Source organism: Mycobacterium sp. E3251, assembly GCF_001666835.1.
Classification (GTDB): domain Bacteria; phylum Actinomycetota; class Actinomycetes; order Mycobacteriales; family Mycobacteriaceae; genus Mycobacterium.
The window spans coordinates 1-115,343 of record NZ_LZJF01000034.1 but is presented as its reverse complement, the minus strand read 5'-3'; the positions used below and the strand labels follow the sequence as shown (position 1 = coordinate 115,343).

At 66.9% G+C, this 115,343-nt stretch carries 97 protein-coding genes and 3 tRNA genes (1 of these 100 running past the window's edge); 35 read left to right on the top strand and 65 right to left on the bottom strand.

What is annotated here, in order from left to right:
• The 3 genes from A5697_RS04785 to A5697_RS04775 form a co-directional block, all read right to left on the bottom strand.
• Nucleotides 1–239 carry the 5' portion of a DUF5130 domain-containing protein gene (locus A5697_RS04785; protein ID WP_067947000.1) on the bottom strand. Its footprint begins 229 nt before the window's first position, so only the first 239 of its 468 coding nucleotides appear in the window; it begins with the start codon at nt 237–239; its stop codon lies beyond the left edge, outside the window.
• Complete coding sequence (locus A5697_RS04780) at nt 226–453, bottom strand: hypothetical protein (protein ID WP_067947160.1); 228 nt, start codon at nt 451–453, stop codon at nt 226–228. The genes A5697_RS04785 and A5697_RS04780 overlap by 14 nt, the downstream gene beginning before the upstream one ends.
• Nucleotides 454–517: 64 nt before the next feature.
• Nucleotides 518–1,165: an HNH endonuclease gene (locus A5697_RS04775; RefSeq protein ID WP_066958390.1), complete on the bottom strand. Its 648-nt coding sequence runs from the start codon at nt 1,163–1,165 to the stop codon at nt 518–520.
• 142 nt (nt 1,166–1,307) lie between these two features.
• On the opposite strand from A5697_RS04775, the gene A5697_RS04770 reads away from it, so the two are divergent.
• From A5697_RS04770 to A5697_RS04755, 4 genes are all read left to right on the top strand, one after another.
• Entirely contained in the window at nt 1,308–1,703 is a 396-nt protein-coding gene (locus A5697_RS04770) for a globin (protein ID WP_046184463.1), read from the top strand.
• Between the two features lie 29 nt (nt 1,704–1,732).
• The gene (locus A5697_RS04765) at nt 1,733–3,301 is read left to right on the top strand and encodes a glycoside hydrolase family 13 protein (protein ID WP_082953239.1); all 1,569 of its coding nucleotides are present in this window, start codon (nt 1,733–1,735) and stop codon (nt 3,299–3,301) included.
• Between the two features lie 177 nt (nt 3,302–3,478).
• Nucleotides 3,479–4,111: a DUF5134 domain-containing protein gene (locus A5697_RS04760; protein WP_197500914.1), complete on the top strand. Its 633-nt coding sequence runs from the start codon at nt 3,479–3,481 to the stop codon at nt 4,109–4,111.
• A gap of 101 nt (nt 4,112–4,212) precedes the next feature.
• The gene (locus tag A5697_RS04755) at nt 4,213–5,226 is read left to right on the top strand and encodes an FAD/NAD(P)-binding protein (RefSeq protein ID WP_068008479.1); all 1,014 of its coding nucleotides are present in this window, start codon (nt 4,213–4,215) and stop codon (nt 5,224–5,226) included.
• A 54-nt stretch (nt 5,227–5,280) separates the two neighbouring features.
• Here A5697_RS04755 and A5697_RS04750 read toward each other — a convergent pair whose 3' ends face one another.
• The 10 genes from A5697_RS04750 to A5697_RS04705 form a co-directional block, all read right to left on the bottom strand.
• Complete coding sequence (locus tag A5697_RS04750; protein WP_068008443.1) at nt 5,281–5,952, bottom strand: hypothetical protein; 672 nt, start codon at nt 5,950–5,952, stop codon at nt 5,281–5,283.
• Nucleotides 5,940–6,353, bottom strand: coding sequence for a thioesterase family protein (locus A5697_RS04745; RefSeq protein WP_067947010.1), 414 nt, complete (start codon nt 6,351–6,353; stop codon nt 5,940–5,942). Before A5697_RS04745 ends, A5697_RS04750 begins: the two co-directional genes overlap by 13 nt.
• The gene (locus A5697_RS04740) at nt 6,350–11,191 is read right to left on the bottom strand and encodes an NAD-glutamate dehydrogenase (protein WP_068008440.1); all 4,842 of its coding nucleotides are present in this window, start codon (nt 11,189–11,191) and stop codon (nt 6,350–6,352) included. The genes A5697_RS04745 and A5697_RS04740 overlap by 4 nt, the downstream gene beginning before the upstream one ends.
• Before the next feature lie 121 nt (nt 11,192–11,312).
• On the bottom strand, nt 11,313–12,989 hold the full coding sequence (gene ettA / locus A5697_RS04735) for an energy-dependent translational throttle protein EttA (protein ID WP_067947014.1): 1,677 nt from the start codon (nt 12,987–12,989) through the stop codon (nt 11,313–11,315).
• Between the two features lie 91 nt (nt 12,990–13,080).
• Complete coding sequence (locus A5697_RS04730) at nt 13,081–13,587, bottom strand: single-stranded DNA-binding protein (RefSeq protein ID WP_068008436.1); 507 nt, start codon at nt 13,585–13,587, stop codon at nt 13,081–13,083.
• A gap of 155 nt (nt 13,588–13,742) precedes the next feature.
• Nucleotides 13,743–15,779 (bottom strand): cytochrome c oxidase assembly protein, encoded by a 2,037-nt coding sequence (locus A5697_RS04725; protein ID WP_068008434.1) that lies wholly within the window; start codon nt 15,777–15,779, stop codon nt 13,743–13,745.
• Nucleotides 15,780–15,808: 29 nt separating this feature from the next.
• Nucleotides 15,809–18,151 carry a glycerol-3-phosphate 1-O-acyltransferase gene (locus tag A5697_RS04720; protein WP_068008431.1) on the bottom strand — a complete coding sequence of 781 codons (2,343 nt, stop codon included), beginning with the start codon at nt 18,149–18,151 and terminating at the stop codon, nt 15,809–15,811.
• Nucleotides 18,148–19,881: an HAD-IB family hydrolase/lysophospholipid acyltransferase family protein gene (locus tag A5697_RS04715; RefSeq protein WP_068008429.1), complete on the bottom strand. Its 1,734-nt coding sequence runs from the start codon at nt 19,879–19,881 to the stop codon at nt 18,148–18,150. The genes A5697_RS04720 and A5697_RS04715 overlap by 4 nt, the downstream gene beginning before the upstream one ends.
• A complete protein-coding gene (locus A5697_RS04710) occupies nt 19,878–21,347 on the bottom strand; it encodes a wax ester/triacylglycerol synthase family O-acyltransferase (protein WP_067947024.1) in 1,470 nt (489 codons plus the stop codon). The genes A5697_RS04715 and A5697_RS04710 overlap by 4 nt, the downstream gene beginning before the upstream one ends.
• 138 nt (nt 21,348–21,485) lie before the next feature.
• Entirely contained in the window at nt 21,486–22,730 is a 1,245-nt protein-coding gene (locus tag A5697_RS04705; protein ID WP_068008426.1) for an alpha/beta hydrolase, read from the bottom strand.
• 187 nt (nt 22,731–22,917) lie between these two features.
• Between A5697_RS04705 and A5697_RS04700 the strand changes: the two genes are divergently transcribed.
• Nucleotides 22,918–22,991: transfer RNA gene (locus A5697_RS04700), tRNA-Arg, on the top strand.
• Nucleotides 22,992–23,062: 71 nt separating this feature from the next.
• On the opposite strand, the gene A5697_RS04695 is transcribed toward A5697_RS04700, so the two are convergent.
• From A5697_RS04695 to A5697_RS04680, 4 genes are all read right to left on the bottom strand, one after another.
• Complete coding sequence (locus A5697_RS04695) at nt 23,063–23,989, bottom strand: cyclopropane mycolic acid synthase family methyltransferase (RefSeq protein ID WP_068008424.1); 927 nt, start codon at nt 23,987–23,989, stop codon at nt 23,063–23,065.
• A 121-nt stretch (nt 23,990–24,110) separates the two neighbouring features.
• Nucleotides 24,111–25,289 carry a serine hydrolase domain-containing protein gene (locus A5697_RS04690; protein WP_068008421.1) on the bottom strand — a complete coding sequence of 393 codons (1,179 nt, stop codon included), beginning with the start codon at nt 25,287–25,289 and terminating at the stop codon, nt 24,111–24,113.
• A complete protein-coding gene (locus A5697_RS04685) occupies nt 25,286–26,749 on the bottom strand; it encodes a biotin carboxylase (RefSeq protein WP_068008419.1) in 1,464 nt (487 codons plus the stop codon). Before A5697_RS04685 ends, A5697_RS04690 begins: the two co-directional genes overlap by 4 nt.
• A gap of 108 nt (nt 26,750–26,857) precedes the next feature.
• On the bottom strand, nt 26,858–27,550 hold the full coding sequence (locus tag A5697_RS04680) for a type 1 glutamine amidotransferase domain-containing protein (protein WP_068008416.1): 693 nt from the start codon (nt 27,548–27,550) through the stop codon (nt 26,858–26,860).
• A gap of 409 nt (nt 27,551–27,959) precedes the next feature.
• Here A5697_RS04680 and A5697_RS04675 point away from each other — a divergent pair, with 409 nt between their 5' ends.
• From A5697_RS04675 to A5697_RS04665, 3 genes are all read left to right on the top strand, one after another.
• Entirely contained in the window at nt 27,960–28,373 is a 414-nt protein-coding gene (locus tag A5697_RS04675) for a hypothetical protein (protein WP_067947036.1), read from the top strand.
• A gap of 439 nt (nt 28,374–28,812) precedes the next feature.
• Complete coding sequence (locus tag A5697_RS04670; protein ID WP_068008415.1) at nt 28,813–29,583, top strand: enoyl-CoA hydratase; 771 nt, start codon at nt 28,813–28,815, stop codon at nt 29,581–29,583.
• 102 nt (nt 29,584–29,685) lie between these two features.
• Nucleotides 29,686–29,970, top strand: a complete 285-nt coding sequence (locus A5697_RS04665) for a hypothetical protein (protein ID WP_067947039.1) — start codon at nt 29,686–29,688, stop codon at nt 29,968–29,970.
• 4 nt (nt 29,971–29,974) lie between these two features.
• Here the strand turns inward: A5697_RS04665 and A5697_RS04660 are convergent, their stop codons facing one another.
• The 10 genes from A5697_RS04660 to A5697_RS04615 all read right to left on the bottom strand — a co-directional run bounded on the left by A5697_RS04660 (nt 29,975) and on the right by A5697_RS04615 (nt 41,073).
• Nucleotides 29,975–31,138 (bottom strand): dihydrolipoamide acetyltransferase family protein, encoded by a 1,164-nt coding sequence (locus A5697_RS04660; protein WP_068008412.1) that lies wholly within the window; start codon nt 31,136–31,138, stop codon nt 29,975–29,977.
• Nucleotides 31,135–32,184 (bottom strand): 3-methyl-2-oxobutanoate dehydrogenase subunit beta, encoded by a 1,050-nt coding sequence (bkdB, locus tag A5697_RS04655; RefSeq protein ID WP_068008409.1) that lies wholly within the window; start codon nt 32,182–32,184, stop codon nt 31,135–31,137. Before bkdB ends, A5697_RS04660 begins: the two co-directional genes overlap by 4 nt.
• Nucleotides 32,168–33,283: a pyruvate dehydrogenase (acetyl-transferring) E1 component subunit alpha gene (gene pdhA / locus A5697_RS04650; protein WP_068008407.1), complete on the bottom strand. Its 1,116-nt coding sequence runs from the start codon at nt 33,281–33,283 to the stop codon at nt 32,168–32,170. Before pdhA ends, bkdB begins: the two co-directional genes overlap by 17 nt.
• A 264-nt stretch (nt 33,284–33,547) precedes the next feature.
• Nucleotides 33,548–34,369, bottom strand: a complete 822-nt coding sequence (locus A5697_RS04645; protein WP_068008405.1) for a CoA ester lyase — start codon at nt 34,367–34,369, stop codon at nt 33,548–33,550.
• Nucleotides 34,366–34,863 carry a MaoC family dehydratase gene (locus A5697_RS04640; RefSeq protein WP_068008403.1) on the bottom strand — a complete coding sequence of 166 codons (498 nt, stop codon included), beginning with the start codon at nt 34,861–34,863 and terminating at the stop codon, nt 34,366–34,368. Before A5697_RS04640 ends, A5697_RS04645 begins: the two co-directional genes overlap by 4 nt.
• Before the next feature lie 52 nt (nt 34,864–34,915).
• A complete protein-coding gene (locus A5697_RS04635) occupies nt 34,916–36,082 on the bottom strand; it encodes an acyl-CoA dehydrogenase family protein (RefSeq protein WP_068008401.1) in 1,167 nt (388 codons plus the stop codon).
• Entirely contained in the window at nt 36,079–38,088 is a 2,010-nt protein-coding gene (locus A5697_RS04630; RefSeq protein ID WP_068008476.1) for an acetyl/propionyl/methylcrotonyl-CoA carboxylase subunit alpha, read from the bottom strand. Before A5697_RS04630 ends, A5697_RS04635 begins: the two co-directional genes overlap by 4 nt.
• A 5-nt stretch (nt 38,089–38,093) precedes the next feature.
• On the bottom strand, nt 38,094–39,665 hold the full coding sequence (locus tag A5697_RS04625; RefSeq protein WP_067947053.1) for a carboxyl transferase domain-containing protein: 1,572 nt from the start codon (nt 39,663–39,665) through the stop codon (nt 38,094–38,096).
• 11 nt (nt 39,666–39,676) lie between these two features.
• Nucleotides 39,677–40,327 carry a 3-oxoacid CoA-transferase subunit B gene (locus A5697_RS04620; RefSeq protein WP_067947055.1) on the bottom strand — a complete coding sequence of 217 codons (651 nt, stop codon included), beginning with the start codon at nt 40,325–40,327 and terminating at the stop codon, nt 39,677–39,679.
• Nucleotides 40,327–41,073 (bottom strand): CoA transferase subunit A, encoded by a 747-nt coding sequence (locus A5697_RS04615; RefSeq protein WP_068008398.1) that lies wholly within the window; start codon nt 41,071–41,073, stop codon nt 40,327–40,329. Before A5697_RS04615 ends, A5697_RS04620 begins: the two co-directional genes overlap by 1 nt.
• A 193-nt stretch (nt 41,074–41,266) precedes the next feature.
• On the opposite strand from A5697_RS04615, the gene A5697_RS04610 reads away from it, so the two are divergent.
• Together A5697_RS04610 and A5697_RS04605 are read left to right on the top strand one after the other, a co-directional pair.
• On the top strand, nt 41,267–41,926 hold the full coding sequence (locus tag A5697_RS04610; RefSeq protein WP_082953238.1) for a TetR/AcrR family transcriptional regulator: 660 nt from the start codon (nt 41,267–41,269) through the stop codon (nt 41,924–41,926).
• 64 nt (nt 41,927–41,990) lie between these two features.
• Nucleotides 41,991–42,779 carry an MmpS family transport accessory protein gene (locus A5697_RS04605; RefSeq protein WP_082953237.1) on the top strand — a complete coding sequence of 263 codons (789 nt, stop codon included), beginning with the start codon at nt 41,991–41,993 and terminating at the stop codon, nt 42,777–42,779.
• 5 nt (nt 42,780–42,784) lie between these two features.
• Here A5697_RS04605 and A5697_RS04600 read toward each other — a convergent pair whose 3' ends face one another.
• Nucleotides 42,785–44,125 carry an MFS transporter gene (locus A5697_RS04600; RefSeq protein ID WP_067947061.1) on the bottom strand — a complete coding sequence of 447 codons (1,341 nt, stop codon included), beginning with the start codon at nt 44,123–44,125 and terminating at the stop codon, nt 42,785–42,787.
• Between the two features lie 130 nt (nt 44,126–44,255).
• On the opposite strand from A5697_RS04600, the gene cmrA reads away from it, so the two are divergent.
• The gene (gene cmrA / locus A5697_RS04595) at nt 44,256–45,062 is read left to right on the top strand and encodes a mycolate reductase (RefSeq protein WP_067947064.1); all 807 of its coding nucleotides are present in this window, start codon (nt 44,256–44,258) and stop codon (nt 45,060–45,062) included.
• A gap of 2 nt (nt 45,063–45,064) precedes the next feature.
• Here cmrA and A5697_RS04590 read toward each other — a convergent pair whose 3' ends face one another.
• Nucleotides 45,065–46,630: a helicase HerA-like domain-containing protein gene (locus A5697_RS04590; protein ID WP_067947067.1), complete on the bottom strand. Its 1,566-nt coding sequence runs from the start codon at nt 46,628–46,630 to the stop codon at nt 45,065–45,067.
• A gap of 122 nt (nt 46,631–46,752) precedes the next feature.
• On the opposite strand from A5697_RS04590, the gene orn reads away from it, so the two are divergent.
• Both orn and A5697_RS04580 read left to right on the top strand, forming a co-directional pair.
• Nucleotides 46,753–47,400 carry an oligoribonuclease gene (orn, locus tag A5697_RS04585; protein ID WP_067947069.1) on the top strand — a complete coding sequence of 216 codons (648 nt, stop codon included), beginning with the start codon at nt 46,753–46,755 and terminating at the stop codon, nt 47,398–47,400.
• Nucleotides 47,401–47,454: 54 nt separating this feature from the next.
• A tRNA-His gene (locus A5697_RS04580) sits at nt 47,455–47,530 on the top strand.
• A 127-nt stretch (nt 47,531–47,657) separates the two neighbouring features.
• Here the strand turns inward: A5697_RS04580 and A5697_RS04575 are convergent.
• The 3 genes from A5697_RS04575 to A5697_RS04565 form a co-directional block, all read right to left on the bottom strand.
• Nucleotides 47,658–48,869, bottom strand: coding sequence for an Ig-like domain-containing protein (locus A5697_RS04575; RefSeq protein WP_067947071.1), 1,212 nt, complete (start codon nt 48,867–48,869; stop codon nt 47,658–47,660).
• A 149-nt stretch (nt 48,870–49,018) separates the two neighbouring features.
• The gene (locus A5697_RS04570; protein WP_068008395.1) at nt 49,019–49,924 is read right to left on the bottom strand and encodes a DMT family transporter; all 906 of its coding nucleotides are present in this window, start codon (nt 49,922–49,924) and stop codon (nt 49,019–49,021) included.
• 66 nt (nt 49,925–49,990) lie between these two features.
• Complete coding sequence (locus A5697_RS04565) at nt 49,991–52,348, bottom strand: MMPL family transporter (RefSeq protein WP_068008474.1); 2,358 nt, start codon at nt 52,346–52,348, stop codon at nt 49,991–49,993.
• A gap of 211 nt (nt 52,349–52,559) precedes the next feature.
• Here A5697_RS04565 and A5697_RS04560 point away from each other — a divergent pair, with 211 nt between their 5' ends.
• Both A5697_RS04560 and A5697_RS04555 read left to right on the top strand, forming a co-directional pair.
• Complete coding sequence (locus tag A5697_RS04560; RefSeq protein WP_068008393.1) at nt 52,560–53,798, top strand: GNAT family N-acetyltransferase; 1,239 nt, start codon at nt 52,560–52,562, stop codon at nt 53,796–53,798.
• Between the two features lie 157 nt (nt 53,799–53,955).
• Nucleotides 53,956–54,031: transfer RNA gene (locus tag A5697_RS04555), tRNA-Lys, on the top strand.
• A gap of 115 nt (nt 54,032–54,146) precedes the next feature.
• On the opposite strand, the gene A5697_RS04550 is transcribed toward A5697_RS04555, so the two are convergent.
• Nucleotides 54,147–55,283: a cytochrome P450 gene (locus A5697_RS04550; RefSeq protein WP_068008388.1), complete on the bottom strand. Its 1,137-nt coding sequence runs from the start codon at nt 55,281–55,283 to the stop codon at nt 54,147–54,149.
• Between the two features lie 1,326 nt (nt 55,284–56,609).
• On the opposite strand from A5697_RS04550, the gene A5697_RS04545 reads away from it, so the two are divergent.
• Nucleotides 56,610–58,352: a DUF3556 domain-containing protein gene (locus A5697_RS04545; protein ID WP_068008386.1), complete on the top strand. Its 1,743-nt coding sequence runs from the start codon at nt 56,610–56,612 to the stop codon at nt 58,350–58,352.
• Between the two features lie 4 nt (nt 58,353–58,356).
• On the opposite strand, the gene A5697_RS04540 is transcribed toward A5697_RS04545, so the two are convergent.
• Nucleotides 58,357–58,584 (bottom strand): DUF3618 domain-containing protein, encoded by a 228-nt coding sequence (locus A5697_RS04540; protein ID WP_067947172.1) that lies wholly within the window; start codon nt 58,582–58,584, stop codon nt 58,357–58,359.
• A 98-nt stretch (nt 58,585–58,682) separates the two neighbouring features.
• Between A5697_RS04540 and bcp the strand changes: the two genes are divergently transcribed.
• Nucleotides 58,683–59,156: a thioredoxin-dependent thiol peroxidase gene (gene bcp / locus A5697_RS04535; protein ID WP_067947079.1), complete on the top strand. Its 474-nt coding sequence runs from the start codon at nt 58,683–58,685 to the stop codon at nt 59,154–59,156.
• An 18-nt stretch (nt 59,157–59,174) separates the two neighbouring features.
• Here bcp and A5697_RS27970 read toward each other — a convergent pair whose 3' ends face one another.
• Nucleotides 59,175–59,531 (bottom strand): MmpS family transport accessory protein, encoded by a 357-nt coding sequence (locus A5697_RS27970; RefSeq protein WP_068008384.1) that lies wholly within the window; start codon nt 59,529–59,531, stop codon nt 59,175–59,177.
• Between the two features lie 184 nt (nt 59,532–59,715).
• On the opposite strand from A5697_RS27970, the gene A5697_RS27965 reads away from it, so the two are divergent.
• Together A5697_RS27965 and A5697_RS04525 are read left to right on the top strand one after the other, a co-directional pair.
• Nucleotides 59,716–60,003, top strand: coding sequence for a hypothetical protein (locus tag A5697_RS27965; protein WP_068121218.1), 288 nt, complete (start codon nt 59,716–59,718; stop codon nt 60,001–60,003).
• A gap of 70 nt (nt 60,004–60,073) precedes the next feature.
• Nucleotides 60,074–60,577 (top strand): DUF3060 domain-containing protein, encoded by a 504-nt coding sequence (locus tag A5697_RS04525; RefSeq protein WP_068008382.1) that lies wholly within the window; start codon nt 60,074–60,076, stop codon nt 60,575–60,577.
• 25 nt (nt 60,578–60,602) lie between these two features.
• Here the strand turns inward: A5697_RS04525 and A5697_RS04520 are convergent, their stop codons facing one another.
• From A5697_RS04520 to A5697_RS04500, 5 genes are all read right to left on the bottom strand, one after another.
• Nucleotides 60,603–61,928, bottom strand: coding sequence for a dipeptidase (locus A5697_RS04520; RefSeq protein WP_068008379.1), 1,326 nt, complete (start codon nt 61,926–61,928; stop codon nt 60,603–60,605).
• A gap of 10 nt (nt 61,929–61,938) precedes the next feature.
• A complete protein-coding gene (locus A5697_RS04515) occupies nt 61,939–62,337 on the bottom strand; it encodes a holo-ACP synthase (RefSeq protein WP_067947088.1) in 399 nt (132 codons plus the stop codon).
• Nucleotides 62,338–62,368: 31 nt separating this feature from the next.
• Nucleotides 62,369–71,593 carry a type I polyketide synthase gene (locus A5697_RS04510; protein WP_068008376.1) on the bottom strand — a complete coding sequence of 3,075 codons (9,225 nt, stop codon included), beginning with the start codon at nt 71,591–71,593 and terminating at the stop codon, nt 62,369–62,371.
• Nucleotides 71,594–72,136: 543 nt separating this feature from the next.
• Nucleotides 72,137–72,859 (bottom strand): DUF1906 domain-containing protein, encoded by a 723-nt coding sequence (locus A5697_RS04505; protein ID WP_068008373.1) that lies wholly within the window; start codon nt 72,857–72,859, stop codon nt 72,137–72,139.
• A gap of 60 nt (nt 72,860–72,919) precedes the next feature.
• Entirely contained in the window at nt 72,920–73,822 is a 903-nt protein-coding gene (locus A5697_RS04500; RefSeq protein WP_067947094.1) for a MerR family transcriptional regulator, read from the bottom strand.
• Nucleotides 73,823–73,862: 40 nt separating this feature from the next.
• Between A5697_RS04500 and A5697_RS04495 the strand changes: the two genes are divergently transcribed.
• A complete protein-coding gene (locus A5697_RS04495; RefSeq protein ID WP_068008371.1) occupies nt 73,863–75,068 on the top strand; it encodes an aromatic ring-hydroxylating dioxygenase subunit alpha in 1,206 nt (401 codons plus the stop codon).
• Here A5697_RS04495 and A5697_RS04490 read toward each other — a convergent pair.
• Nucleotides 75,051–76,412, bottom strand: a complete 1,362-nt coding sequence (locus tag A5697_RS04490; RefSeq protein WP_068008368.1) for a lipocalin-like domain-containing protein — start codon at nt 76,410–76,412, stop codon at nt 75,051–75,053. The two genes, A5697_RS04495 and A5697_RS04490, sit on opposite strands and share 18 nt — an antisense overlap.
• Before the next feature lie 91 nt (nt 76,413–76,503).
• On the opposite strand from A5697_RS04490, the gene A5697_RS04485 reads away from it, so the two are divergent.
• Nucleotides 76,504–77,970: an aldehyde dehydrogenase gene (locus A5697_RS04485; protein ID WP_068008363.1), complete on the top strand. Its 1,467-nt coding sequence runs from the start codon at nt 76,504–76,506 to the stop codon at nt 77,968–77,970.
• 105 nt (nt 77,971–78,075) lie between these two features.
• Here A5697_RS04485 and A5697_RS04480 read toward each other — a convergent pair whose 3' ends face one another.
• The 6 genes from A5697_RS04480 to A5697_RS04455 form a co-directional block, all read right to left on the bottom strand.
• Nucleotides 78,076–78,612: a maleylpyruvate isomerase family mycothiol-dependent enzyme gene (locus tag A5697_RS04480; protein WP_231971973.1), complete on the bottom strand. Its 537-nt coding sequence runs from the start codon at nt 78,610–78,612 to the stop codon at nt 78,076–78,078.
• Entirely contained in the window at nt 78,602–79,051 is a 450-nt protein-coding gene (locus A5697_RS04475) for a MaoC family dehydratase (RefSeq protein WP_067947104.1), read from the bottom strand. Before A5697_RS04475 ends, A5697_RS04480 begins: the two co-directional genes overlap by 11 nt.
• Nucleotides 79,048–79,521, bottom strand: a complete 474-nt coding sequence (locus A5697_RS04470) for a MaoC family dehydratase N-terminal domain-containing protein (protein ID WP_197500915.1) — start codon at nt 79,519–79,521, stop codon at nt 79,048–79,050. Before A5697_RS04470 ends, A5697_RS04475 begins: the two co-directional genes overlap by 4 nt.
• Before the next feature lie 62 nt (nt 79,522–79,583).
• On the bottom strand, nt 79,584–80,009 hold the full coding sequence (locus A5697_RS04465) for a nuclear transport factor 2 family protein (protein WP_067211385.1): 426 nt from the start codon (nt 80,007–80,009) through the stop codon (nt 79,584–79,586).
• A gap of 95 nt (nt 80,010–80,104) precedes the next feature.
• Nucleotides 80,105–81,691 (bottom strand): AMP-binding protein, encoded by a 1,587-nt coding sequence (locus A5697_RS04460; protein ID WP_068008360.1) that lies wholly within the window; start codon nt 81,689–81,691, stop codon nt 80,105–80,107.
• An 11-nt stretch (nt 81,692–81,702) separates the two neighbouring features.
• Nucleotides 81,703–82,830, bottom strand: coding sequence for an aromatic ring-hydroxylating dioxygenase subunit alpha (locus tag A5697_RS04455; protein ID WP_156673154.1), 1,128 nt, complete (start codon nt 82,828–82,830; stop codon nt 81,703–81,705).
• Nucleotides 82,831–82,982: 152 nt separating this feature from the next.
• On the opposite strand from A5697_RS04455, the gene A5697_RS04450 reads away from it, so the two are divergent.
• Complete coding sequence (locus A5697_RS04450) at nt 82,983–84,224, top strand: cytochrome P450 (RefSeq protein WP_068008466.1); 1,242 nt, start codon at nt 82,983–82,985, stop codon at nt 84,222–84,224.
• A 15-nt stretch (nt 84,225–84,239) separates the two neighbouring features.
• Here A5697_RS04450 and A5697_RS04445 read toward each other — a convergent pair whose 3' ends face one another.
• A complete protein-coding gene (locus tag A5697_RS04445) occupies nt 84,240–84,431 on the bottom strand; it encodes a ferredoxin (RefSeq protein WP_067947112.1) in 192 nt (63 codons plus the stop codon).
• Nucleotides 84,432–84,449: 18 nt separating this feature from the next.
• Nucleotides 84,450–86,834: a CoA transferase gene (locus A5697_RS04440; RefSeq protein ID WP_068008355.1), complete on the bottom strand. Its 2,385-nt coding sequence runs from the start codon at nt 86,832–86,834 to the stop codon at nt 84,450–84,452.
• A 99-nt stretch (nt 86,835–86,933) separates the two neighbouring features.
• Between A5697_RS04440 and A5697_RS04435 the strand changes: the two genes are divergently transcribed.
• Nucleotides 86,934–87,755: a FadR/GntR family transcriptional regulator gene (locus A5697_RS04435; RefSeq protein ID WP_066958635.1), complete on the top strand. Its 822-nt coding sequence runs from the start codon at nt 86,934–86,936 to the stop codon at nt 87,753–87,755.
• Nucleotides 87,756–87,765: 10 nt separating this feature from the next.
• Nucleotides 87,766–88,485 carry an SDR family oxidoreductase gene (locus tag A5697_RS04430; protein WP_067947115.1) on the top strand — a complete coding sequence of 240 codons (720 nt, stop codon included), beginning with the start codon at nt 87,766–87,768 and terminating at the stop codon, nt 88,483–88,485.
• Nucleotides 88,486–88,488: 3 nt separating this feature from the next.
• Here the strand turns inward: A5697_RS04430 and A5697_RS04425 are convergent, their stop codons facing one another.
• Nucleotides 88,489–89,346, bottom strand: a complete 858-nt coding sequence (locus A5697_RS04425; RefSeq protein ID WP_068008352.1) for an LLM class flavin-dependent oxidoreductase — start codon at nt 89,344–89,346, stop codon at nt 88,489–88,491.
• 77 nt (nt 89,347–89,423) lie between these two features.
• Between A5697_RS04425 and A5697_RS04420 the strand changes: the two genes are divergently transcribed.
• The 5 genes from A5697_RS04420 to A5697_RS04400 are packed head-to-tail and all read left to right on the top strand — an operon-like array spanning nt 89,424 to nt 95,179.
• A complete protein-coding gene (locus A5697_RS04420) occupies nt 89,424–90,506 on the top strand; it encodes an acyl-CoA dehydrogenase family protein (RefSeq protein WP_068008349.1) in 1,083 nt (360 codons plus the stop codon).
• On the top strand, nt 90,503–91,600 hold the full coding sequence (locus A5697_RS04415) for an acyl-CoA dehydrogenase family protein (RefSeq protein ID WP_068008346.1): 1,098 nt from the start codon (nt 90,503–90,505) through the stop codon (nt 91,598–91,600). Before A5697_RS04420 ends, A5697_RS04415 begins: the two co-directional genes overlap by 4 nt.
• On the top strand, nt 91,597–92,754 hold the full coding sequence (locus tag A5697_RS04410) for an acyl-CoA dehydrogenase family protein (protein ID WP_197500913.1): 1,158 nt from the start codon (nt 91,597–91,599) through the stop codon (nt 92,752–92,754). Before A5697_RS04415 ends, A5697_RS04410 begins: the two co-directional genes overlap by 4 nt.
• On the top strand, nt 92,751–93,686 hold the full coding sequence (locus A5697_RS04405; protein ID WP_068008342.1) for an acyl-CoA dehydrogenase family protein: 936 nt from the start codon (nt 92,751–92,753) through the stop codon (nt 93,684–93,686). The genes A5697_RS04410 and A5697_RS04405 overlap by 4 nt, the downstream gene beginning before the upstream one ends.
• Nucleotides 93,683–95,179 carry a class I adenylate-forming enzyme family protein gene (locus tag A5697_RS04400; protein ID WP_068008339.1) on the top strand — a complete coding sequence of 499 codons (1,497 nt, stop codon included), beginning with the start codon at nt 93,683–93,685 and terminating at the stop codon, nt 95,177–95,179. The genes A5697_RS04405 and A5697_RS04400 overlap by 4 nt, the downstream gene beginning before the upstream one ends.
• A gap of 10 nt (nt 95,180–95,189) precedes the next feature.
• On the opposite strand, the gene A5697_RS04395 is transcribed toward A5697_RS04400, so the two are convergent.
• Together A5697_RS04395 and A5697_RS04390 are read right to left on the bottom strand one after the other, a co-directional pair.
• A complete protein-coding gene (locus A5697_RS04395; protein ID WP_231971972.1) occupies nt 95,190–95,612 on the bottom strand; it encodes a hypothetical protein in 423 nt (140 codons plus the stop codon).
• A gap of 74 nt (nt 95,613–95,686) precedes the next feature.
• Nucleotides 95,687–96,544 carry an SDR family oxidoreductase gene (locus tag A5697_RS04390; protein ID WP_068008336.1) on the bottom strand — a complete coding sequence of 286 codons (858 nt, stop codon included), beginning with the start codon at nt 96,542–96,544 and terminating at the stop codon, nt 95,687–95,689.
• A gap of 196 nt (nt 96,545–96,740) precedes the next feature.
• Between A5697_RS04390 and A5697_RS04385 the strand changes: the two genes are divergently transcribed.
• Together A5697_RS04385 and A5697_RS04380 are read left to right on the top strand one after the other, a co-directional pair.
• Nucleotides 96,741–97,772, top strand: a complete 1,032-nt coding sequence (locus A5697_RS04385; RefSeq protein ID WP_067947129.1) for a hotdog fold thioesterase — start codon at nt 96,741–96,743, stop codon at nt 97,770–97,772.
• A 145-nt stretch (nt 97,773–97,917) separates the two neighbouring features.
• On the top strand, nt 97,918–99,123 hold the full coding sequence (locus A5697_RS04380; protein WP_067947131.1) for an amidohydrolase family protein: 1,206 nt from the start codon (nt 97,918–97,920) through the stop codon (nt 99,121–99,123).
• Here the strand turns inward: A5697_RS04380 and A5697_RS04375 are convergent, their stop codons facing one another.
• A complete protein-coding gene (locus tag A5697_RS04375) occupies nt 99,124–99,609 on the bottom strand; it encodes a DUF421 domain-containing protein (RefSeq protein ID WP_068008333.1) in 486 nt (161 codons plus the stop codon).
• Between the two features lie 232 nt (nt 99,610–99,841).
• On the opposite strand from A5697_RS04375, the gene A5697_RS26925 reads away from it, so the two are divergent.
• The gene (locus tag A5697_RS26925; protein WP_082953233.1) at nt 99,842–100,222 is read left to right on the top strand and encodes a hypothetical protein; all 381 of its coding nucleotides are present in this window, start codon (nt 99,842–99,844) and stop codon (nt 100,220–100,222) included.
• Here A5697_RS26925 and A5697_RS04370 read toward each other — a convergent pair.
• From A5697_RS04370 to A5697_RS04360, 3 genes are read right to left on the bottom strand one after another with little or no spacing between them, the layout of a single operon-like run.
• Nucleotides 100,179–100,484 carry a hypothetical protein gene (locus A5697_RS04370; protein ID WP_068008330.1) on the bottom strand — a complete coding sequence of 102 codons (306 nt, stop codon included), beginning with the start codon at nt 100,482–100,484 and terminating at the stop codon, nt 100,179–100,181. The genes A5697_RS26925 and A5697_RS04370 overlap by 44 nt on opposite strands.
• Nucleotide 100,485: 1 nt before the next feature.
• Complete coding sequence (locus tag A5697_RS04365; protein ID WP_068008329.1) at nt 100,486–101,979, bottom strand: molybdopterin-dependent oxidoreductase; 1,494 nt, start codon at nt 101,977–101,979, stop codon at nt 100,486–100,488.
• Nucleotides 101,980–101,992: 13 nt separating this feature from the next.
• On the bottom strand, nt 101,993–102,493 hold the full coding sequence (locus tag A5697_RS04360; RefSeq protein ID WP_068008326.1) for an oxidoreductase: 501 nt from the start codon (nt 102,491–102,493) through the stop codon (nt 101,993–101,995).
• Nucleotides 102,494–102,705: 212 nt separating this feature from the next.
• Here A5697_RS04360 and A5697_RS04355 point away from each other — a divergent pair, with 212 nt between their 5' ends.
• Entirely contained in the window at nt 102,706–104,676 is a 1,971-nt protein-coding gene (locus tag A5697_RS04355; RefSeq protein ID WP_068008322.1) for a SpoIIE family protein phosphatase, read from the top strand.
• On the opposite strand, the gene A5697_RS04350 is transcribed toward A5697_RS04355, so the two are convergent.
• From A5697_RS04350 to A5697_RS04325, 6 genes are all read right to left on the bottom strand, one after another.
• Nucleotides 104,673–105,917, bottom strand: coding sequence for an acyl-CoA dehydrogenase family protein (locus tag A5697_RS04350; protein ID WP_068008320.1), 1,245 nt, complete (start codon nt 105,915–105,917; stop codon nt 104,673–104,675). The genes A5697_RS04355 and A5697_RS04350 overlap by 4 nt on opposite strands.
• On the bottom strand, nt 105,914–107,056 hold the full coding sequence (locus tag A5697_RS04345; protein ID WP_068008317.1) for an acyl-CoA dehydrogenase family protein: 1,143 nt from the start codon (nt 107,054–107,056) through the stop codon (nt 105,914–105,916). Before A5697_RS04345 ends, A5697_RS04350 begins: the two co-directional genes overlap by 4 nt.
• Nucleotides 107,057–107,151: 95 nt before the next feature.
• The gene (locus A5697_RS04340) at nt 107,152–108,123 is read right to left on the bottom strand and encodes an alpha/beta hydrolase (protein WP_068008314.1); all 972 of its coding nucleotides are present in this window, start codon (nt 108,121–108,123) and stop codon (nt 107,152–107,154) included.
• A 136-nt stretch (nt 108,124–108,259) separates the two neighbouring features.
• Nucleotides 108,260–109,408: an amidohydrolase family protein gene (locus A5697_RS04335; RefSeq protein WP_068008310.1), complete on the bottom strand. Its 1,149-nt coding sequence runs from the start codon at nt 109,406–109,408 to the stop codon at nt 108,260–108,262.
• Nucleotides 109,405–110,451 (bottom strand): amidohydrolase family protein, encoded by a 1,047-nt coding sequence (locus A5697_RS04330; RefSeq protein WP_068008307.1) that lies wholly within the window; start codon nt 110,449–110,451, stop codon nt 109,405–109,407. Before A5697_RS04330 ends, A5697_RS04335 begins: the two co-directional genes overlap by 4 nt.
• Nucleotides 110,448–110,813, bottom strand: a complete 366-nt coding sequence (locus A5697_RS04325) for a Rieske (2Fe-2S) protein (protein ID WP_067947190.1) — start codon at nt 110,811–110,813, stop codon at nt 110,448–110,450. Before A5697_RS04325 ends, A5697_RS04330 begins: the two co-directional genes overlap by 4 nt.
• 143 nt (nt 110,814–110,956) lie before the next feature.
• Here A5697_RS04325 and A5697_RS04320 point away from each other — a divergent pair, with 143 nt between their 5' ends.
• Entirely contained in the window at nt 110,957–112,183 is a 1,227-nt protein-coding gene (locus A5697_RS04320) for a cytochrome P450 (RefSeq protein WP_068008304.1), read from the top strand.
• Entirely contained in the window at nt 112,180–113,337 is a 1,158-nt protein-coding gene (locus tag A5697_RS04315) for a Zn-dependent alcohol dehydrogenase (RefSeq protein WP_068008300.1), read from the top strand. Before A5697_RS04320 ends, A5697_RS04315 begins: the two co-directional genes overlap by 4 nt.
• On the opposite strand, the gene A5697_RS04310 is transcribed toward A5697_RS04315, so the two are convergent.
• From A5697_RS04310 to A5697_RS04300, 3 genes are all read right to left on the bottom strand, one after another.
• Complete coding sequence (locus A5697_RS04310) at nt 113,330–114,067, bottom strand: SDR family NAD(P)-dependent oxidoreductase (RefSeq protein WP_068008297.1); 738 nt, start codon at nt 114,065–114,067, stop codon at nt 113,330–113,332. The genes A5697_RS04315 and A5697_RS04310 overlap by 8 nt on opposite strands.
• Nucleotides 114,064–114,504 carry a VOC family protein gene (locus tag A5697_RS04305; RefSeq protein WP_068008295.1) on the bottom strand — a complete coding sequence of 147 codons (441 nt, stop codon included), beginning with the start codon at nt 114,502–114,504 and terminating at the stop codon, nt 114,064–114,066. The genes A5697_RS04310 and A5697_RS04305 overlap by 4 nt, the downstream gene beginning before the upstream one ends.
• Nucleotides 114,505–114,572: 68 nt before the next feature.
• A partial coding sequence (locus tag A5697_RS04300; RefSeq protein ID WP_156673152.1) for a YhgE/Pip family protein occupies nt 114,573–115,343 on the bottom strand: 771 nt, incomplete at its 5' end.

Genomic DNA, 115,343 nt, shown 5'->3' with positions numbered 1-115,343 from the left:
CGAGCCCGCGCGGCGGTGTCACTGCCCAGGTCACCGAGGTAAATGGCGAACCGTGCCTTCGATGCCCGGGATCCGAACTTCAGCGCGTCGTCGATGGCGACGAGGTCCTTGATCGGGAACGGAAAATGAACCGAGAGCTCGCCTGGCTCGGTGACCCCGGAGAGCCGCCCGCTGGTGGTGATCACCCAGCCGTTGGGCAGCTCGGCAGGTTCCCTCGTCGCCACATCACCATGTGCCACTGGCGCCACCTCCAACTGAGAATTCGTGTCCGCCGTGCCCGCCGTGGGTGTGGCCGACGTCTTCGTCCGTGGCCGCCCAAAGGATCGGCGGATGCGTCCACTTCTCCGGCAGCTTGTAGGTCGCCGGGTGCGGTCCCTTGTGCGACCAGATCAGCACCGCCAGCACGGCCACCAGCAGCAACGGTATCCCGATGAAGTACGCGTGAATCTCCAGCATGCTCACGACGAAAACCGTATCCCACTGGGTGTTCTCGCGGCACACCCGGACACGAGATTGGTCAGGCCGCGCCTTCGCCGAGATAGCGCGCCCAGGCCGGGTCGAGCTCCTTGACCGTCGAGAGCAGTCGCCAGTGCTGCCCCGTCGGCGGCAGCGGCGTCCGGCGCAGCACCCAGCCGAGTTCGGTGAGCAGCTTGTCGCCCTTGCGGTGGTTGCACGTCGAGCAGCAGGCGACGCAGTTCTCCCAGGAGTGGTCGCCGCCGCGGCTGCGCGGCACCACGTGGTCGACGGTGTCGGCCTTGGCCCCGCAATAGGCGCAGGAGAATCGGTCCCGGTGCATCAGCGCCGCCCGGGTCATCGGGACGCGGGCCCGGTACGGGACGCGGACATAGGTCCGCAGCTGAATCACCGAGGGCACCATGATCGAGCTGGTGGCCGAGTGGATCACCGGTCCGGCCGGGTCGTGGTGGACCACGTCGGCCTTCCCGCAGATGACCATCACGATGGCCCGCCGCATCGGCAACGCGGTCAGCGGCTCGTAGGTCGAATTCAGCAGCAGCACCCGCCGGCGACTCCACAGGGACGCGCTGTCTTGGCGGGTGGGGGGATGGGTGTCGACGCTATGCAGGCATGACGCGGTCGGGGGCCCGGTTAACCCTGCCGCGGCACCGGAACTGCGGTGGCTGCGGCGTCTCTTGCCCTGCGCCATAGATCCTCCGCGGATAGTCCACCATGATTCGCCGCCAATCGCACCCCTATTGCAGGTGAACGGCATGTCGTCCGGGTGAACAGCGGCTGTGTCCTCGGCCCGGCTCGGGCCGCCGCCGCCGCGATGGACCACAATGGAGGCGATGGATTCCGAGCCACAGTCCTTCTATGACGCCGTCGGCGGTGCCGAAACCTTTCATGCGATCGTGTCCCGCTTTTATGCCCAGGTCGCCGAGGACGAAATCCTGCGCCAGCTGTACCCCGAAGACGACTTGGCGGGCGCCGAGGAACGGTTGCGCATGTTCCTCGAGCAGTACTGGGGTGGCCCGCGCACCTACTCCGACCGGCGGGGTCATCCCCGGCTGCGGATGCGCCATGTCCCGTTCCGCATCACCCCCATCGAGCGCGACGCCTGGCTGCGCTGCATGCACATCGCCGTCGCCTCGATCGACTCGGAGACCCTCGACGACGAGCACCGGCGTCAGTTGCTCGATTACCTTGAGATGGCCGCCCACTCGCTGGTCAACGCGGCCTTGTGATGTCGGTCCACGAAACTGAGCGGGGTGGGATGAGCTCCTCCAAGCCGTGGTGGTCAAACGCGGTCTTCTATCAGGTGTATCCGCGGTCGTTCGCCGACAGCAACGGCGACGGCGTAGGCGATCTGGACGGCCTGACGGCCCGGCTGGACCACCTGGAACGGCTCGGCGTCGACGCGATCTGGCTCAACCCGGTCACCGTCTCGCCGATGGCCGACCACGGCTACGACGTGGCGGATCCCCGGGACATCGACCCGCTGTTCGGCGGGATGGCGGCGTTCGAGCGGCTGGTGGCCGCCGCACACGAGCGGGGCATCAAGATCACCATGGACGTGGTGCCCAACCACAGCAGCTCGGCGCACCCCTGGTTCCAGGCCGCGCTGGCGGCCGGTCGGGGCACGGAGGCACGGGAGCGCTATTTCTTCCGCGACGGGCGCGGCGCCCACGGCGAGCTGCCGCCGAACAACTGGAAGTCGGTGTTCGGTGGGCCCGCCTGGACCAGGGTGGTCGAACCGGACGGCAATCCCGGCCAGTGGTACCTGCACCTCTTCGACGCCGAACAGCCGGACTTGAACTGGGAGCAACCGGACATCTTCGACGACTTCGAGAAGACACTGCGGTTCTGGCTGGAACGCGGCGTCGACGGGTTCCGCATCGACGTGGCCCACGGCATGGCGAAACCGCCGGGCCTGCCCGACGCGCGGGGCGACAGCAGGGTGTTGCACCACAACGACGACGACCCGCGCTTCAATCACCCGAGCGTGCACGAGATCCACCGGGGCATCCGCTCGGTCGTCGACGACTATCCCGGGGCGGTGACCGTCGGCGAGGTGTGGGTGACCGACAACATGCGGTGGGCGGAGTATCTGCGGCCCGACGAACTTCACCTCGGCTTCAATTTCCGGTTGGCGCAGATCGACTTCGACGCTGCCGAGATTCACGACGCGATCGAGAACTCGTTGGCGGCCACGGCAATTGAGAACGCCACCCCCACGTGGACATTGTCCAACCACGACGTGGGCCGCGAGGTCACCCGCTACGGCGACGGTGAGATCGGGCTGCGCCGGGCGCGCGCGATGGCGATGGTGATGCTGGCGCTGCCGGGAGCGGTGTTCGTCTACAACGGCGAGGAACTCGGGCTGCCGGACGTCGAGCTACCCGACGAGGTGCTGCAGGACCCGACATGGGAACGCTCGGGGCATACCGAGCGAGGCCGGGACAAGTGCCGGGTCCCGATCCCGTGGTCGGGCGACGCTCCCCCGTTCGGGTTCTCCTCATCGCCCGACACGTGGCTACCGATGCCGCAAGACTGGGCTGCACTGACCGTCGAGAGGCAGCTCGCGGACCCCGAGTCGACCTTCGCGTTTTTCCAGCGCGTCATCAAAGTGCGCAAGGAGCGCCCCGAATTCGACGGCGAGGACATCGATTGGTTGGACGCGCCACGCGATGCGCTGATCTTCCGGCGCCGCGGCGGCGGGGCGGTGTGCGTGGTGAACGCCGGCCGCCGGCCGATCCCCCTGCCGCCCGGAGAGCTGATCGTCGCCAGCGCCCCGCTGGTCGACGGCAAACTCGCGCCCGACGCCGCAGCCTGGCTGGCCTGAACGGCAGGCCCCAAAGGCGGGTCGGATCAGTCGGTTTCGCGTTGCGGTTTTAAGACTGCCCGGGTGTCGCCTAGGGCGAAGATACCCTATGGGGGTACTGTCGTGCGATGACCGAGATCGGAACCGGCTTCGGGCACTAGGCCGATGCCGGGCGGGCCACCAGAGAAAGGCGGGTTGGTGGATAACACGTTGCGGTGGGTGGTGACGGCGCTGTTCGCCGTAAGCTTTGCTGCCTACGCGTATTTCCTTGTCGCTCAACGCCGCTGCTGGACGGGCATGGTCAGCCAGCTGCTACACCTGGCGATGTCGGCCGTGATGATCTTGATGGCCTGGGGCGTGGGAATGAATCTGCCGACCGTCGCGACGGCCATGTGCTTCCTGCTGGGCGGGGCCTGGTTTGCCGGCATTGCCGGCCATGCGCCAGGGGCCGCCGATGGTCGGCTGACGAACTACTACTACGCCGCGATGATGGCGGCGATGGCCTGGATGTACGGGGCGATGAACGGCAGCCTGCCGGGTCGGTCCGGCCACCCCGACGGCGGCTCGATGGACATGACCGCGCACGAGGTCGCGTCGGGGCAGCAACACGCCGGACACCACATGCTCGAGGCCGCCCAGGACTGGGTCGCGGTCGTGAACTGGACCGCGGCCCTCGGGTTCGCCGCGGTGGCGATCTATTGGGCGTACCGCTGGATGGCGCGGCGCTGGACGAACCTGATGCCGCGCGCCGTTCGGCTCACCCACGCGCAAATCCTGACTCAAGCGATCACCGCCGCCGGCACGGCGCTGATGTTCGCTGACATCGTGTGAGCGGATTCCACGGTCGGCTGGTCCCGTTCGGCCGACCTCGCGACTCAGCGTTTGGCTCGTCGCTCCTCTATACCTAGTACATGGCGACCTACGCGTGGACAGTGATCGGAGCCGGACCCGCCGGAATTGCCGCGGTCGGAAGGCTGCTCGATCAGGGCGTACCGCCTGACAAGGTCGCCTGGGTCGATCCGGCCTTCGCCGCTGGAGACCTGGGCGGTAAGTGGCGGTCGGTGTCCAGCAACACCATTGCCGGGACGTTCATGAGTTTCCTGAATGGCTCTGGGGCCTTTCGGTTCTCCCAAGCCCCGCCATTGCCGCTGGCCGAGGTGGACCCGGAGGAGACCTGCGCCCTTGCCCTGGTCGCAGACCCATTGGTGTGGGTCACCGCGCAACTGCGCGAACGGGTGCACACGTTCGAGACGACGGCCACCACCCTGTCCCTGCAGCGACGGCGCTGGCGGATCGAAACGCAGGATCCGGAACTGACCTCGGACAACGTGATCCTCGCGATCGGCGCGGCCCCCAAGAGGCTGGACTATCCCCTCGACGAGATTCCGGTCGAGGTCGCCCTCGATGCCGACAAGCTCGCCGAGGTGCCGCTGCAGGGCGCGACGGTTGCCGTCTTCGGCTCGTCGCACTCGTCGATGATCGCGTTACCGCACCTGCTGCGGCTCCCGGTCGGCAGGGTGATCAATTTCTACCGCAGCCCGCTCAAATATGCTGTCTACCTGGATGATTGGATCCTATTCGATGACACCGGCCTCAAAGGCCGTGCCGCCGAGTGGGCGCGCGAGAACATCGACGGGGTGTATCCGGAGCGATTGGAGAGGTGCTGGGTTTCGAGCCCGGAATTCGAAGAGAAGCTCGCCGAGTGCGACCGTGTCGTCTACACGGTCGGTTTCGAGCCGCGTAAGCTGCCCGAGACGCCCCAGTGGGGCCCGCTGCAATACAACCGGATGAACGGAATCCTTGCCCCCGGCCTGTTCGGGCTGGGCATCGCCTTCCCGGAGTACGCCGAAGATCCGTACGGCTACGGGCAATACCGCGTAGGCCTCAAGAAGTTCATGGACTACCTGGACTCGGTGCTTCCGTTGTGGATGGTCTACAGCACGTGACGACTCATCCCAATGCCGGGGTTCGACTCAAGATGATTCGGAACGGGACGCGAGTCAGCGCAGCAGCAGCGCAGGGTCGCCGCGGCGTCGGTACACAGAGCCGAACCGGGCGTCGATGCGCAACCAGGTCGGCAGGATCCGCACCCTGATCATTTCGTCGGCGCCGACGGCATCCGGTGACTGCGGCAGGAAACCCATTGCGGTCAAGGCGAACACACACCGCATGGGCAGCCCCACACTCGCGTCGGATGAGCTCACCTGGATGACCTCCTGGTCGAGCAGCGATACGGGTGGGCCGTGCGAACTGCCGTGCTCCTTGGCAAGTCGTGCGCCGCGCTGCGCCAGGTCGAGCATCACCCGCGCGGGTATGTCCTCGAGATGGGTGAAGCCGGCGTCCGGGGGCAACGCCCCCCGCCACGCGGAGTCCATCGCGAAGCCCGGATCGACGTAGCCCGAGTCCCCCATCGCGGCCAGGCCGCGCGCCAGCGCGTCCGCGCCCACCGACAGATCCTCGGGCCGCACTTCGCCAGCGACCACCCGGCTGGCCAGGACGTCGAAACCCGTTGCCACCCAAGCTGTCAGCTGCCCGGCCGATCGAGTGCGAAGGCGAATGACCGCCGTGTCGTCGAGTCGCAGCGCGTAATCGACGAAGGCACTGAGGTCCCTGCGCTGGGCGGCCCGGTCCGGTGGCCCCAGCCAGAGCCCGCGGTCAGCTAGCGAATCCACCGTTGCAGGTACTCCCGATGGTGTGGAGAGAGCCGCACCAGGCGCTCCTCCTCGATATGAACGGCGGCCAGTTGCGATTCGGCGATGACGGCCGGTTTGGACTCGGGATCGGCGTTGACCGAGCGCACTTCGTAGCCCAGCGTGAAGTCGACAGCCCGCAGCCGCTTGGTCCACATCGTCACCTGCAGCGGCGAATCGACCAGCTTCAGCTGACCTTTATAGGTCACCTTGACTTCGGCGATGAGCAACCCGATGGTCAAGATGTCGACCTCGAACGCTTCGCGCAGGAACTGGACCCGGGCCTCCTCCAGGATGGTAACCATGGTGGCGTGGTTGACGTGCTGATACATGTCGATGTCCGACCAGCGGACCGGTACGGGGGCTACGAAGCCGACGCTCAACTCGAGGATCCTCTTCCACTGGTGCGGGTCATGCGCCGGATCTGGCGCGCCGCCACCGACAGCGTCGCGAGATCCTTTTCTCCACTTTCCTGAATTTCGATGAGGGTGCGGCGGGCCCGCTCCACCCGCGATGCGGACAGGTGTTCCCACTCGGCGATCTTCTCCTCGCCGCTTTCGTTCGGCTCCCCCACGGCGAGCACATCGAAGCACAACGAACGCAGCGAGGCGTAGATGTCGTCGCGAATCGCCAAGCGCGCCAGGGAATGCCAGCGGTCGTTGCGGGGCAGTTCGGATACCGCCGTCAGCAATCCGTCGGTGCCCAGCCGGTCCATCAGGGCGAAGTAGGTGTCGGCGACCTCGGCGGCGTCGATGTCGTTGATGTCGCCGATGTCGATGATGTCCAGCAGGCTGAACCGGTACAGACCGGCGGCGATCATGTACGCCAGGTCGTCGGGCGCACCCTGCGAAGAGAATTCGGCGGCCTCCTTCTCCACGATCGCCTTGTCGTCGCCGCGCAGCCACTCCGACATCCGGGGGGTCAGGTCTTTGACCTTCGCGGCGAACCGGTTGATCTCGGCACCGACGGCCAGCGGCTGCGGACGGTAGTTGAGCAGCCAGCGGCCGGCGCGGTCGATCAGCCGTCGGGTGTCCAGTGTGAGCCGATCGGACAGCGCGACCGGCAGATTCGCCGCGCGGATCCGCCGCCAAATCTCCCCCACGCCGAAGATGGCGTCGGTAGCGACGTAAGTCCGCACCGCATCGACGGGCCCGACCCCGACATCCTCGGTGATCCGGAACGCGTAGCTGATGCCGGCGGTGTCGACCAGGTCGTTGATCAGCATGGTGGTGACGATCTCCCGGCGCAGCTGGTGGGTGCGGATCTCCGGGCCGAACCGCTCCCGCAACGGCGTCGGAAAGTATTGCGGCAACCGGGATGCGAACACATCCTGCTCGGTCAGTTCGGTGTTCAGCATCTCCTCTTTGAGCCCGAGTTTGACGTGCGCCATCAAGGTGCACAGCTCGGGTGACGTCAAGCCGATGCCCGCCTCACATCGCCGGTCGATCTCCTTCTCCGACGGGAGGGCTTCCAATTCGCGGTTGAGCCCCCGCTCGTCGACGAGGTATTGAATCTGCCTGCCGTGCACCGGCAGCAGGCTGGCCGCGTTGGCGCGGCTCGTGCCGATCAAGTCGTTCTGATCCTCGTTGTCGGTGAGCACCAGTCGCGCGACCTCGTCGGTCATCGACTCCAGCAACTCTTTTCGCTCCTCGGGGTCGACCCTGCCGGCGGTGACCAGCGAGTCGATCAGGATCTTGATGTTCACCTCGTGGTCCGAACAGTCCACGCCGGCGGAGTTGTCCATCGCGTCGGTGTTGATGCGCCCGCCCGACAGATCGAATTCGACCCGGCCCAGGGCTGTCACCCCCAGGTTTCCGCCCTCGCCGATCACCTTGGCGCGCACCTGACTTGCGTTGACCCGGACGGGATCGTTGGCGCGATCGCCGACGTCGGCGTCGGACTCGGACTCGGCCTTGATGTAGGTGCCGATGCCGCCGTTGAACAACAGATCGACCGGCGCCTGCAAAATCGCCTTGATCAGGTTGGGCGGGGTCATCTCCGTGATCTCGCTGTCGATGCCCAGCGCGTCGCGCACCTGCGGGCTAACGGGGATGGATTTGTGCTCGCGGCTGTACACCCCGCCGCCCTCGCTGATCAACGACTTGTCGTAGTCCTCCCAGCTGGACCGCGGCAGGTCGAACATCCGCCGGCGTTCCTCCCACGACGCCGCGGGGGCGGGGTCGGGGTCGAGGAAGACGTGCCGGTGATCGAAGGCGGCGATCAACCTGATGTGCTTCGACAGCAGCATGCCGTTGCCGAACACGTCGCCGCTCATATCGCCGATGCCCACCACCGTGAAGTCCTCGGCCTGGGTGTCGACGCCCATCTCCCGAAAGTGTCGCTTGACGGCCTCCCAAGCGCCCCGGGCCGTGATGCCCATCGCCTTATGGTCGTAGCCCACCGATCCGCCGGACGCGAAGGCGTCACCCAACCAGAAGCCGTAGGACTTCGCGACGTCGTTGGCGATGTCGGAGAAGGTGGCGGTGCCCTTGTCCGCGGCCACCACCAGGTAGGCGTCGTCACCGTCGCGCCGTATCACCTCCGGCGGCGGGCTGACCTTTCTCGTTGCGTGATCGACGTTGTCGGTGACGTCGAGCAAGCCGGAGATGAACAGCTGATAGCAGGCGACGCCCTCGGCGCGGGTGGCATCGCGGTCCTCCGCCTGATCGCCGGTCGCCAACGGCGGCCGCTTGACGACGAAGCCGCCCTTGGCGCCGACCGGCACGATGACCGCATTCTTCACCGCCTGCGCCTTTACCAGGCCGAGGATCTCGGTGCGGAAATCGTCGCGACGGTCCGACCAGCGCAGCCCGCCGCGCGCCACCGGCCCGAACCGCAGGTGCACACCCTCGACGCGGGGCGAATAGACGAAGATCTCGTACTTGGGCCGCGGGAGCGGCAGTTCGTCGATCAGCTGCGCATTGAGCTTGAGCGCCAAGACGTTTCGGGCGCGGGCCGAACCCTCGCGCGTCACAAAGTAATTGGTGCGCAGCGTCGCCTGAACCAGCGATGCGAACGCCCGCAGGATGCGGTCGGTGTCCAGGCTCATCAGCGCGTCGATGTCGGCGGCTACCGCGGCCGCCGCCGCTTGTGCGTCACGGTTGGTGGATGCGCCCGACGGCCGGGGATCGAAGAGCGCCTCGAACAGGGCGACCAGCGATCGCGCGGTGGACGGGTGCTCGTTCAGTACCGACTCGATGTAGGACTGGCTATACGGAAAGCCCGCCTGCCGTAGGTACTTCGCGTATGCACGGAGCAGCACGACCTGCTGCCAGGTCAGCCGGGCGCGCATCACCAGCTCGTTGAACCGGTCGATCTCGACGCGGCCTTGCCAGATCGCGGTGACCGCGTCGGCGAACCGCTGGGCGGTCGCGTCGCGGTCCGCCGTGGTCGTCGCCGGCGCGATCGTGGGGTGCGTGGAGATCTTGAACTGATAGATCCACACCGGCAGCCCGTCCGGGCGGGTGACGGTGAACGGTCGCTCCTCGAGCACCACCACACCCATGCTCTGCAACATGGGCAGGAGCTGGCTCAGCGAGGCGGTGCGTCCGCCCAGAAACCAGGTCAGCTGCGCGGCCCCGTCCTCGCCGCGCTCGGAGAACACCAGCTTGACCGAATTATCCTGCAGCCCTTCAATGATGGCGATGTGCTCGATGGCATCGGCCGGGGTGACCGCTTGCTTGTAGACCTCGGAGAAAGCAGTGCCATAGTGCTCGGCGTCGGCCTGTTCGACGGAGCCTTCCGCGGCCGCCCCGATCAACCGGTCGCTCCAGGTGCGCGCGGCTTCGCTCAGCAACCCCTGGATGCGGACCCGGTTGTCTTCGGAAACATCCACAGGCGCCGCATCTTCCGGCAACCGGACCATGAAATGCATCAGGGCCCAAGGTGATTCGCTGACACGCGCGGTGAATTCAAGCCGCGTGCCACCGAACTCGCGGACCAGTATGTCCTCGATTTGCAGCCGCACCTGGGTGGTGTAACGGTCGCGGGGCAGATAGACCAGGCACGAGACGAAGTATTGGAGCCGATCGGCGCGCAGGAACAACAACGCCCGCCGTTGGGATCCCAGATCCACCACCGCTTTGGCCATCGTCAAGAGCCGTTCGGCGCTCAACGTGAACAGCTCCGAGCGCGGAACGGTTTGAATGACGTCGAGCAGCAGCTGGCCGGGGTGGATTGGGTCGCTGTCGGCCAGGGCCAGCGCGTCGCGCACCCGGGTCGAGATCGTCGGGATTTCCAGAACATCCGCGTTCATGGCCGCGACCGTGAAGAGCCCGACGAAGCGGTGCTCGACAACGCCGCCGTCGTCGCCGATATTTTCCCGGACCGCGACGGCGTACGGGTAGGCGCCGTAACGCAGGTAGCTGCCGACGACCGATTGAGCCAACACCAGCAATTTGTCGTCATCCGTCAGCCGTGGGCGGGAGCCGGTGCGGGCGCGCAGGACGCCCAGCCCGGGCGACCCGTCGCCGGAGACGAGACGGTCGTGCACGCGGCACCGCTGGTAGCCGAGCAGCAGGAAGTTCCCGTTGCCCAGCCAGCGCAGCAGCGCCGCGACGTCGGCGCGGTCGGGGGCCGAGAAGTGGCCGTGGGCGTTGGTTTCCACTTCCGCGGCCAGGCCGCTCAGGGCGGCGATCAATTCACCCGCGTCACTGGCGACCTGTTGCACGTCGGACAGCACCTTGGGCAACAGCCGTTCGACTTCGGCGAGGCCCTTGCTGTCGACCGAGGGCAGCAGCTGCACATGGATCCATGCCTCGCCCACGTATGGCGGGGCGCCGGGCGGTTTCGATTCGACGCTGACCAGGTCGCCGGCGGGGTCGCGGTGCACCTCGAACACCGGGGTCATGATGGCCGCGTAGGGCACACCGAGGCGGTGCAGCAGCACCGTGACGGAATCCAACAACATGCCGCCGTGGTCGGTGACGACTTGCAGGGCGGGCCCGAAGCCGGCCGGGTCGTCCGAGGGGTAGACCGCGACCCGGCTTTGGCTGGCGGGACGGTGCTGACCGAGCCGATAGTGCGCGCCGAGCATGGCGGGGGTCACGATGGCGGTCGGGACCGTCAGGTCGATAGGGCCGGATTCCGCTCCGGGTTCATCGCCATGCGGGCCGCGATAGCTCTCGATATAGGCCTTCGCGATCCAGTCGGGAATGTCCTGCTGCTGGGTGAAGGCGGTCCACGGCTTGAGGGTCTGCTTGGGCCCGGGATCGATCGTCATGCCGATGGCTCCCAACTGGTGACGAACGCCGCTGTGTTCAACCGCCCACTCTCCCCCCGCAAGCGGGGTGCACCCGCCGCGGCCGTCTGGGCCGCATCGTCGGGGTGCTGCGCAGCTGACACTAGTCGCGCGTGAGCTTCCGGTGGGTCACTCTGTGCGGCCGGGCCGCGTCAACACCGAGCCGTTCGACCTTGTTCTCCTCGTACGCGCCGAAGTTGCCCTCGAACCAGAACCACTTTGCCTCGTTGTCCTCGTCGCCCTCCCAGGCCAGGATGTGCGTGCAGGTGCGGTCCAGGAACCAGCGATCGTGCGAAATGACCACCGCGCAGCCCGGGAATTTCTCCAGCGCATTCTCCAGCGAACCCAGCGTCTCGACGTCGAGGTCGTTGGTGGGCTCGTCGAGGAGAAGCAGATTGCCGCCTTCCTTGAGCGTGAGCGCCAGGTTCAGCCGGTTCCGCTCGCCACCGGACAGCACGCCGGCCGGCTTCTGCTGGTCGGGACCCTTGAACCCGAACGCCGAGACATAGGCGCGCGACGGGATCTCGTTCTGGCCGACCTCGATGTAGTCGAGGCCATCCGAAACGACTTCCCACACGGTCTTCTTGGGATCGATGCCGGCGCGGGACTGGTCCACATAGCTAAGCTTGACCGTTTCTCCGACCTTGACCGTCCCGCTGTCCGGCTGTTCCAGCCCGACGATGGTCTTGAACAGCGTTGTCTTGCCCACCCCGTTGGGGCCGATCACGCCGACGATGCCGTTGCGGGGCAGCGTGAAGGACAGGTCCTTGATCAGGGTCCGCCCGTCGTAGCCCTTGTCGAGGTGGTCGACCTCGACGACCACGTTGCCCAGTCGCGGCCCGACGGGAATCTGGATTTCCTCGAAGTCCAGCTTGCGCGTCTTCTCCGCCTCGGCGGCCATCTCCTCGTAGCGCTGCAGACGGGCCTTGTTCTTCGCTTGTCGCGCCTTGGCCCCCTGCCGCACCCAGGCCAGCTCCTCGGTCAGCCGCTTGTGCAGCTTGGCGTCCTTGCGGCCCTGCACCGCCAACCGCTCGGCCTTCTTCTCCAGATATGTCGAGTAGTTGCCTTCGTAGGGATACGCACGGCCCCGGTCGAGCTCGAGAATCCACTCGGCGACGTTGTCCAGGAAGTACCGGTCGTGGGTCACCGCCAACACCGCACCCGGATAGGCGGCCAGGTGTTGTTCGAGCCACTGCACGCTTTCGGCGTCCAGGTGGTTGGTCGGCTCGTCGAGCAGCAGCAGGTCGGGCTTGGACAACAGCAGCTTGCACAGCGCCACGCGGCGCCGCTCACCGCCGGACAGATTCGTCACCGGCTCGTCCGGCGGCGGGCAGCGCAGGGCGTCCATGGCCTGCTCGAGCTGCGAGTCGAGGTCCCAGGCGTCGGCGTGGTCGAGGTCCTCCTGCAGCCGGCCCATTTCCTCCATCAACTCGTCGGAGTAGTCGGTGGCCATCAATTCGGCGACCTCGTTGAAGCGGTCCAGCTTGACCTTGATCTCGCCGAGCCCCTCTTCGACGTTGCCGCGCACCGTCTTCTCTTCGTTCAGCGGCGGCTCCTGCTGCAGGATGCCGACGGTGGCCCCGGTGGCCAGGAAGGCCTCGCCGTTGTTCGGCTTGTCCAGCCCGGCCATGATCCGCAAGACGCTCGACTTGCCGGCGCCGTTGGGGCCAACGACGCCGATCTTGGCGCCCGGGTAGAAGCTCAACGTGACGTCGTCCAGGATCACCTTGTCGCCGTGCGCCTTGCGGACCTTTTTCATCGTGTAGATGAACTCAGCCATGCCGCTGTTGTGCCTTTCTGGTCTGCAGAGTGATCTCGCGGACCATCCTAGGCACCGGCCGGCAACTGCCGGCCCGCCCCCAAGCCGACGGTCAAGCCGGAACGGAGAGCCGGGCGCGGTCTGCGGCGGTGTCTCCGGAGTCGGCCGGGTCGTCGCCGGCCTTCAGGTCCTCGTCACCACCAACGTCGGCGGCGGTCGCCGAAGTTCCATTGGCGGGCGCCTGCTCCGGATTGGGACCGGTGTAGCCCGGCTTCTCGATGCGCACAATCGCGCGGGATACGTCGGGTCCGACGGAGGTCGCACGCATCTCCAGCGACGAGCGGCGGTTGCCGTCGCGGTCGTCGTACTCGCTGGTGTAGACGTGGCCCACCACGATCACCGGTGCACCCTTGCCCAACGCGGCACCCACCCCCGTGACCAACTTGCCCCAGCAGTTGACGTTGATGAACAGCGAGTTGCCCGACTCCCAGCCGCCGTCGGCCGTGCGCCGCCGGGAATTGCTGGCGACGCGAAACTTGATGACCTCCTGGGAGCCGACCTGTCGACGTTCGGGGTTGTTGACGATGTGCCCGACAACGGTAAGCGGGGTTTCGAACATTGCAATGATCCCTTCTCGGTGTGCTGTTTGGGCGGTGAACGCGGCACCGCCCGTCCTGGCCGCCATTGAGCCCGGTGCCACCGACGGCCCGGCGGGCGAAGGGTCCCGGATCCGGCGGTGCCTCGACGGCCTGTGGAAGGAATCGCGACTGTGGATCAGTCCGCCGGCTGGTGCGGACGGTTCGGTGTGTCGCGCCGCGCCAGCTCGGCCAGCATCGCGTTGTAAGCGACCAGCTCGGCGTCGTCGTCGCGGTCTGCGGCGCGGTCCAACCGCCGGGCGGTGCGGTCGTCGCTGCGCGCCCACTGCACCAGCAGCGCCAGCATCACGATCACCAGCGGCAACTCCCCCGCCGCCCAGGCGATGCCGCCACCCAACCGCTGGTCACCGAGCAGGTCGGTGTGCCAGGTCAAGCCGAGCGAACGGTAGTAGTCGGCGCCCAGCACCCTGCGCGTGCCCATCAGCACCACCCCGAAGAACGCGTGCAGCGGCAGCGACGCGAACACCACACCCACCTTGGCCAGCGGCGGGATCGGGCGCGGCGTGGGGTCGACCCCGATGACGATCCAGTAGAAGAGGTAGCCGCTGAGCAGGAAGTGCAGGTTCATCGCCAGGTGCCCCGCGTGACTGCCCACGGCGATGTCGAACAGGTTCGACAGGTACAGCCCGTAGAAGCCGGCGACGAACAGCACGGTGGCCACGACCGGGTTGGTGAGGAACCGCGACAGCCGGCTGTGCAGCGCGGCGAGCAGCCATTCCCGCAAGCCGGGCGGGTCGTCCCGGCCCGCGGCGGGCAACGCCCGCAGGGCCAGGCTCACCGGGGCGCCCAGCACCAGCAGGATCGGCACCAGCATCGACAGGCCCATGTGGGCGACCATGTGCACGCTGAACATCGCCGGCATGTAGCGACCGACCCCCGACGAGGTGACGAACAGCAACGTCAGGCAGCCGAGCAGCCAGGCCACGGTCCGGCCCGGCGGCCAGGCGTCGCCTCGCCGACGCAGGCGGACCACGGCGGCCACATAGAGGGCGGCGAAGACGATGGCGGCGCTGCCGAAGATCAGGTCGAAGCGCCAGTCGAACAAGATCCGGGCCGGGGTGGGCGGACCGTTGAAGTCGTAGCCGATCTCGGCCTCGGGAATCGAGGGCAGCCGGCTCGGCGGTGGTGGCGGCGGGGTGCGGCCCAGGCCGACGGCGATGCCGAAGGTGAGGCCGAAGACCGCGGCCTCGGCGAGCGCCAGCCGCAGCAGGGCGCGGCGCGCCTCGGGCCGAGGCGGTTCCGCCTGCAAACCGGCGACCGACGAGCGCCGCTGGCGCCAGCCGATTACCCCCAGCACGCATAACGCGGCGAACTTGCCGACCACCAATCGGCCGTAATCGGTGGTCAGCAGGTCGCCCAGCGGGACGCGCACCGCGGCGTTCACCAGACCGCTGAGCGCCATCGCGACCCAGCACCACAGCGCGATTGCGGAGAACCGCCGCGCCGCCAGGGCGACGTGCCCGCCGCCACGCAGCCCGTAGGCGGTCAACGCCAGGAGTCCGCCCGCCCACAGGCCGGCGGCCACGAGGTGGATCAGCAGGCTGTTGGTCGCCAGGTCGTGCGAACCGCCCGCCGACGAATGGCCGGTCAGCCCGAGCGGGATGAGCGTCAGCAGCGACCCGGCGAACAGCAGCGGCGTCCACGACCAGCGCAGCACCGAGAGGCTGGCCAGCATCACCAGCGCGGCCAGCGCCGCGGTCCAGCGCCACGCGGAGGCGGTGGTGACCAGGCCGGCGATCGACCAGATCCGCACCGGGTTCAAAAGCGCGACCAGCGGGCGGCCCGATACGTCGGAAACGGTCAGCGGAACCAGCAGCGCCGCACACGCCGCCCAGACGCCCGACGCGACGGTCCCCAGGCGCAGCGCCCGGTACCCGTCGGCGTCCAGGACGCCGCTGCGTTGCGGCGGCACCAGGAACGCCGCGAACAGGAACGAACCCACGGCCAGCACCGCGGCGATCTCCCCCGCCGCCCGGACGAACGGGAGCCCCAGCGTGGTTGCCGGGCCCGGGTTCGGCAAACCCGTGGCGGTCAGCGCATCGGCCAGCGACAGCGCCCCGATACCGGCCGCCGTGCAGCCCGCCAGCAGCGCGACACCGATCAGCAGCGGCCACACCCGCGCGCGGGGTGGCGTCAGCGACCGACCGACCGTCATACAGCCAGGGTATGAGCCCCTACCGGGAACTACCGAGCCAGGCGCTCCCGACGCGCTTTGACCTCGCGGGCGACGAACTGGTCGCGCGCTATCCGCCCGACATAATTCGAATCCCGCAGGATGTCCCGCAGTTCGCCCCGAAACGCGGCCCGACGCTCGGCGAGGTCCGGCGCGGGCGCGATCAGATCCTGGTCGACGACGACCTGATAGGCCGTGGCGAACAACAGCGTCGACACCGATTCGCTGCTGCGGACCCGGGTTTGCGCCACGTATTGGCGGCCCACGCCGAGCGCCGACTCGGTCAGCGTCTTCTGGCCGACGTCGGCCGGCGCATCCCGCAACACGTCGGCGACGATCTCGTAGGCCTCGAAGAACACCCGCAGCATCGCGTCCGCCATCAGCGGACGCTTGGCGAACAGCAGCGCGTCGATCTCCTCCCCCCCGGCGCTGACGTGGTCTTCCCAATCGTCATGCCAGGCCATCTCTTCGGCGATGTTGTCCCGAAACGCCGCCGAGTCCGCGAAGTAGAAGTCGAACTTGAGCAGGTCGCGCAACCGCATGGCCTGGTCCCAGAAGGCACGCATGCGGTCGCCCTCGGCGTGCCGGGCATGCGCCAGCGCCAATTCGACGATCGAGGTCTCCAGGAAGGCATGGATCAGCGAGTTGCGGTAGAACGCTGCCGCGTGCTGCTCGTCGGGGGCGATGTGCCACACCGGTTCCCGGCCACCGTCGACCCGGGTGATCGGGTGCCCGTTGGACAATGCGTCGACCGCCGCCCGCACACCGTCGCGCGAGCGCAGCCGCAGCGCGCTCGTCGACATCGGGTTCTGTTTGCGTTCCAGGTAATCGAGCGAGTCCTGCAGCGTGTGGTGCAACTGATCGAGCGTCAACGCCGCGCCGCGAGTGGTGAGCAGCAGCGCGCACACCAGGCCGGTCGCCGTCACCGGCGTCGCCTGCAATATCCGCCACGCGACCTCGAACGACATCTTCTGCAGCGCAAGCCGTTTGGCGTCTTGGTCGTGTGACAGCGCGCCGTGCGCCGGGCCAAGGTATTGGCGCATCGAAACGGCTTCCGGGAAGCGGACGTAGATCTTGCCGTAGTTGCGTTCGCCCTGCGCCCTGATGAAGTTGTACAGCCAGCCAACGCCTTCGGGCGTCTTCTCCCCGCCGCGGGCGTAGGCCGCGTACTCGGCGGTCTCGTGCAACTGGTCGAAACTGATGGACACCGGCTGCAGCAGGATGTCTTCACTGCGGCCGTCCAGGTAGGCATCGGCGACGTAGGCCAGCAGACCGAGTTTTGGCGGCAACATCTTGCCGGTGCGCGAGCGGGTGCCCTCGATGGACCAACTCAAGTTGAACCGCTTTTCGACGATATACCCGACGTATTCGCGCAAAACGTATTTGTAGAGGGGGTTTTCGCCGATGTTGCGGCGGATGAAGATGACGCCGGACCGGCGCAGCAGTGGGCCCATCGCGCCGAACGACAGGTTGATTCCGGCGAACACATGCACGGGCGGCAACCGGTTTTCCTGCATCGCCACCGGCACCACCGCGCCGTCGATGTAGGAGCGATGCGAGAAGAGCAGCACCGCCGGGTGGGCCTCCAGGGCGGCGCGCATCGCCGCGACCTGATATCCGTCGTAGTCGATCTCCGGATCGAACCCGCGGCTGAGCATCCTGCCGAGGACGGAAACCAGGTCGACGGACACCCGGCTCCAGCCGGTGGAGAGCTCGTCGAGCATCTCGCCCGCTTCGTCGACGGTCGCGCCGGGGATCTTCTTCAGCCCGGCACGAAACCGGCTGGACTCCAGGATCTCCGGCTTCACCAGGCGCGGAGACTTGTACTGCGGACCCAGGATTCGATACTCGAAGCGTTCCAGCGCCAGCAGCGCGCGTCGGATGACGAATCGGGCGAAGTCGCTTTCGTTCTCACCGACGGTGATGTTGCGCCATTGCTCGCGCAGTTCGGAGACTTTCGCGGGTTCGCCGGCCACCACCCGCGCCCGCTGGGGAGCGTTGCGCATGATGTGCAGTTGCTGACGTTCGTTGGGGTGGTAGGGATCTCGCCCGGGCAGCAGGCCGGCCAGCTTGGCGATTCTGCCGCGGTCCGGTGGCGGCAGCCAGAACACCCGCACCGGCACGATGGAGCGACCGTCGGCCTCGAGCTGTTCGATCAGCGCGGTCAGCTTGTCGGGAGGCGCGGTGGGCGGCGGCAGCTCCAGCACGTCGAATCTCGCCCCGGGTTTGTCGGCGCGCTGTTGGGCCACCCAGGCCGTCACCAGGTCCCGCTCGACGGGCGAGGCCATGGACGCCAACACCAGCGAGTCTTGGCCGGTGAGGACCGCGGTGGTATCCGCGGCCGTTTCGGTCACGGCCGCCCTTCGGGCGCGGATTCCGGCGGCTCCGCGCTGGAGGTGGGCCTGTGCGCCTCACCGTCTTTGAGGGCGGCCTGCGACCCATGGGGATTCGCCTTGGCGGGCTTGGCTTTCGAGGCGGCTTTCTTCGACGCGGCCTTCTTAGCCGGTGCCTTCGAAACGGCCTTAGCCGCAGTCTTTTTCGCGGGCGCCTTGGCCTTTGTCGCCGCCTTCTTCTCGGCATACAGGTCGACCTGGGGCAGCTCGTCGACCGGCCAGTTGGCCAGCGTGTCCAGATACAGCTGACGGACCTCGGCGATGCGCTCCGGCAGGTTCTCGACGGTCCAATCCTGCACCGAGATCGGCGGAAAGACGGCGACATCCACGGTACCGGGATTGACGACGGTCGAGTTGCGGGCGGCGACGAGTTCGGCGTTGCGGATCACGATCGGGACGATCGGGATCCCGGCCGCCATGGCCAGGCGGAACGGCCCCTTCTTGAAGGGCCCGACTTCGGTGGTGTCGACGCGGGTGCCTTCCGGCGCGATCACGATGGACAGTCCCCTACGCGCCCGGTCTTCGACCTCGTGCATCGTCTCCACCGCGGCGACGGGGTCGTCCCGGTCGATGAACACGCCGTCGAGCAGCCTGCCGAGTGTGCCCATGATCGGGTCTTTCTTCAGCTCCTTCTTCCCCACGCCGATCCAGTTGTCGCGCACCAGCGCTCCGGCGATGACCGGGTCAACTTGGTTGCGGTGATTGAAGATGAACACCGCCGGCCGCTGCGCGGTCAGGTTCTCCTGACCGATGACATTGAGCTGCACCCCGGCGATGGCCAGCGACAGCTGGGAGAAGGTCGAGGTGAAGAAGTTGACCCCGCGCCGCCGGTTGCGGGTCAACACGCCGATGCCCACGGCGCCCGCGGCGACGGGGAACATCGAGCCGAAGCCGGCGAGGGTGCGGATCTGCCGGCGCAGGCCCACCGGACCGCGGCTGCTGAACCGCAGGATCGGCCAGCCGCGGCGTTTCGCCACGGCGGCCATCTTCCCCTCGGGATTGGTTGGGCGGGGGTTGCCGACCAGGTACATGAGGGCGACGTCCTCATCCCCGTCGGCGTAGAAGTAGCTGTCCTTCAGATCGATGCCGTTCTCGGCGGCAAACCGTTGCACCGCAGCGGCTTTGCCGGGCCCCCACAGGATCGGCTTCTGCACACCGCCGGTGAGTATCCCGTCTTCGGTGGTTTCGAACTTGTTGGTGAGCATGTTCGAGATGCCCAGGAACCGCGCCACCGGGTTGACCTGAATGGTCAGCGCCGACGAGCTGAGCACCACGGTGTGCCCGCGAGCCACGTGCGCCCGGACCAGCTCGCGCATCTCCGGGTAGATCCGCGACTCGATCCGCTGCACGAACAGCCGCTCGCCGATCTCTTCCAGGTCGTCCAGCAGGCGGCCGGCCAACGCGGCGGCGGCCTTGCCGATGAGGTCCTCGAACTCGATGCGCCCGAGCGTGTGGCTCAGCCCGGCCTGGACCATGCCGAGTAGCTCACCGACCCCCATGTCACGGCGCAGCAGCCGCTCCTGGGTGAGAATCACCGCCGTGAAGCCGGCCACCAGCGTCCCGTCGAGGTCGAAGAACGCCCCGATCTTCGGACCCGGTGGGCTGGCCATGATTTCGGCGACCGAGCCCGGCAACCGCATGTCCGTCCCGGGCGTCCCGCGCTCGTCGCCCTGGTCTTTGGTGGCGCTCATGAACCCGACGCCGTCCGTGCCGAAGTCGCCGGTTCGGTGAACGAGGCCGGCACCGCGTGGGGCGCCCCCTCACCGGCCAGCGCCAGAATTTCGTCGAAGCCTTCCAACAGGCATTGAGCGAACAGTGGCTCGTTGCGCACCGAGGCCCTGTCGTAGCGCACGGTGATGGTGCACCACCCGCCCCGAGAGATCAGCACCACCATCATCGCTACCCCCGGTAGTGGACCGATCCCATACTGCCGCAACACCTTTGCACCGGCGATGTAGGTGTCTCCCGGGTACACCGGGACGTTGCTGGCCTGCACGTCGGAGCCGATCACCGAGCCGGTGATGCCTTCGAGCACCGCGGTCGGCAGGACGCTGAGCAGTGGCGCGACGGAACCGATGATGTTCATCGCGGGCTCGTCGCGGCGCTGCGTCATCTGCGCACGGATCTTCTTCATCCGCGAAACCGGGTCGACGGTGCCCACCGGCGCGGCCAGGTTGACCCCGGTGAACCTGTTGCCGCCGGCCGTGTCGGCCTCGGCCCGCAGGCTAACCGGGACCGCCATCGGCAGCGTGCTGATCGGCACACCGAGCGCCTCGTGATAGCGCCGCAGGGCTCCGCACAGGCCGGCGAGGTAGGCGTCGTTGATCGATCCCCCGCCCGCCTTGGCCGCCCGGTGCAGGTCGGAGAGCGGGATGTCGATCGCCTCGGTGCGGGTCGCCAGGCTGCGCCGCCGCAGCAGCGGCGACGGCTCGGCCGACCGGTTGAGCACCCGCATCCCCGACATGGCATAGCCCACGATCCCGGACACGGTGGAACCCGGCTCCAGGACCGCCCGTCCGGCCGCCGACACCGCCCCCGACACCGCGCTCACGACACCGCCGACCACGGCGGTGGGCAAGTGGTTAATGCCTTGCCGCATCAGGTCATTGGGGGTCAGATCCTGCGGGATGGGCAGCGGGGGCGTCGGCTTGGCAGGCGGGTCGCGCTCCAGGTCATAGATTTCCGCAAACATCTGCACACCGCCGACGCCGTCGGTGACCGCGTGGCTGACGTGCAACAGCGTGGCGGCTTTCCCGTCGGCCAAACCCTCCACCAGGGTGGCCGTCCACAGCGGACGGGAGATGTCCATGGGCGACTGCAGGATCACCTCGGCGAGGTTGAACACGTCGCGCAGTGTCCCGGGCTCGGCCACCCGCATCCGACGCACGTGGAATTCGAGGTTGAAATCGGGGTCCACCACCCAGCGCGGCGACGCGGTCGGCAGGGTCGGCACGACAACCTTCTGACGCAACCGCAACACCCGTCGGGATGCGTTCTCGAATCGGGTCAGGAACTTGTCCCAGTCCGGTGTGGTGTCGAGAAGTTCCAGCGCCATGATGCCCGACCGAGTCCGGGGATTCGCTTCACCACGATGCATCAGATAGTCGACCGGTCCGAGTTGGTCGGACAATTTCACGACCCCATCGGACTCAGTCATGGTCCTCCGCCCGACGCGCCAGCCCTGTCACCGTCGATCAAGCCTCCTGCCTCGGCCCCGCCATCCCCATAGCCAACACAACGCTAGTCGGGTTGCCGCGCTGGTGAAAGGAGTGGTCGGGCGCCGGTGACGGGGGGCTCAGCTGGCCGGTGTGGCCGCCAGCTGGTCCAAGTCCAGCAGGGAGCTGACGCGCCGGCCGTAGATGACACCCAAGAAATCGGCGACGGCGTCCGCGGCCAGCCGCGAGCGGACCGTCGAGAGGATGTCGAACGCGTGGTGGGCATTGGCGAGCTCCGCGTGGGCCACCGTGGCGCCGGCGGCGCGCAACGCCGCGCAGAAACCCCGGGCCTGGCCACTGGGGACCAACTCGTCCTTCTCGCCGTGCAACACGAAGAAGGGCGGCGCGTCGCCGTGAACGTAGTTGACCGGTGACGCCGCCCTGAACCGCTCGGGGTCGTCGGTGTAGCGGGCCTTCATCACGAACTGCTCCAGGAACGGCAGCATCAAGTCGTGCATGTTCTCGAAGTCGGTGAAGTCGTACACGCCGTAATAGGGCGCGACGGCCTGAACCGTCGTGTCGGCGCCTTCGAATCCGGGTTGGAACGCCGGGTCGTTCGGGGTAAGCGCGGCCAGCGAGGCCAGGTGTCCGCCGGCCGAGCCGCCGGTGATCGCGATGAAGTCGGGATCGCCCCCGTAGTCGGCGATGTTTTGGCGGACCCACGCGATCGCCCTCTTCACGTCGATGAGGTGCGCGGGAAACGTCGAACGCGGGCTCTTGCAGTAGTTGATCGAGACGCAGATCCAGCCGAGCTCGGCCATGCGGCTCATCAGCGTGTAGGCCTGCACTCGTTTGTCGCCGACGGTCCACGCCCCGCCCGGGACCTGGATCAGCACCGGCGCCCGCCGCCCCGGCGCCAGGTCATGGCGGCGCCAGATGTCGAGCAGGTTGTCGCGACCAGCCGGACCGTAGGGGATGTTCGACGTCTGCGCCGCGTACCGGCGATGCGGCCCGGGCCTGTTCAACACGCCGCTGCGCGGCGCGCAGACTGGCTTGATGCCGGCCGGGTGGCATACCTGCTCGCGGAAGTCCGGCCCGAAGGACTCCTCGAGCGCGGCTTTGAGGGCCCGATCGGCCCGCTGCGCCGCCCAGGTGGCGCCGACGCGGCCGATGGACGGGTGCGAGACCCGCGACAACGCATGCCCGGTCACGACGTGCGGTGGGAACTCCGTGGAAAGCCAGCCCACGAGGCAGCCCAGCGCGAACGGCGAACCGCGCAGCAACAGCGTGCCGGCCCGATAGGCATCCATCGCATCGGCCGCCAGGCGTGATGCCTGGGTGCTGGCCCACGAGCACCGTGAAGTCAAGTGCATGGTCACGCTCATAACAACGCCACCCCTCGACGATCTGCACACGCCTCGTTGCGGTAAACGGCCGATTACCGGCCGGTGTTCAACGTGTGTCGAGGGTCCCAACCATAGCCGATAACCGTGGCGCGGGAACGCTTTTCGCGCGCGTCGCGGCGGCGAGTCGTAACTCGACACGCCGTTGGAATAGACTGACCTGCACATTGCCTCCGTAGCTCAGGTGGATAGAGCAAGGGCCTTCTAATCCCTAGGTCGCACGTTCGAGTCGTGCCGGGGGCACCCGCAGCGTGTATTACCTCGGCTGGTGCCTGACGCCTACTTCGGCGGATACCTGACCTCGCACCCGCCGACTACTTGACCATCGTGAACTGACAAACGTTGGTGTAGCCGTCGCGGAACAGGTCAGAGCACCCCCGCAGGTATTGCATGTAGATGTCGTAGGTCTCCTGCCCCTTGAGAGCTATCGCCTCGTCTCTGTGCGCCTCGAGAGCGTCCGCCCAGGTCGTCAGCGTCGGAACGTAGTTCTTCCCGATGAAGTGATGGCGCTCGATGTTGAATCCCGCCTCCGTCGCATACCGGTCGATCTGCTGAACCTGGGGCAACCTACCGCCCGGGAAAATTTCCTTGAGGATGAAGCTGATGAACCGCAGCAGGCTCATGGTCGTCTTCAAGCCGAGCGCGTTGACCTCCTCGGTGGTGGGCACCACGATCGAATGCAGCAGCATCCGGCCGCCGTCGGGCAGTAGGTCGTAGAACTTCTTGAAAAAGACGGCGTAACGCTCGTATCCGGCATCGCCCGCGCCGTCGGCGAAATGCTCGAACGCGCCCAGCGACACGATCCGGTCGATCGGTTCGTCGGGGAATTCCTCCCAGCCCTGGATCCGCACCTCCATGCGGCGGGGACTGTCGATCTCTTTGAACTTCTCCACGTCGTGTGCGTACTGGTTCTCGCTCAGCGTCAGACCGATGACGTTGACGTCGTACTCGGCCACCGCGTGCCGCATCGTCGAACCCCAGCCGCAGCCGATGTCGAGCAGCGTCATGCCGGGCTGGAGGTTCAGCTTGTCCAGCGACAGCTTGCGCTTGGCGTACTGCGCCTCCTCCAGCGTCTTGGTCGGATTCTGCGGGTCGGGATGTTCGTCAAAGTAGGCGCAGCTGTAGGTCATCGACGGGTCAAGCCAGAGCTTGAAGAACTCGTTCGATTTGTCGTAGTGCGACCGGACCTTCTCGACCGGCGGCTTCAGGTGTGCGCTTCCCGCGTTCCCTTGAGCGGACATCTACAACGCCCCTAACTTCCCTGGGGATACCGATGACCAAGGTTTTCCGGTGGTCAAAGTGATCCTTACCCACAAAAGTCTAGGTAAAAGCGCCTTGCATCGAGGTCGCAGGTGCGGGGCACTAACCGCCGATGCCTGTCAGTTCCCCTGCCACCGCATCGAATGCCCGCAGTGTGTCCAACATGTGCGGCTCGTGGGAGTGCGGCTGGGTGGACACCTTGGCGGCCACCACCTCCGCGGCGCGGTTGACATAAATCATCTGACCGCACATACCCAGGGACAGCACAACATTGTTGCCCGGGTAGGGGAACCACATCTGGTTTCGGTACATCCCGCCGGGCAGATCGGTGTCGCGATCGGGGCTGGCTGCGAACGCCTGACGCGAGTCGGGACCGCCGTCAAGGGTGTCGGCGATCCACGCCGTCGGCACCACTTGCTCCCCGGTCAGCGAGACGCCGTCATGCAAGAACAGCGACCCGAACCGGAGCATGTCGGTGAGACATGCGCTGACGCCGCCGTCGCAAAACCCGGTCCCGACCGGGTCGACGGCAATGGTGGCGTCGCTTTGGGCTCCGATCCGACTCCACAGCAGTTCCGACATCAATGTGGGCATCCGCTGGCCGGCGGCGACCTCGCAGATCCAGCCGAGGACGTCCGTTTCACACGAGCGATATTCGAACGGACCGCCGTGAGCCGACTTCCGCCGCAGGGTCAGCAGAAAGTCATGGAGTGTGGCGGGGACGTCTGGGCCGCTCTTGGGCGCCCACCCCATCGCCTGGTCGAGACAGTGGATCTCGGCGGCCGGGTCATCGTAGTTCTCGGAGAAGGCGATGCCCGACCTCATATCCAGCAGGTGCCGCACCGTCGCGCCGGCGTAGCCGCAGTTTCCTAGGGCGGGAACGTATTTCGTAACCGGCGCGTCCAACTCGATGGCACCGGATCCGTGCAACGCGCCGATGACGGCCGCCACCAGCGACTTGCTCACCGAGAACAGCAGGTGCCGGGTCCCGGCCTCCATGCCGTCCCGGTACTGCTCGGCCACCATTGAGCCGCGGTGTGCGACGGCCCACCCGTCGGTAACGGTGGCCGCCATTACCGCGCCGACGGTGGTCGCCGTCCCGTTGGTGTTGGTCACCGAAATTTCGGCCAGGGGAGCACGGGCGTCCGGCAGACGCGCGACAGGCCCCGTCCCCCGGGGGATTACCGCGGTCGGCACCATGTCTTCGACGTGCTGGAAAGACCACCGCGCATAAGGCGGCGACAGCCAGTTGTGCAGTGAGATGCCGGCCGGGCGGCTCACGCGCGCGCGACGAGTCGCGAGACGATCGGCGCCGCGGGCGTCAGGGGCGTCGAGGTGAACTTAGCCTTCATGCCCTTGACCCAGCGCTGGCAGCGCTCGCTCAGCTGATAATCGTCCGTCTGCAGGTGTGAGCGGGTGACGAGCACGCCGAGTTGGGCGCCCTCGGACCGTAAGTCGCCGGGCGCGGCGACCCTCATGTAAAAGGCCTCGGACCCGTCGAGCAGCGTGGCCCAGTCGTTGGCGGTCCGCGAGAAAGAGACCCGACCGTCGTCATCGATGCGCCATACCCCGGTGCGTGGCGTCGCGGTGAAGATCTCGATATCCGGCGACGTCTCGGTGAGGATCACCTGGCCCCAGACCTCGTCCTCGCCGTAGCCCCGCTCCCAGCGCGCGTTGATCTCGTCGATGTCGAGCTCGTATTCGACGTCCATGTACTCGAGCAGGTGAAAGAGAAACAGCGGCATGTCGGCGTAGGCCTCGGTAGTCAAGTTCGTCATCGGGCTCGCGCCGGACAGGCGCGGATTCACTTCGCCGAGGTAGAGCTCGTCGGAGTCGAGGTCATGCAGAAGGTCTACCTCGAAGTAGCCGAGGTAGCCCTCGCGGCGCATGACGTCGCCCAGCTTTGTCACCATTTCTCGCGCGGCGTGGGTCTGGGCGGGTGGCAGCACCTCGTGCCAGATGTCATTGCCACACCAGCTGCCCCGGCTCGGTGTCAGCTCCGAATAACCGACGAGACTCGTCATCGCGGGGCCGACCACCGTGCCGTGGCGGGTCACGGCACCCTCGAGGCACACCTCGACATTGCGGATCCGTTTCATAACCTTGAGGTCCTGCCCGACCAGGTTGCCCGCGTTCTCGTCCCAGTCGCGTTGACCGTGCACAAAGAACGTCCCGCTGCCAGCGTTGCCATAGGCGATCGAGATGACGAGGTCATCTCCCAAGCCGGCGTGTTGGGCGAGCGTCAGCAATTCGTCATACGAGCCGGCCCGCCCGATCGTGTTGGGCACACTCGGCACCCCCGCCTCGTCAGCCAGGCGTGTCATGACGATCTTGGAGCCGAGGCGCTCACGCAGCTCGATCGGCGGGTGCATGACCTCCAGACCCGCCGACCGCGCGAGGGCCTGGATTTCCGCGTTCATCATCACAAAGCAGCACTTGCCACCCGGACCTTTACCCGCGATGAATTCGAGCGTCTCGGGATCGGACAGCAGGTGGCTGCACACTTCGTCCATCGAGTCGAAATCACGGCGGTCGCGCCGCCGGGGCACGAACACGCGCGAGTGCGTGCCCTCGAAAGAGTCAAAGTAGGTCAGGTAGAAGAAGTTTCGTATCCAACGGTCAACACCTAGCAGGTTGAACGGGGTCGGCGAGATGAAGTACAGCGGCACCTTGTTGGTGTGGAAGAACGCGCGTATGTCCGAGAGGCCGTTGAGCACGCGACCCGGCTCGGGCCCGCCCATATTCACGCAGCCCGCGCCGGGGACAGGGGCGCCGCACTCAGCGCGTCGGCAATGCAATCACATCCGTTCATCCCATAAGTGTGGACCCGCCTGGGCCGCGGCACTCGCTTAACGGAGTTCCTTCATGAACTCTTTCGCCAAAGGTCCAGCGGAGGCCGGATTCTGGCCGGTGAACAGATTGCGATCTTTCACCGTATAGGGCTTCCAGACCTCGCCGCGGGTGAAGTCGACGCCCAGCTTGACCAGTTCGTCCTCGGCGGTCCAAGGCGCCTTCTCCCGCAGGCCGACGGCGTCCTCTTCGTCGTTGGTGTATGCCGTGACCTTGTAGCCGGCGAATGGCGAGACCCCGTTTCGCCGGGTCGCCAACATCGCAACCGGCGCGTGACAGACGATGGCCAGCGGCTTGCCGGACGCGAGTGCCGCGGTCAGCAGCCGGCCGGAGTCCGCGTCCTGCCACAGGTCCTCCATCGGCCCGTGCCCGCCCGGGTAGTAGACCGCGTCAAAGTCCTCGAGGCGGGCGTCGGCCAACTCGATCGGCCGGCGCAATTCGTCTGCGGAGCGCAGGATCTCCTCCAGTTCCCGGGCAATCTCTTCACTGCCGGCCATCGACGGACGCAGGCTCATCACATCCACATGCGGCACAACACCTTTCGGGGTGGCCACCGTGACGTCATGACCGGCGTTGGTGAGCTCCCGGTACGGGGCGGCGAACTCCTCGGCCCAATAACCCGTCGGATGCCTGGTGCCATCCGTGAGCGTCCAGTAACTTGCGCCGGTCACGACGAACAGAACCTTTGCCATCGCGCTTCCCCTCGTTAGCCCCGCAATGCATTGATGCAAGCGTCGCCCATCTCATCGTTGGCGTGCAACCGCGAACCGCGACTACGACGCCGGTCCGAGCTGCCAGACCAGGTCACGCCCACTGGCGGCCGGTCGCGTCCGTTGCGATCGACGGGCCTGTTCGCGGAGATCAGACCCAAACCGAGCGTGCTCATAACGGCGATTACGGCAGAGACAATCGCCAGGCACGTACGGTCGCTGCGCCGCCAGCCACAACGGCGTAAATGGCTCTTAACAAGTGCCGCGATGCCACTGTCGCCAAAAGTTTGCCAAATAGACGGTTAGGGAACGACAATTGGCGTGTCGTGCGAGCAGATGACGCTGACGGGGGATTATGACTTAGGGCGTCTCTATTCGAGGGGTGGTCGATGTGACGTCGGACGACTGGCAACCGGTAGTGCGAGTTGGAGAACCCAAGTTCGTAGCCGGGCTGGGGAACAGGATCAAAGTTGAGGTCAAGACACGGGGGTGGCTAAGCCGAGACTGGCGCGGCTACTTCGGTTCTCAGGTTTCGCAGCAACGGCTCGATGCCCGGTACTCCTCCTATCCCTGTTGGGACGAGATCCAGCGCATCGAGGGCACATGCGCCGCGGATGAAGCGGAGCGCTACATCGAAATGATCGATGCGGCAATCCACTATGCGAACACGAGGTTGCGCTATGACGCGTTGCCAACCGCGGTGCTCCAAGGGACGCAGCGGGATCAACGAGCATGCGCCGTCAGGCGGCGCCAAGCGGCCCTCGATCAGCTCGCGAAGAAGTTGGCAAGACCCGAATGCGGGTGAACGAATAGGCAATGCTCGGCTCGATGCATGTTGCGTCTCGCGGCTTCGGGTCAGGCGCGGTGGCGCAATTACGGCCCTGAATCACATCCCCGTCATTAACGACGTGCCGTCTCGGGGCACCGTTTAGAGCGTAGTCTCGCGCACCCAATGGCAAACGCATTCGCCTTTCACAACAATTCTTTGGAATTGCCCGTACGCGACCTCCAATAGCGCTCGCGTCCTGAGGGTGAGCAAATCCCCTGCGTCAAGACGGAATGCGAAGGCATTTAAAGGGTTGCCGCCGGTGCCGATTGGGCGAAAACCCGCAGCGGCCGCGCTTCCACCGGTTGCCATCCTCGAACAGGTCGCGCAGTACCCTAACCCTGCCCCGGAGTCGCAGCCGACGGCACAGCATCGTGCGTCGCTCGGACCCGCCAAACCCAAGCCGCAGAGGTGCCCGATGGCCCAATCCGACCTCGTCTTGTTCACCGTCGAGAATCGCGTCGCACTCATCACCGTCAACGACCCCGACCGGCGCAACGCGGTGACGGCCGAGATGTCGGCGCACCTGCGCGCCGCCGTGGAGCGGGCCGAGGCCGATCCTGGCGTGCACGCCCTGGTGGTTACCGGCGCCGGCAAGGCCTTCTGCGCCGGCGCGGACCTCAGTGCGCTCGGCGCCGCGGGCGGCGACAAAGCCGAGGCGGGCCTGCAGCAGCTCTACGACGGCTTCATGGCCATCGGCAGTTGCCGGCTGCCCACCATCGCCGCGGTCAACGGCGCGGCCGTCGGCGCGGGTCTGAATCTCGCACTGGCGGCCGACGTGCGCATCGCCGGTCCGGCGGCACTGTTCGACGCCCGATTCCAGAAGCTCGGGCTGCATCCCGGCGGCGGTGCGACCTGGATGCTGCAGCGGTCGGTGGGCCCGCAGGTTGCCCGCGCCGCCCTGCTCTTCGGCATGCGTTTCGACGCTGAGGCCGCCGTGCACCACGGCCTGGCGCTTTCCGTCGCCGACGATCCGGTCGCCGCCGCGCTCGAGCTCGCCGCAGGGCCCGCGGCCGCACCGCGCGAGGTCGTGCTGGCGACGAAGGCCACCATGCGCGCCACCGTCAGCCCGGGATCGCTCGACCACGAGCAACACGTCTTCGCCATGCGCACGGAGCTCGGCCCTCAGGCCTACTCCATCCAGTCGCCGGAATTTGCCCAGCGACTGGCTGCGGCACGGCGGCGGTAGTGCCATCATGGGCTAGCAGGTTGGGATCGGTAGCAGAGCGAACGCTGTGTGCTTGCTGCGACGACGCCAACCGACATGGCGCATGGACGAAGGACACATCGCGTGAACATCACCCTCACCCGCATCGCCGCCGGGGCGCTGCTCTCCAGCGGACTCGCCACGGCCGGATTCGCGCTGGTCGCCGGCACCGCCCACGCCCAGCCAGCCCCCGCGCCGCGGGTTTACTGGTGCCCCAATCAGCCGTGGGACCCGGCATGGGGCGAGAACAAGTACTGGAACCAGTGCTGGGACACCGAGAACCCGCCGAATCACCCGCCCCCGCCGCCTTTCCACCAGCCCAATTTCAACTGCGGCCTGTTCTGGTGCCCCGTACCGCCGCACCCCTGAGCGGTTAAAGGTCGAGCAGCGCGGTCGCGGGTGACTCGACCAGGTCCCTCAGCTCGGTGACGAACCGGGCCGCCTGAGCGCCGTCGGCGACGCGGTGGTCGAACACGCACGTCAGGGTCATCGTCGGGCGCACCAAGACCTGATCACCGATGGCGACCGGGCGCGGCTTGATCGACCCCATCCCCAGGATGGCCGCTTCCGGATGGTTGATCACCGGCACGCCGTCGTCGGCGCCCAGTGCCCCGAAGTTCGAAACGGTGAAGGTGGAGCCACGCAACTCCCCCGGCGCGAGCGTGCCTTCCCGCGCGCCGGCGATCAATTCGCCCGCCCGAGTGGCCAATTCACGGGTGGTCATGTTGTGCGCGTCGGTGATCACGGGGACCAGGAGCCCGCGCGTGGTGGCCACTCCGAATCCCAGGTGCACTCGATGATCGACGCGGATCTGCGGGCCCTCGGGCGAGTCGACCCACGTCGAGTTGAGTATTTCGTTGTGACGCAGCGCAATTACCAGCATTCGCATTGTCAGGACGAACGGCGTGATCCTCTGCTTTGCCGACGCCAGGTCGGACAGGCTCAACAACTCGGTGCAGTCAACCGCGACGCTGACTTTGGCGGCCGGGATCTCCCGGTGCGACGCCGTCATCTTGTCGGCCATCCGGGCGTGCACGCCGCGGACCGGTCGAACGTCGGCCCCGTTCTGGTCAGCCGCCGCCAGCACGTCCGCACGGGTGATGATGGCGTCGGGATCGCGCTGCAGCGAGCGCAGGTCGACCATCAGCTCCTTGGCCAATTTGCGGGTGGGCGGGGCGGCGCGCGGTCGGCCGCTCCGCCGGCTGACGTCGATGCCGGCGTCCGCGCCGTAGCCGACCAACGTGGGTACCTGCCCGGAGGCCGCCGGGGTGTCGCCGTTGAGCGGTGCGGTGTCGATGCGGACCAGCACCGCGCCCACCGGGAGCACATCGCCTTCGCCGCCGTGGGTTTCGACGATGCGCCCCGCGTACGGGCTGGGCAGTTCCACCTCCGCCTTGGCGGTCTCGACGGAGCACAGCACCTGGTTGAGCTCGACGTCGTCGCCCGCGGCGACGTTCCAGTGCGTCACCTTCACTTCCTGTAATCCCTCACCGAGGTCGGGAACCCGGAACGACTTGACCCGCTCGTCGGCGCTCATGGCTGCCCCAACGCGCGCTCGACGCAGTCCAGCAGCCGATCGGGCCCCGGTAACCACAATCGCTCGAGCCGCGCCGGCGGGTATGGAGTGTCAAAGCCGCAGGCGCGCAATACCGGCGCCTCCAGTTCGTAGAACATCTCCTCTTGGATCCGGGCGGCCAACCCGGCGCCGTATCCCAGGCTGCGCGGCCCCTCGTGCATCACCACACAGCGTCCGGTCCGGTGAATCGACGCCGCCACCGTATCGAAGTCCAGCGGAACCAGTGACCTGAGGTCGATGACCTCCAGCTCCCAACCACGTTGCCGCTGGGCCTCTTCCGCGGCGCCGACCGCGGTGCTGACCAAGCTGCCGTAGGTCACGACGGTGACGTCGGAGCCCGGCCGACGCACCGCCGCCCGTCCGATCGGTGGTTCGGGCCGCCCGGTGTCGACGGTGCCACGGACCTGATAGCGGCGCTTCGGCTCGAGATACATCACCGGGTCGGGACACGAGATCGCATGGCGAAGCAGCCAGTAGGCGTCGGCCGGGTTGGAGGGGACCACCACCTTCAGCCCCGCGGTATGCGCCCAATACGATTCGGTGGAGTCCGAATGGTGTTCGGCGGCACCGATTCCGCCGAAGGACGGGATCCGCACCGTCACCGGCATGTTGATCTCGCCGCGGGTGCGGGTGCGGTACTTCGCCAGATGACTGACCACCTGATCAAAGGCCGGGTAGGAAAAGCCGTCGAACTGAATTTCCGGCACCGGCACGAAACCGCGGAGCGCCAGTCCCACCGCAATCCCGATGATGGCGGATTCTGCCAGTGGCGTGTCGAAACAGCGCTGCTCGCCGAACGTTTGGGCCAGCCCTTCGGTGACCCGGAACACCCCGCCCTCGACCGAGACGTCTTCGCCGAACACCAGCACCCGGCCGTCGGCGGCCATCGCGTCATGCAGCGCACGGTTGAGCGCCTGCACCATGGTCAGGGTCTGTGCGCCGACGTTCTCCGTTGCGGCGGTTCGGGTGTCGTCGGGACTCGCCGGGCGATCAGCAAGCTGAGTCACTGGGGCCCCCATCGCTTCGGTCGAGTTCGGCCCGCAGCGCTTGGCGTTGGGCGTGCAACCCGGGCGTGATCTCGGCGTATACCGTGGTAAACACCTCGTCGATGTCGAAATCGGCTGCGCCGAACACGGCATCGCGCAGTTCGGCGCGCATCCGCTTGGAGCGGGCGGCGACGCGGTCCTCCAGGCGGTTCGACCACAGGCCCTGGTTCTGGAGGTAGGTGCGGTAGCGCGGGATCGGGTCGAGCGCCGACCAGCGGTCCACCTCCTCCTGGGTCCGGTAGCGGCTGGGATCATCCGACGTGGTGTGCGGTCCGAGCCGGTAAGTGACCGCCTCGATCAGGGTCGGGCCGCCGCCGGCCCGCGCGCGGGCGGCGGCCTCGGCCATCACCGCGTAGCAGGCCAGCACGTCATTGCCGTCCACCCGGATTCCGGGCATGCCGTACCCGATTGCCTTGTGCGCGATGGATGGTGCCGCGGTCTGTTTGTGGATCGGCACCGAGATCGCCCATTGGTTGTTCTGCACGAAGAACACGCAGGGTGTGGCGAACACGGCCGCGAAGTTCAGTGCCTCATGTACGTCGCCCACGCTGGTAGCGCCGTCGCCGAGGAAGGCCACCGTCACCGAATCCTCGCCGAGGCGTTGCGCGGCCATAGCCGCCCCGACGGCGTGCAGGGTCTGGGTGCCGATCGGAATTGAGGTCGGGGCGCAGCACTTCTTGGTGAATTCCAGTCCGCCATGCCAGGTTCCGCGCCACACCGCGCCGACGTGGCCGGGCGGGATGCCACGCACGAGATAGACGCCGAGTTCCCGGTATTGCGGGAACAGCCAGTCCGTTTTGCGTAGGCAGGCCGCCGCGCCCACCTGGGCGGCCTCCTGGCCGCGGCACGACGCGAACAACGCCAACTCTCCCTGGCGCTTCAGGTTGACGAACTCGGTGTCCAGTTCGCGGGTGACCACCATCATTTCGTAGAGCCAGCACAGTGTCTCCGCGGGAAGGTCACGGACATAGCGGCGTTCGGGCGTGGGAGTCCCATCCGCGGCGACGAGTTGCACCGGCTCGAGGTCGACGCTCATCGGCAGTTGAGGCACCGTCGCCATACCGTCTCCCTACCTCGGTGCCGCAGGATCACAGCCTCAGCCGGGACCTAGCGCGAGCCGAAGTCGATCGCCAGCTACACGAAAGGCTCCGCTCGCCGCGACACTGGCGTACTCACCATTATGCGCTCGAAAGAGAACAGACCGCGGTGATCGCGCACGTGTCGCGCCGAGCGGCGCAACGGGTCGAACGGAAGCCGGCCGGTGCTTGCGACCAATGTAAGACTGCGATTTCGACAGCGCGGGTGATGCCGCTTTCGGGAAGTTTCACGCGGTGGCGGACTGCTCCGCCCGGCGCACCAGCATCTCCGCATGCTTGAGCACCGGCGAGTCCACCATCTGTCCCTCGAACGCGAAGACGCCGCGCTCGGACCGCGCCGCCTCCAATACCCTTCGCGCCCAGTCGACTTTCTCGGCGCTGGGGCGGTAGGCGTCGCGCACGACCGGGACCTGGGTCGGGTGGATGCAGACCGTCCCGTGGAAACCCACCGCGACGGCGTCGTCGGCTTCCGCCCGTAATCCGTCGATGTCGCGGATGTTCAAATGCACCGCGTCGAGCGCGACCCGGCCGAAGGTGGACGCCGCGAGCAGGACCGTGGACCGGACGTGGCGGGCGAAGTCGCGGTAGGTGCCGTCGGCCAAGCGGCTGGAGCTGCCGCCGAGCGCGGCAACCAGATCCTCGGCGCCCCACATCAGCGCGACGGTCCCCTCCGCGGCCGCTATCTCGGTGCTGAACACCGCGCCGCGCGGAGTCTCGATCAGCGCGATGACGTCACGTGGCGCCAGCGCGGAGACCTGGGCGGCCGATTCCGTCTTGGAGAGCATCACCGCCGTGTAGGGGGTCTCGGCCAGCGCTTCCAGGTCGCGGCCGTGCTCTTCGGTGCCGGCCGCGTTGACCCGCACCACGGTGCGCTCGGGATTCAGCGGGGTCGCCTGCAGCGCCTTGCGCGCGGCGGGTTTGTCCGCCTCGGCCACGCCGTCCTCGAGGTCGAGGATCACCACGTCGGCCGCGGCGGCGGCCTTCGCGAACCGCTCGGGGCGGTCCGCAGGGCAGAACAGCCAGGCCGGGCCGGCGGCTTGCAGGTTCACGCGGGCTCCTCGTCGCTGGGGCGTTTCTGGACCAGAGTTGTGCGGACGGCCCGTGCCACTACGTCGCCGTGCTGGTTGCGCCCGGTGTGCTCGAGGGTGACGATCCCTTCGCCGGGCCGGCTCTTCGACTCGCGCTTAGCGGTGCACACGGTCTCCGCGTAGAGCGTGTCCCCGTGGAAGACCGGCTTGGGGAACGAGACCTCGGAGAATCCGAGGTTGGCCACGATAGTGCCCAGCGTCAGCTGCGAGACGGACAACCCCACGAGGGTGGACAGGGTGAACATCGAATTCACCAGCCGCTCGCCCCGAAAGCCGGGCTGCTCGGCGGCCCACGCCGCATCCAGGTGCAGCGACTGGGTGTTCATGGTCAGCGTGGTGAACAAGACGTTGTCGGCCTCGGTGATGGTACGGCCGGGCCGGTGTAGGTACGTTGTGCCGATCTCAAATTCCTCGAACCACAGGCCGCGCTGGATGATTGATTTGCCTTCGGTCATGGGCGCCACTCCTCGATCCCGGCTACGCCGGCATCATCGTCACCAGCGCGGCTCACGACAGCCCCAGCGATCGCGCGATGAGCATCAGCTGCACCTCCGTGGTCCCCTCACCGATTTCGAGGATCTTGCTGTCGCGATAGTGACGCGCCACGGGATACTCGTTCATGAAGCCATACCCGCCGTGGATCTGGGTGGCGTCACGCGCGTTGTCCATGGCCGCTTCCGACGAGATCATCTTCGCGATGGCCGCCTCCTTCTTGAATGGCTTGCCGGCCAACATCTTTGCGGCCGCGTCGTAATACGCCGTGCGGGCGACGTGAGCGCGTGCCTCCATCCGCGCGATCTTGAAGCTGATCGCCTGGTAGGACCCGATCGGCTGGCCGAACGACTGGCGTTCCTTGGCGTACTTGACGCTCTCGTCGACACAGCCCTGGGCGGCACCGGTCGCCAGCGCGGCGATCGCGATGCGGCCCTCGTCCAGGATGGACAGGAAGTTTGCGTAGCCGGTGCCGCGGGGGCCCAGCAGGTTCTCCTCCGGCACGCGGGCGTCGGCGAAGCTCAACGGGTGGGTGTCCGAGGCGTTCCAGCCGACCTTGCTGTAGACCGGTTCGACGGTGAATCCCGCTGTGCCGCTGGGCACGACGATCGTCGAGATTTCCTTCTTCCCGTCCGCGACGGTGCCGGTGACCGCGGTGACGGTGACCAGCTTCGTGATGTCGGTACCGGAGTTGGTGATGAACTGCTTGCTGCCGTTGATCACCCACTCGCCGCCGTCGAGCCGGGCCGTGGTCCGGGTGGCGCCCGCATCGGAGCCGGCGCCCGGCTCGGTCAGCCCGAAGGCGGCCAGCGCCCGGCCGGCCGTCAGGTCCGGCAGCCAGTTGGCTTTCTGTTCCTCGGAGCCGAAGCGGTAGATCGGCATTGCGCCCAGGCTGACGCCGGCCTCCAGCGTGATCGCCACCGACTGGTCGACCTTGCCGAGTTCCTCGAGTGCCAGCGACAGCGCGAAGTAGTCACCGCCCATACCGCCGTACTCTTCCGGGAACGGCAGGCCGAACAAACCCATCTCGCCCATCTTGGCGACGACCTCGTACGGGAAGCTGTGCTCTTCATCGTGTTTGGCCGATACGGGGGCGACCACGGTGCGCGCGAACTCGGCCACCGTGCCACGAAGATCTTGGTATTCCTTGGGCAGAGTTCCCGCGGTGATCGATGTAGTCATGTTTCGTCCTTACTCGAATCGGCTGCTGCTTCGGGCTCTTCGGGAACCAGCCGGGCCAGCACCTGGTCAACGGTGACCTGATCGCCGACGGACACCAAGAGCTCCACTCGTCCCGAAACCGGCGCGGAGAGCGAGTGTTCCATCTTCATGGCCTCCACGACCACCACCACGTCGCCCTCGGCTACGTCGGCGCCCGAAGCGGCCTGGACCGCGATCACACTGCCGGGCATCGGGCTGAGGATCTCGGCCTGTTGCGTACCGGCCGCGCGGTGGATCTTGTGCTCCTCGGCTTCGCGCAGGTGCCACGCTCCCCGCTCGTCGGCAATCCAGAGGTGACGGTCCGCCTCCGCCCATCGGTATTCGCGGCGCACCCCGGCCAACGTGACGTCCAGCCTCGCACCGTCCACTTGCGCGCTCGCCGTGAAGATCTCACCCGCACCACCGACCTGCACCCGGGCGTCGCTCGGTGGTCCCCATACCGACACGGTCTCACTGCGCAGCGGCGTCTGCATTTCGGTGCGGACGGGGGCCGGCGCGCCTCCGACCCGCCATCCGGTCGGCGCCGCCCACGGGTTGCCCGCGGCACGACGGTCCAGCGCCCACTGGCGAAAGAGGCCGCCGGCGGCGAGTACGTCGTCGGGCGCCGGCAGCGGCGCGAAGTCCGCCACCCGCTCGTCCAGCAGCGCCGTGTCCAGGTCACCAGCTCGCACTCGCTCGTCGGCGAGCAGGAACCGGAGGAACTCGATGTTGGTCTGCACACCCAGGATTGCGGTCCGCGCCAGTGCCCCGTCGAGTCTCGCCAGCGCCTCGTCGCGGTCCTCCCCGTGGGCGATCACCTTGCTCAACATCGGGTCGTAGTCACTGCCGACCAGCGTGCCCGCCAGCAGCGACGAGTCCACCCGCACGCCGGCGCCCGAGGGTTCGGCAACGTGCAGGACCCGACCGCCGGTGGGGAGGAATCCCCGCGCGGGATCCTCGGCGTACACCCGGGCCTCGATCGCGTGGCCCCGCAGTTCGATGTCGTCCTGCGCAAACCCCAGCTTCTCGCCCGCGGCCACCCGGAGTTGCCACTCCACCAGATCCAGGCCGGTAACCGCCTCGGTGACCGGGTGCTCCACCTGGAGCCGGGTGTTCATCTCCATGAAGAAGAACTCGTCCGGCCGGTCGGCGGACACGATGAACTCCACCGTCCCCGCGCCGACGTAATCGACACTGCGGGCGGTGTTGCAGGCCGCCGCCCCGATGCGGGCGCGGGTCTCCGGGTCGAGCAACGGCGAGGGCGCCTCCTCGATCACCTTCTGGTGGCGCCGTTGCAGGCTGCACTCGCGCTCGCCGAGGTGCACCACATTGCCGTGGGTGTCGGCGAGCACCTGCACTTCGATATGCCTGGGGCGCAAGACGAATCGCTCGAGGAACAAGGTGTCGTCACCGAAGGACGACGCCGCCTCCCGCCGGGCGCCCCGCAGGGCATCGCGCAGCCGGCTCGGGTCGTCCACCAGCCGCATGCCCTTGCCGCCACCGCCCGCCGACGGCTTGATCAGCACTGGATATCCGACTTCTTCGGCGGCCGCGACCAATTCGTCGTCGCTCAGCCCGGGCTTGGCCACACCGGGGACCACCGGCACGTCGAAGGCGGCGACCGCGTTCTTGGCGGTGATCTTGTCGCCCATCACCTGGATCGCCCGTGCCGGCGGGCCGAGGAACACCACGCCGGCACGCTCGCAGGCGGCGGCGAATTCGGCGTTCTCCGAGAGGAATCCGTAGCCGGGATGGATCGCCTGAGCCCCGGTGCGTTCCGCCGCATCGAGCACCTTGCCGATGTCGAGGTAGCTCTCGCGGGCGGCGGCGGGACCCAGTCGGACGGCCGTGTCGGCCTCCAGGACATGACGGGCGTTCGCGTCGGGGTCGCTGTACACCGCCACGGACCGGATACCCAGCCGGCGCAGGGTCCGCATCACCCGGACCGCGATCTCGCCGCGGTTGGCCACCAATACGGTTTCAAACATCGTCATCACATCCGGAAGACGCCGTAGGAGACCGGCTCCAACGGGGCGTGGGCGCATACCGAAAGCGCAAGCCCAACAACCGTTCTGGTGTCAGCGGGGTCGATGATGCCGTCGTCCCAGAGGCGCGCGGTCGAATAGTACGGGTTGCCCTGGTCCTCGTATTGTGCACGGATGGGCGCTTTGAACGCTTCTTCCTCGTCCGGCGGCCACGGTTTGCCCGAAGCCGCGAGTTGCTCACCGCGCACCGTGGCCAGCACCGAGGCGGCCTGCTCGCCACCCATGACCGAGATGCGCGCATTGGGCCACATCCACAGGAAGCGCGGGGAGTACGCCCGTCCGCACATCGAATAGTTGCCCGCCCCATACGATCCGCCGATCACGACGGTCAGCTTGGGCACCCGTGCACAGGCCACCGCGGTCACCATCTTGGCGCCGTGCTTGGCGATGCCGCCTGCCTCGTAGTCGCGGCCGACCATGAACCCGGCGATGTTCTGCAGAAACAGCAGCGGGATCTTGCGCTTGTCGCACAGCTCGATGAAATGGGCTCCCTTCAAAGCGGATTCGCTGAACAGCACGCCGTTGTTGGCGACGATGCCGACGGGATGCCCGTGAATGCGCGCGAAGGCGGTCACCAGTGTCTTGCCGTAGTTGGCCTTGAATTCGCTGAATTCGCTGCCGTCGACCAGCCGCAGGATGACCTCGTGCACGTCGTACGGCACGCGCGGATCCGGCGGCACGACGTCGTAGAGCCCGGTTTGTGTGTGCTTGGGCTCGACCGACGGCAGCACGTCCCATTGGCTGGGCTCGCGCGGACCGAACGTGGCCACGATTGCGCGCACGATCCGCAGCGCGTGCTCGTCGTCGTCGGCAAGGTGGTCGGTGACCCCGGAGACCCGCGAGTGCAGGTCGCCGCCGCCGAGGTCTTCGGCCGAGACGATCTCGCCGGTCGCAGCCTTCACCAGCGGCGGGCCGCCGAGAAAGATGGTCCCCTGTTCGCGGACGATCACGGCCTCGTCGCTCATGGCCGGCACATAGGCGCCGCCCGCCGTGCACGATCCGAGGACGGCGGCGACCTGTGGGATTTCTTTGGCGCTCATGGTCGCCTGGTTGTAAAAGATCCGGCCGAAGTGCTCGCGGTCGGGAAACACCTCGTCCTGGCGCGGCAGGAACGCGCCGCCGGAGTCCACCAGGTAGATGCAGGGCAAGCGATTCTGCAGCGCGACTTCCTGTGCGCGCAGGTGCTTTTTGACCGTCATCGGGTAGTAGGTGCCGCCCTTGACCGTGGCGTCGTTGGCGACGATCACACACTCGCGCCCCGACACCCGGCCGATCCCGGTGATGATCCCGGCGCCCGGAGACTCGTCGTCGTACATGCCGTTGGCGGCGAGTGGGGCGAGCTCCAAGAACGGGCTGCCCGGATCCAGCAGTCGATCCACCCGTTCGCGCGGCAGCAGCTTGCCGCGGCTGACGTGGCGCTCCCGCGCGCGCTCATTGCCGCCCAGTGCGGCGGCCGCCAGCCTGGCGTTCAACTCACCGACCAGCCGGCGGTGCTCATCGGCGAACGATGGCGCGGTCATCACGGATGAACTCACGAATGCCTCCCGGTTGTCGCCGGCACAAGCGGCGGTTCGGTCTTGTCGATCACCTCGTCGGTCGAGACGCCCGGCGCCGTCTCGACCAGGTGCAAACCGTCGTCACGGACATCGATGACGGCCAGGTCGGTGATGATACGGTCGACACAGCCCACCCCCGTCAGCGGAAGCGCGCACCGCTCAACGATTTTCGGACTGCCGTCGCGCGCGGTGTGCTCCATCATCGCGATCACCTTGCGGGCGCCGTGGACCAGGTCCATCGCACCGCCCATGCCCTTGACCATCTTCCCGGGGATCATCCAGTTGGCGAGATCACCGGTGGCCGAAACCTGCATCGCCCCAAGCACGGCGACGTCCAGGTGTCCACCGCGAATGATCCCGAACGAGGTGGAAGAACCGAAGAAGGCCGCGCCCGGCAACGTGGTGACCGTCTCCTTGCCTGCGTTGATCAGGTCCGCGTCGACGTCCTGGGGACGGGGATAGGGTCCCACCCCCAAGATGCCGTTCTCCGAATGCACGACCACGGTGACGCCGGCAGGGATGTGGTTGGGGACCAGGGTGGGCATCCCAATGCCGAGGTTGACGTATTGGCCGTCCTCCAATTCGGCGGCCACCCGCGCGGCCAAACCCTCTCGACTCCAAGGCATCAGCCCCGCACCGTCACCTTCTCGATCGGCTTCGTCGGGTCGGGCACGTGCACGATCCGCTGCACGAAGACGCCGGGGGTGTGCACCGCCGCGGGGTCGATCTCTCCAGGCTCGACGAGGTGTTCCACCTCGGCGATGGTGATCGTCCCGGCCTGCGCGCAGTCCGGGTTGAAGTTGGCCGCGGATTCGCGGTAGACCAGGTTGCCGTGCCGGTCGCCCTTCCAGGCGTGCACCAGCGCGAAGTCGGTGCGGATCGCCCGCTCCAGAACGTAGGTGACACCGTCGAACTCGCGGGTCTCTTTCGGCGGCGACGTCACCGCCACCGCACCGGAGGCGTCATAGCGCCACGGCAATCCGCCGTCGGCAACCGGTGTTCCGACCCCCGCCGCGGTATAGAAGGCCGGGATTCCCATCCCGCCCGCGCGCAGCCGCTCCGCCAAAGTGCCCTGCGGGGTGAGCTCCACCTCGAGTTCACCGGCGAGGAACTGGCGGGCGAACTCCTTGTTGTCACCGACGTAGGAGGCGACGGCCCGGCGGATCCGCTTGTGCACCAACAGGTGCACCAACCCGACACCGTTCCCGCCGCAGTTGTTGGACACCGTCTCCAAGTCACGCACCCCGGCGTCCACCAGCGCGGCGATCAAATCCTCGGGGATGCCGCAGAACCCGAAGCCCCCGACCGCCAGGGACGACCCGTCGGTTATGTCGGCAACCGCCTCAGCGGCCGTCGCCACCACCTTGTCCATCGCCGCAGCAGCCTCCTTGCCGTCGGGCGGGGCGTTTTGAGTTAATCTTCATTAACTCACGGCGACAATACCATCGTCGATCCCGCTGGTCCAGCGACGACGGCACCGGCGGCCGCCGTCCGTTACCGCAGGTTAATCGCGAATAACTCGTGCTAAGTTAGTGGCGATTAACCAAACTGGACGGGGGTTCGTCATGACAACGTCCACCTCCGACGGCCAATCCGGCCCCCCAGATACCCCAAATCGGCGCAGCCAGTTGAAATCCGACCGGCGCCTGCAGCTGCTGTCGGCCGCCGAACGACTGTTCGCCGAACGCGGCTTTCTCGCCGTGCGGCTGGAAGACATCGGCGCCGCCGCCGGCGTCAGCGGCCCGGCGATCTACCGGCACTTTCCCAACAAGGAGTCGCTGCTGGTCGAGTTGCTGGTGGGCATCAGCGCCCGACTGCTCGCCGGCGCCCGCGACGTGCGGGCCCGCCACCCCGACGACCCGGCCGCGACGCTCGACGGTCTGATCGACTTTCACCTGGACTTCGTGCTGGGCGAACCGGACCTGATCCGCATCCAGGACCGCGACCTCGCGCACCTGCCCAAGGCAGCTGAGAAGCAGGTACGCAAGGCCCAGCGCCAATACGTTGAGGTCTGGGTCGGCGTGCTGCGCGAGCTCAATCCCGACCTCGCCGAGGCCGATGCGCGGCTGACCGCCCACGCGGTTTTCGGCTTGCTGAATTCGACGCCCCACAGCATGAAATCCCCCGACGCCTCACGGGGCAAGCCCGCCCGCTTCGCGCGTTCCCGCGCGGTGATGCGCGCGATGACGGTCGCGGCCCTTGCCGCCGGGAACGAGTGCCCGTGAGTCGGCGCCCATGAGGTGATTCGCCGTCCGAGCGCCCGGCGCAGGTACTCTTGCAAACTATGAGGTGGACATGAACGATTCACGTCCCACCGAACGGTTCACTGACTCTTTGCCGGGATCGGGCCAGCAGCGCGCCTGGTACCCGCCGCCCGTCGACCCGGCGTACGCCGATCAGGCGCGCTATGCGCCGGCCTATGGCGAGCAACCGCCGCCGTGGGCGCCCGGGATGAACGACACCAACACGACCAAGCAGCTGCCCGCGTACTGGCAGCAGGAGCTTCCTCCGTCGGGCCAGCTGCAGCAGCAAGGCTCGGCTCCCCCGCCGCCCGAAGGCCCGAAGCCTCCACCGCGGTGGCTATGGGTCGTCGCCGGTGCGGCCGTGCTGCTGGTGGTCGCGTTGGTCATCGCTCTGGTGCTGGTGAACAACGCGATCAAGACCCAGACCGCCGTCCCGCCCCTGCCCGCCATGCCTGAGACGACTCCCCCGATGCCGAGCCCGTCGACACGCACGTCAACGCCGCGCCTCCCGGCCCCGGTGCCCCCCACCGGCGGACTGCCGACACCCACCGAGTCGACCGGCCCGGCCGCGATGCAGGACATCGTCTACAGCGTGGCCGGCGAGGGTCGCGCGATCAGCATCATGTACATCGACACCGGGGGCCTGATCCAAACCGAATTCAATGTCGAGCTGCCGTGGACCAAAGAGGTCAGCCTCGCCAAGTCGGCGGCGCATCCGGCCAACGTCACGATCGTCAACATCGGTCATAACGTCACCTGCTCGGTCACCGTCAACGGCGCTCAGATGAGCAAGCGTGTCGGCGTGGGCCTGACCATCTGCGACGCCCGGGGCTAAGCGCTTCAGGACGGTTCGGCCGCGAGGGCACCACGTGCCGGCACCCGGACGGCCAGCATGGCCAGCAGCCCCGCGATCAGCACCAGCGAGATGCCGCCCAAACCGGCGCGCACGGCGCCGAATACGTCCACGAAGACGGAGAACAACCACGGCGCGACGAAGGCCACCGCCCGCCCGGTCATGGTGTACAGGCCGAACGCGACGCCCTCCCTGCCGTGCTTCGCCATCTGCAGCAGCAGCGCACGCGAAGACGACTGCGACGGCCCGATGAACAGGCACAGCAGTAGCCCACAAATCCAAAAGGCCACCGAGCCGGACAGCAGCATCAGGGTGAGCCCCAGGACGACGATCGCGGCCAGCGACGCCACGATGACGGGTTTCGACCCGACGCGGTGATCGACGAATCCACCCAGCACCGCGCCCACCGCCGCCACCACGCTGGCCACCACACCGAAGATCAGCACGTCGCCCTGGGAGATGCCGTACACGTTGACGCCGAGCACGGCGCCGAAGGCGAAGATCGCCGCCAGCCCATCCCGGAAAAGCGCGCTGGCGAACAGGAAGTAGACCAGGTTGCGGTCGCGCCGCCACTCGGCGACGACCTCGGTAATGAGCTTGCGATAGCCGCCGAGCATGCTCGTCGGCTCGTGCACCTCGGTCGAGTCGGGAAGCCGGTGCGCGACCAACAGCAATGGCAGAGCAAAAATCGCCAGCCATGCCGCCGCCACCAGCATTGCCTCCCGGACGTAGAGGCCGTCGTGCAGAGGCGTCCGGAACAGCCCGCGCGTCGCATTTGGTCCGGAGCCTTTCCCGGAAATGAATCCGGTGTAGACCAGGAGCAGGAGCAGGACGCTGCCGACGTAACCGGCCGCCCAGCCCAACCCGGAAATCCGGCCGGCGGTAAGCGGCGTCGAAAGTTGGCGCAGCATCGCGTTATACGGGACGCTGGCCAGATCGCCGCACGCCGCGGTCGCACCCATCAGCACCAGCCCCGCCCATAGGTAGCCGGGGCGGTCATGGATGAAGAACATCCCGCATGTCAGCGCGACGGCCAGAGCCGTCAACACGCTCAGGGCCACCCGCCTGCGATGCGGGGACTCCACCCAGACGCCGACGGCCGGGGCGAGCAGCGCGACGGTCAAACCGGCAATTGCCGCCGCACGACCCAACCAGCTCGCCGGCGTGGTGCCGCCGGATAAGCCCACCCCCACACTGCTGGTCAGATACACGGAGAAGACGAAGGTCGCAACGATCGCGTTCAGGCCGGTGGAGCCGCAGTCCCAGAGCGCCCACGCCACCACCCGGGATGGTGTGGGCGTGAGCGAACCCGACGACGGCTGGCCCATGCCCGGCACTCTATGTGTTTCGCAGCCGACCCGCCGCGCCCGGCTGCGCCGCGCTCGCGATCGCTGCGATGTGTTTCGCAGCCGACCCGCCGCGCCCGGCTGCGCCGCGGCGCCTGTCTACGATTGGCTCATGCCGATCCCCGCGCCCAGCCCAGACGCGCGTGCCGTGGTGACCGGAGCTTCGCAGAACATCGGCGAAGCGCTGGCCACCGAACTGGCCGCGCGCGGACACAGCCTGATCGTCACCGCGCGACGCGAAGACCTGCTCAACGAGCTGGCCGCCCGCCTGAGCGACAAGTACCGCGTCGCGGTCGAGGTGCGGCCCGCCGACCTGGCCGACCCAGGGGAACGGGCGAAACTGTGCGACGAACTGGCCGCCCGACCCATCTCCATCCTGTGCGCCAACGCCGGAACCGCGACCTTCGGCCCGGTGGCGACGCTGGACCCGGCGACCGAAAAGGCCCAGCTGCAGCTGAATGTGCTGGGCGTGCACGACCTTACGTTGGCGGTGCTGCCCGGCATGGTCGAGCGCAAGGCCGGCGGCATTCTCATTTCCGGTTCGGCGGCAGGCAATTCGCCGATTCCCTACAACGCAACCTATGCGGCCACCAAGGCGTTCGCGAACACCTTCAGCGAATCGCTGCGCGGTGAACTGCGCCACTCGGGGGTGCACGTCACGCTGCTCGCACCGGGGCCCGTACGCACCGACCTTCCCGACGACGCCGAACGGTCGCTGGTCGAGCGGCTGGTGCCCGACTTCCTGTGGATCTCCACCGAACACACCGCCCAGGTGTCACTGGATGCGTTGGCGCGCAACAAGATGCGGGTCGTACCGGGCCTGACGTCCAAGGCGATGTCGGTGGCGAGCGGTTACGCTCCGCGCGCGATCGTCGCGCCGATCGTGGGCAGCTTCTACAAGAAGCTGGGCGGCAGCTAGCCTTACTTCCGCCGCCGACGGCCGTTGCCGAACTTGACTCTGATGAGTTCGCGGATCCCGGTGTTCACCGCACTTTGCACTTCCCGATCGTGCCACAGCCTCTCCAGCAAGCCGGGCCCTTTGGGCTCCGCCGGCTCCGGCATCGGCGGCACCGGCTCGTTCGCCGGCACTGGCGGGTACTCGGACTGGGCCTGCGGCGGCTGCGGCGCCGGCTGGGCTTGCGGGCCGGGCTGAGGCCGCGCCGGCGGCTGAACCGTCTGGCCGTACTTCGCCTGCAGTGGACTGTCTTTCGCCGCTTGCGCGATCTCTTTGTCGCCGATCGACGCCATCAGCGACCGAGGCACCCGCATCCGCGTCCACGCGACGGGTGTCGGCGCGCCCTTCTCCGACAGCACGGTGACGACGGCCTCACCGATTCCCAGCGACGTCAACGCCGACTCCAGGTCGTACACATCGGTTTTCGGGTAGGTGCGGACGGTCTTGCTGAGCGCCTTCTGATCGTCCGGGGTGAACGCCCGCAGCGCGTGCTGGATGCGCGCGCCCAGCTGGGAGAGCACGTCGTTGGGCACGTCGGTGGGTAGCTGGGTGCAGAAGAACACCCCCACACCCTTGGAGCGGATCAGCTTGACGGTCTGTTCGACCTGATCGAGGAAGGCCTTGGAGGCATCGGCGAACAACAGGTGGGCCTCGTCGAAGAAGAAGACCAGCTTGGGCTTGTCGACGTCACCGACCTCCGGCAGCACCGCGAACAGATCGGTCAGCAGCCACATCAGGAAGGTGGAGAAAATCACAGGGCGCAACGACTGACCGCTGAACTCCAGCAACGAAATGACGCCGCGGCCCTGCCCGTCGACGCGCAGCAGATCGTTGGGGTCAAGCTTCGGCTCGCCGAAGAACGTGTCCCCGCCCTCGCCGCCGAGGTTCACCAGTGCCCGCAGGATGACGCCCGCCGTGGTCGACGACACCCCGCCGAGGTCTTTCAGGTCGGTCTTTCCCTCGTCGCTGGCCAGGTGGCTGATGACGCCCCGCAGATCGTCCAGCGTCACCAGCGGACGATTGTTCTCCCTGGCCCAGTGAAAAATCAGTCCCAGCGTCGACTCTTGAGTGGCGTTGAGCCCCAACACTTTCGACAGCAGAACCGGACCGAAGCTGGCGACGGTCGCGCGCACCGGCACGCCCACCCCGCCAGTGCCCAGCGACAGGAACTCGACGGGGAACCCGGTCGCCACCCAGTCGTCGCCGGTGTCTTTGGCCCGGGCGGCCGTCTTGTCGTTGCCCTCACCCGGCTTGGCCAGGCCCGAGAGGTCGCCCTTGACGTCGGCCATCATCACCGCAACGCCCGCCGCGCTGAGTTGTTCGGCGATCAACTGCAGCGTCTTGGTTTTTCCGGTTCCGGTCGCGCCGGCCACCAGACCGTGCCGGTTGATCGTGGAGAGCGGGATGCGGATCTGTGCCGTCGGGTCGACAGCGCCGTCGACGACGACCGTGCCCAATTCGAGTGCCTGACCGTCGACGGCATAGCCGTCGGCGATCCGGCGTGCGGGTGTCTCCGCTGATTCGGTGCTCATCGTGCTGCGCCCCCCTGTTCTCCAGTGGTTCGGCATGCGGTCCGGCAACGCTCACACTACTTCTCCGGCGGAGTTGGGGGCGACGGACGACGTGAGCGCCACTTGGGCCTAATGTGAGCGCTGTGCGAGACGAGTTGGTGTGGATCGATTGCGAGATGACCGGGCTTGACCTCGGCTCGGACAAGTTGATCGAGATCGCGGCCCTGGTCACCGACGCCGATTTGAACATTCTGGGCGATGGCGTCGACGTGGTGATCCACGCCGACGACGCGGCGCTGTCCTCGATGATCGAGGTCGTCACCGAAATGCACTCGCGTTCAGGGTTGATCGATGAGGTACGGGCGTCCACCGTCGACCTGGCGACCGCCGAGGCCATGGTGCTCGATTACGTCGGCAAGCACGTCAAGCAACCCAAGACGGCGCCGCTGGCGGGCAATTCCATCGCCACCGACCGCGCGTTCATCGCGCGCGACATGCCCGCGCTGGACGCGTTCCTGCACTACCGGATGATCGACGTGAGCTCGATCAAGGAGCTCTGCCGACGCTGGTACCCGCGGATTTACTTCGGTCAGCCGGTCAAGGGGCTCGCTCACCGTGCGCTGGCCGACATTCACGAATCGATCCGCGAGCTGAAGTTCTACCGCCGGACGGCCTTCGTCGCCCCGCCGGGGCCGTCTACCAGCGAGATCGAGGCCGTGGTCGCCGATTTGGACGGCCAAACGGGCACACCGGGACCAATCGATTCGGCCCCCGAGCCACCGAGCGGTTAGTATCGAACGTCGCCGCTCGTTTCCCCGCTATCGGTGGATCGGCTCGCGGCCATGGTGGCTGTAGTTCAGTTGGTAGAGCACCAGGTTGTGATCCTGGGTGTCGCGGGTTCGAGTCCCGTCAGCCACCCCAATCGGTCGGAAGGCGTTGTCGCTTCCCGACCGCCTGGGCGTAACCGACCCAGCGAAACGCGATTCGCCGCGCTGAGGATCCCGGACGCCGGCGACGGTCCCAGGCGGTGCGCGTTCGTGATCGCACGTCAGGTGTTGGCGTTGCCCGCTTTCCACTGCGGCCAGGGCACGTTCCAGTCACCCAATCCCTCGGTGCCCGGCAGCGTCGGCCCCACGGTGTTGATGACTTCGACGATGTCGCCGCTCTTGCTGTGGTCGTAGAACCACTCCGCATTGCTGGGGCTCACGTTCAGGCACCCGTGGCTGGTGTTGGTGTGCCCTTGCGCGCCGACCGACCACGGCGCCGAGTGCACGAACACGCCGCTGTAGGACATCTGGGTGGCCCAGTCGACTTCGGTGCGATATCCGTTGGGCGAGTTGACCGGAACGCCGTACGTCGACGAATCCATGATGATGTGCTTGAACCGGCCGCCGATGATGTAGAACCCGTTGGCGGTCGGCGTGCTGTCCTTACCCATCGACGTCGGCATGGTCTTGACCACTTCGCCGTTGACGCGCACGGTCACCGTCTTGGTGGTGTCATCGGCCGTCGAAATGACCTCGTCGCCAATGGTGAAGTGGGTCTTGACGCTGTCCTCGCCGAACATCCCGTCACCCAGGTCGACCCCGTAGGTGTTGACCGCCACATCGACCGTCGTTCCCGACTTCCAGAAATGCTCTGGGCGCCAACGTACTTCACGATTGTTTAGCCAGTAGAACGCACCCTCCACGGGTGGGTTCGTGGTGATCGTGATGGCTTTCTGCGCCGCGGCGCGGTTGGCGATGTTTTCGTCGAAGCGGATCGCCACTGGCTCGCCCACGCCGACCACATCGCCGTCGCCCGGGTTGACGTACGGCATGGTCAGGTGGGCGGGCGAGCTGGTCTGGAAGGTCATCTGCCGATTCGCCGCGCCACCCATGCCGAGCGCTTTGGCGCTCAGCGTGTAGCGCCGGTTGTAGCCGAGCTGCTCGGTGGTCGACCAGCGCAGCCCGTCGGGGCTGAGTTGGCCGCTGATCGACCTGCCGTTCTCGTTGACCATAGTGACCGATGCGAGGACGCCGTCCGCGACGCTTACCGTCACCGGCGAATCGACGGTGACGCCGACGGCGCCGTCGGTCACCGAGGCGGTGAGCTTCGGGACGAGCAGATCAGCGAACGGAGTGCCCTTGTCGAAGATCACCTTCTGCGGTGCCGCGGTGTTGCCACCGCCGCAGGCAACGCCGAACACAGCAACCGAAGCGATCGCGGCAGCCAGCCACGACCGTCGTTTGCGCAAAGGCGTCATCGGGCGACCTTCCATGAAATTTGATGTAGTTGGTCACCGCTGACCAGAAACAGTGCATGAATTGTAATGGGTTTTTGGGCGCGCGCGTGCCGCCCTCGGGGTGTCCGCTATCCGGTGTCATGCGATCGTGACGAATCGCGCCGTCAGGCCATTTCAGGGGGCCGTCAGGCCGGCTGATCGACCGCGTCGTGGAGTTCTGCCTCGACGCGATCGCGGGTCGAGGCGGCTTCGACACGCGCGAGCTTGACGATGGCCGCCGCCATCACCAGGACGGCCGCCGCCAAGGCGATCATCCCGGCGCGGCCCGCGTCCAGCGTCTCGTCGAGCACAAGGACACCCAGCGCTGCCCCGACGACCGGCTGGGACACCTCGAGGGTGGGCATCGACGCGGTCAACGGGCCGGCCCGGAACGCCGACTGGCTCCAGGCCACACCGCCCACGATGACCAGGATCGCGGCGTAGAACTCGGGGGCCCGGATCAGTGCCCATCCGCCATCGCCGAGCCGGGCGACGACCTCCTTGGCGAGCACCGCAAAGATGCCCCACAGCGAACCGGAGACAAGGGCGAACAGGACCGCGGCCGCGGCACCGCCCCAGATGCGGCCGGCCACGACGCAGGCCACCAAGAGCGGCCCGAGCACGGCGGCCACCACGAGCCAGGTTCCAAGCGGCGCGGAAGCACGGCCCGCCTGCGGATTGCCGACAACGACGACCACGGTCACCGCGGCGGTAAGCAGGCCGGCCCACATCCACTCGGCCCCGGTCACCCTGCGGTGGAATAACCGCGCATTGATCGGCAGCGCGAACAGCAGCGAAAACATCAGCAGCGCCTGCACCAGCAACACCGAACCCTGGCCCAGCGCGGCCGCCTGCAACCCGACGCTCCCGGCGAGCAGCAGCGCGCCCCACCACCATCGCCGGTTGCGTAGCAGGCTGGCGAACAGTTCGACGTGGCCGACCGACCGGTCCTCGATGCAGTGCGCCGCACGTTGCTGCAGCACGTCGCCGACCGCGACGCACAGCGCGGAACTCAGCGCGAGCAGGGCGGCGATTTCCGTATTGGCCGTCATCGGCACTCCGTCCACGCCGGACGGGGTCGACGCGAATACCGTTGCTTTACAACGCAATCCGATCCATTAGCCACGGTACGTCGCGGCTTTGGTGGGCCACCTCCGGATCGAGGGCCGTTGCGGCTCGGGTACGTCGTCGTCCCATCGGCGCCGCCCCACCGCGGCGGCAGCCTCCTCACCGGTCTCGGACCGCTCTCGCAGCCACGCCAGCGGTTTCGGCGCCCACCAGGTCCACCGGCCGAGCAGATGGATGGCCGCGGGCACCAGGACCATCCGCACGAGCGTGGCGTCGGCCAGCACGGCGAGTGTCAGGCCGAGACCGAGCATTCGCATGAACGACACGTGCGCGGGGATCAACGCGGCGAACGAGATCGACATCACCAGCGCCGCGGTGGTGACGACGCGACCGATGCCGGCGATGCCCAGGGCCGTGCTTTCGTCGGTGGCGGCGCGCGCCTCCGCGGCCGTCGGCGGTGTCTCCTGAATCGCTTGCGACGCCAGCCAGTATTCGTGGATCCGCGAGACGAGGAACACCTCGTAATCCATCGCCAGCCCGAAGGCGATACAGAACAACAGCACCGGGATGTTGGCGTTCAAAGTCCCGTTGGGCGTGGTCCCCAGCGCGCCCAAATTGCCGTCCTGGAAGATCCACACCATGGCCCCGAATGCGGCCGTGAGCGACAGCAGGTTGCACACCAGCGCCTGCAGCGGCAGCACCGCGCTGCCAGTCAGCAGGAACAACAGCGTGAAGGTGATGAGGGCGATCAGACCGAACACGATGGGCAGCCGCTTGGTGATCGCGCCGACGCTGTCGCGGTTGATCTGGGCCAGCCCGGTCATCTGCACCGAGCGTCCCGCCGGGCCGGCGACCTTGTGCAGTTGGTCCAGCTGCGTGTTCGAGGCTTGCGAATAGAGGGGCGCGGTGCTGGTCACGGTGAAGAACGCGCTGCCGTTGGCGGCGCCGGCGGGCGCGGCCGGCGGGCCGGCCCGGTTCCCGGCGATGAACGTCCCCGTCGGCGCGCTGACCGCTGACACGTCGCGCACGCGCGACAGCTCGGCGGCATAGCGGTCCAGGTCGGCGGGGCCCGCACCGCGGGCGTCGGGTACCACGACGGTGACCCCGGTCCCCATTCCGTTGCCGAAATCGTTGTCCAGCATGTCGGCGACCTGACGGGCCGACGCCGACGGCGGCAGCACGCGCTCGTCGGGAAAGCCCCACTTCACGCCCAGGAACGGAACCCCCAGCAGCAGCATCAGCGCAACGACGCTCAGCCCGACCGGCAGGGCGTGGCGCAACACGAACCTCGTCGACCGATACCAGAACTGCTGCTCGAGCGGCTTGTGCGCATGATCGCGGAACGACCGTTGCCCGTGCAGGACGCGATGCAGCACCCGGCGGCCGTCCAGCGAATCCAGCCGGGAGCCCAGCAGCGCGATCGCCGCCGGGGTGACCACAACGGAAGCGATCGCCACTATCGCCGCGGTGGCCACGATGGTGTACGCCGACGACTTCAAGAACGACATCGGGAACACCGCCATCACCGCCATCGACCCGCCCACGGTGGTGGCGGAGAACAGCACCGTCCGCCCCGCGGTGGCCATGGTCCGCACCAACGCCCGCTCCCGGTCGCCGCTGCGCGCCAGCTCCTCACGGAAACGACTGATGATCAGCAGGTTGTAGTCGATCGCCAGGGCAAGTCCCATCGCGATGCTCAGGTCCAGCGCATACGTCGACACATCGGTCGCGAAGGTGATCAGCCGCAACACCGACATGGTGCAGACGATGGCGAGGGCGCCCAGCACAATCGGCAGCGCCGCCGCGACCACGCCGCCCAACACCCAGACCAGCACCGCGAAGCTCAGCGGGATCGCGATCGACTCCATCAACAGCAGGTCGCGCTCGTTCTGATCGTTGATCTGCGCATACGCCACGGCCATGCCCCCGGCGCGGACTGTCACACCGTCGCGGTCGTGCACCAATTCGTCGGTGAGCCGGCTGGCGTACTTCTGGGCGTCGTTCTCCCCGCCCTTCAGGCCGGCCACCACCATCCCCGACTTCTGGTCCTTGCTGACCAGCTGGGCGGCGGCCTGCGGTGCAGACGTCCACGCCGAGGACACGTTCAGCACCCACGGCGATCGTCGCAGGTGGTCGACGATGTCGGTGCCGACCTGGCGCGCCTGATTGCTTTGGACACCTGCCGGGGCGGTCACCACGATGAGCATCTGCTGATCGGTTTGATTGAACTTGTCACGAAGCACGTTGGTCGCCTGCGCGGACTCAGAAGTCGGGTCCTGAAAGCCCCCGCCCGACAGGCTGTTGATGACCGGAATACCGAAGACCGCGGCCCCAACCAGCACCAAAGCGGCGAGCGCGAGGATGCGGCGCGGTGCGGCGATGGCGAGGCGGGTCAGTGCATGCAGCATCCTCGGTCCCTTCATCGCTAATCCCCGGCCGTACCCCCTATACCCGAACGATGCCGACTAACCCACCCGCTGCGCCGATTGCCCGTACCGACCGGACCGCCGGCGACGTTTGGCAATCCAGCACTCGGGTATCGAACGAAAGGGGCGCATCCAGTGAGCCATTCGCTGTGCGAGCGCCGTTCTGGCTGGGCGATAAGCGGATTGGATGACGATGAACGCGACGGACAACGCCATCAAGACGAGACATCCCACGGAACAGGATCTGCCGGCGATATTCGCGAATCAGGCTCGCACTTTCGGCGATCCCATTGACCAGCGCGATATCGAAGCGTGGAAACGCCGCGTCGACGTCGACAACATGCTGGTCGCCGAGGACTTCTCCGATCCGCAACGGTCATTCTTGGTCGGGTCGTCCATCATCTACCCCACGCAGCTGACGGTGCCGGGCGGCGCCAGGTTACGAGCCGCATGGTTGACGATGATCGCCGTCGCGTCAACGCATCAGGGCAAGGGAGTGTGGGGGCAGCTCAGCGCACAGGGGCTGGGGATTCTCATCGAGCGCGGCTATCCGATCGTCTTCGGGGCGCCGACCCAGACCGCGATGTACGACGGCTTCGGTGCGGGTGTCGCGAGCTACCTCCGCAGCTACTCCGTCGACCGCCGCTTCGCGAAGCTGCGAGACAAACCGAGCGAGATGCGGGCTCGCGAGATCGGCCCTGACGAAGCGAAAAGCCTTGTGCCGGAAATCTACCAACGCTGGTGCGACACGACGTCTGGCGCCGTCGACCGCGACGACGCTTGGTGGGCAGACTATTTGGAGGACCGGCCGACGCAGCGCGGAAACGGAACCGCGTTGAACTACACCATCCATCCGGACGGCTTCCTGACATACCGCGTGGTCGGCGACTCGAACCACGGCTACCGACCGCCGTTGGGGACGGTGGTCGTCGAGGACTTCTGCCCCATCACCGACGAGGCTCACACCGAGCTGCTTCAGACATTGTTGGTCTTGGAGATGTTCGACACGGTTGAGATCGACGTGCCGGTCGATGATCCGCTGCCGCTCAAGCTCACCGACCCCCGGGCCGCGGAAACCACCGGCGTGAACGACTTCCTCTGGGTGCGGATCAACGACGTGGCCGAGGTGCTCGGTACCCGGGCCTACGCCGCCGACATCGAGATCGCGCTGGAAGCCGACGACCCGCTGGGCCTGGCCGGCGGCCGTTTCCTGCTACAGGCGCGCGACGGCGTCGGAAAGTGCACGCCGCATGACGGGCCCGTCGACGTCAAGATCGGTCTTGCCGATCTGGCCACGATCTACATGGGCGCGCACAGCGCCTCTGAACTCCTCCGGGCGGGCCGGATCACGGAACTGCGGCCGGGTGCGATACCCGATCTGGATGCCGCCTTCAGCACCGACCGGGCACCGTTCTGCGGAACGCTGTTCTGAGTACGCTGCGCCGCAGGTCATTTCGTCGGTCGAGGGCACCGGAGCGTCCAGGCGGGGCCTACCATCCCCTCGGCGGCTATGATGGAAGGGATTCTGGGGATTTCACGCCGCGGCAGGACGCCTGTTATTGTCGCGTACGCGGTCTCGACCGCCGAAAGCGCCGTTAGCTCAGTTGGTAGAGCAGCTGACTCTTAATCAGCGGGTCCGGGGTTCGAAACCCTGACGGCGCACCACAGACGTCTTCGAGCTCGTGCCGCTCCTCACCAGCATCGATGCATCTGCGCGGCACCGGGTCGGTCGGACGTGCATGCCCCTCCCTCTGGCAGGTGCCGACGGCCGGGTGCTCGTCTATGAGGCCTCCGGAGCAGCACTTGAGCCGGTCGCGGTCGCAGAGCCGGCCGGCTCAGGCCAGGTCAACGGCAGCGACCTGAGCGCAAAGCTCTTCGAAGGGAACTTGATCTCCGGGATGTACCCGTGCGGCGCTTCGAAGTCGGGGATCTGCTTCAGCCACTCGTCGACAACGATCGTCAGCTCGATTCGTGCCAAATGTGATCCTATGCAGCGGTGCGGCCCGCCCCCGAATCCCCAGTGTCGGTGCACCTTTCCGTCCATGACCAATTCGTCCGTCGAAGCCTCGTCGCTGCCGTCGCGGTTGATCGCCGCTGTGCACAGCCCCACGGGCGTGCCAGGAGGGAGTGTCATCCCGCCCACGTTGACGAAGGCGGTTGTAACCCGCGCCGCCAGCGGGGCTGCGGGCTCCAGTCGGACGATCTCTTCAATGAAGAACTTGACCCGCTCCGGTTGGTTACGAAGCTCTCTGCGCAGCTGCGGCCGGCGCGCCAATTCGAACAACGAGAACCCGATCGCCGCGGACACGGTGTCCAAACCGGACAAAACCAGCAGGAGGCTCATGCCGATTAGCTCGAGATCACTCAGTTCGCCCGGTCCGGTCATCACCTGCGACAGCAGGTCCGATCCCGGGTTCCGCCGGCGATGCTGAATGGTTTCGGTGAAATACGTCAAGAGCTCGTTCCCCCCAGACTTGCCGTCCACGGCCGTGTCTTTCCACCCGATCACGCGATCCCGGTCTTCCAGCGGCAGCCCGTAAAGATCTATGAACACCTGGTACGGGTAGAGGCGCGCGAAGTCGGCCATCGCCTCGCACCCACCACGGCCAGCGAGGCCAGCGATCATGTCAACGGCGTGGCGCTCCATCACGGGCCGGAACTTGGTCAGGGCGTGCGGGCTGAAGTGCGGTTGCAAAATTTTGCGGTAGCGGGTGTGCTCGGGAGGGTCGAACGCCGACGGCAGCACCGGCACGGGGCAGCCCGGAGGTTGAAGCGCCAAATGCGCCGAGAAGAGGTTGGGTTGGCATAAGGCTGCCAGCACGTCTTCGCGACGGGTCAGGTAATAGGTGCCGTTCATGTACACGACCGGCCCCGCGTCCCGCAACACCTTCCATCCGACGCCCCGGTCAGCGGCCATCGGCAACGTCGAATGTTCCAGCCGCGGTAGGTGGAATTGTTCTGGCCGGTTTACATCAAGTGCGCTACTCGAGTGGATACATCCTGAAATGCGCTCTGTTGCAGACGAATTCATTGTGAACCTTCCTGGCGCACGGGAGAGGGCTGAGTTGCGCCTAAAGACATGACGTTTTCTAAGGAGGGGAGGCCGGCGAAATGGCGGCGCTCAGGGCGTCGCAATGGTTGACCGAACGGCGGAAGCCGCTACACCTGCGGGTGATTCAGCACGACCCCGCAGATCTCATGTGGTGCTTCGCCGCGTCGAAGCCGCGGCGTCACGGCAAGTCGGTGGGCGCGTTGGTATCACCGGCCTAGCCAGGCGCACGAAGGCCCAGAGCCAAGCCCTCAGGATCGGCTGATGCAGAACCTGGTCAAGAGGTCTCGGCCGCCGGGAACGACCGTCGGCGCCACCCGCTGTGCGCAGCAGGCGGGATACCGTGGCGCGGCAGGAGAAGTCAGCGGAGCCAGCCGGCCAGACTCCGGTGAGATGGACGGCCAACTGGCCGGTCGGTCTCGCGTCATCCACATGCTGTGGAACGGCTTTTTGTCCGTTGGTGTGGAGCCGGGCGATAGGCCATGGTCCCGACGGCTGATGATTGGGGCCGCAGCAGGCTGGACCTGGCCGACATGCGTTTGGGGACTGTGGGTTTCGTGTGTCCATGCCGCCGGCTCGGGAAGCGAACCCGCCGCTAGTTGGGGACGCAGGCACGATCCCGCGATCAAGGCAGTGAACAAGCTCAGCGCTGTGACGGCTGCGACGATCGACTGCCTTCGTCGAGTCTTCAGAGCGCTCGCATGCCCCACAGTGGCAGGACTGTACAAGACCAGACTTGAGCGCTAGCCACCAGTGAGCTGTGAAAACGATCAAAGTCCGGTGTTTGTTGCCTTCTTGATTGTTCGATTTGCCGGTAGCTCATAACCACTTCAGCCGGCGTCGTTTGCCACCCGCTCGGCAGCCGGGATGCACAGGAACACAGCAGAGCTGGCCGACGGGTTCACCGCAACAAGCTTGTGCGCATACACATTCGGCCGACTGACGTTGTTTCTCACGCGGTGCGTCAAGGAACCAATGTCCTTGGCATCAGCTGCGCTGCACGCGATTTAGGCGACGCCGCACGGGCTACGCAACACCGCCGCAAAGCAACGACCGGCGATTCGGAGGATGGAGGACACAGATCAACGGCCGGTCTAGGGTGACCGAAGAAATTGCCGACGGCGTATCCCCACGCGGTAGCTGTCGCTCAGGTACTTTTTTTGCTGGAAACGAGCCGCGTCCAAGGAGCCGCAAATGGGGTTCATCCAGCCGAATCTGCCCATCGTCGACATGGCCGAATGGAGCAAGCAGAGCCGCGCCCAGCGGATCTTGCCGATGGTGCGCCACATCGCCGAGAACGGCTTCGGCACCCCGCTGGTGATGCATGTGATGTACGGCGTGAAGATCGCGCTGTACATCCTGGGCGGCTGGGTGTTCGGGTGGTGCACGACGGGCATCGGCAGCTTCACCGGCGTCGCCGCCTGGTGGTCGGAACCGATCGTGTTCGAGAAGGCCGTGCTGTACACGATGCTGTTCGAAGTCATCGGCCTGGGATGCTGCTTCGGACCACTGGCCGGCCGCTACTTCCCGCCGATGGGATCGATTCTGTACTGGCTGCGGCCGGGCACCATTCGGTTGCCGCCGTGGCCCGATCGGGTGCCGATGACCAAGGGCAGCGTCCGCAGCCCGGTCGACGCGGCGCTCTACGGCGCCCTGCTGGTGTTGCTCGCCATCGCGCTGGTGTCCGACGGCACCGGCCCAATCCCCGCGCTGCACACCGAGATTGGTGTGCTGGCGCCCTGGCACACCGTCGCGATCCTGGCGGTGCTGGCCGTCGTCGGGCTGCGCGACAAGGTGATCTTCCTGGCCGCTCGCGGCGAGGTCTACGCGCCGCTGGCGCTGGTGTTCCTGTTCGCCGGTGCGGACTCCATCATCGGGGCCAAGGTGGTCTTCATGGTGATCTGGCTGGGGGCCGCCACGTCAAAACTCAACCGGCACTTCCCGTTCGTGATCTCGACGATGCTGGCGAACAACCCATTCATCCCCTCCGGCCCGCTGAAGCGGTCGATGTTCAAGCGCTATCCGGACGACCTGCGACCCAGCGCATTAGCGGGTTTCATCGCCCACTTCTCCACCGCCGTGGAGGGCCTGGTGCCGCTGGCGCTGCTGTTCTCCCACGGCGGCTGGCCGACGGCCGTCGCCGCGTTCGTGATGATCGTCTTCCACCTGAACATCCTGCTGGCCTTCCCGATGGGTGTCCCCCTGGAGTGGAACGTGTTCATGATCTTCGGGGTGTTGTCGCTGTTCGTCGCGCATGCCCGCCTCGGCCTGGCTGACCTGGCCAACCCCGTGCCGGTGGCGATCCTGTTCGTGGTCATCGCCGGGATCGTCGTCGTCGGAAACCTCTACCCGCGCAAGGTGTCCTTTCTGCCCGGCATGCGGTACTACGCGGGCAACTGGGACACCACCGTGTGGTGCGTCAAGCCCTCATGCGACGAAAAGTTCCGGACGGGCGCCCGCGCGCTCGGACCGATGCAACACCTGCAGCTCGAGCGCCTCTACGGCTCCAAAGAGGCCACCCTGGTTCCGCTGCACCTCGCCATGGCGTTTCGGGGGATGAACACCCACGGGCGCGCGCTGTTCACGCTGGTGCACCGCGCGCTGGCCGGATTCGACGAGGACGACTACAACCTCTGCGAGGGCGAGGTGCTGTGCTCGATGGTGCTCGGGTGGAACTTCGGCGACGGGCACATGCACAACGAATGCCTCATCGAGGCGCTCCAGGAGCGCTGCAAATTCCAGCCCGGCGACGTGCGGGTGGTGATTCTCGACGCGCAGCCCATCCACATCCAGCGACAGGAATACCGGCTGGTCGACGCGGCGACCGGCGAGTTCGAGCGCGGCTATGTCGACGTCGACGACATGGTCACGACGCAGCCCTGGGCCGACGACATTCCGGTGCACGTGCAAAGCGGCACGGGCGCCGGCATGGCGTGACGAGTCAGCGGTTGCGCACCCGGTGCACCACCACCACGACCACGAGGACACCGACGCCGGCCAGAGTCACCGTCACCGCCGGCTTCTTGACGAACTCGATCGCCTTCGCCTTCAGGTCGTCGGCGAGGCGGCGCGGGTTGGCCCGCACGGCGAGTGTGTCGACGGTGGCCGCCAGCTGGTCGCGGGCGACGTCGATGTCGCGCTTGATGGCCTCGGGGTCCCGGTCCGCCACGTGTCTGTCCTCCCAGTCGGCCTGATGCACCTGACGCACTACCCTAGATCAGCTGGTGATAACCCCCACGCTCCGGTGAACAGAAAGGGGCCCAGAAATTGGCCGAGACCACGCGGCTTGCGCCGGGCGACAAAGCGCCCTCGTTCAGCCTGCCCGATGCCGACGGCAACAAGGTGTCGCTGGCCGACTACAAGGGGCGTCGCGTCATCGTGTACTTCTACCCGGCGGCCTCGACGCCCGGCTGCACCAAGCAGGCCTGCGACTTCCGCGACAACCTGCACGAACTCAGCGACGCCGGTCTGGAGGTCGTCGGCATCTCCCCCGACAAGCCGGAGAAACTCGCGAAGTTCCGCGACGCGGAAAAGCTGACGTTCCCGTTGCTGTCGGATCCCGACCGCAAGGTGCTGACGGCCTGGGGCGCCTACGGCGAGAAGCAGATGTACGGCAAGACCGTGCAGGGCGTGATCCGTTCGACCTTCGTGGTCGACGAGAAGGGCAAGATCGCCGTCGCGCAGTACAACGTCAAGGCCACCGGCCACGTCGCCAAACTGCGCCGCGACCTTTCCGTCTGAACCGCCAGCGTTACTCGGTTACGCGGCGCACTGTGCCAGGCCGGCTTCACCCGTGCCCGTCGTGGTCTTGGTGTCCTTCACCGACCCGTTGACGGTGATCGTGCAGGTCGTCTTTTGACCGGTTGGGTTCGCCGCGACGGTCAGGACCGCCGGGGAACTGGTGTCCTTGCTGGTGAACGAAAGAGACCAGGGCACGGGCTGATTGGTGACAATCTGCATTTGGCCCGTCGCGTCTATGTAGGACACCGCCGCCAACGGGGCGTCCGAGGTCACGGTGTACACGACCGCATCGCCCGGCGCGGCGACCGCACCCGGTGCGGTCATCAGCGACGCTGAGACCACTAGTGCGGAGACCGCGGAAAACTGCGCCTTCATCAGTTGCTCCCTTCTGCCCCCGCTGACCCGTACTTTGCACTCGTCGTGGCCTCCCGGCAACTTCACACCACGGCAGCCCCGAGCCCAATACGAAGGTTGGGATCGGTAGCCGCAAGCGAACGTCAAGAATTTCGCAAGTGATTCGCCGTAGCGTACGGCGCGATCGGCAGCAAAGGATTCTGGAATGAATACACCACTCGGGCGGATCATCGCGACGGCGATGATTTCTGGCGCCGTAGTGGCGGCCACCATGGGCTTGGCCGCGCCCGCCCAAGCTACGCCGTCCTACTGGCATTACTGCCCCGGCCAGAAATGGGGATACACGGTTCCGATACCGCCCGGCTTCGACCTGAGTGTTTGTCATTGGTTTGCGGTGACCACTGACAGCACCCCGTCGGGCCCGGTGTATCACTTCCGGGAAGCTGACCCGTCCGAGGTGCCCCCACCGTCACCCGGCTTCCCCTGGCCGTAACGGTCAGGCCGACGCCGGTGATCAGGGACGACCATTGCACTCTGCGCGGGCCGAGGCGGATCATTTAGCCGTGGACGCGGACGACCCCGAGCAATACATTCGCGACCTTGAGCACGGCTCGGGCAGGTCGCCGGGCGCGCCGCAGCCGTTCGAGGCGTCCAGCGCCGGACAGTTCGGCGGCCCAGGCAATTTCGGCGACCTGGCGAAACTCGCGAATACGCCGCGAGGAAAGTTGATCCTCGGGATGTGCGCGGTCGTGGCGGCGGTGGCGGTCGCATTTTTCTTGAGTCACGCCGGCACCACCGTGCAGGGGAATCTGGTGATGATCAATAGCGGCGCCAAGGACACGATCGACTGCAACAACGGCGACCTGAAGCTGGACGGCGACAACAACACCTACACCGTCACCGGCCACTGCGAACGGCTCGAGATCTTCGGCAGCGGGAACCACGTGGCCGCCGACAGCGCCGACACCATCGACGTTTTCGGCGACGACAACGCGGTGACCTACCACTCGGGCTCACCGAAGATCGAAAAGACGGGAAACAACAACGCCGTAGCCCAGCGACGGTGAAGCGGTTCGTCCGTAGGGGCCGTCGTCAAGCCAGGTTGGCCAGCAGCAGCGCCTCGGCTATGGCGGCGCGTTCCAGCACACCCAGGTGCAAACTCTCGTTGATGCTGTGCGCCTGGGTGCCGGGATCCTCGACGCCGGTGACCAGGATCTTGGCTTGTGGGAACGCGTCGGCGAACTCGGCGATGAACGGGATCGAGCCGCCCATGCCCATGTCGATGGGCTCGGTCCCCCACGCCTGCCGGAACGCAGCCCGCGCCGCGTCGTACACCGGGCCGCTGGCCTCGATGGCGTAGGGCTCGCCGATGTCGCCGCGGGTGATGTTGACCCGCGCGCCCCACGGAACATGTTTTTGCAGATGCGACGTCAACGCGTCCAGGTGCGCCTCGCCGTCGCCGCCCGGCGCGACCCGCATGCTGATCTTGGCGCGGGCCCGCGGAATCAGCGTGTTCGACGCCTTCTCGATGGGCGTGGTGTCGATGCCGATCACGGTGATCGCGGGCTTGGCCCACAGCCGCTGGGGCGCCGAACCCGAGCCGATCTCGGACACCCCGTCCAGCAGCCCGGAATCGGCGCGGACCCGTTCGGGCGGGTAATCCACCGCGGCGGCGGCACTTTCGTGCAGGCCGGCTACGGCCACGTTGCCGTCGTCGTCGTGCAGGCTCGCCAGCAGCCGCACCAGCACGCTCAGCGCATCGGGGACCACGCCGCCCCAAATACCGGAGTGCAGGCCGTGATCGAGCGTGGCTACCTCGACGACGCAGTCGACCAGGCCACGCAGCGAAACCGTGAGCGCAGGAATGTCGGTGCTCCAATTGTCCGAGTCGGCGATGACGATCACGTCGGCGGCCAGCGCGTCGCGGTGAGCAGCCAGCAAGCGGCCCAACGACGGCGAGCCGGATTCCTCTTCACCCTCGACGAAGACGGTCACACCGACCGGCGGTTGACCGCCGTGCGCCCGGAACGCCGCCAAATGCGTTGCAATGCCGGCCTTGTCGTCGGCGCTGCCGCGGCCGTAGAGCCGCCCGTGGCGTTCGGTGGGCTCGAAGGGCGGCGACGCCCACTGGCCGGCATCGCCTTCGGGCTGCACGTCGTGGTGGGCATACAGCAGCACGGTCGGCGCGCCCGGCGGTGCGGGATGCCGTGCGATGACCGCGGGGGCGCCGTCCTCGCTGACGATCCGCACATCACCAAATCCGGCCTGCGCCAACAGGTCCGCCACTGCCCGCGCGCTGCGGTGCACCTGGTCGCGCCGGGCCGGGTCGGCCCACACCGATTCGATGCGCACCAAGTCGTCGAGGTCGCGGCGCACCGACGGCAACACCTCGCGGACGCGTTCGACAAGATCGCTCATGGTCTCGAGGCTAGTCGGAGGTCGTCTCCAGGATCGCCACCGCGGCCGCAGTGTCCCCCTCGTGCGTCAGCGACACGTGAATCGTCACGTCGGCCAGATGTTTGGCGATGTCGCCACTCAACCGCACCCGGGGCCGCCCCCACATGTCGGTGACCACCTCGATGTCGCGGTGGATGTCCTCCGGCAGCACGGGCCGTTGCGCGAAGCGGGATCCCGACCAGGCCTTGATCACCGCCTCTTTCGCCGCCCACCGGGCCGCCAGGTGGCGCGCCGCGAACGAACTCTTGTCCGAGGCGTCTCGGCGCTCACCCGGCGTGAATGTCTCGGAGAAGACGGTTCCCGGCTGGTCGACCTGCTCGGCGAAATCAGGGATGGAGACGACGTCGATCCCCACACCGACAATTCCCATGGGTCGCCAGGCTAACGGACGGTCGAAGACGTCATCCGGCCGAGACCTCGTACGCCTCGCCGTCACCCAGCCGCGACGCCGGGTTCAGCAGCATCGCCGCCTCCTGGCGCTTCTCCGGTGCGTCGTGGTCGAAGCGACGACCCGACGGCCGCTCGTACATCGGCGCGCCGCCGGCGATGGCCGATGCCAACCGGCGCTGACCGGCCAGCAGCCGCGCCTCCGCACGCCGCTGGTAGTCGGCGCGCTGATCGGCGTCCAGCGAGGCGATGAACGCCTGCGGGTGCACCAGCGCCACGAGTCCGGAGACGTGGCCGAACCCGAGGCTGGTCAGCATCCCCGCCTTGAGCGGGAACTTCTCGCCGAGCCGCAGCGTCTCGCGCACCCAGACGAAGTGGGCCGACCCGGCCAGTTCGTCGTCGACACAATCCAGGCTGCGGTTGGGTGGGATCACCCCGTCGCGCAACATCTGGCACAGGCCCATCATCTGGAATACCGCGGCGCCGCCCTTGGCGTGGCCGGTCAGGCTCTTCTGCGACACCACGAACAGCGGGGCGCCCTCGGAGCGGCCCAGCGAGTCCGCCAGCCGCTCGTGCAGCTCGGTCTCGTTGGGATCGTTGGCCAGTGTGGATGTGTCGTGCTTGGAGATCACGGCGATGTCGTCGGCGCCGACGCCGAGCTTGGCCAGCGAGCGTGCCAGCGCCGATTCCCTGCCGCCGCGGCCGGCGCCCAGGGCGCCCAGGCCCGGGGCCGGGATCGAGGTGTGCACGCCGTCGGCGAACGACTGCGCGTAGGCCACCACGGCCAGCACCGGCAGACCCATCTTGAGGGCCAGGTCGCCGCGGGCGAGCAGGATGGTGCCGCCGCCCTGCGCCTCGACGAACCCGAGCCGGCGCCGATCGTTGGGCCGGGAGAACTTCGAGTCCTCAATGCCGCGGCCGCGCATCATGGAGGTGTCGGCCGTGGCCGCCATGTCACCGAAGCCGATGATCGCTTCCAGCGTCAGGTCGTCGAAACCACCGGCCACCACCAGTTCGGCCTTGCCGAGGCGGATCTTGTCGACGCCCTCCTCGACCGACACCGCCGCGGTCGCGCACGCACCGACCGGGTGGATCATCGCGCCGTAACTGCCGACGTAGCTCTGAATGACGTGCGCGGCAACGACATTCGGCAGCACTTCCTGCAGGATGTCGTTCGGCTTGTTCCGGCCCAGCAGGTTGCCGTGATACATGGTCTGCATCGACGTCATGCCGCCCATGCCGGTGCCCTGGGTGCTGGCCACCAGGCCGGGGTGCACCCACCGCATCAACTCGGTCGGGGTGAATCCCGAAGACAAGAACGCGTCGACGGTCGCGACGATGTTCCACAGCGCCACCCGGTCGGTGGAGCTGGCCATGTCCTGGCTGATGCCGTACACGGTCGGGTCGAACCCGGTGGGGATTTGCGCCCCGACGACCCGCGACAGCTTCGTCTTGCGCGGCACGCGAATCTCGGTGCCCGCCTTGCGCGTGACCTGCCAATCGCTGGAATCGGGGACCGGCCGCACCACCGTGTGCTCGGGATCGAACTCGACGAACGCGCGAGCGTCGGCCTCCGACGACACGACAAAGGTGAAGTCCTTGTCCAGGAACACCGACACCAGCAACGGCGACGCGTGATCGGGGTCGATAGCGCCGTCATCGACGAACTCGCGAATGCCGACCCGCTCGACGACGGTGTCGTGGTAGCGCTCGACCAGCTCGGCTTCATCCACCAGGTCGCCGGATTCCGTGTCGTACCAACCCGGTTGGGGGTCGTCCTCCCAGCGGATCAGTCCGGTGGTCCAGGCCAGTTCCAGGACGCCGGCGGCGGAGAGTTCGTTGTCGACCTCCATCTCGAATCGGGTGCGCGACGAGCCGTACGGGCCGATCTCGGCGCCGCCGACGATCACCACCAGGTCGGCCGGGTCGACGTCCAGGTCGGCCCACTCCGGGGGTGGCGCCGGGGTGAAGCCGCGCGGCGGCGACGGCAGCGCGGCGATGGTGCCTTCGGCCGCCGCGTCGTCCGTGGCCTGCTCGCCCGACGTGGCCTGCTCGCGCGCCTTGGCGGCCAGTTCGGCCATGTCGAGGTTGGCCTCGGCGAGGCCGCCGGTCAGGTCCGCTTTGATCGGCGCGCCGGCCGCGGCGACCTTCGACTCGACGTCGCAGAGGTCCAGCAGCATGGCCGCCATCTCGTCGGTGGAGTAGGTGGTGACGCCGGCCTCCTCCACGGCCTCGACGATGGCGTCGTTGTGGCCCATCAACCCGGTGCCGCGGGTCCAGCCGATCAGCGCGTGCGCCAGGCTGACCCGGGCGGCCCAGGAGGTCTCGGCGTGCCAGCGGCTCACCAGTGCGTCCAGGGCCGACTTAGCCTCGCCGTACGCGCCGTCCCCGCCGAACATTCCGCGGTTGGGCGAACCGGGCAACACGACGTGCAGCCGCGACGCGATGTCGCGCTCGGCGCCGATCTTGGACAGCCCGCCGATCAACCGCTGCACCGCCCACAGCAGAACCTTCATCTCCATCTCGGAGCGCGACCCGGCCTCCGACAGGTCGCCCGCGACGCGAGGCGCCGCGAACGGGAACAGCAGCGTGGGAGTCTGCGCGTCCTTGATGTGAATGGATTGCGGCCCAAGGCTTTCGGTCTGCTCCGTGCCGATCCATTCGACCAGGGCATCGATATCGGAGTAGGACGCCATGTTGGCGGCGACGACCCAGAGCGCCGCACCGTATCGGGCGTGGTCGCGGTAAAGCCCGCGGTAGAAGGCCAGCCGCTCGTCGTCGAGCTTGGACGTCGTGGCGATGACGGTCGCGCCGCCGTCAAGCAGCCGCGCGACGACCGACGCCGCGATCGAACCCTTCGAAGCGCCTGTCACCACGGCAACTTCGTTGCTGTAGGGGCCGGGATCGGGGTTCTCGGCGCCGGCCGCGATCCGGCCGTACAGCGAGGCGTGAATCTGGCGACCGGCGGCCAGCGATTTGCCCTGCCACCAGGTGGCCTGGGTCGCGACGACATGGCCTGCGCCCTCGAACCTTTCGGACAGGCTCTTCCACTGGGCGTCGATGTCACCCTCGTCGGTCAGCCAGAGTTTGACCAGGTCCTCCCGGGCGCTGGCCCACCGGTCGTCGAACACGACGGCCTTCTTGGCGTCGAAAGCCGGCGCCACCAGGCGGGGCCAGTCCGCGCCGAGTTCGGCGGTGACCAGGTCGATGAGCTCGGCGTCGGTGGCCGCCGGCGCCGCACTGACCGGGTCGTCGTGGCCCAGCTGGCCCAGGATCAGGCGGGCCGCCGAAGCGAGCACCCCGTCGCGACCGGTGATCTGATCGGTGAATTCGCTCAACGCGGCCGCGTCGACGGTCGCGCCGCCGCCGCCACCCGATGATGGCAGCGCCACCGAGATGCCCCGGCGCGCGGCGACGGAGGTGACCGCGGCGTCGATGACCTTGTCGACCGAGGCGGCATCGGCCAGCGCACCCTCGTGCAGGTGGCCCATGGCGCCGCCGCGCACGCTGGTGCCCTCGCGGGTCCCCAGCGCCACTTCGACCGTGACGTGCTTGGCCCAACCGTCGCCGAGCTCCCACGTCTTCTTGACCCGCTCGGCGATGGCGCCGGGCCGCTTGCCCGAGGGTCCGAGCACCGTGCGCAGCTGGTCGTTGATCGCGTCGGAAAGCACTGGGCCGAAAGGCTTGTACGTGCGCGCGAGCTTGGTCACCTGCGACCGCAGGCCGGCCAGGTCGGCCTCGGCGGCGCCGTCGATGGCGCCCAGGTTCAACTCCGAACCGAGGTCCACCAGCAGCTGGTTGCGCCGCGACGACGCACCGTCGGTGATGGACTCGATGGAGTCCAGTTCCTCGATCTGGTCGATGCGCATCTTGGCCGACAGCGCGATCAACGCCAGGGTGGCGTCGGCGGCGTCGAACCCGATGTCGTCGGGACGGGGGCCCGACGACGCGGCAGCGGGTGCCGGTGCGGCCGGCGCGGCCTCCACGGAGGTCGCCCCCTCGGCCGCCTCGGCGGCCGGCTCGTCGGCGTCGGGCTCCGGCTCGGGGTCGGTGTCGGTGGCGAACAGCACCGCGGCGTCGCGCTCGGCGTTGAGCACTTCCACTGTGCTGTGGGCATATTCGGGAAGCTTGAGGGTGTTGGTGGCCAATCCGGCGACGGTCGGCGCTGACTTGACGCCGATCTCGACGAACCGCTCCACGCCCAGACCGCCCGCGGCCTCTTCGGTGAAGAGGAGATCCTGGGTCTCGATCCAGCGCACCGGGCTGGCGAACTGCCATGCCAGCAGCTCGATCAAGACGATGCGCGCCATGTCGTTGCGGCGCTCTGCCAGCCAGGTGTCGTAGTCGGCGAGGATCTCGTCGAGCGGCTCGGCGGGCACCAGGTCACGGATCTCCTGGATGAAATCGCGGCCCAAGGTGAACGGGCGTGGCACCAGGTTGGGAATGTAGCGCCCGATGATGACGTCGGGATTCTTGTCCCTCGGCATGACGCGCTCGAGCGAGCGGCGGAATTCGGCCACCCCGACGCGCAGCACCCGCGAGTGGAACGGCACGTCGATGCCGGGCACCAGGATGAAGGAACGCTTGCCGCCGGTTTGCTCGCGACGGCGCTCGACCTCGGCTTCCAGCTCTTCCAGACCGCGTACCGTGCCCGCGATCGCATACTGCGAACCACGCAGGTTGAAGTTCACGATCTCCAGGAATTCCCCGGTGCGGTCGGCGATTTCGGCGACGAACGCGGGCACCTCGTCATCCGGCAGGTCGATCTGCGACGGCCGGATCGCCGCCAGCCGGTAGTTGGAACGGCCCAGCTCGTCGCGCGGCACGATGTCATGCATCTTGGAGCCGCGGTGGAAAACCGTCTCCAGCAACGCTTCCAGTTCGTAGATGCCGGTGACGCAGGCCAGCGCGGTGTACTCCCCGACGGAGTGGCCGCAGGCAATGGCATCTTCGACGAACGCACCCTGCTCGCGCATCTCGGCGACCTGCGCCGCCGCCACGGTCGCCATCGCGACCTGGGTGAACTGCGTCAGGTACAGCACGCCCTCGGGATGGTTGTAGTGCACGCCGCTGGCGATGATGCTGGTCGGGTTGTCGCGCACCACGTGCAGCACCGAGAAGCCAAGCGTGTCGCGGGTGAACTTGTCGGCTTTGTCCCACACTTTGCGGGCGGCCTTGGACCGGGCGCGCACATCCATGCCCATGCCCTTGTGTTGAATCCCCTGGCCGGGGAAGGCATACACCGTGTGCGGGGAGGCCAGTCGGGCCGTCGCCGACATCACCAGGTCGGATCCTATGCGGGCGGAGACATCCAAAACCTCTGCGCCCTGGTCGATTCCGACGCGCTCGACGCGGAAGTCGACCTCGTCACCGGGGCGCACCATGCCGAGGAACCGCGCGGTCCAGCCGACCAGCCGGGCCGGCGGCCGGGCCTGTCCGTCGGTGGCGGTCACCGCGTGCTGCGCGGCCGCCGACAACCACATGCCGTGCACGATGGGCGATTCCAGGCCGGCCAGCAGGGCGGCGGCCCGGTCGGTGTGGATCGGGTTGTGGTCACCGGAGACCACGGCGAACGGTCGCATGTCGACCGGGGCGGTCAACCGGACGTCGCGGCGGCGGCGGCGCGGGGTGTCGGTCGCGTTTTCCGACACCGCGCCGCCGGCGCGCACCGGCTCGGTGAGTTCGGCCGCGCCCGTGCGGCCAAGGATGGCGAACCGCTCGTCGAGGGTGGCGATCGTGGCGCCGTGGGCGTCGGCGATCGTCACCGCGACGCGGACGACGCGGCCCACGTCCGTGTCGATAGCCGGCGAAGCCGTTGCGGTGACGGTCAATTCGGCCGCGGCCTTGGGCAGCGCGCCCATGACGTGGGCTGCGTGGTCGAGGTGGACCAGACTCAGCAGACCCTCCACGACCGGGACGCCGGCGTCGGTGACCGCCGAGCCGATCGCCGCGAAGACCGCGGGCCAGCACAGCCCGACCAGCGCGTCGGGCACGGTGGTGAGACCGGGCGCCAACGGCTCGCCGAAGGTGGCGGTGACCCCGGTGTGGTCGGCGACCCGCTCGGGGTCCCAGTCAACCGCCACGGTGGCGGTCCCGTCGACGACCGCGGGCAGGAATTCCGGCCCGTCGACTCCGGCGGCGATGGCCAGCACCGCGCGCATGGCGGTCGCGGCATCTTCGGTGGACACCACGGGAGTGCCACCGTCAATCGTGTTGGGAGGCAACGTGAACGGGATGTCGATCCAGATGCCCGACACCGGGACACTCAACACCACTCGGTCGCCGTCGACCTCAAGCCGCGCCCCGGTGAACGAGTGCGTGGCGCGACGGCTTTCGGGGCCGTCATGCACGAGCCAGTCGGCGGGGTCGGCGATTCGGTGGACCGGGTTGATCGCGGTGCGCCCCGCCCACTGCACGTCGGTGGCGTCGAGCACGACCGCGAGCGGCCCGGTCACGTCGGGGCGACCCAGCCGACGTGACGCGACGGGCCGGGGTTGCCCACCGGAGGACAACACCTCGTCAACGGCGGTCTGCTCGAAGCGGTCCAGCAATTCACCGACGGGCTCGTCCATGCGGGTGATGCCGGCCACGGCCGCGGTGCCCGGGATGATGCACACCTGGTCGGCGTCGTAGCGGGCATCGTGCGCCTGCCACAGCGAGTCACTGCGCCACCAGCGCCGCACGTCCTTGTCGATGACCGGCACGAAGTTGACCGGCTTACCCAGCGTCTTGCACAGGGTGACGAAGAATGGGACGTCGGCCGGGTGCAGCTGCACGGTCTCGGCGTCGGGGTATGCCGCAAGCAGCGTGGCGATGGCCTGCTGGGGACTTTCCAGTAGCGCGAGGTCATCGAACAGCGTCTCGATCGGGCCGAAGTCGTTGGCGTGCAAACGGGCTTCGGCGCGCTGCAGCATCTGCTGGAACCGGTCGCGCCAGGTGTCGGCCAGCCACGGGCTGCCCGGTGCGGCGGTGTCGGCGGTGGAGTTGCCCTCACCGATGGTCAGCTCGACGTAGCGCTGCAACCACTGCAAGTACGTCATGTCGGCGACATCGCCGAAGTACGGCTTGGCGGTGTTGGCCATCGCCGCGATGATCTCGTCGCGACGCTCGGCGACGGCCTCGGCGTCACCGGCGACCTCGTCGAGCAGCCGCCCGCAGCGCGAGGCGCTGTTGTCGATCTCGTGAATGTCGGCACCCAGCTGGCTGCGGCTGGAAGCCATGCCGCCCACGGCTTTTCCGGCGCCGACCCACTGTTCGGTCCCTTGCGTCTCGACCAGCATCCGCTTGACCGACGGCGACGTGGTGGCCTCCTTGGTCGCCATCGCCGCGGTGCCGACCAGGATGCCGTCGATCGGCATCAGGGGGAAGCCGTAGGCCTGCGCCCACCGCCCGGACAAGTACTCGGCCGCCCGCTCGGGCGTGCCGATGCCGCCGCCCACGCAGACGGTGATGTTGGGGCGCGACCGCAACTCCGAATACGTTGCCAGCAGCAAGTCGTCGAGGTCTTCCCACGAGTGGTGGCCACCGGCGCGGCCACCCTCGATGTGCATGATCACCGGCTTGGTGGGCACCTCGGTCGCGATGCGGATGACCGAGCGGATCTGTTCGACCGTGCCGGGCTTGAACACGACGTGGCTGATGCCGACGTCGTTCAATTCCTCGATGAGCTCGACGGCATCCTCGAGGTCCGGGATGCCGGCACTGATCACCAGACCGTCGATCGCCGCGCCGGACTGACGCGCCTTCTGCACCAAGCGTTTTCCGCCGACCTGCAGCTTCCACAGATACGGGTCGAGGAACAGCGCGTTGAACTGATACGTGCGGCCGGGCTCGAGCAGTGTGGCGAGCTCATCGACGCGACCGGCGAAGATCTCCTCGGTGACCTGCCCGCCGCCGGCGAGCTCGGCCCAGTGCCCGGCGTTGGCCGCGGCGGCGACGATCTTGGCGTCGACGGTGGTCGGGGTCATCCCCGCCAGCAGGATCGGCGAGCGTCCCGTCAACCGGGTGAACTTGGTCGAGAGCTTGACCCGGCCGTCGGGAAGGCGAACGACGGTGGGGGCGTAAGTGGACCAGGCCCGCGCCACCTCGGGGACGGCCCCGACGGTGAAGAGGTTGCGCTGCCCGCCGCGGGTCGCGGCGGGCACGATGCCGACACCCAGGCCGCGGATCACCGGCGCGGTGAGCCGGGTCAGGATGTCGCCGGGTCCGAGGTCGAGGATCCAGCGCGCACCGGCCTCGTGCACGCGGTTGATCTCCTCGACCCAGTCGACACGCCGCACCAGGATGGCTTCGGTCAGTTCACGGGCCAGCGCGACATCGAGTCCGACCTTTTCGGCCCAGCCGCCGACGATGTCGATGCCGTCGGCCAGCCGGGGGGTGTGGAAGCCGACCTCCACCTGCACCGGATCGAAGACCGGCGAGAAGACGTCCCCGCCGCGGAGCTTGTTCTTGCGGTCGGCCTCCTCCTTCTCCGAGATCTGCCGGCAGTAGAGCTCGAACCGGGACAGCTGCTCGGGTGTGCCGGTGATGACGACCGAGCGCCGGCCGTTGCGAATGGACAGCACCGGCGGCAGCACGGTGCGGACGTCTTGCGCGAACTCGTCGAGCAGCCGGCTGATGCGCTCGGGGTCGGCGTTGGTCACCGACACCATGGGCGGGCGGTCGCCGAGCACGGAGATGCCGCGCCTGCGGGCGACCAGCGTCCCGGCCGCGCCGATGAGCTGGGCCATTGCCAGCAGCTCTGCGTCGCGGGAGCCCGCGGCTTTGAGCGCCTCGACGGCGAGCACCCCTTGCGAGTGTCCGGCGACGGCCACCGGCGGGGTGGTTTTCAGGTCCATGCCTTGGCGGGCCAGCGCGCGCACGGCCGCGATCTGGGTGAGCAGTACGCCGGGGATGGACACCGCGGCGGACGTCAGGTGCTTGTCCGATGGGACCGGATCCTCGGCCGCCAGTGCGCGGACCCAGGAGAGCGGCTCGAAACCGATCGGACGCACCACCACCAGTTCTTTGGCGACGGGCTCGAGCAGCAGTTCCACCTCACCGGCCAGCGTTGCCAGGTCGGATTCGATGCCGGCCGACGACACCAGTTCTTCGAGGGTTTCCAGCCAGGCGCTGCCCTGGCCGCCGAACGCAACGGCGTACGGCTCGCCGGCCGTCAGTCGGTCGACCAGAGCATGGGCGGTGTGCGGTGCGTTTGGATCGCGCTCAGCGGACACCTCATCGTGCTCGTGGATCGTCACGTCTGTATCTCCCTCAATGCGTCATGTACGTCTTACGTATCAGTGCGTTCAGCCGGTCCGAAGGGGACAGGAACTCTAGAGAGTCCGTCGATTCCGCATCGAATCGCGACCGAAAATCCGTCTGACCGGTGTCTTGTCGGGTGGGCGGGCCCGTGGACGGGCGGCGTGGCGGACTGCATCGGCTGTACTAAGAGTGTCATAAGGGCAGACCCCCGTTTTGCGTCGTGATCGGTTACTGATGAGTTCTACGCACGGGTAACCGTGTCCTGGGTAACACCGGGTTTAATCCGCGGCGCGGGCGCGCCGAACAAACCTGCTGCATGCAGGTGGTTACGGTCGAGTAGCTATAACTGCCCTGATCAAAGCAGTTTTGTTATGTAATCGTTATGTAAAAATTTCGAGCCGTCCAGCGGCGTCAAGCGCGCTTTCGTCGCGCAGTCGAGGCGGCCTTCGCGCACGCCGCGCCGAAAAATGAGCGAACGAGTGTTTGCTGGGATCTCTAAGAGTCGCGGCCCGGTGGTGAGCCGGCGGGGTGCAGGGAGGCTAGGCCCACTGCCCGAATTGCGGCTTGAGGATCTCGTTGATGTCGACCCCAACCCCGCCGACGCTGCGTTTGTCGATCTCGACCTGATGCAAATGGGCGGCCGGGTGCGCGAATCCCTTGGGTGAACCCCAGTTGTGCTGCCAGAAATAAGAGCCCAACCCGTCGTGCAGCGCCCAGTCGATGGTCTTCGAATTGGCGTACACACCTGTGCGCTGATGACCGATCACTGACTCCCAGGATCGTAGGTAGGGGGCTACCTGCTGTTTGTACTGGTCATACGATGGGTCGTCGTCGATCGAGGCGTATATCGGCGCGTTCGCGGGCCCGCCCGCGGCGGCATGCAGTTGCATTCCGCGTTGCGCGTGCTGGAGACCGGCGTTGGCGCCGCCGAGCCAGTCGGCGGTATTGCCCTTCCCGTATTGGTAACACGAGACGATCTTCAGCCCGTTGCTGTTGAGGTCCCGAGCCTCGGCGACCTGGATCGGCTTGCCCAGCATCCAGTTGCCGCCGGGCCGCCGGTCCGACACGTACCTGATCGAGCCCACGGCACCGGCGGCCCTGATCTCGCTGGCCGGGATGACCCCGGCCGCGTAGTCCAACAACGTGCCGAGCGACGCCGACGCCGGTGCCGGACGCAGCGACGCACCGGCAACGCCCAGCCCCATCAGGGCAGGGGCCGCCGCGGCCAATTTGAGCACGTCGCGTCGCGAAACCGATGACACAGGCGTCAGGATACGGCAGGAACACCATCTGACACATTGATCACACTGGTCACATCTGCATCACAGGGGCGCATCTTTGGTTTGGCGCCGCGCCGCAGCGGGCAGCACGATGACGCTCACGGCCTCCAGGCCACGACCAGCGGTCTGGCGGCCGACCTCGTCGAGGAAGTGGGCGGCCGCCGTGTTGATCGATCCCGCCCAAGCACGGAATCCCTGCACGATCACGGGGTCACGCTCCAGCGACGGCTGCACCCCCCGAAGCACGTCGACCACGTCGTCGGGCAGCGGGTCGGCGAGCTGCCGGTCGATCCAACTCTGAGCGAGTTCCGTCGCGGCCGCCCGGTCGTCGCCCAGCCCGATCACGTCGGCGGCGAGCTTCCGCAACCGGTCGAACAGCACCTGACGCCCCGGCGTCTCGGCCAATTGGGCCAGCAGGGTGCTGGCCGCCGGCGGCAGAACCATCTGCCCGAACAAGACCGGTACCGGCAAGTCCCATTCGTCGAACAGGTCGGCATACATCGTGGCGACGGACGCGGACAGCGGCGCGGTGAGCCGCCCGATGACGCCGATGCTGTCGCGGTGGGTGGTCGCCAGCCTGCGCAGGATGTCCTCGCTGACGTCGGAGCCGGGGCAATCGGTGGCGGCGCGAGACCGGTCGATAGCCGCGATCAACTGGTCCAGCCGGTCCCGCTGGCGCATCAGCAACGTCCGGTGCTCGTCGAGAACACCCGCCAACGTGGCGCGTCCACCCGCGACCAAGCGCTGGATGTCATTGATGCTCACGCCGAGACTTCTCAGCAGATCGATGCGGAGCAGATCGAGCACCTGTTCCACGCCGAAGACCCGATAGCCGTTCGACAGATACTCGGCACGCAGCAAACCGATTTTCTCGTAATGGCGGATGCGACCGGACGCGATGCCCGTCAGGGCCGTGACGTCGCCGATCAGCAACTGCTCAGCCACTCCTTGACCTTACAACTGTGGCAAGGTCTGTACTGAGCTGATGGAACGCGAGCAGCTAATCGACCTCACCCGCCGCGCCTTGAAGTTGGCGCGCGACAAGACCACCGATCTCGCCCCCGCCGAGCACCGCGTCGAGGCGACGTCCTATACGTCGGCCGAGCGCCACGACCGAGACCGGGCCATGATCCTGGCCAGCCCCCAGCTGGTCGGCTATGTCTCCGAGCTGCCCGCCCCCGGCGCGTACTGCACGAAGACGGTGATGGGCCGGTCAATCCTGCTGACACGAACGGCCGATGGATCGGTCAAGGCGTTTGACAATATCTGCCTGCACCGCCAGTCGCAGGTCGCAACCGGTTGCGGCAGCGCGAAGCGGTTCACCTGCCCGTATCACGCGTGGACGTACGACAACACCGGCCGGTTGGTCGGCCTGCCCGGCCGTGAGGGCTTCACCGGTGTGGCGATCGCAAGGACGGCGAAGCCGGCCGAAGCGGGTCGCCGCCAAACCACCGTGACCGCCAAGGCCGACGGCCTGACTGAGCTCCCGGCCACCGAATTCGCCGGATTCCTCTGGGTCACACTGGTTCCCGGGGCCAACTTGGATGTCGCCGCACACCTGGGCCCCCTGGCCGAAGAGCTCGATTCGTGGGGCATCGGCCGGTGGGCGCCATTGGGTGAGAAGGTGCTCGACTGCCCGATCAATTGGAAGCTCGCGGTCGACACCTTTTCGGAGAACTACCATTTCGCCACCGTGCATCAGCAGACGTTCGCCACCATCGCCCGCAGCAACTGCACGGTGTTCGACGCGTTCGGACCGCACCACCGATTGATCTTCCCGCTCAACACGATCCTGGCGCTGGACGACGTCCCCGAAGAGCAGTGGGATCCGTTCCAGAACTTGGTCGTGATCTACGCGCTGTTCCCCAACATCGTGCTGTCGGTGACCATCGCCAACGGCGAGCTGTTCCGGATCTACCCCGGCGACGGGCCCGGGAGATCGATCACCGTGCACCAGAACTCGACACCGCTGGACGTCTCCGACGAATCGGTCGCGGCCGGCGCGCAAGCCGTCTTCGACTACGCCCACGCCACGGTGCGCGACGAGGACTACCGGCTGGTCGAACGCTTGCAGACCAACCTCGAGTCCGGTGCCCGCGACCACCTGCTGTTCGGCCGCAACGAACCCGGCCTGCAGCATCGCCACCAAGCCTGGGCCGGGGCGCTTGGCGAATCAGCCGCTCTCGGTTGATGCGTCGGCGGACAGCACCGCCACGAGGTCGTCCAAAAGCGTTGCCAGCGGGTCGCTTTGCGCGGGACGCACCGTAGTCAACAGCCCGACCGCTTCATCTCGGCGGCCGCGTGCCAGCAGCTGCTCCAGCAGTCCCGCCGCCTTCTCCAAGTCCCGGTCGGCCGGTTCCATGTTCGCGACTGTGGTGGCCAGCACCTCGACCAACTCCCAGTCGCGGTACAGGGCCAACGAGCGCTCGTTGAACGCGAAGCCGGTCACCGGTTGACCCCACAGGGTTCCGCGGTAGCGGTACGGACCCTCCATGTATTCGATGGGCAGGCCGTGCGCGGGAGCGGGCACCAGCGGCTCCCCGACAATGTCGAGTTGCATTGTGCGGCAGGTGATCCGGTGCCGGTCCGGCATGTAGCGGGCGGCTGCCTGCGGCCGCACCAACGGTTGCACCGTGTCCGGCCATCGCACGTAGCTGCTGACCGTCACCTCGATGTCCTCAGCACACTCCGGCGGCATGCCGGGGTCCGGATGGCTCGTCGTGACACCCGTGAACGGCTGCAGCGCATTGCCATTGGTGCGGTCGAACTGCCGCCAGATGCTCAGGTCCACGCCGTTGTCGAAGTTGATGGTGCGCCATTCGTGGGATCGGGCCCGCGGGTCTCCCCCCGTCCCTCCGCCGCCGGCGTATTTCGGGAACCACTGCCGGTCGATGTGCCCGCTGCTGCCGGAGACCTGCTGGACGACGTCTCCCCAGCGCAGGGTGCCCGTCATCGCCATGCCGGTCTGGAAATACGAATACGTTTCGGTCTGGCCGAAGCAGCAGATCTTCCCGTTGTAGGTCGACGCACCCACCGGTGTCGGTGCACGCGTTGGTGTTACGGCCAGGTCTAGCCGCATGGGCCGACCCGACTGGTCCTGGCCGACCAGGCTGACGCGGTACGTGTACGGCAGCAGCTCTCCGTCGGCGTCGCGGCAGGTGGTCCACGACGCGGTGCCCGCGGCGCTGGAGTAGTGGATGTCGAGATGGCCTGGGGCCAATGTCAGCTTGCGCCGCGCCCCGGGCTTCAGGTTTGCCGGCGGCATGTCGTAATCCGTGAAGGTGCCGTAATCGCCGGTGTCCAGATCGAAGAGCGCCAACGTGTAGAAATCGGCGACCACGGTGCCGCCGGGCCGGTTCTTGTTGAAGATGGTCAGGAAGGCGAACGACCGACCGGTCTCGGCGGCATCGAGCTGCCCCGCGATGAACCAGGTGTCCGACTCCTGATCCGGGTGTTCGCCCTCGGCGGCGGGGAAATCCAGTTGGCTGTCGCCGGGCACCAACTGGAACGGGTAACTACGCCAATCGCTGGTCATATCGGCCCTCGCTGCTTTTTTCGCTATGTTAGCGTCAATAGAGAAATCCCGGTCACTGGCTACCTGCGCCCAACCCTCGAGGAAGTGCCCGATGACAGAAAACTCCGGCCACCGGTCTTATGACGAACTCTTCATCGGGGGTCAGTGGCGCAAGCCCGCCAACCCCCAACAGCTCGCCGTCATCTCCCCGCACTCCGAAGAACCGGTCGGCCATGTCCAGCTGGCCGGACCCGAGGACGTCGACGCGGCCGTCGCCGCCGCGCGACACGCCTTCGACCACGGGCCGTGGCCGCGGATGACCCATGCCGAGCGGATGGCCAAGGTCGAAGAGCTCGCCGCGATCTACTCCGGCCACATCGAGGAGATGGCCGACCTGATCACCGACGAGATGGGCTCGCCGCGCAGTTTCAGCCGGATGGGCCAAGGCGCTGCCGCGGCGACGCTCATCCATTTGGCGCTGGCCGCCGCGCGCGAGTTTCCGTGGGAGGAACGGCGTCAGGGCGTGCTCGGCGAAGTGCACTTGCGCAGGGCCCCGGTAGGCGTGGTCGGCGCGATCGTTCCGTGGAACGTTCCGCAGTTCCTGATCATGCCCAAGCTGATCCCGGCGCTGATCGCGGGCTGCACGGTCATCATCAAACCCGCACCCGAAACCCCCTTGGACGCTTTGTGGTTGGCGGAGATGATCGAGCAGCTGGACCTGCCCGACGGGGTGGTCTCGGTGTTGCCCGGTGGACCCGAGATCGGTGAGGCGCTGGTGCGCCACCGCGACGTGGACAAGATCGCGTTCACCGGGTCCAGCGCCGTCGGGCGGCGCATCGCGGCGCTCTGCGGTGAGCAGCTGAAGCGCTACAGCCTGGAGCTGGGCGGCAAGTCCGCGGCGATCATTCTCGACGACGCCGATATCGGCAAGACCGCCGCCGGGCTGAAAACCGCCGGCCTGATGAACAACGGCCAGGCGTGCGTCGCACAGACCCGCATCCTGGTCAGCGATAAGCGGCACGACGAGGTCGTCGACGCGCTGGCCGACATGATGTCGGCCCTCAACGTCGGCGATCCGTCGGACGACGCCACCGACATCGGACCCCTTGTGGCGCAACGACAACAACGCCGCGTTCAGGACTACATCAAGTCCGGACAGGCCGAAGGCGCCCGCGTCGTCCTCGGCGGCCAGGACAGCCCGTCAACGCGTGGTTGGTATGTGCAGCCGACGTTGTTCGCCGACGCCACCAACGACATGCGCATCGCCCGCGAGGAGATTTTCGGTCCGGTCTTGACCGTGCTGCGCTACCGCGATGAGGACGACGCGATCCGAATCGCCAACGAGAGCGACTACGGCCTGGCCGGTTCGGTGTGGACCTCCGACATCGCACACGGCCTGGAAATCGCGGCGGGCGTGCGCACCGGTACGTACGGCATCAACATGTACACGCTGGACATCGGCGCCCCATTCGGTGGCTTCAAGCAGTCGGGCATCGGGCGCGAGTTCGGCCCGGAGGGCCTCCACGAATACGTCGAGTTGCAGACGCTGGTATGCAAAGGACAGCTGCCGCCGCTATAACCACCGTCAGTGACCCCTGCCCATCATCGGGGCATATGGCGATTTCCGTTCGCGATATCACCGGCGATATCACAATCCGAACTCGTCCCATGGCCGCGGCCGTCGCTACGCCGTCTCCGGTCGCCACGACGGGTCGCGGCCAAGCCGCGCCAAAAGCTTTGCTTGCACGTCGCTTTCGTCAGGCACCGCGATCGGAACGCTGAACATTCGCGAGGAGCTCAAGGCCCGCGGGTCGGCAGGCAGGCCGTCGTAGAACCGCCGGCACCACGCGGAATCCAATACATCGTCCGCCCCCACCGCGCGGGCGAGATCCCACGTGTGCACCAAGACATCGCGTGTCAGGTTCGGCATCAAGCTGTACTCACGCAGCTGACTCAGCCTGCCGGATTCAACGGCCGCCGTCAGCGCGTCGTAGGTCAGTTGCCAGCGCGCCTGCGGATCGTCCCTCGGTCGGTCGGGCTTTAATCCCAAGGGGCGCAAGATGAGCACGTCGTGAAAACCGATCACGTGCTCGAGCACCGCCCGGGCATCCCACTCCTCGCATGGGGAGCGACGACCCCACCCGCCATGCGCCGCTCGGACGGCTTCGCCGAACCGTCGGCAGACCGCGAGATGCAGTGCGGCCACCAAATCATCGGGCACGTGCGGGCATCTGCAGGGTGAGCTCGACCGGACAGCACAGCGCGCCGTGCTGGTTGGTCACCTGGATCTCGATGTCGACGAGGCAGCGCGGCGGGTCCACCGAGGTGTCCAGTCGCTTGGCGACCGCGCGTCCCCGGCCGATCATTGTGTCGCCCGCATACACCGAGCCGGCCAGCCGCAAGGAGCGCCGCACCACCCGACTGCTCGGGCCCGCCCAGTCGGTCGCGACGCGGTCGGCGAAGCCGGCGAGGTGCATCGTGTTGACGTAGATCGTCGGATTGCCCTGGCGCTGAGCGTATTCGGGGTCGAAATGGCCCGGGAAGTAGTCCCAAGTCGCCCCCGCGTTCTCCACCACTCGCTGGTAGCTGATGTGGTCGACCACCTCGGGGAGGTCGGCGGGAACGACGATCTCGTCGAAGTGCAGGTCGCCGCCGGTCACGGGGATGCCCCGGGCGTGAAGCGGAACAACGTGTTCCGGCAGGTGGCGACCACCGTTTCGTCCTGGCGGCGGTAGGTCTCCAGCGTCTCGACGAAATGCCCCACGCCCAGCCGCGTCCGCTTCTCCGGTGACACCGACACCAGCTCTTCGACGACGGTAAGGACGTCACCTTCAACGATGGGCACCACGAACTCGACATCGTTGGCCGCGTTGATGAACGTGGTTCCCGGCAGCGGCACTCGCAGCACCAGGGATGCCGCAGGCGGGCCGACCTGTGGCTGCCACGGCGGAGGGATCAACCACCCCATCAGCAAGGCCGGAGGCGCCAGCAGACCGCCCCATTTCCGGCGGGCGAACTCGGCGTCCCAGTACGACCGATTGCCGTCGCGGACCATCGCGGCGAACAACTGGATGCGGGCTCCGCTTACCGCCGTCGCCGCAGTGCGCGGCTCGCTTTTCGCGCCGACCATGCGCAGCGCGTCTTCATAGGTGCCGAAGGCCAGCTGGTAACTGAGGTCCGGATCCACGCGGCTCACATAACGAGCGGGTGCCGACTGGGCACCGAATCCCATTGCAGTGCACGGGAAGTGAAGTACCAGCCGCCACGCTCGTAGATCAGCGTGTCCCGGAATATCCCCGTGGCACGTAGCGTGGTGTCGCCGTACATGCTGGCGAAAAGCAAGACGACGCAACGCTGCACGGCGTTGACCCCGTCGACCCTGATCTCGTGGTCGACCGTGACCAGCCGTTGTCCGTCGCCGCCATCGAACGCCGCACGCAGATCGTCGAACGTGTCACCATCACGCTGGTAGGTGGCACCGGCGTGGCGGAACGTGGCGATCCAGCGCTCGCGATCACCCTCGGAGTATGCCCGGTTGTGCCGGGCGTTCAGATTGAGAATGGCAGCTCGGCCCGTGGCGGCCTGCAACATTTGCTGTTCCTGATAGGACATGGTCATTTCGGTCTCCAGCCTCTCCCGGGAAACGACTGCCAACGAGCGGACGGATGTAACGGTAAAGTAACTTGCCGACTAATACGTAACATTAACGTAACTTACCGGCTAACGATATAGCCCTGAGCTTCACGATCCCACGCCTCCCGAGTCACCCCCCGCTCGCGCAACAAGTCCTTGCGTATCCGCCCGATGACCGTCTTCGGGAGTTCGCTGACGGTCTCCACGTATCGGGGCACGCAGAAGTACGGCATCCGGGCCGAGCAGAAATCGAGCAGCTCGGCGTAATCCACTGTCGCCCCCGGTCGCAACGTCACGATCACCAGAATGTCGTCTTCGCCCAACGCGCTGGGCACCCCGATCGCGGCGGCTTCCGCGACGGCGGGATGGCTCGCGACCACGGTTTCCACCTCGACCGAGGACACGTTTTCACCGCGCCGGCGAAGCGAATCCTTCCTGCGGTCGACGAACGTGAGGTTTCCCTCCGCGTCGAGCAGGCCGACGTCGCCGGTGCGAAACCATTCCGGGTGCGGAATGACCCGCATGCCTTGCGCGACATAGCCTTCGCTCATCACGTGGGGATACCGGGGCCGGCAGGCGATTTCCCCGACCGCGCCTGCGGGTAGCGGATCGCCGCCCTCGTCGACGATCCGCACGTCGAAATTCGGGTTCGGCCGGCCCGAAGTTCCCGGCACCCCTTCGTCGGCCAGGGTCTTTACGGCGATCGGAAACGCCTCGGTCATCCCGTACATCGTGACAATGCGGCAGCCGTAACGCTTTTCGATGTCGCGATAAGCCTTGGCGTCGATCGGAGCCGCCGAGATGAATCGCAGCGGCAAGTCGGCGTCACGCGGATCCGCCGGCAGGTTGTGCAACATCGACACCATCGCGCCGGCGCCGGCGAAGCCGACGGCACCGCGGGCGCGTATGTCCTCCCACACCCGGGCGGGGTGAAACGCTTGTGCCAGCACAGTCGTCGCTCCGAGCAGCATCGGGGCGAGCACGCTGGGTGCCGCGCTCAAGTGAAACAGCGGCATCGCCGTCCACAGCACCTCCCCCGCGCGCAATTCCCACGCCGAAGCGACCGTCGCGGCCACCGTGAACAGGTAATGCCAGGTCGTAGCAACCGCTTTCGACGACCCGGTGGTGCCCGACGTGTAAAAGAGACAGCCCAGGTCCTCCACCGCCACGCCGACGTCTGCGACCGCACGGGAGCCACCTCGGCTCAACTCGTCGGCAAGTGAATCACCCTGCAGCACAACGATCGGGGCGGTCTTCAACGCCCCGGCAACCTCGTCCACCCGGGGCCCACGCTCGGCATCGGTCAGGATCACCTTGGCCTGCGACAGCCGCAGGGCGTGTAGCAGGAAATCCCGTTTGTTCGCGGCATTGACGGCGGCGCTCACCGCGCCGATACGCGCCGCGCCCAACCAGAAGTAGACCCACTCCGGGCAGGTTGCGGTGAACAACGCCACGCAATCGCCGCGGCCGACGCCCAAGTCCGCGAGCACGTTGGCGGCGGCGCAGGAGCGCTGCCGCATCTGCTCGAAGGTCACGTCGACGCCGGCGATCGACATCATCACCCGGTCGGGATGTTGCTCGGCCCGCCGATCGAGCACGGCTGGGACCGTGAAACTTTCGACGCCGAAGTCGGCGGGCCCGAGAGGTCCGCTCCGGTCGGGGCTCATCGGACGGCCGATCAGGCTTTCGCGGCCGCCGGGTCGGGCTCACCGTCGGCCGTGTACCCGAAGTCGGACGGCGAAGGCTGCGTGCCCGGGTAGAAACGGTGCGCCCAGCGGCGAAGCGCGGCATAGTCATGCGCCTCTTCGGGAGCCAGGTTCGGCTTCTCCAGGTACTTCATGTTTTCCCACGTGAAGAAGTCCTGCTTGATGACCTCTTGCTGCAGCGCCAGGAATTTGGCCGCGCGACCGGTCGGTGCGTCCCCGGTGTCGCCGGGCTCGCGGACGGACGCCTGCGTGTAGAAGTAATCGGTGTAGTCCTCGTCGACCGGCGTCTGCCCGGTCACCTGAACCGTGGCCACCAGCTCGCTGGGGAAGCGGACCACCCCCAGCCCCAGCGAGTAGTTGTCGTAGATGATCTTGGCGTCGACCGGCCCATTGGGGGTCAGCCAGGTAGAGGCGCGGCCGCCGCCGAAGTGGGCGTTGACGGTCGCGTGCAAGTGGTAACCGGACACTTCGAACGACGCGGTGGTGGCCGGATTGGCGGCCTTGTGCACGTATTGCACGTGATACGGATCGGCGGCGTTCTCGATGATCATCTGCGGGTGCACCTTGACCCGGTTGATCATCTGCGTGTGCGGGTGCAGTGGGTAGTACTCGTTCGTTTCCAGTTCAGGCAGCACCGGAGGCTGCCAGTACGGCGCCCGCCCGTGCCGCTCGTGCCACACGAGCACGAAGCCGTACCACTCCATGCTCGGGTACGTGCGGATGCGGACGTTGTTCTTGCACCCGATCTTGCTGTACGGGATCAGCGCGTTGCTGCCGTCACCACGCCAGCGCCAGCCATGCCATGGACAGACGATGTTCTCGCCTTCCACGGTGCCGCCGACGCCGAGGTTGGCGCCGAGGTGCTGACAGTAGGCGTCCATCACGTGCACCTGGCCGGACTCGGTGCGGAAGATGACGAGTTCCTCACCGAAGTAGTGGGCGCGCTTGACCTGACCGGTGGTCAGGTCCGAGCTGAAGGCGACGATGAACCAACCCGTCGGGAACCGATAGGTCGACAGCGCGATGCCGGCCTGTCCGAACTCGCGTTCCGAGGGATCCCCGGCCGCATCCGACGCGGGGTCAGAAATTGTGTGCGTCACGAACTCTCCATATCCCGCCCAGACCAAGGCGAGTCGAGCGCAACTTGGCCGCCCTTCACTCACCGCGGTTCGACGACAAGGTCTATTTTTACTATTTTAAGCATTGAACGTCAACGCGGCACCAGATGCGCCCGGGCAGAGCGGAGTTTCAGATGACGGCTGGGTCAGTGGATCTTTCCGATTTCGCCCTGTGGCGCAACGGATTTCCTGACGAATTGTTCACGGAGTTGCGGCGCAGCCGACCGATTTTCCGCCACGACCTGACCCCCGGTGTCGCCAGGACGGTCCAGCGCCAGTTCTGGGTGACCACCAAACACCGGCATGCGGTCCGGCTGCATCGCGATGTCGAGTCCTTCACCGCGGTCGACGGCCCGCTCATCCAGCCGGTCGGGATGTTCTCGTCGTACCCCACCATCATCAACATGGACCCGCCCGGGCTCAACAAGCGCCGCAAGCTGATCTCGAACGCGTTCAATCCGCGGGCGATCGCCAAGCTCGAGGACGGCATCCGGGCGAGGGCCGCGCGCATGATCGACCGCATGCTGGTCGAGGGCGGCGGCGATTGGATCGAGGACGTCGCGGACGCCCTGCCGATGACGGTCATCGGCGACATCATCGGCATACCGGAAGACGACCGGCCCCGCATCTTCGACGGCCTGGACCGGATATTGAAGGCCAACTCACCGGAGGTGCAGCTGAGCCGGCAGGACGAAACCGACCTCTACGCCAACATCTTCGGGTACGCGATGGACCTCACCGCGGAGAAGCGACGCAATCCCACCGACGACATCTGGAGCACGTTGGCCACCGCGGTGATCACCGGCGAAGACGGTGATCACTTCAGCTTGCCACCTCACGAACTCGAATTCTTCTTCTTCGTGCTGGCGTTCGCCGGCAGCGACACCACCAAGAATGCACTGGCCATCGGGCTACAGGCGTTTGTGGCGAACCCGGAGCAGATCGAGCGCTATCGCGAGCAGGAAGCGCTGCGACCCAGCGCCATCGAGGAAGTGTTGCGCTGGGCGTCACCGGTCGCGTACTGGACGCGCACCGCGAAGGTCGACGTCGAGATGGACGGCCAGCGCATAGCGAAGGGCGAGCGGGTGGTGTCGATGCTGCGTTCGGCCAACCGCGACGAGGAGGTCTTCGAATCACCGTTCACCTTCGACATCGGTCGTCAGCCGAACCCTCAGGTGGCCTTCGGTGGCGGCGGACCCCATCACTGCCTGGGCGCCATGCTCGCGCGCGCGGAACTGCGGGCGGTGTTCGACGAACTCTTGCTGCGTTGCGACGACATCGCCCTCGGCCCGGCGAAAGTGGCTTACCCGAACCTGACCACGAACATGTCGATCTACGACGAAATGCCGATCTCGCTGGCCGGACGGTCGACCTGACTAGTCGCCGATCCCTCAGTCGATCAGCCGCAGCGCGGCCTTGGGGCACTGGTCCACCGCGGCGCGCACGTCGATCTCCAGACGCGGGGGCACGGGCCCGTCCGCGATCTGCACCACGTCCTCGTCCCCCAGCTCGAAGACATCCGGTGCCAGCGATTCGCAGAAGCCGTTGGCCTCACAAAGGTTTTCGTCAACTGTCACGCGCATCAGTTGCCCTCCACTTCTCTACAGGCCCTTGGGTCGGGTCCCGATCACCCCGCTGGTTGCGAGGCGCGTCAGTTCTTCGTCGGTCAGCCCGCACCGCTCGCGCAGTATCTCTTCATTGTGCTCGCCCAGCCGCGGCGGTGGCCGCAGCAGCCATCTGTCCTGGCCGGCCAGCCGGGCGAACGGCGGGCACGGATAGAGACCGGCGCCGGTGCTGGGGTGGTCGAGGGTCTCCAAGAATCCCCGGTGACGCAGTTGGGGATTCTCGACGACCAACGACGGCGACACCACCGGCGCGGCGGGGATGCCGGCGGCCGCCAATCGCTCCACCGTCGAGTCGAGGGGTTGGCGCGCGAACCAGTCCGCCAGCCGGCGATCGACGTCGTCGCCCCGCCGTCGCCGCCCGGCGACGGCGGACAGTTCCTCGTCGCACCACGCCGGTCGATCCATCACCTCGACCAGGGCACGCCAGTGCCGGTCGTCGCGCACGGTGACCGCGATCCAGTCGTCTTCCCCTCCACACCGGTAGATGTTTTGGATCGAGTCGCCGTGACCGCGGTTGCCGCGCCGGGTCAGCGTTATCCCGAAGACCTCGGATTCGATCGCCTGTATCGCGGTGGCATTGAGCACCGTCTCGAGCATCGGCAGCTCGAGTTGCTGTCCCGATCCGGTGCGTTCGGCGAAGTTCAGCGCGGCCAGCACGGCGAACGCGGCGTGCACACCGGCCAGCGGATCGCAAGCCCCGCGCGGTGTGACCGGCGCGGTCTCGGGCAGCCCGGTCACCCAGGCCAGGCCGGCGAGCTGCTCCATGGTGGGAGCGAATCCGACGCGATCCCGCCACGGTCCATCCAGTCCGAACGCGGGCATCCGGGCGACGACGAGCTTGGGGTTGACGTTGAGCAGCACGTCGGCGGTCAGGCCGAACTGGTCCATCACCCGCGGGGAGAAGTTCTCGATCACCACGTCGGCGCCGGCGGCCAGCTCGGTGAACAGGCGGCGCCCGTCTTCGGAACCCAAATCCAGTGTGACGGAACGCTTGTTGGTGTTCATGGCGTGGAAGACCCAGCCGTACTCCCACCAATCGTCGACGTCGGTGCGCATGCCGCCCGAGTATCGGATGCCGTCCGGTCGCTGTATCGACTCCACCTTGACGACGTCGGCGCCGAAGGCGGCCAGCAGGTGGGTGGCCGCGGGACCCGCCCAGAACGCGGTCAGGTCGACGATGCGCACACCGGCCAGGGGCAGCCCTGCCTGCGTCGCGCTCCTCGTGGATTCGCTTGGCGACCAGAGGGTTTCGTCATTGGCCTCGCCGAGAGCGGGGGTCGGCCGCGGCGGGGTGGGAGCGCATGCCGACATCAACCAGGGGGGCCGGGGCTGGTGAAAGCCGGCGGGGTTTTCGACGAATGCGCCGCGCTCGGTGACGTATTCCATCTCCCGGATCGTGGAGCCGTTGCCAAGCGCCGCGATGGGCAGCCGGAACAGTTGGCCCAGTTCGACGATTTCCCCGACGGTGCGTTCGGCCAGCCACGGGCCGATCTGTTCGCGGATCAGGTCGCGGTAGGCCCACCGGCCGATCTGGAAGCGGAGTTGTTCGATCTCTTCGAGCTGCGGGCATTCGACCATGGCGACGAAGTCGAGCCATTGCTGGCCGGTGACCATGGTGATCCCGACGTAGCCGTCCTTCGCGGGCTCGATCGATGGCACTTCGAGCGTGCGGCGGATGGGTGGCACCCGCAGCAGCTGGGAGTGCAGCCATTCGCTGCTCTGCATCGCGGTCAACGCCTCGAGCATGGAAAGATCGAGCTGCTCACCGGGACCACCGCGCTCGACGCGGCGGCGCACGGCCAGGGCGCCGAATGCGGCGTAGACGCCGCCCATGTACTCCCCCAAGTCGCCGCCGATCGAGATGGGCGGTCCCGCCGGATCGCCGCGGAAGCCGGGCGAGCCCGCCCACGCCTGCAGGGTGAACTCGCTGGCGGCACGGTCGGCGTACGGTCCGGTCCAGCCGAAGTCGGAGATCGTGACGATGATTGCGCGCGGACAGTCCGCCAGCAGCCGCTGCGGGTCAACGCCCAACGCGGCGGCCTGCTCCCGGCCGGCGGTGACCACCACCACGTCCGCGGCGGACAGTTCGGCGGCGAAGCGCTCGGCATCGGGCGGATAAGTCACGCTGCGCTTGCCGGCATTGAGGTAGGCGAAGAACGGCGAGCTCTCCCCATCCGGCATCGGCGAGCCCGTCGCGGAGTATCGTCGGAGCCAATCTCCTTGCGGCGGTTCAATTTTGCACACTTGGGCCCCGGCATCGACCAGCAGCTTTCCGCAGTAACTGCCGGCGATCCGATCACTGATCTCGACGACACGCAGGTCGTGCAGCGGTGTGGGCCGGCCGTCGAACCGCTCGCTCACTTACACCCGCCCTCCCGATCGACGCGCGATCGAAGAAGCTATTTATACCATTACTGCTAAAATAGCTAAGCCAGCGAGTTGCTATGCATCGAGGATCGGATGACCGCCTTGGGAATTGGGAGCGACGCCCGTCGCCGATTGTCGGCGCCGCGGATCGCAGAAATCGTAGCCGACGAGTTGCGCCGCCAGATCATCAACGGTGACCTCGCCGACGGCGATCTGTTGCCGCGGCAAGAGGTGCTCGTCGAGCAGTTCAACGTGAGTCTGGTTTCCCTGCGCGAAGCGCTTCGCATCCTGGAGACCGAGGGCCTGGTTTCGGTGCGGCGGGGCAACCGTGGTGGCGCCGTCGTGCATGCCCCGGCGAAGACCAGTGCCGCGTACATGCTCGGGCTGCTACTGCAGAGCGAGTCCGTAGCGGTCGCCGACCTTGGCATGGCGTTGCAGGAACTCGAGCCCGCGTGCGCCGCGCTGGCCGCCCGGCGCCCGGACCGGGCGGACACCTTGGTCCCGGAGCTCAACCGGGTCAACGACTCCATGGCCGAGAACATCGAGGACGGCGGGCTGTTCACCGAAATCGGCCGTGAATTCCACGATCTCGTGGTCCGCGGCTGCGGAAACCACACCATCATCGCGGTGGTCGGCAGCTTGGAGACGCTGTGGACCAGCCACGAACAACAGTGGGCAGACGAGAGCGCGGCGAGGGGCACCTATCCGTCATTGGCGCAGCGCCGCGCCGTGCTCAGCACGCACGTCAAGCTGACCGAGACCATCGCGGAGGGCGACGTCGACCGGGCGCGCCGCATCGCGGGTCGCCATCTCGCCGACACCCAGACGTACGTGCTCTCCGGTCGGCACGATCAACGAATTCACGCGCTGTCGCCGCAGGCGCTGTCGCGGACGCGGGATTTCCGTCAAACCTGAGAGGCAGCCCGTGAGAACCGCATTGGTCACCGGCGGCAGCGGCGGGATCGGCAAAGGGTGTGGTCGAAAGTTGGCCGAGTTGGGTTACGACGTGGTGCTGGCGGCGCGTCGCGAGGCCCCGTTGCGCGCGGCGGCCGAGGAGATCGGAGCGCGCCACCTCGTGGCCGATGCCTCGGACCCGGACGGATTTGCGGCTGCGACAAGCGCATTGGAGAGAATCGACCTCGTTGTCCACGCCGCCGGCACGCTGGGCGGAACCTACGCGCGCAAGCAGACGTTCGAGCAGTGGCGGACAATCATCTCGGCCAATCTGGATTCGTGCTTCGTGGTGACCGCCGCAGCCCTGCCCAGGATGCGGGCGGGCTCGCGGTTCGTGTTCATCTCCTCGTCGGCGGCGCACGAACCGATGATGGCGCGGACCGCCTACTCGGCATCCAAAGCCGGCATGAACGCGTTCGCCCGGGCCTTGGCCCTCGAAGTCGATCGTGACGGCATCAGCGTCCACATCGTCACCCCCGGCCCGGTGGAAACCGAGATGCTTTCCGATGTTCCCTTCGAGATGTACGCCATCCAGGTCTCCGATGTGGCGGACGCGGTGGCCTGGTTGGATACCGTCGACCCATCGGTCGACCTGCCGGAGATCCGGCTCAGCGCGGTCCAGCGCGGACCGTTCGCCCGGCCGCCGGTCGTTCCCACGGAAGCGCGGCGGCGAGCGGCGCAACGGGGTTGACGGCTACCGCGGCGGAAACGCCTTGATCACCGTTTCACCGAACTCGTGCAGCGAATCGGGCACGGCGAAATCGGCGAACCACACGTAGAACCGCTCGACGCGCTGGGCCGCCAGCCCGGTGAAGTGGCCGATGAGCTCGTCGGCATCCCCGCAGACCAGCCCCGCGCCCAGGTTGCCGAATCGCCGCGTGCTCACCTCGCGCACCGAATCGGGGTCGGTACCTGATCGTATGAACCCCACCATCTGCTGGACCGACATCCGGGCCGTCCCCGCGGCGGGGGCCAGCCTGGGCAACTTGTCGAGGTGGTTCGCCGGCAGGTTCCACCAATCCGCGTGTCTGCGAACGAGTTCCATCATCCGAGGGCCGGTGCCACCCAGGACCAGCGGGATCGGATGAGACCTCGGCGGGGCCTGCGGAGCCGGGCCGTCGCCCGGATCGTCACCCCAGTATTGCTTGATCAACTCGAGGTGCCGCCCGAGCTGCTCGACCCGGGCCACCGCGTCCTGCCGGCCAACATCGAATCGGGCGAACTCCGCGGGCCAGGACCCCGCACCGAGGCCCAAATCGAACCTGCCCTCCGACGCGTCCGACAGGGTGACGGCTTGTTTGGCCAGCACGGCGGGGTGGCGGAAGGCGTCACAAAGGACCAGATGGCCGATTCGCAGCCGTTCCGTCTTGGCCGCCACCCAGCTCGCAATGCCCATTGCCTCCCAAATGCTTTCATCGGGCAGCCCGGGCGCCTCGAGGTGATCGATGAATGCCATGCCGTCGAAGCCGCTGGCCTCGGCGTGACGTGCCCGCTCCACGATGTCGGCCGCCGACAGCCGCACCTGCGGCAGGAACAAATACCACTCGACCATGGCCCACCTAAGCGTTTGTTCCGGTGCGATTGCGCACAAGGCCGCTAGTTTACTATTTTTATTATGTTAGGGGTCTTATGGATGTCGGACTGAATTCGGAGCAGTTGTCGCTGCGCGACACGGCGCGTGATGTCCTACGCACCGAGTGCCCGCCCGACTCCTCGCGCCAAGCGATGACGGATCCGGAGCGGTGGCGCACCCTATGGAAGACAGTCGTCGATCTCGGTTGGACGGAACTGGCCGCGCCCGGGGCCGGCGACTACGGACCGGTCGAGCTCGCGGTAGTGCTCGAGGAGTGCGGTGCCGCCATCGCGCCCATCCCCTTGTTGAGCAGTGTCGGCCTGGCCGCCGGCGCGTTGCGGGGCACGGGCCTCGACGCAGTTCTCGACGACATCGCCGGCGGAGCCGTCGCCACCCTGGCCGTGCACGCCAGGGGATCTCGGCTGCCGGGGGCGCCGATGACCCTGCGCGGGGGACGCCTGCGCGGGCGCGCGGTCGCGGTCCCCAACCTGACCCGCTCCGAGTTGCTCGTCACGCTGGCGCGCGCCGACGGTGGCGCCAGTGGCCCCGACGGCACGGTGGTGGCGGTCGCGCGCTGCGGCGACGGGGTGACGGTGATCGCGGGCGAGTCGACCGATCCCGCGCAGCCGCTGGCGGACGTCGAGGTCGACGCGGAGCCGTTGGCTGCTGCGCCCGTCGATCTCGACAGCGCGTTGACGGCGCCGTTGATGGCCGCGGCAGCCGACTTGGTGGGCACCGCGAGCGCAGCCTTGCACCGCGCCGTTGAGCACGCGAAGACTCGCCGCCAGTTCGGCACCCCGATCGGCGCGTTCCAGGGGATCAAGCACGCGCTCGCCGACAACTATGTCGGCCTGGAGCGCGCCCGCAGCCTCACCTACGCCGCGGCCGCCCGGCTCGGCGATCCGGCCACGACGCCCGCGGACGCCTGGACCACAGCGGCGCTCGCCAAGGCGGCGGCCGGCGATGCGGCCGCCAATTGTGCGAGAACCGCGGTGCAAGTGCACGGGGCGCTCGGGCAGACCTGGGAGCACGACGCCCACCTCTATGTCCGCCACGCCTGGCAGGCCGCCGCGATGCTGGGAGACAGCCGCGCGCTCTATCACGAGGTCGGCCGCCGTTTCGCTGGAGGCGCGGCATGAGCGCGGTGGTCGACGAATTCGGGGCGTGGCTGACGGAGTTTCTGCCGAAGGACTACTACGAGAATTATCGCGATTATCGCTGGGATCTGGGGCTGCGGCGCGACTACCAGCGAGCTGCCTTCGAGGCCGGATGGATACAGCCGACCTGGCCGCGCGAGCACGGCGGCCGATCGCTGGGTCTGCGCGATGCCATGGAGGTCCGGCTCGAGGGGGCGCTGCGGTCCGCGCCCAAGCTGCCCAACATCGCGGGTCCCAATGTCGCCGCACCCGGCATCCGTCAATTCGGCACCGCCGCCCAGATCGACCGCCTCCTGGCTCCCCTGCTGCGCGGTGACGAATGGTGGGCGCTGGGCATGTCCGAACCGGAAGCCGGATCCGATTTCGCCGGCCTGCGCACACGCGCCGAACGCGACGGAGACGTGTTTCGGGTCAACGGCCACAAGATCTGGACCACCCAGGCCCACGAGTCGCGCTGGTGCACCCTGTATGCCCGCACCGATCCGGAGGCGCCGAAGCACCGGGGCATTTCCTGCTTGATCCTCGACCTGCATTCGCCGGGGGTGCGGATCGAGCCCATCCGGATGGCGTCGATCTCCGACGAGACATTCTGCGAGGTCTTCCTCGACGATGTCGAAGTTCCGATGGAAAACCTGCTGGGCCCGCTGCACGGTGGGTGGAACGTCGCGCTGTCGTCGTTGCACCACGAACGCCAGATGATCTGGATCATGAACTGGGTCGAGATCAAGCGTGGACTCGACTCGGTACGCAGGGCGCAGCCGACCGCCGATATCTGCATCGAGCTCGGTTCGCTGCTGGCCGATGCCGAAGCGTTGCGGGCCACCGGATACCGCGCCCTGGGCAACGAATTGGCGGGACGTCCGAGCCCCGAAGCAGACACCATGAAGCTGCTGGGATCGATTACTTTGCAACGGGTTTGGGAGCTCGCCGCCGTTACCGAGGGAACGCAGTCGCTCACCGACCCGGATCTGCTCTTCGAACGCCAGGACGCGCTGGCCGCGACCATCTACGGCGGAACATCGGAGGTCCAGCGCAACATCATCGCCGAGCGGTTGCTCGGGCTGCCGAAGGGATGACGACGATGGATTACGACCTCGGCGACGACGCCGCACAACTGCGAAACCACCTGCGCGAGCTGGTGTCCAACCACATCCCCGCCGACTTCCTGGGCGCCTGCACCGAGAACCCGCAGGATCTCGCCACCACCGAGACGTTCTGCAAATTGCTGGCCGCCGAGGGCCTCCTGGCGCTGGCGTGGCCGAAAGAGCATGGCGGCGGCGGTGGTTCGGTGTGGCAGCAGACGGTGCTGCGCGAGGAGATGTGGGCCCAGCACGAGCCACGCGGTCCCCAATACATGGGAATCAATTGGGTGGGCCCGGCCCTGATGCGCTACGGAACGGCCGAACAGAAGGCCAAGCACCTGGCCGCCATCGCCGCCGGCGACGTGATCTGGTGTCAGGGCTTTTCCGAGCCGGAGGCCGGTACCGACCTCGCCTCGTTGCGTACCCGCGCCGTCCCGGACGGGGACGGCTGGCGCATCACCGGACAGAAGGTGTGGACGTCGTACGCGCTGATGGCGTCCTGGTGTGTGCTGGCGGCCTGCACCGATCCCGAGGCCCCAAAGCCCAAGCGGCTCACGCTCTTTCTGATTCCGATGGACCGGCCCGGCTTCACCGTCCGGCCTATCGGGTCGATGCTGGGGCCGCATCACCTCAACGAGATGTTCCTCGACGACGTGCAGGCGTTCCCCGGTGATGTTCTCGGCGAGGTCGGCGACGGCTGGCGGGTCATGCGCGAGGCGCTGGCATTCGAGCGCGTGGGCATCGCCCGCTACGCCCGCTGCGAATCGTTGCTCGACCGGATGTGCACCCAGCTCGGCGACGACTGGGACGGGCTGCCCGAATCGCTTCGCTCGCGGTGGGTGCGGGCGCTGGTCGATCTACGGGTCGCCCGGTTGCTGGCCTACCGAGCCGTGTCGCTGCAGGACGACCCGGCGGCGGGCGCGGCGGCCAGTGCAGCCCGCATCGCCACCACGACGTGTGACCAGCAGGTCGCCGAGCTACTTTTCGACGTGCTGGGCCCCGTCGCGCTGGACAGCGGCGCGAGTGCCGCGCTGCACGGGGCGATCGAAGACCATTGGCGTTACGCACAGGCCGCCACCGTGGCATCGGGCACCATCGAAGTGCAGAAGATGTTGGTGGCCCGGGACGTATTGGGAGAGCACCGGTGAAAACTGATCTGCCACAAGACATCAGCGACTTCGCTGCCGTCGCCGCCAAGCGGTTGGGCCGGCTGGGCGGGCCACCGGCAGCGTTGCGCGCCGAAACCGACGACAGCATCCGGGACGCGGCGCGGGGTTCCCTCGGCGAGGTTGGCGCGTTCGAGCTCGATGTCCGATCGGCGCCCGACGACCTGCTCGCCGCAGCCGTGCTGTGCCGCGCCGCTGGCGCGACCGTGCTGCCCTATCCCCTCGTCGAGGAGTTGCTGGCTATTGACGGCGCCCGCCTTGCCCTGATCGATCCCTGCGCGCCGCGCATCGACCATGGCGACCTGCCCGGCGACTGGATCGCCGCCGACCTGGACGGCACCCGGTACCACCCGCGGCCGGCTGCGCGGACCAACGCCAAGCTCGGCCCGTTCCTGGTGCCCGCATCCCTCGGCGAACCCGACGGAACCGTTCCGCCCGCCGACGTTAACCTTCACCTCGTGCTGGGGTCATGGCGGATTCTGGGATCAGTGCAGCAGGCGCTGCAGATCGTCACCGATCATGTGCGCGCCCGGGTTCAGTTCGGTAAGCCACTCGCGGATTTTCAGGCCGTCCGGTTCGCCGTGGCGGAAGCCGCGGTCGCGGTGCGCGGACTGTACGAATTGGCGAAATTCACCGTCTGCCGTCCGGAATCGCTACCGATAGAGGTTCGTTCGGCCGACGCGCTCGTCCTTCGGCTCAAGGCGTCCGACACCGCAAGGCAGGTGCTACGCACCTCGCACCAACTGCTCGGCGCACTGGGCTTCTGCGATGAGTCCGATGTCAGCGTGCTCGACCGGCATACCCAGCCGCTGATCCGGCTGCCCCTTAGCGCCGAGGCGCTCGCGTTGCGGCTGATCCCGGGCGTCCCCGACGGCTCCTTCGAGACGCTGTTCAGCGGGCCGGTATCGGCGTGAGCGAGCCCGCCGCGACCGAAGTGGCAGCCAACCCGTTAGCGGACGGAATCCCGTTCGGAACCAAACTTCAACAGCTCGCCGAACAGTGTCGCGACGACATCGGGGTGACGGTGGTCGCCCTCGATGGCACCGCGCAGTCGCTGACATTCGGTGAACTCGACGCCCGCGCCAACCAGTGGGGCCGGGCGCTGGCCGCCCACGGCGCCGAGTCCGGTTCCCTTGTCGCGCTGGCAATCCCGAATTCGATCCACCTGGTGCTGGCCACGCTGGGATGCTGGAAGATCGGCGCCGTTCCGGTTCCCATGCATTGGGACCTGCCGGAGTGGGAGCGTGACAGGGTGCGCGAGGTGATCAACCCCGCGGTCGTCGTGGACGAGGCGAGTCGGTGGCGCCTCGAGGCGCGGGCGGCGGCCGAGTCCGACAGCGCGCTGCCCGAAGCCGTCTCCCCCAACGTGAATGGCATCTGCAGCAGCGGTTCGACCGGCGTGCCGAAGGTGATCCTGAGCCTGGCGCCATCGCTGTGGACGCCACAGCACGGCGAGCCGTTCCTGGCGAACTGGACGCCGGTGGCTCAGCCGCAGACCATCATGGTGCCCGCGCCGATGTATCACACCAACGGCTTCGCCACCTTCTTCTTCCTGCTGGCCGGCGACCGTTTGGTGGTGCTGGAAAAGTTCGATGCCGCACTGGTTCTAGATGTGATCGAACGTTTCAAGATCACCAATTTCACCGCCACGCCGACAATGCTGGCGCGCATCGCGGCCCGGCCGGACGTCCGGGAGCGGGACCTGTCCAGCATCGTGTTCATCCTGCAAGGCGCCGCCGTGATGCCGCCGTCGCTCATGCATACCTGGTTCGAACTGCTGAGCCCGCAGCAGATCGTGTCGGCATACGGCATGACCGAAAACCTCGGGCTCACGGCCTTACGCGGTGACGAGTGGCTGGCCCACCCGGGTAGTGTCGGCCGCGGCTTCCGCGATACCGAGATCCGGATTCTCGACGCCGGAACGAGACAGCTTGGCCCTGGTGAACACGGCGAGATCTACCTGCGTGCACCGATGAGCGCGGGATCCCGCTATGTGGGCGGCGCGGCGCCACTGCCGTCCACCGAGGATGGCTTCCGTTCCGCCGGCGATATCGGCTACCTGGACGAGGATGGCTACCTCTATATCGTCGACCGCCGAGTCGACATGATCGTCACCGGCGGCGCGAATGTCTTTCCGGCGGAAGTGGAATCGGCATTGGCGGGTCACCCCGGGATCGCCGACGTCGTCGTCATCGGCCTCGCCGACCCGCAATGGGGACGCCGAGTGCACGCGGTGGTGCAGCTCGCCGACGGCGTGGCGCTCACCGAGGAGCAGGTGATCGAGTACGCCAAGAGCCGGCTCGCCCACTACAAGGCGCCCAAGACCGTCGAGTTCGTCGACGCGATTCCCCGCACCGCGGCGACCAAGGTCAATCGTTCGGCGATGATCGAGGCGCGGGGCGGCTGAGGGCCGAAAGTCAGCCCACGGTCGCGATCCCGGCGTTGGATATCGTGAACCCGCGACCCGAGGTCACAGTGCACGTCACGCCGTCCGTCTCCGACCGGCAGCTGAACGGGCCGGCTCCCTTCGTCTGCCCGTAACCGAGGATCGGGGTGCCCTCCGCCGGATTGGCCAGACAGCCCTCACCACTGCAACGGGATAGAACGCCGGCGGCATCCATCGTCACCGACTGCGGCGGGGAGATGCTGAAGCAGAACGCTTCGTCGGGGATGCCGCGGCGCTGGTAATCAATTTCGCAGCTGATGTTGCGCGACGGGGACAGGAAAGCCACGTAGTTGTCCTGATCGGCGGCGGCCATCGGCGTGAACACCTGCGGCGCAAGAACGGTCCCGGCGCCGCCCAGTACGGTTGCCGCGGCTGTCAGCGCTTTTTTCAACACATGCTCACCGTGCCATAGTTCTGCCCCAGCCACACCCTAACCACTCACGACCTCGAAAGCCGTTGCCGGCTTTGTCAACCCGCCGACGGCGCCGAGGCTCGCTCCATTTCCCGGGCGCGCTTGAGCATGGTTTTTGCGGCTCGCATCGACAACGCCGGCGAAAGCCGCTCGAGGTACCAAAACGCCTTCCACCACCCGGGCACCACGATGATCGCGTCTCCGCGCAATACGGCACGAAGGGCGCGCTCGGCGAATTTCTCGGGCGCAAGGGGGTGCATCCGCTCCCACATTTTCAGGATTTCCTCGTTGCTGAACCCTGCCATATCGGTGCGTCCGTACTTGCCGCCGGTAAGGATCGGGGTCCGGATCACGCCAGGGCAGAGCACCGAGACCTGCACCCCGTGGCGCTCGGCCTCCAGCCGTAACGATTTCGACAGCGCGACGACGGCGTGTTTGGTCGCGGTGTAGCTTGCCTGGCCCGCAGTCGTCATGAGACCGGCCATGGAGGCCGTGTTGACGATATGCCCGGAGTGCTGCCGGATCATGATCGGATACACCGCTTGGATACCGTGCACGACACCGCGCAGGTTCACATCGAAGACGTCGTTCCAGTCGTCAAGCGTGTACTTGTCGACCTCGCCGGCGACTCCGATGCCGGCATTGTTGAACAGGTAGTCGATCCGCCCTGACTGCTGCACCGCCTCAGCGACGGCGCGCTCAAACGATCGGTAGTCGCGCACATCGAGCTCGATCGCGTGCGCCTTACCCCCGCCGCTGTTGAGGCGCTCTGCGAACTCACGTGCGGGACCGATCTGCCGATCGGCGATCCAAACCTCGGCGCCCCCGGCGACCAGCTCGGCGGTCAATGCCGCGCCGATGCCGGACGCGCCGCCGGTGACGAATGCAACCTTTCCGGATACGCTCGCTGCCATTCCAGCAGCCTAAACCCTGAATCCTGGCTGGTAGAGCAGATTCTGGCAGCAAAGCCGTCGACACGGCGCGCCACGCCGGCGCCGCGGCCCTCAACCATGTGTCGCCCGGAATCTCCGGTTGCTCGGATACGCGGTGAGCCCACGGTAACCTCATTCTCATAGCGCGCACCGCGCCGCGGAAGGGGACGAATCGCTCATGACCGACCTTGGCGACGACGTCGAAGTGACGCGCGGTGACCGCTTCATCAAGACCGCCGTCGAGATATTGGGCGAAACCGGGCGCACCGACTTCACCGTGCAGGAAGTCGTCGCCCGCTCCAAAACATCGCTGCGCGCCTTCTACCAGCATTTCAGCAGCAAGGACGAGTTGCTGCTCGCGCTGTTCGATCGGACCATCGCCCAATCGGTGCAAACCTGGCGGACGGAGACCGACGGGCTGGACAGCACCGCGGCACTGAAGCTGGTCATCGACCGCATCAGCCAGCAACCGGAATCGAGCACCCAAGACAGCCTCAATCGCGCGCTGACCCTCTACAACCAACATCTGGCCGAGACCCGTCCCCGCGACTACGCCCGGGTGCTCTCACCCCTGCATCGACTCATTCGCGGCATCGTGGGCCAGGGCATCACCGAGGGCGTCTTCAACCCTGGAGTGGACGTCGGTGCGGCGGCCGCCATCGTCATGCAGACGGTAATGGGGGCACAGCGATTGCATTGGCTGGGAACGGAATTGAACGGAGCTCCGGTCGACGTCGGTCAACTGTATGACTTCTGCAGTCGCGCCCTGGGCATCCGGGACGGCGACGAAGAATCGAACACGCCATCGTTAAGCGAACTGTTCGCCCAGATCGGCATGAGGCCGGGAACCCACGATGGCGAATTCGCGATGACGATGCCGGTCAGCCCGGCCGTCGTGAACACTTCCGGCGCGCTGCAGGGCGGCCTGATCGCGACCCTCGTCGACGTGGCGGGCGGTCAGTTCGGGCTGGACTACCTGCAGCCGGACACCACGATGACGACGGCGGACCTCTTCATCCGTTACCTGCGCCCGATCCGGCAGGGCTCGGCCGTCGCGGTGCCCCGGATGCTGCGGTCCGGGCGACGGGCGATGGTGATGCAGGTCGACATCTACGGCGAAGCCGACGACGAGCTCGCCGCGACCGCGACGGTGAATTTCGCCGTCATCAACGGAGCGACGCCGAACCTTCCCAACTGGCCGGACGCCTAGCCGGCGACGACGAGCGTCACGCCGGCGTGACGTCCAGCGCGGGCGACCGAGCGGGAGCGGAATAGGGCGCTACACGCGACGGGGCCGAAGTGGTAACGTCATTACCACCTATAGAGAACCCGAGTACTTCCGCAAGGAGATCGCCATGCCGTCTCGCGAACTTTCCTTTCCCGTGTTCGACGCGGACAACCACATGTACGAGCCGCAGGAGGCGCTGACCAAGTTCCTGCCGGAGAACCGCAAACGCGTCATCGACTACGTGCAGGTGCGCGGCCGGACCAAGATCGTGGTGCGCGGGCACATCAGCGAGTACATCCCCAACCCCACCTTCGAGGTGGTGGCACGCCCCGGCGCCCAGGAGGACTATTTCCGCAACGGCGCGCAGGGCAAGAGCTACCGCGAGATCCTGGGCGAGCCCATGAAGGCCATCCCCGCCTTCCGCGAACCCGGCGCGCGGCTGGAGGTGATGGACGAACTCGGCATCGACTACGCCCTGATGTTCCCGACCCTGGCCAGCCTGGTCGAGGAGCGCATGAAGGACGACCCGGAGATGACCCACGACGTTATCCACGCGCTGAACCAGTGGATGCATGAGCAGTGGTCGTTCAACTACAAGGACCGCATCTTCGCCACCCCTGTGATCACCCTGCCCATCGTCGAGCGGGCGCTCGAAGAACTCGAATGGTGCCTGGAGCGCGGCGCCCGCACCGTGCTGGTCCGCCCGGCGCCGGTGCCCGGCTATAAGGGCAGCCGGTCGTTCGGCCTCGAAGAATTCGACCCGTTCTGGCAGGCGTGCATCAAAGCCGAGATTCCGGTATCGATGCACGCCTCGGACAGTGGTTACTCAGAGTTCGCCAACGTCTGGGAACCAGGCGACGAGTTCCTGCCGTTCAAACCGACCGCCTTCCGCAGCTTCGCGATGGGCCATCGCCCGATCCTGGACGCGATGGGTGCGCTGGTCTGCCACGGCGCTTTGTCCCGCAACCCGGAGCTGCGGATCCTGTCGATCGAAAACGGCGCCGACTGGGTGCCAGACCTTTTCAAGGGCCTCAAGGGCGTCTACAAGAAGATGCCGCAGTCGTTCAGCGAGGACCCCATCGAGGCGTTCAAGCGCTGCGTCTACATCACGCCGTTCTGGGAGGACCGGTTCACCGAGATCGTCAAGATGGTCGGCACGGACCGAGTGCTTTTCGGCTCCGACTGGCCGCACCCCGAGGGCCTGAAGGACCCCATCTCCTTCGTTGACGAGCTCACCGACTTCGACGAGGCGGACATCGCCAAGATCATGGGCGGCAACCTGATGAAGCTGATGAAGGTTTCTGCGCCGGCCAAGAAGCCAGTCTCCGCCTGATCAGTCGGCTTCGTCGAAGACGGAAACCACGCCCTTGGTCTCGAACAGCGCGAGGCCGACGTCGGCGGGTGTTCGGTGCCCGTGCTGACGCAGGATCGCATCCAGGTCTTCACGGGTAATCCGGCAACGCCTCAGGTTCGCCTCGTTGAGCTCGCCGTCGCGGATCAGCACCCGGACCGGCGGGTCGACGAGCCGGCGCACCCACGGGATGAAGCGCAGCCGCGCCACGAGGTCATGGGCGGCGATCAGGGCCACCAGCGCTGCAGACCCTGTGAGCCATGAGGTGTCGGCGGCGGTCGCGGTTCGACCCACGATGGCGCCGACCGCGACGGCGGTGACCCAGTCGAACGGCGTGAATTCGGCGATGGTTCGCCGCTGCGTGAGCCGGAAAGCAGTTGCGGCGGTGGCGAATAACGCGAGGGCCTTGAGCGCCGCGTAGGCTGCCGGTCGCCACCCGTCGAAGAATTGCAGTACGAATCCGTTCATCGCACAACCGGCCGGTGGTCAGGAGCCGGAGCTGCCCGCGAAACTGCCACCCTGCCGGGCGAATTCAGTGGTCCATTCGCTCATGTCGTCCCTCCTTGCGCGGTCGCCGATGTGGCTGTGAGCACCGTGCACGCGACTCGGCAGTACCCGTCGACGCGGCGTGTAAACCCACGTCGGCGGGTATACGCCACGTGATGACGTGCGTTGCGCGGTCAGAGTGACGGGAGGACAGATGAGCGTGGCATCGGAAGGCCGGGCACCGGTCAGCATCGACCCCGACGTCGAGTTTCTCGCCGAGCAGATTGAGGCCCTCCGGGCTTTGGGCCAAAAGGATTCGGTTGACGACGACGAACTTTACGACTTGAGCGTCCGTTGGGGCGCGGCGCTGGCGGGGCGGCTGCCCCGCCTCGTGCACTACAGCTCGCTCGGTCTGCTAGACGACGCGGATCAGCACCGGTTCCAGTCACTCTGCGAGGATCTCCGCGGGGTTGCCGGTCTCGCCGAAAAGTTGGGGCTGCCGCGCCCGGCGCTGCCCGGCGATCAGATCGCGCGGGCAAAGGGACGCCGCCTCAGGATGCGGTCGCGTTCTCCGAAGCCGAGTTCACCAGGCTGAGGAAATCCCGCTCCGGCAACACGATCCCGGTGCGCGGCTTCGGACAATCCGGATTGCGGCACGTCAGCGCCACCATGTAGGCGTCCTCATCCTCGTTGAGGAACAGAAACCCCAGATACAGGGCGTGGCCGACCTCGAACTCGGTTCCGCCGCACGCCTCGCAGTGGCCGCCCTTGGCGGAGACGTTTTCCATAACTCGGTGCCGTGCAGCGGAATTGAGGTCGATCAGTTCCGGCCGCACCGTCGGGTCGCCACCGGTCATGTCAAATCTCCACGTCTTTGTCGTAGTGGACATGGTCCTCGCGCCAGCCGCCCAAGCCCTTACCGATGCCGGCATAGTCGTTGATGAACTCGATCCGGTTGATCCACTTGACCATCTTGAATCCAACCTGGGTCTCCACCCGCAATCGCAGCGGAGCCCCATGCTTGATGGGCAGCGGCCGACCGTTCATCTCATATGCGAGGAGCGTCTGCGGCTTGTAGGCGAGCTCGAGGTCCATCACCTCGTAGAACTGGCCCCCCGGCGTCTCCGCCGCGGGTTCGTCACGCCCCGTCTCCTGCATACTGAGGAAGCAGATGTACTTGGCTTGCGGTAACGGCCGCACCACATCCGCCAGCTGGGCAAGCAGAATTCCGCTCCACTCGCCGATGCTTGTCCACCCTTGCACGCAGTTGTGCATCGTCCGCTGGGTTTGCCGCTCGGCGAGCGCCCGCAGCGCGGCCAAGTCCAAGGTCACCGGGTTCTCGACGAGTCCACCGACCGGTAGCCTCCAGTCGACGAAGTTGTGGACCGCCATCACCTTGTATTCCGTACTGGCGGGCGGCTTTCCGTTCACCCGGTGATCCTTGGTCAACTTGCGAACCGGATAGTCTTGCCGGGAATTCAAGGGCCGCAGCAAGAGCAGCCGGGCGCCGGTCACCACGGCGCCGAGTATGCGACGCACTTGGACGGGATGGCGGAGGCTCCATTTGGTGGCCGCGACGTGGACGGCGATGATGGCTCCAATGATCATCAGCGACAGCGCCGTCGCCCAATTGATGTTGCGCACGGAGCCGAAGATCATCGACGCCGTCAGTTGGCCCCAGCCCCAGAAGAAAATCATCGACAGGTGGATCAGGATGAAGACGACGAAAGCCACCAACCCCAGGAAATGCAGGCTTCTGGCCCACTGCCGGCCACCCCACATCCGCACGTACCAGGGGAAGCGCGCCTCGATCGCCGGTGACTGCGCGGCGCCAGTCAGAATTTGGAACGGCGCAAGTATGAAGACGACCCCGGCATAGGTCAGCTTCTGAATTGCGTCCAACGGCTCGCCGGGGAGCAGCGGCGGCAGGTTGAACGACATGTACGTGATGATGTCATTGGCCGCCTCGGGAAAGATCGACCACGAATAGGGCCAGTATCGATGCCATTGGCCGGTCGCGAAAAGCAGGACGTAGTAGGACAATCCGAGCAGAATCCAGCAGATCACCGTGAAGAAGTGCCAATGGCGACCCATACCCAATTTCTTGTGACCGGGTAGCGCGACGAGCGAGCTATAGGACTCTTCTTCGTCGAGGGTGTCGTATAACCGGTTGCGCGGCATGACCTTGCGGGTAAAGCGCGCCCATTCGCTGCCGGGTTTGCTGTCGTCGTGCCAATACAACTTCGGGTGGGTGCCGAGGATCTCGATGCCGCTGCGGATGATCAGGGTGACGAATAGGACGTTGAGCCAATGATCCACTCGCAGCCACGCCGGATAGTCGAGTGTCGTCATGCATGAGCTCCAGTCAGTCGTACCACTGCTGCCGTTGGGGGTAGGCCACGTTGACGGCGGACAGCACCGTCGTGTGCACCGCGATGAACGCGGCGGCGAACGCCAAAGCGAACGTGCCCGGCGCGAGGTCCCATCGGCCGGTCAGCGACTCCAGCCCCGGCAGGGTGACCCACCGGCTGACGAGGTAGACCGCGAGGAAGGCGAAGCAGATCACGCTGCCGAGGTACCACCCCGCCTGTGGCACACGCGGTTTGACGGCGAACACCATCGCGGCCACGGCCGCGAGGCAACAGGCCGCCAGCAAAGCCGAGTACACGGAGAAGTACCAGGGAACGTCCGGTTCCCTGATCCATACGTAGGCGTGTAGCGCTACCAGACCCACCAGCAGCGATGCGCCCAGTGCGGTCACCGTTCGCGGCAGGTTGAACGCAACCCAGCCGTTCAGGGTGAGCACCGGTGAGGCCACGATGCTTCGCCAGATCGAGATCAACCGCCGCGGGACGACATTGACCATGAAGCCGTGGTACCCGCGCTGATTAATTACAAACTGTCCTGGTTAAATTGCCGGGACCGTAGCCCGACGCGCGCCACGCTGGGCAAACTGTTGCATTGAGCACGCGGCCGCCATTGATATTCTTAGTGCCTGTGCCTGGCGAGTGCTCAGCGCTTTTGTGACCAGCTTGCGAGACTCAGCCCGAAAACGGGGGGCCGTAGGAGGAACGGCCAATGGCCGCCGAAAGGAACTGGGACAACACCGTGGGCGCGGCCGACGACGTCCGCCGCATCTTCGAGAATGTTCCCGCGCTGTTGGTCGGCCTCGAAGGGCCCGACCACCGATTCGTCGCGGTCAACGCCGCTTACCGCGCGCTCAGTCCTCCGATCGACAGCATCGGGCTCCTGGTGCGCGAGGTCTATCCCGAGTTGGAGAGCCAGCAGATCCTGCAAATGTTCGACCGGGTCTACGAGACGGGCGAGCCGCAGTCGGGAACCGAGTGGCGGGTGCAAGCTGACTTCGAGGGCTCGGGGACGGCACAAGAGCACTTCTTCGACTTCATCGTCACGGCACGGCGCGGAGACGACGGCTCGATCGAGGGGGTGCAGCTCGCCTTCGTCGACGTGACCGAGCGGGTGCGCGCACGGCTGGCCGCCGAGTCGCGCATGCACGAGTTGTCCGAGCGATACCGGAACGTGCGCGATTCTGCCACCGTCATGCAGCAGGCGCTGCTGGCGCCGTCGGTACCCGTCGTTCCGGGCGCCGACGTCGCCGCCGAGTACCTCGTCGCCGCCCAGGACACGGCCGCCGGTGGCGACTGGTTCGACGCGATTCCCCTCGGAGATCGGCTGGTGCTCATCGTCGGTGACGTCGTCGGCCACGGCGTCGAGGCGGCCGCGGTGATGTCGCAATTGCGCACTGCGCTGCGGATGCAGATCGTCGCGGGCTATCCGCTCGCCGAGGCGCTGGCGGCGGTCGATCGCTTCCACGAACATGTGCCCGGCTCGAGGTCGGCCACCATGTGCGTGGGCTCGCTCGACTTCGGCACGGGAGAATTCCAGTACTGCACGGCCGGGCACCCGCCGCCGCTGCTCGTCGGTTCGGAGAGCGAGTCGCGTTACCTTGAGCCGTCCGGCGCTGGCCCGCTGGGCAGCGGCACGGGTTTCCCGGTGCGCACCGAATTCCTGGACCTGGGCGACGTGGTCATGCTCTACACCGACGGTCTGATCGAACGTCCCGGCCGACCGCTGATGGCCAGCACCGCCGAATTCGCCGACTTGGCAGCCAACATCGCCGGCGGCCAGGGCGGGTTCGTGATCGAGTCCTCGGGGCGGCCCATCGACCGCATCTGTGCGGAGACGCTGGAACTGCTGTTGCGGTCGACCGGCTACAGCGACGACATCACATTGCTTGCGGCGCAACGGCGTATGCCGCCGCCACCGCTCCAGATGACGCTGGATGCCACGATTCATGCCGCGCGCGCGGTTCGCTCTCGACTGCGTCAGTGGCTCGCCGAGGTCGGCGCCGCCCCCGATGACATTTCCGACATCGTGCACGCGATCTCCGAGTTCGTCGAGAATGCGGTCGAACACGGTTACACCACAGAGGTTTCCGACGGTGTTGTCGTCGAGGCATCGCTGGCCGGGGACGGTAACCTCTACGCGTCGGTCACCGACCACGGGCAGTGGAAGGACCATCTCGAGGGCGAGCAGGGTCGCGGCCGCGGCCTGGCCATGGCCGAAGCCCTGGTATCCAGCGCCCACGTCACCCATGGGCCCGGCGGTACCACCGCCAGCCTGACGCACCGCCTGTCGCGACCCGCCAATTTCGTCACGGACACGCTCGTCAGCCGGACCGATCAGCAGCGGAGGTCGACCGACTCCGAATTCGTCTCCGTGGTCACCGAACCGGGCCGCATCGTCGTCAGCGGCGACGTCGACTCCACCACCGCCTCCACGCTGGATCGCCAGATCGCGGTCGAAAGCCGTTCCGGGGTAGCGCCGTTGACCATCGATCTCAGCGCCGTGACCCAGCTCGGGTCGGCCGGCGTCAGCGCGCTGGCGGCCGCGCGCGACCGTGCACTACGCCAGGGCAGTGAGTACGTGCTGGTGGCCCCGCCGGGCAGCCCGGCGCACCATGTGTTGTCGCTGGTACAGCTCCCGGTCGCCGGCGGACTCGCCGAGAATCTCGTCGCGGAGGGCTAGAGCCGCTCGGATCGCTGGCCGTGCCGCACCTGCTTGAACGGCACGCCTCGATCGGCCGCGTATTCCCGCGGGAAGCCCAGCACCCGCTCGCCGATGACGTTGCGCGCCATCTCCGTGGTGCCGCCGCCCATCGCGACGGTCTGGCGGGCCAGGTAACGCAGACCGGTTTCCAGGCCGTCCCCGGGTTCTCCGACCACGCCGGCATTTCCCGCGATCGCCATGGCGGTGTCGACATCCACGAACACGGTCTCGGCGTGAAACAGCCTGATGAGCGTACCGGCGGCGGGCGGCAGCGTGCCATCGCGGACGCTGCGGTAGACGTGACCGATCAGCTGCTCGGCCACCGCACGTTGTACGAGTGCGCGGCCGGCCATCTGCTGCACGCGTTCGTTCCCGGCCTGACCCGTCTTCTCGATAAGGGCCACGTAGTCAACGGGATTCGCATTGCCGCCCTCACTGCCGCTGCCACTGGCGAACTCGGAGCCCTGCCCCACCGCCCTGCGCTCGTGGTACAGCTGCCGCGACGCCACCGCCCAGCCATTGTTCACCTCCCCGACGACGGCGTCGTCGCCGACGTCCACCCCGTCGAGGAACTCCTCGCAGAACTCCGTGGAACCACTCAGCATGGTGATGCGCCGCAACGTAATTCCCGGATGGGCGATGGGCACCAGGAACATCGTCAAGCCCTCGTGCTTGGGCACATCCCAATTGGTGCGGGCCAGACACAGCCCATAGTCGGCGGCGAACGCGCTGGTGCTCCACGTCTTGGCGCCGTTGAGTATCCAGCGGTCGCCGTGGCGTTCGGCCCGGGTGAGGACGCCGGCCAGATCGGATCCGCCGCTGGGTTCGGACAACAACTGCACCAGCACCTCGTCGCCGCGCAGCGCCGCCGCGATGTGTTGTTTCTTCTGATCTTCACTTCCGGTGTCGAGCAGCGTGGCGCAGCAGATGGTGAACGTCGGAGTGTTGAGAATCAGCGGCATCTCGTAGTCGATGGTCTCCGCGTCGAATGCCTTCTGGTACTCGTAGTCCAGGCCGAGGCCGCCGTACTCGCGGGGAAAGCAGATCCCGGCAAATCCGCCTTCGTACAACTGCTTTTGCAGTTCTCGGGCGCGTAGCCAGGATCGTTCGTCGTCGCGCGGGGCGGGCGGCGGCGATTCGGGATCGATGCGGGGCATGTTGTCCGCCAGCCATTCCCGGGCCCGGGCCGCGAACTCGGCAACGGATTCGGTCGGTGTCATTTGTTGGACCGACCCGCCTTCTCGTGTTCATACACGCGCAGGTTGTGTTCCTCCGGTGTTCCGAACATGGAGCGATACAACGTGATCCGGCGCAGGTAGAGGTGCAGATCGTGTTCCCAGGTGACGCCGATGCCGCCATGCATCTGCACGCAGGCCTGGACGATTTGGCCGGCCATCTCACCCACGTAGGACTTGGCGATGCTGGCCGACAGGCCCGCGCCGGGTGAGTTGGCGGCGACGTCGGCGACCGCCGCGGCCGTGGTGGCGCGGCAGGCTTCCAGCCACAGCTTCATGTCGGCGAACTTGTGCTTAAGGGCCTGGTAGGACGCCAGCGGGCGCCCGAAGGTGTGCCGGTCCAACGCCCACTGGACGGTCAGGTCGAACACCGTCTGCAGGATGCCAACCACCTCGGCGCACTGCAGGGTCTGGGCGATCTGGCTCTGGCGGTCGATCAGGGCGGCGGTCTCGGCGGCGGTGCCGACCGCCGCCGATCGATCCACCATCACACCGTCGAAATGCACCCGGGCATATTGCTTGACCAGGTCGACGGACTGCTGGGGCTCGATGGTCACGCCGGGCGCGTCCGTGGGGACCAAGAACTGGCGCAGCTCGGCGCCACTGCGCGCCGCCACCAGCAGCACCGCGCTCTGCGCGCCGGCCTCGACCCGGTCCTTGGTGCCGTCAATGCGATAACCCGAATCGGTCGGGGTGGCCGTCACCGACGGATCCAGTGGCGCCCACCCGTGGCCCGGCTCCGAAACCGCCCACGACGCCACGGTTTCACCGGACATCAGGGCCTCGATGGTGTCGGTATGCGGTTGCCGGTCCGCACACTCGACGAGCGCGGCCAGTACGACGCTGACCGGATACAACGGCCCGGGCGCCACAGTCTTGCCGAGCTGTTCGGCGACCATGGCCAGATCCGCCAAACCGCTGTCCGAGACGCTGCCGCCGCCCAATTCCTCCGGCACCAAGAGGCCCGTCCAGCCGAGCTCCGCGGCGCGCCGCCACCATGCCGGATCGAACGACATCCCCGCGGCGTGCAACTCCCGCACGCGGCGCAGTGGCGCTTCCTTTTCCAGAAAAGCCTGGGTGGTCGAAGTGAACAGCGTCTTTTCGGGAGAGTCGAGTGTGGTCATGCTGCCTCTCGTGGAGAGTTCTCCGGCGTTCTCGATGGTAGCAATTAGCGCTACGGTAAGAGATACCGGAGTTCCGTCGATAGTGCTGTTCGGCGCTACATGGCGAACACGCGACGCAGCGAACGCGCGTGCAGGGCACGGTTCTCCTGAGAAACAACCCAATCTGGAACCAGCGAGTCGAACCCGTTGAATGCTGCTGCGATGACGTGTAATTCGGTGTGCACGTAGGCGTGCAACAGCCTGTTCGCGTAGTCGATGGCTTCGTCGCGGCAGGGATCGATCTCCGCGCAGCTGATGAACGTCGGCGGCAGGCCCTCGAGGTTCGCGCGGTGCGCGGGGACATGCTGGCCGTTGGCGCTCGCGTGACCGACGTAATGACCCCATGCCCGGCTCACGGCCGGGCCGTTGAGGCCCGGCGTGCGCTGGAATTCGCGCCGGGATTGGGTGGCGTCGGAATCGAGCATCGGCTGGTGCAGGATCTGCACCAGGATCTGTGGACCTTCGTCATCGAACATGCGCTGACTCAGGCCCGCGACCAGTGCCGCGCCCGCGTCGCGTCCCATCACGGCGATGCGGTTGACGTCCACCTTCAGCTCGGCGCAGTTGCGGATGGCGTAGTAGAGGCCGGCCTCAACGTCATCCAACGCGGCCGGGCAAGGGTGTTCCGGCGCGAGTCGATAGTCGACCGATACCAGCAGGCATCCGCCATCTCTGGCCAGCTCCACGCACTGGGCATGGTCGGTGTCCAGGTTGCCGGTCACGAATCCCCCGCCGTGGGCGTACACGACAAGCGGTGCATCTGATCCGGCTCGATCGAGGTCGGGACCGCGGTAGAAGCGAAGCTTCAGCTGATGTCCGCCGGGGCCGGCGATGGTGCGCGTTTCGACGGTTACATCGGCGGTGTCGACCGCGGCGGCGCGCTCGGCTGCGAGCCGGTTGGCGTGCTCCCGTTCGGGGGGCAGTGTCTCGGCGCGGAATTCGACGACGCCCAATGCGGTGGCGGCCTCTCGGAGTACCGGGTCGATCCGGGTAAGGCCCTGTGGCCGCGTCAGATTCGTTTGTGTCATACCTTCTCGTCTTCCGGGCTCGTCGTGCGGGCTCGTCCGGTCCCGGCGCGGGGCCGTGCCGGAAACTTTATTCAAGGTAGACCTGCGATTCCGGGTGGTGAAAGACGAGGGGCGCATCGCTTCAGCGCGGGCGGATTCAGAGTTCTCCGGGAAGCGCCTTGACCGTCGCCGGTAACCCGTAGAGAGCGGTCGCGTTGCCGCGCATGATCCGCTCGCGCTGGTCGGCCGGGAATCGGCTGATCGCATAGGTTGGCGCGTCGTAGCTCCAGTGCGGGTAGTCCGTCGAAAACATCAGGTTGTCGCCCAGGTCCATCATTTCCAGATACTCCCGGAACTGCACGGTGTCGGCATCTTCCAGCGGCTGGGTGGTGAACCGAACATGTTCTCGCACATACTCCGACGGGCGGCGCCGCACGTGGGGCAGGTCGCCGCGGCGGGCTTCCCAGATGCGGTCCATCCGCGACATCACCGGCATCGCCCACGTGAACCCACCCTCGACGAACACCACCCGCAGGTCGGGGTGGCGGTCGAACGCGCCGTCGAACACCAGGCTCATCAGGTGCGAGACATACAGCAGCGGCCAGGACGCGAAGAAGTCATGCCAGTGCGCGGGGTTGCCGACGGGATACAACGGAATCAGCTCGAACGGCGTCTGTCCCATCAGGTGTGTGGCCACCGGGAAACCGTTGCGTGCAGCGGCTTCATAGAGCGGGTCGAAATGCGGGTTGCCGAACGGGATCCCACGAGTCTGCGGTGTCATCAGCACCTGGGCCATGTACGGATGTCCCGCCCACCGCTCGACCTCACGCGCCGCCTGCTCGGGTGTCTGCGCGCTGATGCTGATCGATCCGCGCCACCGGCCGTGTTCGTTGTTGGTGTCGAGCCAGACATCGGCAAGCCAGTCGTTGTAGGCGGACTTCAGAACGTGTTCGGCCTGTGGCAGCTGGGCGTCACACATCGGCTCCAGCGTCGCGATGCTGACGCCGGCGTCGAGCAGCAACTGCTTGGCGGCGAATTCCGGGTCGCTGCCCGCAACCCCGCCCCCCGGCGGGGCGGCGTCCATCCGCAGCGACATGGTTTTGTACGAGTCCGGTGTGTCGTAGAAATGCGGTACCGGGGTGACGGCGTTGCCGGTCGGCCATATCTTGTCCACCCATTCGGACGGCGCGTACGACTTGAGCACGTCGGTCGAGAGGGGCAACGGGTGCACGTCGGTGTCGACGATGCTGACCGCAATCTCGTCGTCGTGACCGGTCTGCGAATCGACTCGTTCGATGGTGGTCATCGGACACGCTCCTTCAGCCCGTACAGCTCGCTGGCGTTCTGCCACAGCACCTTGTGGCGTTGGGCGGGATCGAGGCCCTCGGCGATGGTCTCCGGCGGAGTTGTGGACCAATGGGGATACGCCGAGCCGTACATCAGCAGGTCGGACTTGCCGGTGAACTCCATCCAGCGCTGCGTGTCGCCGGCGTCGGTCGGTCCGTCGAACGCCGACGAGCAGAACCTGACGTGGCCGGGCAGGTACTCGCTCGGGTAACGGTCGACCCACGGCGTCTGGTCACGCATGGACACCCAGAAGGTGTCCAGCCGCCAGATCAACGGGGTGAGGATGTCATAGCCGCCGTCGGCGAAGATGAATTTGAGGCCGGGGTGCCTGCCGAACATCCCCTCGACGATGAGGGTGGCCAGATGCACGAAGTAGTTCAGCGGCATGAACGCGGCATATCCGGGATAGGTGTGGGCGTGGCCGGCGAAGGTGGGCGGATAGTCGACGCCGTTGCCGCCGTTGATGTGTACCGCCACTGGCAACCCGTGGGCGGCGGCCGCCTCCCAGATCGGCTCGAACATCGGTTTGCCGTAGGGCTCGCGTGACTGCATCGGGACGCCGACCTGGACGAGCTTCGGGTGATCGCCCAGGCGCTCGATCTCCGCGACGGCCCCCTTCGGGTCTTCCGGATTGACGCGGATGGTGCCCCGGAATCGATCGGTGTTGTCGGGCTCGATCCAGCGGTCGAGCAGCCAGTCGTTGACCGCCGCGCAAATTCTGCTGTTGAGCAGGTAGTCGGCGATGTTGCCGCGGGTCAGCGGGTTGAGGATGGCGTACTCGACGCCCTGCGCGAACAGGTCGCCACTGACCGTCTCCGGGTCTGACCCCGGGTAGTGCTCCCCGTAGAGGTCTTGTCGGTAGTCGCCGCCGGGTGCGGAGTACCACTGCTGTTCGACGTCGGGGATCGACCGCAGCTGATGGGCGGCGGGCAGGTAGCGCCGGATCTCCGCGTTGGAGCGGAAATGCGGTTGCACATTGGCATCGATGATCTGTGGGCTCATGCGGTCAGGTACACCTCCCCATCGGTGACGTCGACCTGGTAGGTGCGGATACGCCGGGTCGGATCGGCGAGATTTTGACCGGTGGTGATGTCGAATTCCCAGTTGTGCCAAGGGCATCGGACGATTTGGCCGTCGCGAACGCGCCGCAGCCCGCCGGGTTCGTCGGGGGCGAACTCGTTGGTCCCACCGAGGAGACCGAGGCACAGCGGGGCCCCTTCGTGCGAGCAATAGTTCACGATCGCGTAGAACTCGCCGCGCACGTTGTACACGCCGACGCCGAACTTCCCGACGTCGACCAGCTTCATCCCGCCGGGCGGCAGATCGTCCAGCGAGCACACGAATCGCCGCTCGGCCACTTGCATCACCGCCTCCGACGCCACGCAGCATCAATACTGTGCCCGTTACGGTAACCACGACAAGCCGTTGGGCTTAGTTGCTATCTATACTATGATAGCGATAATCCCGTCGATCCATCCGCTTACCGGCTGCCCAGGAGGAGCGCTGAATGACGCTCAGCACCGACCCCGCCAACCAGCCCGTCACACTCGACCTCACCGGCGAAACGAGCCCCTACCCGTTCTTCGAATACATGAGGCGCACGGACCCGGTTTGGCACGGCTCCCTGAGCGATCGTGAGCAGATCCCGGAGGAATTGCTGCCCAGCGACGAGTGGGTCTTGTTCAGCTACGACGGGGTCCATCGCGCCTTCCGAGACGACCGGATCTTCACGTCGGCCGCTTACGACAAGACGATCGGGTTGGTGATGGGCCACACCATCCTCGCCATGGGCGGGAAGGAGCACCACGATCACCGCAGCCTGGTGGCGAAGGCGTTTCGCGCGACCGCGCTGGAACGTTGGGAGCCGTCGGTCATCGGGCCGGTCTGCGATCAGTTGATCGACGAGATCAAAAACGAGGGCCGCGCCGACTTGGTGAAGGCGCTGACGTTCGAATTTCCGACCCGCATCATCTCGACGTTGCTCGGTCTGCCGCCGGAGGATTTGGACATGTTCCGGCGGCTGTCCCTCGACCTCATCTCGATCCAGGCCGACATCATGGCGGGGCTGACCGCGGCAGAGGAGTTGCACGGCTACTTCCTCGACCAGGTCGAGCAGCGGCGCCGCAAACCGACCAATGACATCATCGGCGACTTGGTCACGGCCGAGATCGACGGCGAAAAACTCAGCGACGAGGCCATCATCGCGTTCCTTCGGCTACTGTTGCCCGCCGGACTGGAGACCACCTATCGATCGTCGGGCAACCTGTTGTACCTATTGCTCACCCATCCCGAGCAACTGGCGATGGTGTCCCGAGACCGGTCGTTGATACCGGTCGCCATCGAGGAGGGCCTGCGGGTCGAAACGCCGCTGACCATGGTCATGCGGACCACCACCGAAGAAGTCGAGATCGGCGGCAAGACGATCCCGGCCGACGCCCAGATAGACCTGTGCATGGGCTCGGCCAACCGCGACGACACACGCTGGGCCGACCCCGATGTATTCGACATCACCCGGCCGCGCAACGCCCACATCGCCTTCGCCGGCGGCATCCACATGTGCCTCGGCATGCATCTGGCCCGACTGGAGACGCGCGTCATGCTGAACAGCCTCTTCGATCGCGTCAAAGACCTGGCCTTAGTGGCCGACGACGGCACCGGTGTGGAGTCCAAGATCATCGGCGTGACGTTCCGGTCCCCCAACAAGCTCCCGGTCACGTTCTCCCCCGCCGCATGAAAAGCCGCGCGGCGCTCCTGCACGACGTCGGCGGGCCTTGGTCCGTCGAAGAATTCGAGCTCGACCCGCCCCGCGCCGGCGAGGTCCTGGTCGAGATGGCGGCGGCCGGGCTGTGTCACTCCGACGACCACATCCTCAAGGGTGACATGTCGGCACCCAACGAGGTGATGCGATCCCTCGGCCTCCCGACGATGTTCCCCACGATCGGCGGTCACGAGGGATCCGGCATCGTGCGTCAAGTCGGCGACGGCGTAACGGATTTCGCCCCCGGCGACCATGTGGTGATGTCCTTCGTCGCCGTGTGCGGCCAGTGCCGCTGGTGTGCCACCGGCATGGAATACATTTGCGACGTCGGCGCATTCACCCTCACCCCGGGGATGCCCACCGACGGCACCTTTCGCCATCACACCGCCGACGGCCGGCCGCTGGGCCATCTGGCCAAGGTCGGGGCGTTCGCCGAACACACGGTGGTGTCGACGAATTCGCTGGTGAAGATCGAGCCGAACCTGCCGCTGGCGCCAAGCGCGCTGCTGTCGTGCGCGATTCCGACCGGCTACGGTTCGGCCGCCAATCGCGCCGGGGTGCGCGGAGGCGACACCGTCGTGGTCATCGGTGTAGGCGGAATCGGTACGGGCGCAATCCAGGGCGCGCGGATCAGCGGCGCCGCACAGATCATCGCCGTGGACCCGGTGGACTTCAAGCAGAAGTCGGCTCTGCAGTTCGGCGCGACCCACAGCGCCGCCACGATCGCCGAGGCGCAGGACATGTTGCGGGACTTGACCTACGGAGTCATGGCCGACGCCGTGGTGGTTTCACCGTCGTTGATCACCGCCGACGACGTTCGCGACGCCCTGCAGCTGACCCGCAAGGGCGGGACATGCGTGCTTACCGGCATGACCTCGCAGCTGACCCGATCGGTGAAGATCGACCTGCAGGACTTCATCCTGATGAACAAGACCCTGGCCGGGACCATATTCGGCTCCTGCAACCCCAGGGCGGACATCACCCGGCTGGCCAGGCTCTATCAATCCGGGCAGCTCCAGCTCGACGAGATGATCACCCGGCGCTATCACCTCGACGAGATCAACGATGCCTACGACGACCTCCGCAACGGCAAAATCATCCGGGGCATCATCGATTTCGGGATCAGCTGAGGCCTCTCCGGCCCATCACCCGCTGCAGTTGACCGTATGCGTCGATCGGGCTGTGCAGCGCAAGCCCGCCGTCTGCGTGCACGACTTGGCCCGTCACCCAAGGTACCTCGAGGATTCCGACGATCGCGCCGGCCACGTCGGCGGCTTCGCCCAACCCACCCAGCGCCGTTCGTTCGGACAGGGCCTCCACCCAGCCGGGAAGTTGTTCGGGTTTGGCCAGCATCGGGGTGCGCGTGACACCCGGCCCGACGGCGTTCACCCGGATGCCGTAGGTCCCCCACTCTGCGGCTGCCACCTTGACCAGCATGTTCACCCCGGCCTTGGACACGCAATAGGCACCCATGTCTCGGTCGGCGACGGTGCCGCTGATGCTGGAGACCGCAACGATCGAGCCGCCCACCCCGGCGTCGACCATGGCCCGCGCCCCGGCGCGAATCGTCAGCCAGGTGCCCGTCAAGTTGACCCCTAGCACACGGTTCCATTGCGCTGGCGACTCTTCGAGCAGGAGGCCCGACGCGCCGATGCCGGCACAAGTGACGATCCGGGTGGGCGTGCCGTGCTCACGCACGGTTTGGTCCATGGCGGCCGACACCGCGTCGGGATCGCTGACGTCGCAGGCGATGTCGCCATGCGCGAGGTCCCACACCACGACGTCGTGCCCCGAGTCGCGCAGCCGCCCGGCAACCTCACGCCCGATTCCGGATCCGCCGCCGGTGACCAGCGCCGTCATTGCGCCGGTCCGATCAGCTCGACCAGTACGCCATCGGGCGCAGTGATAACGGCCATCGGCACCGTCTTTCCGCCGGGAGCCGGCACCGTGATTCGATGAACACCGTCGGCGAATCCTAATTCGGCCAGCGTGGCGAGCGTTTCGTTGACATCACGCTGCAGGGAGAGCAGAAAGAAGCCGTGCCGCGGACGCTGGGGCGGCACGCTCGCCTCGTAAGCACCGTCGAACACGACCAGTTCTACGATGCCGGCATCGGGCGCCTGGGGATCCCCCAGGAATATCGACTGCAACCGGTCGCTGTTGGCGCCGAACAGTTCTGGCCAGTCCCCCGTGAAAGTGTGGTCGAACAGTTCGGTGAGTCCGAGGCCGTCGCGCCAGAACAGCTTCGAGCGCTCTACGTCGGCGGTACAGATCGCGGCATGGTGAACACCCAACATGGGCTTCCTCTCGATCGCAGAGCTTGCCCACCATCATGCAACGTCGATCGTCGACGCGGAACGTCTGCCTACATCTTGATCGCAGGGATCAGCCTGCTGAGATTCCAGACCCGGTCTCTTCGCGCGCACAGACAGGAGATCGCCAGTGCGGCAGCCGTTATCCCGACCAGCACGATGATCGCCTGCCATAGTCGGGCGTCGATGCCGCCGAGTATGAGCTGGCGGAGCCCGTTGACGCCGTAGGTCATCGGGTCGAAGCGGTGCAGGACTTGGAAGGGCCGTGACGTGGTTTCCACGGGATACATGCCGCCCGCGCTGACAAGCTGCAACATGAGCAGGGCCATGATCAGCACCCGACCCACCGCCGGACCGACAAGCGCGTTGATGGCCTGCGTCGCGGCCACGAACGCGCCGGAGATCAGCATCATGAACCCCAGCATCGCGGCCGGGTGCACGGCGTGCACACCGAGGGCAAACCGGACCACGCAGTAGAGAATGATCGCTTGGAATACCGCGATCGCGGCGGCAGGCAGGTAGCTCGCGAGCACCACGCGAATCGCCAGGACTTCCGCGGCGATCGCGCGACTCTGCAAGGGCCGCAACACCATCCACAGCACCAAGGCACCGAAGAACAAGGCGAGCGTGAGGAAGAACGGGGCCATCCCGGTGCCGAAGTTGGGCGCGGCGTTCTCATGCGATGCCTCGAGTTGCACCGGACCACCGATGGTGTCGGCGACCGCATCCTTTTGCTGGGTGGTCCAGTTCGGCACCTGCCTGGCCCCGTCGGCGAGTTTCGTTGCCAGCTCGGCCGATCCCGTCTTGAGTTGTCGTGCGCCGTC

What these genes read in the sequence shown, in the direction of transcription:
- A5697_RS04775 (WP_066958390.1), bottom strand. Translation starts at nt 1,165, where the DNA reads ATGGCGCAGGGCAAGAGACGCCGCAGCCACCGCAGTTCCGGTGCCGCG.
- A5697_RS04770 (WP_046184463.1), top strand. Translation starts at nt 1,308, where the DNA reads ATGGATTCCGAGCCACAGTCCTTCTATGACGCCGTCGGCGGTGCCGAA.
- A5697_RS04765 (WP_082953239.1), top strand. Translation starts at nt 1,733, where the DNA reads ATGAGCTCCTCCAAGCCGTGGTGGTCAAACGCGGTCTTCTATCAGGTG.
- A5697_RS04740 (WP_068008440.1), bottom strand. Translation starts at nt 11,191, where the DNA reads ATGACGATCGATCCCGGGCCCAAGCAGACCCTCAAGCCGTGGACCGCC.
- ettA (WP_067947014.1), bottom strand. Translation starts at nt 12,989, where the DNA reads ATGGCTGAGTTCATCTACACGATGAAAAAGGTCCGCAAGGCGCACGGC.
- A5697_RS04730 (WP_068008436.1), bottom strand. Translation starts at nt 13,587, where the DNA reads ATGTTCGAAACCCCGCTTACCGTTGTCGGGCACATCGTCAACAACCCC.
- A5697_RS04725 (WP_068008434.1), bottom strand. Translation starts at nt 15,779, where the DNA reads ATGACGGTCGGTCGGTCGCTGACGCCACCCCGCGCGCGGGTGTGGCCG.
- A5697_RS04715 (WP_068008429.1), bottom strand. Translation starts at nt 19,881, where the DNA reads ATGAGCGCCACCAAAGACCAGGGCGACGAGCGCGGGACGCCCGGGACG.
- A5697_RS04710 (WP_067947024.1), bottom strand. Translation starts at nt 21,347, where the DNA reads ATGACTGAGTCCGATGGGGTCGTGAAATTGTCCGACCAACTCGGACCG.
- A5697_RS04705 (WP_068008426.1), bottom strand. Translation starts at nt 22,730, where the DNA reads ATGAGCGTGACCATGCACTTGACTTCACGGTGCTCGTGGGCCAGCACC.
- A5697_RS04695 (WP_068008424.1), bottom strand. Translation starts at nt 23,989, where the DNA reads ATGTCCGCTCAAGGGAACGCGGGAAGCGCACACCTGAAGCCGCCGGTC.
- A5697_RS04685 (WP_068008419.1), bottom strand. Translation starts at nt 26,749, where the DNA reads ATGGGCGGGCCCGAGCCGGGTCGCGTGCTCAACGGCCTCTCGGACATA.
- A5697_RS04680 (WP_068008416.1), bottom strand. Translation starts at nt 27,550, where the DNA reads ATGGCAAAGGTTCTGTTCGTCGTGACCGGCGCAAGTTACTGGACGCTC.
- A5697_RS04670 (WP_068008415.1), top strand. Translation starts at nt 28,813, where the DNA reads ATGGCCCAATCCGACCTCGTCTTGTTCACCGTCGAGAATCGCGTCGCA.
- A5697_RS04660 (WP_068008412.1), bottom strand. Translation starts at nt 31,138, where the DNA reads ATGAGCGCCGACGAGCGGGTCAAGTCGTTCCGGGTTCCCGACCTCGGT.
- pdhA (WP_068008407.1), bottom strand. Translation starts at nt 33,283, where the DNA reads ATGGCGACGGTGCCTCAACTGCCGATGAGCGTCGACCTCGAGCCGGTG.
- A5697_RS04640 (WP_068008403.1), bottom strand. Translation starts at nt 34,863, where the DNA reads ATGACCGAAGGCAAATCAATCATCCAGCGCGGCCTGTGGTTCGAGGAA.
- A5697_RS04635 (WP_068008401.1), bottom strand. Translation starts at nt 36,082, where the DNA reads ATGACTACATCGATCACCGCGGGAACTCTGCCCAAGGAATACCAAGAT.
- A5697_RS04630 (WP_068008476.1), bottom strand. Translation starts at nt 38,088, where the DNA reads ATGTTTGAAACCGTATTGGTGGCCAACCGCGGCGAGATCGCGGTCCGG.
- A5697_RS04625 (WP_067947053.1), bottom strand. Translation starts at nt 39,665, where the DNA reads ATGACCGCGCCATCGTTCGCCGATGAGCACCGCCGGCTGGTCGGTGAG.
- A5697_RS04620 (WP_067947055.1), bottom strand. Translation starts at nt 40,327, where the DNA reads ATGCCTTGGAGTCGAGAGGGTTTGGCCGCGCGGGTGGCCGCCGAATTG.
- A5697_RS04615 (WP_068008398.1), bottom strand. Translation starts at nt 41,073, where the DNA reads ATGGACAAGGTGGTGGCGACGGCCGCTGAGGCGGTTGCCGACATAACC.
- A5697_RS04610 (WP_082953238.1), top strand. Translation starts at nt 41,267, where the DNA reads ATGACAACGTCCACCTCCGACGGCCAATCCGGCCCCCCAGATACCCCA.
- A5697_RS04600 (WP_067947061.1), bottom strand. Translation starts at nt 44,125, where the DNA reads ATGGGCCAGCCGTCGTCGGGTTCGCTCACGCCCACACCATCCCGGGTG.
- cmrA (WP_067947064.1), top strand. Translation starts at nt 44,256, where the DNA reads ATGCCGATCCCCGCGCCCAGCCCAGACGCGCGTGCCGTGGTGACCGGA.
- A5697_RS04590 (WP_067947067.1), bottom strand. Translation starts at nt 46,630, where the DNA reads ATGAGCACCGAATCAGCGGAGACACCCGCACGCCGGATCGCCGACGGC.
- A5697_RS04575 (WP_067947071.1), bottom strand. Translation starts at nt 48,869, where the DNA reads ATGGAAGGTCGCCCGATGACGCCTTTGCGCAAACGACGGTCGTGGCTG.
- A5697_RS04570 (WP_068008395.1), bottom strand. Translation starts at nt 49,924, where the DNA reads ATGACGGCCAATACGGAAATCGCCGCCCTGCTCGCGCTGAGTTCCGCG.
- A5697_RS04565 (WP_068008474.1), bottom strand. Translation starts at nt 52,348, where the DNA reads ATGCTGCATGCACTGACCCGCCTCGCCATCGCCGCACCGCGCCGCATC.
- A5697_RS04560 (WP_068008393.1), top strand. Translation starts at nt 52,560, where the DNA reads ATGAACGCGACGGACAACGCCATCAAGACGAGACATCCCACGGAACAG.
- A5697_RS04550 (WP_068008388.1), bottom strand. Translation starts at nt 55,283, where the DNA reads ATGGCCGCTGACCGGGGCGTCGGATGGAAGGTGTTGCGGGACGCGGGG.
- A5697_RS04545 (WP_068008386.1), top strand. Translation starts at nt 56,610, where the DNA reads ATGGGGTTCATCCAGCCGAATCTGCCCATCGTCGACATGGCCGAATGG.
- A5697_RS27970 (WP_068008384.1), bottom strand. Translation starts at nt 59,531, where the DNA reads ATGAAGGCGCAGTTTTCCGCGGTCTCCGCACTAGTGGTCTCAGCGTCG.
- A5697_RS27965 (WP_068121218.1), top strand. Translation starts at nt 59,716, where the DNA reads ATGAATACACCACTCGGGCGGATCATCGCGACGGCGATGATTTCTGGC.
- A5697_RS04520 (WP_068008379.1), bottom strand. Translation starts at nt 61,928, where the DNA reads ATGAGCGATCTTGTCGAACGCGTCCGCGAGGTGTTGCCGTCGGTGCGC.
- A5697_RS04515 (WP_067947088.1), bottom strand. Translation starts at nt 62,337, where the DNA reads ATGGGAATTGTCGGTGTGGGGATCGACGTCGTCTCCATCCCTGATTTC.
- A5697_RS04495 (WP_068008371.1), top strand. Translation starts at nt 73,863, where the DNA reads ATGGAACGCGAGCAGCTAATCGACCTCACCCGCCGCGCCTTGAAGTTG.
- A5697_RS04490 (WP_068008368.1), bottom strand. Translation starts at nt 76,412, where the DNA reads ATGACCAGCGATTGGCGTAGTTACCCGTTCCAGTTGGTGCCCGGCGAC.
- A5697_RS04485 (WP_068008363.1), top strand. Translation starts at nt 76,504, where the DNA reads ATGACAGAAAACTCCGGCCACCGGTCTTATGACGAACTCTTCATCGGG.
- A5697_RS04470 (WP_197500915.1), bottom strand. Translation starts at nt 79,521, where the DNA reads ATGGTCGGCGCGAAAAGCGAGCCGCGCACTGCGGCGACGGCGGTAAGC.
- A5697_RS04465 (WP_067211385.1), bottom strand. Translation starts at nt 80,009, where the DNA reads ATGACCATGTCCTATCAGGAACAGCAAATGTTGCAGGCCGCCACGGGC.
- A5697_RS04460 (WP_068008360.1), bottom strand. Translation starts at nt 81,691, where the DNA reads ATGAGCCCCGACCGGAGCGGACCTCTCGGGCCCGCCGACTTCGGCGTC.
- A5697_RS04450 (WP_068008466.1), top strand. Translation starts at nt 82,983, where the DNA reads ATGACGGCTGGGTCAGTGGATCTTTCCGATTTCGCCCTGTGGCGCAAC.
- A5697_RS04445 (WP_067947112.1), bottom strand. Translation starts at nt 84,431, where the DNA reads ATGCGCGTGACAGTTGACGAAAACCTTTGTGAGGCCAACGGCTTCTGC.
- A5697_RS04435 (WP_066958635.1), top strand. Translation starts at nt 86,934, where the DNA reads ATGACCGCCTTGGGAATTGGGAGCGACGCCCGTCGCCGATTGTCGGCG.
- A5697_RS04425 (WP_068008352.1), bottom strand. Translation starts at nt 89,346, where the DNA reads ATGGTCGAGTGGTATTTGTTCCTGCCGCAGGTGCGGCTGTCGGCGGCC.
- A5697_RS04420 (WP_068008349.1), top strand. Translation starts at nt 89,424, where the DNA reads ATGGATGTCGGACTGAATTCGGAGCAGTTGTCGCTGCGCGACACGGCG.
- A5697_RS04415 (WP_068008346.1), top strand. Translation starts at nt 90,503, where the DNA reads ATGAGCGCGGTGGTCGACGAATTCGGGGCGTGGCTGACGGAGTTTCTG.
- A5697_RS04410 (WP_197500913.1), top strand. Translation starts at nt 91,597, where the DNA reads ATGACGACGATGGATTACGACCTCGGCGACGACGCCGCACAACTGCGA.
- A5697_RS04390 (WP_068008336.1), bottom strand. Translation starts at nt 96,544, where the DNA reads ATGGCAGCGAGCGTATCCGGAAAGGTTGCATTCGTCACCGGCGGCGCG.
- A5697_RS04385 (WP_067947129.1), top strand. Translation starts at nt 96,741, where the DNA reads ATGACCGACCTTGGCGACGACGTCGAAGTGACGCGCGGTGACCGCTTC.
- A5697_RS04380 (WP_067947131.1), top strand. Translation starts at nt 97,918, where the DNA reads ATGCCGTCTCGCGAACTTTCCTTTCCCGTGTTCGACGCGGACAACCAC.
- A5697_RS04375 (WP_068008333.1), bottom strand. Translation starts at nt 99,609, where the DNA reads ATGAACGGATTCGTACTGCAATTCTTCGACGGGTGGCGACCGGCAGCC.
- A5697_RS26925 (WP_082953233.1), top strand. Translation starts at nt 99,842, where the DNA reads ATGAGCGTGGCATCGGAAGGCCGGGCACCGGTCAGCATCGACCCCGAC.
- A5697_RS04370 (WP_068008330.1), bottom strand. Translation starts at nt 100,484, where the DNA reads ATGACCGGTGGCGACCCGACGGTGCGGCCGGAACTGATCGACCTCAAT.
- A5697_RS04365 (WP_068008329.1), bottom strand. Translation starts at nt 101,979, where the DNA reads ATGACGACACTCGACTATCCGGCGTGGCTGCGAGTGGATCATTGGCTC.
- A5697_RS04360 (WP_068008326.1), bottom strand. Translation starts at nt 102,493, where the DNA reads ATGGTCAATGTCGTCCCGCGGCGGTTGATCTCGATCTGGCGAAGCATC.
- A5697_RS04355 (WP_068008322.1), top strand. Translation starts at nt 102,706, where the DNA reads ATGGCCGCCGAAAGGAACTGGGACAACACCGTGGGCGCGGCCGACGAC.
- A5697_RS04350 (WP_068008320.1), bottom strand. Translation starts at nt 105,917, where the DNA reads ATGACACCGACCGAATCCGTTGCCGAGTTCGCGGCCCGGGCCCGGGAA.
- A5697_RS04345 (WP_068008317.1), bottom strand. Translation starts at nt 107,056, where the DNA reads ATGACCACACTCGACTCTCCCGAAAAGACGCTGTTCACTTCGACCACC.
- A5697_RS04340 (WP_068008314.1), bottom strand. Translation starts at nt 108,123, where the DNA reads ATGACACAAACGAATCTGACGCGGCCACAGGGCCTTACCCGGATCGAC.
- A5697_RS04335 (WP_068008310.1), bottom strand. Translation starts at nt 109,408, where the DNA reads ATGACCACCATCGAACGAGTCGATTCGCAGACCGGTCACGACGACGAG.
- A5697_RS04330 (WP_068008307.1), bottom strand. Translation starts at nt 110,451, where the DNA reads ATGAGCCCACAGATCATCGATGCCAATGTGCAACCGCATTTCCGCTCC.
- A5697_RS04325 (WP_067947190.1), bottom strand. Translation starts at nt 110,813, where the DNA reads ATGCAAGTGGCCGAGCGGCGATTCGTGTGCTCGCTGGACGATCTGCCG.
- A5697_RS04320 (WP_068008304.1), top strand. Translation starts at nt 110,957, where the DNA reads ATGACGCTCAGCACCGACCCCGCCAACCAGCCCGTCACACTCGACCTC.
- A5697_RS04315 (WP_068008300.1), top strand. Translation starts at nt 112,180, where the DNA reads ATGAAAAGCCGCGCGGCGCTCCTGCACGACGTCGGCGGGCCTTGGTCC.
- A5697_RS04310 (WP_068008297.1), bottom strand. Translation starts at nt 114,067, where the DNA reads ATGACGGCGCTGGTCACCGGCGGCGGATCCGGAATCGGGCGTGAGGTT.
- A5697_RS04305 (WP_068008295.1), bottom strand. Translation starts at nt 114,504, where the DNA reads ATGTTGGGTGTTCACCATGCCGCGATCTGTACCGCCGACGTAGAGCGC.